Genomic DNA, 115,343 nt, shown 5'->3' on the forward strand with positions numbered 1-115,343 from the left:
TACTCCTTTTTTCATGCCTTAAAAGTCTTGGGGCATAAGGGCTGAGATTTATGAAATTCATTCTATGAATTAGAAAATAATCTTACATTCTGATTATTACAAAGTAAAGAAATAAATCCCTGAATTTTGACAAATTTCCGAAGATTTTTTCATTGCCACTAAAAGATACAAAAAAAATGGCAAAGCGCTGTCAAAATTGCATGACAACACTGTAACCGTTAAAGAATCAAGCCTGTGCTGTTATGGGATGTTTAAAATTTGAGGGGAAAACAATTTCACGTTTATTTTTTACAAATAATACCTCACTGCCATGAAAGGGCTGGCTTTGCAGATTGGCAGTTTCGCAGTCAGGGGTGAAATGGAAGACAATTTTACGTGTATCCTCTGTCGCAACTGTGTTTAAAATACTTTCAATGTTAAATTCCGAGGTACCTATGATATCAAAAAGGTGCAGCTCGTCGTTATCATTCTTGCAAATTACGATAACTTTATCATCCTCCAGATAATATATGTCATCATGAAATACGTTTATAGCATAAAACATTAATAGTTCCTGCGTATTTTCAGAACCAAATTGATGGGAAACTGGCTGTCTTTCAGAACTCGTTTGATGTATAAACTGCAAATCTTCATCTTTCAATCCACTGAGTTTCCGTATGCCTTGGATCTTACTATAGTTTTTTATGAAATCCATCGCAAATTGAGTCTCTTCCATAGCCTTAAACCCGAATTTCGGATAATATTCCAAAACGTTATGATTGGCGAATAGATAGATTAGATCATATGAATCCTCGTATTCTTCGAGTATTTCATTCATCAATCTCCTGGACAACCCCCTGTCACGATAGGCAGGGTGTGTCATGACTGTACCAATTTGCAAGGCGCGCCTTTTTTGACCGCTAATAACCAAATCGACCTTGTTAACTGAAACATTCGCCACAATTTTATCCCCATCCACAATGGAGAATGGTATATATTTATCAGTCCAATACCCGTCCTGGTACCAGCTTTCAAAGCTGATGCCAAATATGTGACCCGCAAGTTCATTAAAACTTCTCCGCAGATGATCTTGATCGTGGTAGGCATTTATAAATTGTAATCCTGGCATTCGTTTTTCCCCCTCTTTGCTTCCTGGTCCGAAGTTTCACACCTATTTTGAGCCCGCCTGGCATTTTTGTCAATTGATTCCTTTAAAATAGAACAACCCATTCATTATCGGGGTATCCTGTTGTACATTATACATGGGACATTTCACTCATCCAGCCAATAATGAATACTTTAAACCGTATCGATCCTTAAAGAAAAATATTGGTGGGAAGGTGAGTCCTATTGTTTTATCATGTTAAGGAATTGCAGTACCATGCTAAACCGGAAAGGCCGGATCCGTTGTTCGCCAGGAAGCTTCAGGAAATACTAGGCGGACAATTTGGAGAAATGACAGTAGCCATGCAGTATTTGTTCCAGGGCCTGAATACCCGTGAGCATGGAAAATACCGGGATTTATTGATGGATACGGCCACTGAAGAATTTGCACATATAGAAATGCTTGCGACGATGATTGCACGTCTGCTTGAAAACGCACCGATAGGGGATCAGGAAGTGGCGGCACAAGATCCGGTTGTCGGGGCGATCCTGAGCGGCATGAATCCCCAGCACGTAATCGTTTCCGGATTGGGTGCCTTGCCATCTGACAGCAATGGCTATCGGTGGAGGGCCGATTTTATTATTTCCAGCGGGAATTTATTAGCTGACTTCCGGTCTAATCTTGAAAAAGAATCCCATGGCAGATTACAGACCGTCAGATTGTTTGAAGAAACCACTGACCCGGGTGTAAAGGATATGCTACAATTTCTTATTTCGCGCGACACGATGCACCAGAATCAATGGTATGCGGCGATTTGTGAGCTTGAATCGAAATCAAACATTGTTGTTCCAAGCACCTTCCCGCCTCAATGTGATAAACCGGAGTTCTCCCATACCTTTTTTAACCTGTCTAGAGGCGAGCAAAGTGCTGCGGGCCGTTGGGCACATGGGCCAAGCATGGATAGCACTGGTTATTTCAGGTATGTTGCAAACCCACGGCCTTACGGCGATCCGCCTGTTCTACCACCAGCACCTTGTTATGCACATGATACGCCGCCAGACGCCCTCCGGAATCCGGAACCAAATGTCGAACCACATATTGAACCTCATTTAGGATGATTTTTAGAGGACACGAAAGGCATCCTTATTGGAAGGATGCCTTTCGTTTTTTACTATGGAGAACCACTTTTCTTGAGTCCTGCACATTTTTTTCGCCTCTATTGGCAGAAATTTTCTTGACTCCTGCACGCTTTTTCGTGCGCCTAATCGCCCCTATTGCATTTCCTTGACCCAACACTCTGTGCGCAAGCTACCCTTTTCTTCTCAATGAATCTGGCTCTCAAATAGTGCGTTTCTTTGATTAAATTTGGTTATGATCTTCAGTAAAAAAATATTGCCGATCAGCAAGCCGGTCCCGACAAGAAATAGAATAAGGGGGCTGAGAAAAAATAAACCGCTGGCCTGGCTGATGATTATTCCCACGACAGGCAGGATCATAATCCCGCCAAACTGTTGTGCCTCCTGGAATGATTTTACGTTTGCCGATACAAAAACATTTAAGACAATATTAAAAAGGACCAGTGCGGGCATTACCCAAAACATCAATAAAAGCCAGGTGGCATTTACAAATAGAATCTCCCCGAAAAAGGGAAAAGCAATCAGATTAACTACTGCAATATTTATAATATAAGTACCAAAAGTAATCAATAATGACGGAATTAACGAAGCCAGTACCTTGCCCAAAAATAAATCAATGATGGATATAGGCGCAAATAACAAGGTTTCTAAAGTATTCCTCTCTTTTTCCCCTGCAAAGCTGTTTGAAGATGTGACAAGCGAGTTGACGATTGCTGCCATTAAAAAGAATGGAATGAGCATGAAATTTAAAAAGAAATAGGTAAACTTAGCACCCAGTGTCGGCAGCGCAACAAGAGTATCCCTCATTTCATCATTAGGAAAGCTTTTGATGAATGAGTTTATTGGTTTTTCTATATCCTGGGCGGAACTTGAGATCAATTCAGTATGCAGGCCGATGTAAGTTATTGCTGTTGGAAAAATGATACACAGTACGAAAGAAAGAATCATCATAGGCACCCACACCTTTGTGGAAACAAATGCAGCTCTTATATCCTTTTCTGCTATAGCTTTTACAAGTGCTTTATTCATTGGACACCACCCCTTATCTTAAAATAAATGGATTCAAGACTTCTATTTTGAATTTCACAGGAATGCACCCATGATTCTTCAAGAATCAGGCGCAACAGGGGTGTAATTTCCTCTTTAGAATTCAAGGTAAATTCGAGTTGATTTTCTCCCCTTGCCGCATACGCATATCCTTTGTAAATTTCACGGGTTGCAGGCTTCAAGCCGGTTTCTAGTAATAATTTGACTTGAGTTACATACTTCTCCTCCAGCTCGCGTCTCGTTCCTTTTTCAATGATTCTCCCATTATTTAAAAATAGAAATGAATCACATACACTCTCAAGCTGGTGCAGTACATGGGAACAAATAAGGATTGTAACTTTTTCCTGTTTATTGACCATTCCCAAGTAATGCATGACAGCATTGATCCCTTCCGGGTCCAATCCGTTCGTCGGTTCATCCAGGAACAATAAACTTGGTTTATGCAACAGCGCCTTCGCAAGCGAAATCCTTTTTTTCATACCGGTGGAAAAAGTACCTACCAGCTGATCTTTATGGGCAGTCATATCAAACTGCTCCAGCAAATACTCAATTCTCTTTTTGTCAGCGGCACCATATATTTTAGAAAAAAACACGAGATTATCCCATGCACTCATGTCGTGGTAAAGCGAGGCACTTTCGGTTACAATGCCGGCTTTTTTCCTGATTTCATTCCCATCAGTTTTTGGATTATATCCCAGAACACTCATTTCTCCGCCAGTTGCATCGATCACTCCATTTAAAAGTCGAATGATTGTTGTCTTCCCCGCACCATTTGGGCCGAGTAGCCCATTGATCGTTCCCTCTTGAATAGAAAAAGACACATCTGTCAATATAGCCCGCCCATTAAAACTTTTATGTACATCATTCACTTCGATGATATTCACAAATCTTCTCCCCCCTTTGGTAGTCAATTAGAAGACGGTTGAACAGTTTATTTTGTTCAATCAAATTTAAGAAATAAAAAAAAGCAGTGATACGTTCCTTCTTTTACATTATTTAACATTTTTATTCAAATCACTAAACATATGAATATACCATTGAGTGAATCGGCACATATAGAAAACGCTCCCGGGCCAGGAGGGTTTTCTATATCTTCAATACTAAATTGTAATGGATTAAATCGATTTATAGTGCTGTAATTCACCTAATTTTTGCCTTGATACTTTTGCTGTCTTATCGTACCCATTAAAATGCGCCCGATAGCTTTGCCCGCATGCTTCAATAATTATTAAATGGTCCATGTTTATTATGTATGACCTATGGCTTGCCATGAAACGGGAATCAAGCAGATTATCTAGGTTGGCAAGTGTTTCGTTCGTTTCAAATAATTTATGCCATGTGTGAACGACTGATTTGCGGTCGAACCTTTCAATGAAAAGGATATCATTAAAGGGAACAAAAATGATGCTGTGCTGATGCCTGATCATTAGATCCTTTTTAGGAGCAGTCACTTTATCTGCAGTTCGATTGAAAGCCTGTGCAGCCCGGTCTAATGCTGAATATAGCCTGTTTCTCTCGATTGGTTTCAGAATATAGTCAAGTGCTCTGACCTCAAAGGCTTCTAAAGCATAATCATCGGAACCGGTTATAAAAATCACCTGCAACCCAGGATGAAAGTCAATGCACGACTTAATTGCATCCATCCCATTAAGCATGGGCAAACCAATATCAACCAGTGCCAAATCTGGTTTTTCTGTGACTATTTTTTGAATTAACTCTTCACCGTCAGTTGCCTCAGCAACAATTTCATAATTAGGCAGGCTCTGGATAAAATATTTTAACAACTTTCTTGACGATAAATCATCCTCTGCTATTAAAACCTTCAAAACATAAATCCCCCTTGTTAAAGGTCTGGTCAGTAATCGTCAGGGACATGTTTGCTAACAAACATAAAAACTATAATAATATGTTTTAACTTAATATAAAAGATACAAATGGTTCAATTTATAATATTCCCACTAAATTTTACTTGGTAATTCGGTTAATTACTGACAAAAACTCGCTTATATTTATAGGTTTTGTCAAATAATCCCCAAATCCTTTGTGTAGTGCATTTTGAATATCCTGAGGCATGGCATTGGCACTTACCGCTATCACTGGAATATTTTTCGTCTGCTCCATCGTTTTTAAAATATCAAAAACATCAAAGCCGTGAATGTCTGGCAGGTTGATATCCAGCAGTATCAGATCAATTTTTTTTTGTCCCGCAATCTTTATCCCGTCGTATCCATTCCGTGCTGAAACTAAATGATATCCTGATTTAGAATCAAATAGTTTTTTGACCAGCATCAAATTGGCATCATTGTCCTCTATATATAGAACATTTATCTCAACGCCACCATTGGTTTTTGAATAATTGTGTTTGTCTTCATAAACGTGAATGCCGCTTTCAGTCTGGGTAAAAACAGGTACAGTGAACCAGAAATCACTTCCCATACCCTTCGTGCTTGCTACACCGATACGTCCTCCCATTAGCTCTACAAACTGTTTTACCAGCGACAGTCCGATTCCGGTGCCCTCTACCTTTGTACCTTTAATCCGATAAAAAGGTATGAATACTTTTTTATATTCATCTGAAGTAAATCCTTCACCTGTATCAATTACGTGGATAAACAGGTCTTGACCTTTTATCAGGCACGAAATGGTTACTTCACCATTCATACGATTATATTTTATTGCATTATCTAGGAGATTTATGATGACTTGTTTAAGCCGGACGGGGTCTGCCATAACCGAAATATTATTATTGTGGTCTAAGCGCGTTTCAATGAATGGTCCACCAGGGCTGTCCTTTTGAATAGTTGCATCTTTAATTGAAACATTCTTTTGTTTCGCGAGTGGCTGTACAATATTGATACATTCCTTTAGGATACAGTTAAAATCAACGCCATCAAGATTAACCTTTAGTTTGCCGGTTTCGATTCTTGATAAATCCAGAATTTCATTTATGAGACTTAACAGATGCCTGCCGCCATTAAGAATCTCCTGGACAAACTGCTGTTGTTCTTGATCGAGGGATGGATCCAGTTCCAAAAGCTGAGCAAAACCAAGAATGCCATTCAGGGGGGTTCGCAATTCATGGCTCATGTTAGACAGAAAGTCCGATTTTGCGATGTTTGCTTTTTCAGCCTCTTCCTTGGCTTGAATAATCGATTTTTCCATTGTTTTTCTTACAGTGACGTCCCGAAATTCCCATAGATTACCAACACTTTTATTTTCTGTTCTAAAAGGAAAGTAGTTGCATTGAATGATGCGCCCTTCATCTGTTTCTATTTCTTTTGAAACTTTTTTGCGATTTGAAACGGTGGCCTTGATTGTTTCTTCACTAAAAAAGCTGTGCAATTTTATAACATTCTGACCAATGTATGAATCAATGCTGTCTTTCAATCCAAACATATCATGGGAACGCTTATTCATGAGCGTGATTGTTCTATTACAGTCAGTCGCAATGATCCCGTTGTCTAATATATTTAATAGTGTCTTTTGAAACGAATATGATTCCATCAGTCTTCTTTCTTGCTCTCTATGTAGAGTAATATCTGAAAAAGACATGAGCGCGGCTATTTCACCATTCGCTGACACAGGCAGCGGTTTTGAATTGAGTGAAACCCACCTGACGCGTTGATCCGCTCCTTTTACACCAAGCACCACATCGTTAAAAGCAACACCGGTTTCCTGGGTAACAAATCCGGGCAGGTCGTCATAAGGCAGCGTTGATCCATCGGATGAAATGAACTCAAAAGTCGGCTGGCCCGGCATTGGATGTTCATCATTTATAGATAGGTCAATACCGAGAATTTTGGCAGCATTATCATTTAAAGTTGTAATTTTTTTGCCTCTTTCAACGATAAGAATTCCTTCTGACATTGTATTCAGGACCGTGCGGTATAAATTTTCCTTCTTGCGAATTTCCTCAAACACTTTTTTCTGCCCGGAGGTATCGATACAAGCGCCAATAACTTCGACTACTTCACCGTTATCAAAAACAGGACTTAAAGAAGCAATGTAATCAATGCTGTTTATTGAACTTTCATACTGGGCAATCTGTCCTGACCACGCTCTATCATAGAATACGAGTTTTTGGTCAGCAATATTGCTTGCCTGGAAATCATGCAGTGTTTTCCCGACTATATCATCCGAAGTTAAACCCATCCTGGCAAGGAGCTCTCCATGGATAAAGGTATGGATAAACTGATTCCCATGCTTGATAAATTTGAATACCATCCCATGATTTTCAACATTATATTGTGAAATTTCAGTACACTGATTCACTTTACACTCCTATTATCATTGCAACTGGCTGCAATTCGATTGTTCTTACAAGTTCAGTTTTTAATATTGTATTTTTTTCAGTTATTTTGATCTTCCCATTGAGTATAATGTCCAGGACATAACTTTCAGACTATCCGCGGAGCGAAAGATTCCACCAAGGATGTTGTCAATATCCTTCGGATTTGTCTCTAACATCACTAAATATTGAGTAATCTTCAACACATGTTCCCGGATTTCTGACAGAAATAGTTCAACCTGCTGCTCCAGTGGAAATCACTCCTGTCAACCTCAGGTAATTTAAAAATATGGAAAAAATATTTCTCGGCCGTCCAGAACACTAACTATTGATTCTATCGGACATCAATTTGCATCTCTCGTTATTAAGAGTCAACAGCCGGTTATATTTTTTTTCGACAGACCCATGCGACCTGTTCAGTATTTCAGCTATGCTTTTCAAAGGCAATCCGGATGATGCGAGTTGAATCAGCTGTTCTTCTTCCAAAACTGTCCAGGATCTATAGTTGTTCGCCTTCTTATTTTTTCGTTCCGCCTGTACCCAATCCGGTTCAGGGGGAAGAGAGTTGCGAACAAGTTTTGAAAAATCTATTCTTTGTCTGTTCAACTCGGCCCATGCCCAGAATTCGTTAATATCAATAAAAGTAAATGTTTTTTTGTACCTCGTTACTTTTTTCTTAAACGGCAAGCCATGCCTGCTTGTCCATCCGATCACTGTATTCCTGTCTACACCCATAACTTTTGCCAATTCGCCTGCTGTGATCATCCCCGTACTATCAATCGTGGATGAAGTGCCCCTCTTCCTGATTAACGTCATTTCCAGTGACTTTGGGTTCCGTCCTAATTTTTCTGCGATTTTTTGCAATGAAAGGCTCCCCAAATTTTGTTCAATGTAAACCATTTCTTCCGTTGTGTATATCATAAATGTTTGTTCCTTTCTAGCTTTTTCTGATTAATAGACAGAATCAATGACTTTGGCTTCAGACCAGCGACTGGCGTAATTTATCGTAAGCCCCAATTCTGCGTGAACTGGGGCCATATGCTTAAAATGCTTTAGCTATTTAATTTTAAAGATCGCTACAGAATCATTCAGTTCTTCCGCCAGCTGTGCCAGTGATTGGGCTGTTGTGGCAGTTTCCTGGCTGCTTGCGGCCGATTCTTCTGTCGCAGCAGAAATAGTTTCGATTGACGTCATTACTTCAGAAGTCTGCGCGGCTTGTTCTTCACTTGCAGCAGCAATTTCAGTGACTTTATTTGCTGACTGATTCACCATCGTTATGATGTTTTCAAACGCTTCACCCGTTTGTTGTGAAGAAATAACGCCTGCTCCCACAGATTTTACGCTATGCTGAGTGTTCGCCTGCATGCCTTTAATGATTGCCGTGATTTCTTTAGTGGCTTCACTGCTCCGCTCCGCAAGTTTGCGTACTTCATCGGCGACGACTGCGAATCCCCGGCCCTGTTCTCCGGCCCGTGCCGCTTCTATTGCTGCGTTTAAAGCTAGAAGGTTCGTTTGACCTGCAATGTCGTCGATTACTCCGATTATTTCTCCAATTTTATTAGAGTCTTGTTCGAGCAGTGCCATTTGCTGATTGACGTCATTCATGCCGTCTATCGAAGAGCGCACCACTTTTCCGCCGTCCTCGGCAAGTTTCAGAGTCTTATTGGATAATTCTGAAGCCTCCTCGGCGCTCCGGGCTACTGAATTTATTGCCACTGATAGTTCGCTAAACAGCTCATTCATTGTTAGTGCAGAATCAGCCTGGCTGGAATTCCCCCTGGCAATTTCCTCTGTGGTCGCTGAAATTTGCTGGGCCGCAGCCGAGACACTTTCAGCTGAATCAAGGATGCCTCCGACAGTTTTCTGTAAACTTGCTACCATCTCATTGATGGATTTGGCCAGCTGCCCAACTTCATCTTTCGTATCAATATCCAGTGTTTCTCTAAGGTCTCCGGTTGCCACTTTCCGCACCAAACCGACTGCCTTTGTCAATGGTTTCGCAATGATATGTGAGATTGTCAGGCCGAACCCGATGCTGATTACCAGCGCTACAATGATGATGGTGATTGTGATGGTGCTTGACGATTTAAATACTGCGTCTGCTTCTTTATTCGACTTCTCTGCTAATTGAATATTTAAGGCAATCAAGTCTTGCAGAACACCTTCTACCTTGTCCCCGGATTTTTTGAATTCTGGTGCAATCCTTTTATACTCTTCTACATCCCCGGCATGTGCGGATTTGATCGCATGGTCCATCAACTCATTGTAATCCTCCAAGGCAATGTAAAATTCGTTGACCAAGGTCTTTTCCTCTTCGATCATATATGTGCTGCTGTACTTTTTGATCTTTTCTTCAATCTGTTTCCTGAAATCATTTATATTTTTTTCATTTTCTTCCTTCTTCTCTTTCGTATCCGAAACGAAGTTCATATCGCGGATTTGGACCCTCATTCGTTGATACAGAACCTGTGCAGCAGACAGGTCGTTTATAGGGATCAGTCGTTCATTATACATAAACTCCATGTCCGTTTTGATTTTATTCATGTTGTTTAAACTGTAAAATCCGATAAATGCCAATATGGCAGCGATGACGCTGAATGCAGAAATCAATTTGACAGATGTGTTCAAATTAGAAAACCATTTCATACCCAAATACCCCTTTTGTTCTATTATTGTTTATTTCTCTTTGTTTAATTTTGTAACGTTAATTCAGCCGTGTGATCCTTTATTAAGTCAATCCCATGCATTGACGATACTAATTCTGATATTTCGATAATCGTTATGATTCGGTTTTCCTGTAAGGCAACTCCTTTTATATACGTGCCTTCATCCTGTCCCAGGAAGTTGACAGGATTTAATTGATTCTCTTCTATATCGATAATTTCATTTGTTTTTTCTACCATTAATGCAATGGTCACACCGTTTGTTTCTACAAGAATATACCGGGTGCTTTCATCAATTTGAGTCGATTCATTATAGAGCAGTTTAGAAACATCAACAACAGGAATAATTTTCCCTCTGATAGTGACAATCCCAAGCATATATTCTGGCATGTTAGGATAGCTGGACGTATCAATTACTTTTTCAATCGAAACAACATTATGCAGGTCCACCCCATAAAAACCTCTGTGCAGCATAAATAATACAAAACTATTTACCATTTTGATTCACCCACTTCACCATGTAATGTTTGACGCTATGGATTGTTGTAACTAGCAACCTTCCCTGTTTCAATTTTTAGTAGAATCATTTACAGGAAATTAGTCCTATTTTTCACTTCTCTTATGAAATCATATGGCTGCGAAAGTGTCCAATCGGTTTTAGACATCAATTCACATGATCCGGCAGGTGATTTAATCGTTTCAGCTGCAATGGATATCCTTTCAAACAAGTACACAACAAATTTTGAAAAATTAAACAAACCATTGAAAATGGAATTTTACTAAATAAAAAAACACCTCATGAGCGAGGTGTTCTAACAAACAATTTTAAATTTCATTGAGTGGTTTCCCTAAATAAATTAATGGTGGTGATGATGGTTATGTTCCTTTGACGGATTTGTAATGACCATTTCCTCTTGCGGCACAAAAAAATACTGGAGCCACACACCATCCAGGAAGTCTTCGCGCCTGTCAAGGAGTACATCAATTCCCTTGTCCGTTGTCACGATTTCATCGTGCTCGGTTGGCGTGTCCAATTTCCAATCATAATGGGCGTGGTCAATATGGTTGACTGTTACAAAAACACGGACCATTTTGCCTTCAGCTTCTTCACTTTCGAGAACCTTTTTCAAAAATTTTGCAGCATTGCGATTGATCTTGCATTTCATGTTAAATATCCCCTTTCCAATCATCGATATTCACACCCGGTCAATGGTGTTCTGTTTCATTGTTGTCTGCGAAAAAAAGCATTCGGCTAGCAGCCGTCTATTCCACAGGACATCCCCTCAAACAAAAACTCAATTTCATTCTTCTGTTTACTGAGTTCTTCGTTGATAATTTGCTCAAGCGTTTCTTTTGAACGGACGCCGGCAATTTTCGTATTTCCAATCACGAACGTAGGAACACCGCTAATATCCGCTTCTTCATAAGCATGCTTCAATGCTTTTTCGTGTGCCTCTTTGTATTTTCTTGTTTCTAAAATAGAACGATACTCCTTTTCATCGAGTCCTATTTCCGCGGCCAGCTTTGCCAATACATCAATATCCCCGATATCCTGTTCTTCCTGGAAGAAAGCACGCAGCATCCTGTCGTTGTACTCGTTCCCTTTTCCCTGCTCTTTCGCATATTGAAAGCCCTCAAACGCCAAATGTGTATGGGGCTGTGGGGAAACTTTCGGAAGGACGATCGGCACGTCAAGTCTTTCAGCCATTGGATACACCGATTGTTTCCATGTATTTTGCAAATATTCTCCTTCTGGCCTTAATGTTTCATTTGGATATGGGCGCAGCTCATAGGGCATCCATTCAACGTCAACATCTTTTCCTTTTATTGCTTCTTCAAGTGGTTTCTCCGCCAAGAAACAAAATGGACAAACGTAATCAGAGTAAACCTTTATTGTTAATGGCACGGTTGTACCTCCTTTGCTGAACGAGTTTTATTATATATTTTTGTTTGATATCCTTCTAATAATTTGCCCAAACGCCGCTGTATGGACTCGGAATCCATCATAATATATTTGCCCAGCTTGCGTTTACCAGTTTAATCGGAAAAGTATGAGGAAATATATTCAACGTTTTGGATCAGAAACAGTACAAACTAAATCTGTAGGTCAGCCTACAATATGAAAAGTCAAAGGAGATAACAACTTGGCCATTCAAATATCTCAACAAAGCCTTTCAGTAAAGGATGCCATTCAGTCACGCCATAGTATCCGAAAATTTGTCCAGGAACCGATTCCCCGTGAGGATCTGGATCAAATATTCAGTCTTGTCCGGCTGGCCCCGAGTGCCTGGAATGTCCAGCCGTGGCGATTTCATGTAGTCACTGATGCTGGCTTAAAAGAAAAGCTCCAGGATGCGGCCTATGGCCAAGGGCAGGTAACCTCCGCTGCAGCAGTCGTTCTCGCAGCCAGCGATATGGAGGATGTGCTCGCCAATTTGCCAGAGACGGTCCATCCCGGCATGCCGCCGGAACGGCAGCAGGAAGAAGTCGCGTACCTGTCGTCTTTCTTTAACGGAATGACGGTGGAGGAACGCGGCCAGTGGGCCCTTACCCAGACGAATATCGCCCTCGGGTTCCTGCTGATCGCGGTTCAGGGACTAGGATATGCCAGTGTCCCGATGCTTGGCTTTGACCAGGATAAAGCAAAAGAAATACTAGGGCTTCCTGCCCATGTGAGGTTTGCAGCGATGGTGCCAATCGGACGGGCAGATGGGGAAGGGTTCCCGCATCACCGTTTTGATTTAGATAAAATAATGACTGTTCATTAGAAAAGGAGCAGGTTGGATTCCTGCTCCTTGATTCTTTTCAAATACTATCACCGCTTCAATCAGCCTTGACTTTCTGGGAAAATCGCGAGCTTACGAGAAAATACTTTTAATGCCGTCGATGAGTTCTTTAAAAAAATTACTGACAGAATCTAAAAATCCTTTATCCCCAACCGCCTCCTCAATCCGTTGCTGAATGTCCTTTGACAGGTCTTCGAGTTGGGACTGGACATTGTCAAAGTTGATGTTAAGGTCCCGCATTTTTTCGAACAAATCAATCAGCAGCTGGCGGTCTTCCTGGCTCAGCTGGATCTCCAGGGTCTTCAATTTTTCATCGATGATTTGTTCTACTTCCTCTTTTGTGGCCGGGTTCTGTTCCGCGATTTCTTTTTTGATCTCGGTAAGAAGCTCGCTCACTTTATCCTGGTCCATGCCTTCCTTCTTCGCCAGGTCGGTTGCCAGGTTCAGTTCTTCATTGGCGACTTCGGTCCGCTCTTTATTGAGTTCTGTTCCCTTTCCTTCATCGTAAGCTTTATATATCCCGACAAGGGCCGAGTGGCCGCTTACCTTTACAGGGGAAGCAACATCTACTACCGCATCCTGGATTCCCGCTGTCAAAAGTGCGTTCGCATACATTTCATCTGTTACTTCTGTAATGTTTTCCGGTGTCACCTGATTGATGACAAGCCCTTCCCCAGCGTCTTTCCTGGTGATTTTTGCTGATGAATACATGTTAGAGTGCCTGTCACCTTTTATATAAGTAACAAGATCCTCCCCTGTGACAGTTATTTCTTTCACTTTGCTTGTATCGTTCACTTTTAACAGCTTTCGCACTTCATCCTTTTGTGCCGGGGAAAGCGCTTCTCCGTAAACAGCAATTGGAAGCCCAAATTTTTCATTAATGCTTTCTTCATCATTGTTCCCTTCTGATGCAAGAGCATTGCCGCTGACACTCATTGAAAACAGAAATATTGCGGTAATAGCCGCCATTCTTGTCAAACGCTTAAATGACATTCTGATTCTCCTTTTCTTATGCAAGAATAATTCTCATTCATTTACTGTTCATGACGTAAAAAGGTTTCATTTAGGCTAATGTTCACATAACCATAGACAAAAAACGCCCATATTCATCTTTTTGATTCCCCTGTGTCCGACTGCAAAACCTAGAAGTTATTATTCTACTTATAAAATACATTGACTGTGGCAGACTGGCAAATGTTGCGCTGCAGTCCAAACAATTGTGGCAGCTTTTATCAAACCTACATCGCGGCTGACAGGTTAAATGTATCGTGCATCATTAAATCGGTTAATTTAAAGACGAGCAATGCGATATTGCTCAATCTTTCGTGAGGAGTGATGTATCTTGGCTAGAAACAAACTGTTGGTACCTGGTGCAGGAAACGCTCTTGATCAGATGAAACAAGAAATCGCCAATGAGTTTGGAGTTCAACTTGGTGCAGATACTACCGCGCGAGCAAACGGTTCTGTCGGAGGCGAAATGGTAAAGCGCATGGTAGCCTTCGCAGAAGCACAGCTTAGGAATCAACAAGGACAGTAACGTTGGTTTCCAAGAAGAGGCCCATTACGGGCCTCTTGTTTGTTATATGGATGTACAGAGAAGCAAAACCGCTAATTAATTGACGAAAAATGGCTGCCAGTTGTTTCAAAGAAAATTGAAAATAGATACCGAAAACCAATATCCAGATTATGCTATATTTTTGAAACTATTCTCTGCAAAAAACGTCTATCTTTGTAACAAGGTGATGAAGAGGCGAACGGAAATGGGCAGAGGTAAAATAAAGGGGTTAGATATCGGGATTCGGATTTTATATGTATTAAATTTTGGGTTAGTCATCATTTTATTTATTGCTATTTGGGTTTTAGCCAAACACCCTGAATATATCAGCTACCTCAAGAAATTTTTCTAAAGAAAACTCGCGATTGGCGAGCCCCTAAGGGCGAAGACAGAGGCGTAGTTGCTCTTACACTTTATTCCTAAAATTGACCCCGGCGTCGAGTCTTTCCTGGTGCCAATTTATACTTTCTAGACGTGAAAAAAATACAGGCATACCATATCAGGCATGCCTTCTACTCATTCATTAATTTTTCAATGTAGATATTCTTCAATTCCTTTAAAACCTCATGGTAGGGATAATTCTCATAAACCGTTTGCAGAGTCACCCCGTCTATCATCGTCCAAAAAAGATCTGCATATAAAACTGGATCGATCGCTTTGTTAAATTCCCCAGCATTTTGCCCATCCTTTATGACGCTTTTCAGAAGCGTTATAAAGAGCTCGTCGCGGCGCTCCTTGAAAACTCGGATCAGCTCCTGGTTTCTTGAGGAATGCAGTTTGAACTCATAATGGACAAGGATCGATGCTTTATTGCCGTCATCAAAAGGATCCAATGAAAGATACATGTCAAATAAGTAATGAACCTTCTCCAAGGCTGTTTTATATTCTGAGATTTGCCTGATTATCTGAATGTTTTTGTCGCGGGTGTCTTGTGTCATCAGCTCTAAATAAATTTCGTCCTTACTCTTGAAATAATTATAAATTGCCCCCTTGCTTATGCCGGAGCGAGCCACAATATCATCGATTGTTGCTGCTTCATACCCCTTTTTAGCAAAACAGGCCAATGCACTGTCAAGAATTTCTCTCTTCTTTCTTTCTTTATATGCATCCGACACGATTGGTGACATACTAGCTACCCCGCCTTTTAAAATGCAAGAAATAATGAATGAGTCCATAAATAAAACTGTTCTCTACCTTTAACAGATTAAGGAACACATTAATATTTAAGTTAGGTAAAAAAGAAGGATAGAACAAAAAAAGATTTTCTCTCTTTCAATGGAATTCCTTCTTAAAATAAACCATTTAGTCAGTTTTATTAGTTTTATCTTACCATGTTATAGGATTCAAAGGTACAAAAAAAGCCAATTAGAACTGGCTTTTTTCAGGGGGCGGTTTTAGTTGAACAGACTTATATTTATATCATCATACATTGCTTTTGTCGCAGCTTTGACGTCTGCTTTAGTGGCCGTATTGCTCTCAGCTTTTTTCTGGACATCCTTCAGCCTGTCATGTCTTTCATTCAGGTTACTGTCAGCCAATTCCTTGACCTTTTTTCCTACAACAGGCATTTCAGTTTCTTTAAATTCGTCAATCACTGCGGTCACCTGATCTATTTCCTTTGAGATTAACTTCTGGTCATTCCTTGACAACTTGTTTTTTCCTTCCAATGGTTTTAATTTATCAACCGCATTATCAAATGCATATTGAAGATCTTCTGCTTTGGCCTCAAGCTTCTCTGATTTAGAATCAATCACAGAAGTCCCATCAATTTCTACAGAGCACCCCGTTAAAGCAAACAAAAGCATTAATAACCCAATCAACTTTTTCAATTCAATCAATCCCTTCTGTTCGTTTGCAATTCATATCTTGCCTTGCTGATTACCATTATGAAAAAATAAAGTCATATGAAAAAGTGAACATTGGCCAATATTATTGCTTGGTCAGTCATAATAGCCTGAATGTATATAATGTGACAAATATGTAAGGTTGGAAGATTTAATTGTAAGGAAAAGTTATGGATACCATTTTCGTAGTTTTTTATAGTGAAGGTGTGAGATTTATTGGAAGGGGCTAAAAGAATGGAAATGGTATTAGAAGCGAAAGGGATAAAAAAGGTATATGGCACAAGGGGAAACGTGTTTACAGCGATCCAGGATATGGATCTTCAAATTGCCCGGGGAGAATTTGTCGGGATCATGGGTCCGTCAGGGTCCGGTAAGTCGACATTATTAAATATATTATCAACAATTGATACACCTTCGGCAGGCACAGTTAAAATTAACCAGCAAAACATTCTAAAAATGAAAGAATCTGCACTTGCCATCCTCAGGCGCGATCAATTAGGATTTATTTTTCAGGATTATAATTTACTTGATACACTTACCATTAAGGAGAATATTTCACTTCCCCTGGCTCTGGCAAATGTGAACCCGGCAGACATTGAAGAAAGGATCAAACGTGTGTCGGAAATCTTCGGTATTGGACGGATCCTTGATCAGTACCCACATGAAATATCGGGGGGGCAGCAGCAAAGAACCGCGACGGCACGGGCAATCATTACAAATCCTAGCCTTGTGTTTGCTGATGAGCCAACTGGAGCACTTGACTCCAAATCCGCGTATAATTTACTGCAGACTCTGGCTAAATTAAACGAACAGGAGAAAGCAACGATACTGATGGTCACGCATGATGCCTATGCGGCCAGCTTTTGCAGCCGGGTGATGTTTATTAAAGACGGCGCCATTTTTACCGAGCTCCGCAAAGGCGACCAGAAAAGAGAGCCGTTTTTCCATCGGATTATTGACATTTTGACAACTCTCGGAGGCGGTGGCCAGCATGTCGTTATTTAACCTGGCTAAACGAAACATCCAAAAAAATATCAGGCAATACCTGCTTTATTTTTACCCGATGGTCTTCAGCATTGTCCTGTATTTTACATTTGTGTCACTTCAATATAATGAACAAATTATTGATGAAGCCACTGCACTGGACAAAATTGAACCGGCTTTTATGGCCGCGTCCGTCATGCTGTTAATTTTCGCGGCAATTTTCATTTGGTACTCGAATTCTTTCTTTACTAAAAGAAGGAAAAAGGAAGTCGCGTTATATTCATTGTTCGGCATGCAAAAACAACAGGTTGCAAAACTCCTTTTCTTTGAAAATTTGCTGATTGGCATGTTCGCATTAATTGCCGGAATCGCAATTGGAGCTCTGCTCTCCAAGCTGTTTGCAATGATTTTGGTAAAATTGATGGGATTTTCGATTATCACCACATTTACCATCTCACCAAAGGCAGTCATTCAGACAATTATTGCCTTTATCATCATCATCGCGACCACATCCATCCATAATTACCGCCTGATTTACCGGTTTTCTTTATTGCAATTATTGAAGGCTGAAAAACAGGGTGAAAAAAAGCCGAAAGCGTCCGTTTTCACAGCGGCCCTTGCTCTGTTGTTGCTTGGCAGCGCGTATGCGGTTTTATTGCAGCCAACCGATGCAGATATATGGAAGGATTATGGCTTCACCGCCGTACTGCTATCACTGGTTGCTGTCGTCATCGGCACCTATTTGTTTATCAACACCTTCATTGTTTATGGATTGAAAAAATTATCCCAGATGAAAAGCATTTATTTTAAAGGGATAAATTTGATCAGCTTAACCCATCTGTTATTTCGAATAAAGGGCAATGTGTTTGTTTTATCAGTGATTGCGTTATTGAGCACTGTGACCCTGTTTGCGATCGGGTTCACAGTAAGCCTGTATTATAACATCAATAAAATCGTCAATAAGGATTATCCGCTAAGTATCATGTACACAGTCCAAAGTGATGCCATGGAAAATGAGATGGAGAGGATCATCCAGGCAAATGGAGAGGACCAGCTTATTTTTTCCTCCAGAATCGAATATTTGCGTACGACTGGAGATTTGGGCTCGATAAATAGATGGCCCCCTGACCATCCGATCATGCTTATTCCAGAAACGGAATATCGCAAGCTGGCAAAGAGAATGGGCAATCCTGCAGTCAAAATCAAAGATCAAGAGGCAATTTCCTTTTATGATGGCAACCTGGATCAATCCGAAGATCTCTACACCGGAAAAGAAGTCGGCTTGTCAGAACAGGACAGGGTCAAGATCGTTTCTTATGAGGACTACAGTTTACTCAACCAAACCTACTTTGAAATGCCATTGGTCATTAAGGACGATTTATTTAATAAACTGAAACAGCACGGCGAGCCACAACAGCTGCAGGTGTACAGTTTAAAAAATGAGAAAACTGCAGGAGAAACCTTTAAAGCTATGAAAATAGTATTTACAGAGGAAAACGCTGATCCGGACGAGACCATTTTCACCAGCCACTATGATGAATACCAAAAGGGGAAACAAACATACGGGATCCTTAATTTTATCAGCGTATTCCTGGGGCTTGTGTTTTTGCTTGCAACCGGAAGTATGCTCCATTACAAACAACTCATTGAGGCCACGTCTGACCAGCCCCGGTATGACGTGTTAAGGAAGGTCGGAATGAGCCGGAAGCAGATGCGCTCCTCGATCGCGAAGCAGTTCGTCCTCATCTTTGTTTTGCCGCTATTGATTGCGTTCTCGCACAGTTCAGTCATTATAACCGCTCTGTCAGGCGTGCTGCAAATGGACTTGTATATGCCGTTTCTTGTCAGTACCGGCATGTACGCGGCGATCTATTTTGCTTATTATGTGAACACCGTAATGAAATACGACAAAATCGTGAATCAGTAACAGGGCAGGCGGAATATCTGCAAAATGCATATTCCGCTCCCGCTACATTTAACTATGCTGTCTAAAATAATAATGGTCTTCTGATTCTGGAAAATGGATGAAAGCTTCCGTATAAACACCTTTTTGTGATGTATAGGAGATGCTGTGCCCAAGCTTTTGCGCCATCCTTTCCACCAAATATAAACCCATTCCTGTAGAGGCTGTTTGTTGCCTGCCGTTTTTTCCTGTAAAGCCTTTCTCAAATAAACGGGGCAAATCTTCGGCATCAATTCCTACCCCATTATCCCGGACGCTGATTGTCCGCTTTTCCGTATCAATCGTTATGTCTATGTTACCGTCCCGTTCTGTGTACTTCAGCGCATTTGAAAGCAGTTGGCTCACGATAAATAACAGCCCCTTTTTATCGGTCAGCACTGGAAAGCTCATGATCTGGAGGTTCAATTTTATCTTTTTTGCCAGAAAAGCTTTTGTATGCAATTTGACTGCCTCTCTTATAACCCGCCCAGTATCAACTTCCTGGATAAGATAATCTTTATGAAAATCACTGAGCCTTGAAAAATAGAGCGCCTGTTCTATAAAATGCTCGATCTTGTCCATTTCCTCTTCCAGGCTGTCCATTCCCACGTCCAGCTCATAAATCATTCTGCTTACGGAAATTGGTGTTTTTATTTCATGGAACCAGGTGGTCATATATTCAAGCCATTCTTTCTTTTCTTCGTTAATTTTTTCGATTTGAAACATTTGCCTTTGCTGCTGTTTTTTTAAAATTTGTAAATACAGGCTCTCTTCATTCGTGGCGGGCTTTGGAAAAATCGTATGTTCATCATGTGCGGCCATGTCAAGCAGCTCATCAAAAAATTTCCTCTTCTGATAGTAATTTATGCATAAATAACTGAAAAAAATGATTGCTGCCATCAACTCAATGTATAACAGGCTGCTCATATCAACATGCAAAACCGGATTGAACACGAGCATTAAAGTAATAAAAGCCATTAAAACTATATAAGTGAAGACCAGCCACTTTTGATCAATCAAATAGGGAAAGAATTTCATGGCAATAGGTATCCTTGTCGTTTTTTCGTGACAATCGCATCCGCCAATCCGATGGCTTCAAGCTTTTTCCTGAGGCGGTTAATATTCACTGTCAATGTATTGTCATCAATGAATTGCTCATCCTCCCACAATGCTTTCATGAGGTCATCCCTCGCAACAATTTGACCTGTTTTTTTCATCAGGATATACAAAATATGAAACTCATTTTTCGTAAGTGATACAGCTTCATTTTGATAATAAGCGGTTGAGTTTTGAATATTGAGGACCAGCCCTCCGGCTGAAATGAGATCTTTCTCTGGTTCATCGGCTCTCTGTGAGCGCCGCAATACAGCATTCATCTTCGCAACCAAAACTTCCAATGAAAAAGGTTTTTGGATAAAATCATCGCCGCCCATATTCATGGCCATGATAATGTCCATATTATCGGTGCGTGAGGAGATAAAAATGATCGGAACATCAGCAATCTGCCTGATCTTATTGCACCAGTAAAAACCGTCATAGCTTGGCAGATTGATGTCAAGCAGCACCAGGTGGGGGTTGCATCCCAAAAATTGCTCGATAATATTGTCAAATTGTTCAACCGCCACAGGTTCAAATCCCCATTTTTTCAAGTAATCATGGATCATCGTCCGAATTTTAAAATCGTCTTCTATGATCATTACATTATACATTCGACAGCACCCTATTCAATTATTTGTAAATATTAGCGAGCATGTTTTATCATATTTGCACGAAAGAGGTCAGACACTGCTCGCCGTCTGTTCGTAAGCACGCTCAGCTTTGTGAGAAACATAGCTGTGCAATACCATTCCAACAATCACGATAAATATGCCCCACCATGACAAAGGTGAAGGAATGGCAATGGATAAAAAGAGGACTTCACCTGCGAGGGCGAAAAGGACCTCCATTGACTGTGTTGCCTCGACGGCAGCCAGCTTTTGCATATTTCCTTTTACCATGTCTGTTGCCTGGAAGAAAAGGACTGTAGCGATGACTCCAGAACAAATCGCCACCATTAGTGACTGGATGGTTTGTTCCGTACTTGGTGCGCCTGCGGTAAAAAATCCGTAGAAAGACAGCACAACCCAGAACGGCAGGCTCGCTAAAGTCATGCCCAACACCCGCTGATACGCATCCAGCCGCCCGGCACATATGTCCATCATCTTGCGGTTGCCGAGTGGATACGCAAACGATGCAATAATGACCGGGATGAGCCCCAACAGTAATTCTTTTACTGACAGATGGCTCGCATGCTCGATTTGCATGAGCACGATGCCCAACAGGATGATTAGCGACATCATCAGCCCTTTAAAAGGAATCCTTCCCCTAACTTTAACAGGGCCTTGATTCGTTAGGATCGTTTCGGAAAATAAAGGTACAAGCAGTGAACCTGATATAATCGTGATTTGCCAGGTGCCAGCGATCAGCCATCCAGGTGAATATGCTGCCGAAAAGCAAATGGGCGCATAAAACAGTCCAAATCCCACAAAACTCCATAACATCCAGGCGCCTGGCTGTTCCCTTATTGCACGCAACAGAGGCCGCAAATTCTTTCTGCCCACTACAACTATCAATAAAATGGGAGCCATGAAAAAATAGCGCAATGACGCACTCCAGATCCAACTCCCGCCGGACAATTCCATCGTCCTGTTCAGTATAAATGTAAAAGCAAAAAAGAATGCCGCAAAAACCCCTAAAATAATAGGCCGCAAATGGCTCACCCCAATTTGTTTCTTCTGTCCGTTTCTTAACATATATATGTTCTACAAAATAGGTGGAATCCCCTTTTAATTAAGAAAGCCCCTCATCTGTTTTTAAACAAATTTGGGGCTCCAATTCAATATTTTAATTCTGTGTCTACAACCCTCCGCATCCAGGGGTATTTCCTTTCTCCTTATCTTCGGACGCTCCTTCTGAGACTGCTTGTAAACCATACCCAGTAGGACTGATCTCAAGTATTCCATCTTTACTATTTCTCTTCAACTGATGATTTGGATGGCCCAGCTCTTCATTAAAATTGTCTTTTTCCATATTGAAACCTCCGGTGTCAGTTTTCAATTAGTTTTCCGGGACTTCCATGATTTATGCAGTTCTTCAGGATTTGAGGCAGCTCTTAGACCGGATTGTCACCCACCTTCTGCTTTAGTAATGCTCGTTACCGGGCTCTCGAATGATTTCCAAAGGGCAACTCTTGATGTTGTGACCGCCCTGGCGCCGGCATTCAAGGCACAGGTGACCTCGTCCCTTGTTTGGACAAGTCCGCCTGTAAGGATGGGAATTGTATGATCTTCAGCCATTTTCCTGATGAAACCGGGAATGATGCCGGGAAGAATTTCTACATAATCGGCTTTTGTATGTTTCAAAATGGAATAGCTTTTTTGCAATGCCTGGGAATCAAGGAGAAAGATCCTTTGGACTGTCAAAACCCCTTTCTGCCTCGCTTTTAAAATCACGTTGGGCTTTGTTGAAATAATTCCAAAAGGTTTTATTTCCTGGCACAAATACTCAGTAGAGTATTCGTCATTTTTTAAGCCCTGAATCATATCAGCATGGAGAAGAATGTTTTTATTATGTTGCTTCGCAAGCTGGGAGACAGGCTTTAATTGGGCAATATCCATATCCAGGTAAACCCCGTATTGAAAACTGCTTTCCAAAAATAAATTGTATTGGTTCTTGTTCTTGGCAACCGGTATCACTTGTTGGCCATGAAAGCTCATAGTTTCACCTTTTATAGATATTTGATGATCCAGTCCATTGTTTCCTCTTCATCAGCCCCGTCGACAGCGACACGAATCGTTTCCCCTTGTTTAATAGAAGCTGTCATCATGCTCAACACGCTTTTAGGATTAAATTTCCTGCTCCCAGCGTAAAATTCGACAGTACTTTTGAACTCATTCAGTTTTTTTACCAATTCTGCGGCAGGCCGAGCATGCAGCCCCTGTTCTAATGAAACAGTAATCTCTTTTTCTATCATTTTGTTCACCCCATTGGAAGCCTAACTTTGCACTTTTTGTAAATTTTTCGCGCCTTCCGCAGCAGCAGCAACTTCACTTAGTGTTCCGCCGATACCAGATTGGATAATGGCCGCATATGCCCCTTCAACGAGCGGTGCGTCCGCTATTTTTATATTTTGATAATCTTCGAGTGTTTCAATTGCCATTTCAGCGTTGATCAGCGCGCTCCCCAAATCGAAGATGACAACGACCCCTTTTTCTGAATAAACCGATTCTAGGGCGTGCTTGATTTTAAACATGTCCGTCCCAATGCCATTTTCATCGGTACCACCTGCAACCGCGAGCGGCACTTTTTCCTGGACTTGTCTTAGCAGTGCAGACAATCCTTTCACTATATCTGGGCTGTGGGAAATTAACACGATGCCTACATAACTCATAATTCTGCTCCTTTGAATACTTTTGCCAACTCAGTGAAGAAAAAATGAGAAGATGCAGCTCCAGGATCAATATGGCCGACCGAACGCGGCCCGAGATACGAAGCCCTCCCTTTTTTGGCTTCCATATTCTTTGTTTCCTCCATTTTTGCAATGGATAGTTTCATTAATCCATCCCAATCAACATGGTCACCGTGGGATTTTAGGAAATCTACAACAGGGATCCACACATCAAGCATCGTCTTATCATGAAAACCTGCTTTTCCTCTCATTTTTATTCCTTCCAAAGACTCTGCAAATGCTTCCGTTAATTCGGCTGCGGATGCCTGCTGTTTTTCTTTTAACGATGCAGCGGCCTTCAAGAATACCGTGCCGTATAATGGGCCCGATGCACCGCCGACTTTCGAGAGGAGGGTCATTCCGGTATCTTTGAATAAAGCGCCCAAGTCGCTGTACACTGCATTGTCAATTTTTTTGGCCACCTCATTGAAGCCCCTGGCCATATTGATTCCATGGTCCCCGTCACCTATTGCCTGGTCCAATTCTGTCAGGTAGATTTTTTGCTGCTGGTAAATATCATTAAGCTGTTTAAGCCACAATTTGGCTTCTTCAACTCCAAAACCCATTGCTGAATCTCCTTTGTGATTATTTCTTAAAAGCAACTGTATCAGCGCCGGCATCCAACAGTTCTGTCAGCTGATCATCAAGGTGGAGCAGTGTGATCGAGCACCCGGCCATTTCGAGGGATGTCATATACTCGCCAATAAATGTTTCATAAATTTCTATATTTTGTGCTTTCAAGATTTTCGAGGCCCTGTTGTTTACTATATAGAGCTCCATTAATGGAGTGGCCCCAAGCCCGTTAATCATTAGGGCCACTTTGCTGCCCTTGCTGAACTGCAGATTAGTGAGTACCTTATTCAGAAGAATTTCAGTAACTTCATCCGCCGTTTTGATCCCACTTCTTTCAATTCCCGGTTCGCCATGGATTCCCATGCCGATTTCCATTTCGGTTTCACCTATGGAAAAGCCCGGTTTTCCAGCGGCAGGAACTGTACAAGGGGTTAACGCCATACCCATCGAACTTAGATTTTCATTTACCTTGTTTGCAACTGCAGCAACTTCCTCAAGAGTTGCCCCGGTTTCAGCAAGCGCACCGGCGATTTTATGGACAAACACTGTCCCCGCAATTCCCCGTCTGCCAACTGTATATGTAGAATTTTCAACTGCCACATCATCATCCACGATGACCTTTGCTACCTGGATGCCTTCCGCTTCTGCCAGTTCAGCTGCCATCTCAAAATTCATTACATCGCCAGTGTAATTTTTGATGACAAGCAGGACTCCTTTGCCGCCATCCACTGCCTTGATCGCCTCAAAAACCTGATCCGGGGTTGGAGAAGTAAACACTTCACCTGCAACCGCCCCATCGAGCATGCCTCTTCCAACGTATCCTCCATGTGCCGGTTCATGGCCGCTTCCTCCGCCGCTCACTATTCCGACTTTTCCTTGCACTGGTGCATCAGCACGGACAATTACCGTTGTATTCGGAACCTGTTTAACATACTTGGGATAAGCTTCCACAAATCCTTCCACCATTTCCTGGACAACACTTTCTGGTTGATTGATCAGCTTTTTCATCCATTTCCCTCCTTTTTGTTTTCATTAAACTAAGTAGCAAGAAACGTGCCAAACTTAAAACTGTAAGCGCCTTCAGTAGAGACCGGGCTAATTACGCTGACACCTTGATTTTACTTACACATCCTCGGGATTTTTTCTCAAGCATCTTGATAATTTTTCCCAAGCAAATGGGTCAGCTCATATTTTCTCAGCTTGCTGGCAGCGGTCTTATGGGTAATCCCTAAAGCTTTTGCCAATTGGTTAAAGCTCGGGTAAAACTTTGCTGCGTTCTGGAAAATTTGTTTTTCATATTCTTCTAATGGAAGGATGTTTCCCTTAAAGTCTATTTCAAGGGATGTGTAGTCACTGTTTGAGATATAAGCGGGCAAGTCCTTGCAATGGAGGGTCTCATCCTCCGTCAGTGCTGTGGCCCGTTCGATTGCATTTTGCAGCTCCCTGATATTTCCGGGCCAGTGATACCTGCCGACCGCTTCGAGAAAACCTTTCTCATAAAACTTGATACTTTTTCCCAACTGATGATTGTATAAATTGCGAAAGTGATCGGCCAGTAAAGGAATGTCATCTTTTCGGTGGCGCAACGGTGGAAGGTGGATAGGTATGATATTCAAACGATAGTAGAGATCGGCCCGGAACTTTCCCGCTTCCACCAATTTCATCAAGTCTTCATTGGTAGCGGCAATGACCCTTACATCAAGCTTTATTGTCTTATCACCGCCGACACGCTCAAACTCTCTCTCCTGAAGCACCCGAAGAAGTTTAGCCTGGAGATCGATATCCAAGTCGGCAATCTCATCAAGGAAAATGGTCCCTGAATTCGCAAGCTCGAACTTGCCCTGATGGGTTCTTACAGCTCCGGTAAAAGCGCCCTTTTCATGGCCAAACAGTTCACTTTCAATTAAATTGCGCGGGATGACTGCACAATTCACCCGAATGAATGGTTTGTTTTTCCGATTGCTGGATTCATGGATCGCCCGGGCTACCAGCTCTTTTCCAGTCCCGCTTTCCCCGGTTATCAATACCGTTGAAATCGTTTTGGAAACTTTATTTGCGATAGACAGACTTTCTATCAAAGTTTCGCTGTTCCCGATAATAGTCTGGAAGGCTTCATCTAAGCGAAGATGCTTTGAGAGCTCCTGTTCCAGGTACTTCGTGCGCTCTTCCATGATTTCCAGCACTTTCATCAAAGATTTAAGCTTATTGTAAGGACTAAGCGATGTAACAGCGCCATGAAACATACTATCTATTAAAATAGGGTTGATTTTAATGATATATGATTCATTCTGTAAAACTTTTATATCCTGGTAAAAGCTTATATGCCTGTTGACGAGCAAGGTCCAGGCTTCATTGTCTATAAGCCCCATCACAGAGTCAGAATCACTCATTCCAGACAGCAGTTTTTTCATGCGTTCATTCATGTAGGTGAAATCACCGTTTTTATCCGTCAGCCCGATTAAATCGTTCACGGATTCCAGCACTAAATTAAGTTTTTCCTGAAGCTCCCTTTCCCTCTGGAGTTCGGAGTTTGCTTTTTCCAGGTCTGATATATCCTGAAAAATTGCTACGGCACCGATGATTTTCCCATCGAAGAAGATCGGTGCCCGATTTACAAGAATCGTAAAACTGGTCAGCCTCTGTTTCTCGGCAAGCCTTGTTTCACCGGAATTTAATATTTGATGGAGCTTTGAATGGGGAATGACCTGGTCTGCCCGTTTATTTAACAATTGATTGGCAGGCATTTCCAGCAGCCTTACCGCTGCATCATTCACAAAAGTGATGATATTTTCCCCGTTAACGACCACCATTCCATTTGGCAGATTAGAAATTGCTTCTTGCATGATAACCGAATTTTCCATCAGCAGACGGTCGGTTTCCTGCTCCTGGCTGTCCATTTGGTGGTTCTTTTGAAAGAAAAGCCTGATTTCCTCTTCCAGGCTTTGTGGTATGGCTTCCTTAAAATGCAGGGTGATTTCCTCTCCTTGTCCCACTTTAAGAGATACAAGGGATAAAAGATTGGTCACTTCAACATATCTACCTTTGTACTCTACCGTTATGTTTTTAATAACCGATTGATCTTTGATCCCATTTTGAAGCATGGTAATAAATGATGCTGCACTTCTCACATGGAGTCCATTGCGCTGAAAAACTTTAAGGGTTATTTTTTGCATGGCAACCTCCCCAGCCGCTTATAGGTTTATTACAATGATCATTTCCCGAAATTGCATGACTCGCCCTATTTAAAAACCTCCCTTGTTGGGAGGCCTTTTAACTATTTTGGTAATTATTTCTCGTTCACATTTTACCATACTCCTGGTTCCAATTAGAATCCTGAGATGTTTATTTTGAATATGAAAATCCGGTCCAGCTTCTGATAAGCGATGTGGTTCGTTCAGACATTTAAGGCGTTAACGGCACCTTCAATCTCGGCGTCCAGCTGGGCTGCATACTTTTCTTTTTCAGCTTCAGGCCAATTGAATTTTTGTCCCATGTAGCTGAGGACTTTATCCTTCCATTCATGAACTGAATCTATGTCAAACAGGAGGTCCCCTGTTCTTCTAAAATAGAAATCTACCGGCGTCGCGGCCATCTCATATTCAATGGCGTAAGCGAGCTTTGCGAAAACCGTTAACGGGAGCCCGGACTTTGCTGCTTCCTCCCGCTGGGCAGATATCAATTCGAAAATTGTAGGTGCGTTTGATCCATAAAACGCGGTGAGGCTCTCCGCATCCTCTTCTTGCAGGCCTGCCTTCACTCCTTGTTCTGTCACCGAAGCTATATAATGACCGAAATTGTCAGAGCCCCCTACATCCCCGCCGGAAATAGGGAGATGTTTTGTTTGGCATTGAGAAAATGGCCCTTTTCCTTCGGCCTGAAGTTTGTCCGTCACGAGGTCAACGATCGTTTCCGCCATTTTTCTGTATCCTGTCAGTTTTCCGCCAGCAATTGTAATCAAGCCTGACTCAGATTCCCAGATCTCGTCCTTTCGGGAAATTTCAGATGGTCCTTTGCCTTCTTCATGTATGAGGGGACGAATCCCGGCCCAGCTTGATTCAACATCCTCAGCTTTAGCCTTTACGTCCGGGAACATATAGTTGATGGCATTCAAAAGATAATCCCTGTCAGTTGTGGTCATCCGCGGATGCGCAATGTCATCATTGTAGAATGTATCAGTCGTTCCTACATACGTTTTTCCATTTCTCGGGATTGCAAAGACCATCCTTCCATCCTCTGTGTCAAAGTAAACCGCTTGTTTTAGAGGGAAGCGTGACTGGTCGATGACAATATGGACGCCTTTGGAGAGGATCAAGGTCTTACCCTTTTTTGAGCCGTCTTTTTCCCGGATTGAATCAACCCAGGGGCCGGCTGCATTTATAACCTTGCCCGCTTTAACGGCAAATTGTGCACCGGTCAACTGGTCAACTGCCATTACACCGGTTACGCGGCCGTTTTCATATACCAGTTCCTCAACCTTTGCGTAGTTCAGTGCAGTAGCGCCTTTATCAACAGCTGCTTTAAGCACTTCTATAGTCAGCCTTGCGTCGTCTGTACGGTATTCTACGTAGTATCCACCGCCCTTCAGCCCTGTTTTCTTGATCAACGGTTCCTTTCTTAACGTTTCTTCCTTGGTAAGCATTGTTCTTCTTTCGCTCTTTTTAACCCCTGCCAAAAAATCATATGCGCGAAGCCCGATTGAAGTGGTAAAGCTTCCGAACGTTCCCCCTTGGTGAAAGGGAAGGAGCATCCATTCTGGTGTCGTTACATGCGGGCCGTTTTCATACACGATTGCCCGTTCTTTGCCTACTTCAGCGACAACCTTTACATCCAGTTGTTTCAGGTACCGTAAGCCACCATGGACAAGTTTGGTCGACCTGCTTGAAGTACCTGCTGAAAAATCCTGCATATCCAAAAGCGCTATTTTTATGCCGCGTGCAGCTGCATCAAGGGCAATCCCGGCACCAGTAATCCCGCCGCCGATCACCAATATGTCGAAAGTTTCTGCCGTCATTTTACCAATAATTTCATTTCGTTTTAAATTTGTGAACGTCATGCAGTCCAGTCCTCCTAATGTAAAAGAGACCACAAGAGGCACTACCGCCTGAAACGATACTGCTCTTGTGGTCTCTCCATGTCTCCTGACACAATATTAACTTATCAATAACTTTATCAAATTATTTAAAGAAAGGAAATCTAAAAGGCTTGTATTCTACTTAAATGCCATTGCGGCTTTGACGGCCTTCTTCCAGCCATTGTATAGCTCATCGCGGTTTTGAACGGACATTTTCGGTTCAAATGAACGGTCGATTGCCCATTGCGTCGCGATATCTTGCTGGTTTTCCCAGTATCCTACCGCAAGCCCGGCCAGATATGCAGCACCTAACGCTGTTGTTTCATTGATGACAGGCCTCTCAACCGGAACGTTCAAAATATCACTCTGGAATTCCATCAGAAAATTATTCATGACAGCCCCGCCATCAACACGGAGAGTCTTTAGCTCTATTCCCGCATCAGCCTCCATGGCCGCGAGAACATCTTTTGTCTGGTAAGCCAACGATTCCAGTGTGGCACGCACAAAGTGTTCTTTGCTTGTTCCACGGGTAAGGCCAAATACAGCGCCTCTTACTTCACTGTCCCAGTACGGTGTTCCCAGTCCTACAAAGGCAGGGACAATATACACTCCATCGGTCGATTCGACTTGTGTTGCATATCCTTCACTGTCTTTTGCATTTTTCAGCATCCTCAATCCGTCACGGAGCCACTGGATAGCTGAGCCGGCAACGAAAATGCTTCCTTCCAAAGCATATTCAACTTTGCCATTCAGGCCCCAGGCAATTGTTGTCAATAACCCGTGGTCTGACCGTACAGCCTTCTCGCCTGTATTCATTAACATGAAGCAGCCTGTTCCATAAGTATTTTTTGCCATTCCTTCATCAAAGCAAGCCTGGCCGAACAGAGCTGCCTGCTGGTCACCTGCTGCACCGGCAATCGCGACCTCTTGCCCGAAGAAGTGATATCCTATTGTATGGGCGTAAACCTCGGAAGAAGGCCTTACTTCAGGAAGCATGGATTGAGGCACACCAAGGATTTCCAGCAGCTCTTCGTCCCATTTTAATTCATGGATGTTGTACATGAGGGTACGGGATGCATTAGTATAATCAGTCACATGGGCAGTACCGCCTGAAAGCTTCCAAATAAGCCATGTATCAATTGTCCCGAACAATAATTTGCCTTGCTCTGCTTTTTCTCTTGCACCTTCTACATTATCGAGGATCCATTTTACTTTTGTTCCCGAGAAGTAAGCGTCGATTAATAATCCGGTTTTTTCCCTGAAAAGATCATTGTGCCCTTTCTCTTTCAATTCATCACAAATGCCGCTTGTCTGTCTTGATTGCCAGACGATTGCATTGTAAATCGGATGCCCTGTTTCTTTATCCCAAACGACCGTTGTTTCACGCTGGTTGGTGATGCCGATACCGGCTATTTGTTCCGGTTTCACTTCTGATTCTGATAAGACACCCGCGATTACAGCTAAAATGGATCCCCAGATTTCATTGGCATTATGTTCAACCCAGCCTGGCTTCGGGAAATGCTGTGTAAATTCCTTCTGGGCCACGTGCACAATTTCCCCTTTTTTGTTAAAAAGGATGGCACGGGAGCTGGTTGTTCCCTGATCTAAAGATAAAATATACTTTTCCATTTGGCTTCCTCCCCAATTTCGAATCTTTGATTAAGCAGTAAATTTTGATGAATCAATTTCACCGGATTGTTTTGTGCCCGTTGCGTAAGCCAATATCAGGATTGCTAATACTGCTGCTGTGGCAACCCAGAAAAGTCCGGAAAATTCTCCTGAGAAAACCGCCTTATAAAATACAGCTCCGAATACTCCGCCGAGCAGCGGCCCAACAACCGGTATCCACGAATAACCCCAGTTAGAGCTGCCCTTGCCTGGAATCGGCAGAATGAAGTGCGCAATCCTCGGTCCAAGGTCACGGGCCGGATTGATGGCATAGCCTGTGGTACCACCAAGAGACATCCCGATGACCACTATAAGAAGCCCCACTGCGATTGGATTCAATCCCTCTGTGAATTTGTTTGCTCCAATAAATAATAAACCTAATACGAGAATAAAAGTACCGAAAATTTCACTAAACAGATTTGAAAAAGTGTGAGGAATTGCAGGGCCTGTCGCAAATACGCCCAGCTTGGTACCCGGGTCTTTCGTTGCTTTCCAGTGTGGCAGATAGTGAAAGAAAATTAATGCTGCCCCTAAAATAGCGCCTATCATTTGTGCGAGAATATAACCTGGGACATCTGCCCAATCAAATGAACCATTGACAGCAAGCGCAACAGTGACCGCTGGATTCAAGTGGGCTCCGCTTATGGAACCGACCGCGAATACACCCATTGTGACCGCGAGACCCCATGCGATCGTGATGACGATCCAGCCAGGGCTGTTTGAATAAGATTTGTTCAGGGAAGAACCCGCGCCGATTCCGGCCCCAAACACGATCAGGATCATTGTCCCAATCACTTCCCCCATAAATGGTGACATACTTACTTCCCCTTCCTGTTCTGTTAATTTTGAATTTTTCACAAATAAGACTTTGCAGAAAAATAGGAGATCCACATACAGAAATAACCTAACACAAGGCATATCTGTGTGAATCTCCCAATCTCCGTCACAAAATCTTAACTTGTAATTGAAGTATACTTAAATATGAAAGCGCTGTCAAATACTTTTATTTCATTTTTTTGCTTTTTATTGTATGTATGTTGTTAATTCTTTAAGCAAAATGATGCCACAAATCTTTTTTCGATGTTGTTACAGCCACTGCCCCCGCATTTAAAGCATTATGAACATCATCGGCCGTCCTGATCAACCCTCCGGCAAAAATCGGCATTTGTACACTCTCTTTCACTTCGTTGATCATCCATGGCATTGTCCCAGGAAGGACTTCAATATAATCCGGCTGTGTTTTTCCTATCAGCTTATAGCTTTTCTGTACCGCGTGCGAATCAATTAAAAATATTCTTTGGACTGCCAGGACTCCTTTCTGCTTCGCTTTTAAAATTACACTGGACTTAGTGGATATTAACCCGTAAGGGTTATATTCCTGGCATATAAATTCCGTCGAGTAGTCATCGCTCTTTATCCCATGGATCATATCGACATGATACAGCATTTTTTTTCCGTGCGCAGTTGCCATCGAATTCACATTTTTTAATTGGGCAATGTGCAAATCAAGGAATACGCCTATTTCATAGGAACTCTCTAAAAAGTACTCAAAATCCTTCATGCTTGAACAGGCCGGAAGAACCTTTTGTTTCATGCCTCTCATCCCTTTTTTATGTTTGTTCTTATGATATTGGGAATCTTCTATAATTACAATGGAAATGCAGAGGAAGTGGGGGTGATCATTTTTTCACATATGGGGACAGGCGGTGATTTTAGCCAATTTATTGTTTTGTAGTATATTTTTTGGACATGCAAAATAGTATTAAGTTAGACATTCCGTTGAGACGTCGAATGGCAATGGAATAGAGAAGGTGATTGCTATACTCAAAAAAACAGGGGCTATTGTCATCGGGAGCCTGCTGATTGGGACAGGTATCAACGGTTTTTTGGTGCCCCATCATCTGCTGGATGGGGGGGTCGTAGGTATCGCGCTCATCCTGCATTATTACTTTAATATTCAAACCGGCATGTGCATCTTTTTTCTAAGCTTACCTCTGTGCATATATGCATGGTTCCATGAACGGAATTATTTTTACACAAGCTTTCAAGGTTTGATTGTCTGTTCATTTTTTATCGATTGGCTGGCACCATTGCAAACCCGCTTCCCGCTCCCTGTATTCATCAGTGCAATTGTCGGAGGATCAATCATCGGCGTCGGAATCGGGCTCATGCTCCGCTATGAGGCAAGCACAGGCGGCACCGACCTGCTGGCATATATTATTTCGAATGCTTCTTCAGTTAATATTGGGATCATCATTTTTATTCTCGATGGACTTGTCGCCCTGATTGGGTTAAAAGCCCTCGGAGCCGAAAGCTTCATTTTTTCCGTCCTCACCATTTTCACAGTTGGGCTAATTACACAATCTTTTGTAAAAAATAATTATCGGAGCTATTTTCACTGGCCGCCTTTTTGAAACTTCCTTGATGTGTTATGTATATACAAAAAGCTGCTATGATGGCAGCTTATTCTTGCTAAACGTCCTCAGGTAAGCCTTACCAGAAATACAGATCAAATGCGTCATCCAACGATATTTCACCGGGCCCTGTCAGAATGAACCCAAGTGCAATTGCAATCAGCACCAAATTGTACTCAATCCCGCCTGTATCGGAAAACAACCCATTTTTTCCATGGACTGTCTTGATGGCAACTATCATCGGGATAATGATTAACAGCGATGCTAAAGGGGTTAAAAACCCAAGCAAAAATAAAATACCGCCAACAAATTCACCTAAACCGGCGAGCAATGCCATTTGTTTGCCTGGCTTAATGCCTATTTGTTCAAAAAAACCGCCTGTTCCTTCAGGCCCGCCCCCGCCGAACCAGCCGAATGCTTTTTGGGCACCGTGGGCCGCAAAATAAAGGCCGACAACAACACGAATGATTAAAAGTCCCAGATCCTCCACATTTTATCCTCCTATTCGGGATTATTACATGAAAAAGTAATTTAATCTTCCCCTTATAGAACGATTTTTATGCTTCATCAGCTTTTTTCTCAAAGCAAGCAGGTATAACCAGCCCTTGAAAGACCAATTTTCCGGTGACAGGAATTTTATTCCCTGTAAGTCTGTTTTTTATCCTGGTAACTCTGTTTTTTATCCCGGTAACTCTATTTTTTATCCCGGTAACCTTCGATATTTTCCCAGTAGCTGTTTTATTTTTACTAATAAGTATATATTTTACATAGACATTCAAAAAAGATGGCTCTGCTGCGAGAGCAAAGCCACCGTGCCAAACTTTTTATACTAAATGGGCGCCCCCATCAATGAGAACAACCGATCCTGTTGTAAACCCGTTTTTCGCGAGGTAGACGTACGATTGAGCGATGTCCTCGGGCTGGGCAACGCGGCCAACCGGCAATTGTTCAGCGATTCCGGCGAACATCCCCTGCCGCTGTTCATCTGGCATTCCTGCATAAATTGGAGTGTCAACTATGCCAGGAGATACAATGTTTACTCTAAGAGGGGCAAGATCTACCGCAAGACCCCGAACCAAGCCTTCGAGTGCCGAGTTGATGGCAGCGAGTGTGGACGCCCCTTTGGGAGGGCGTACCCCGTAAACGCCCGAGGTCAATGTTATTGAGCCTTCGTTATTTATATATGGAATTGCAGCCCGTACTGTCAGGTATTGTCCCCAGAACTTGCTGTCAAACGCCTGCCTGGCATCTGCAACAGGCAAATCACCGAAGTGGCCCATCGCACCCTCTCCTGCGGTCACCACCAGATGGTCGAAGCTGCCAACGTTTTTGAAAAAGTCAGCTACCTTATCTTCGCTGCGAAAATCCAGTTCATGGCCTTCTACATTGTTTCCAAGTTTTTCTTTTGCCCCTGCCAGATTTGATGCAGAGCGGCTCGCGATAATAACGTGGGCAGCCTCATCAAGAAATGCCCTAGCAGTTGCCAAACCTATCCCAGTAGTGCCCCCGACAACAACCACACGTTTCCCATTCAATGACATAGTGAATGCCTCCTCAACCAGTTTGTGTTTAGTTTAACCGACTCGATCGCCAGAATACAAAAGCTTATTCTCCAAAACAATTATTTATTGAAAAATTCAGTGATGCTTTCTCTAATTGAAGTTGGTTTTTTTCCAATCAGTTTTTCCAGGTCAGTCGAAGTGTGCCCGAAATTCCCGCCTGCTATTGAGTTATAAAGGGCAATCTGAAAGTCTGCGAGGCCTTCAGGAAGCCCTGCCTCGACCATGGCTGTAAAGGCTTCGGAATCAGCAACTGATTGATGAGAGACAGTTTTGCCTGATACATCAGACAGTATCTGGGCCAGGTCGTCATAGTTCCAAGTATCAGCGGAAGCCAGTTCATATACTTTGTTTTCATGCCCCTCTTCAGCAAGGACGGTTGCAGCTGCCAATGCCAAATCACTTCTCGTAACCGAATTGACTCTTCCTGTTCCTGCTGAAGTAACAATGGCACCGCTGTCGATATAGGATTGCAGGCCTGGATTGACGAAAACCTCCTGATAAAAGGCATTTCGCAATACAGTCGTTGGAATGTCTGATGCACGCAGCGTGTATTCCGTTGCCAGATGGACATTTGCAAGAGGAGGAAATGCCCCCTTATCAGCAAAAGCAAAACTAGTATAGGCGACGTGTTTAACACCAGCTTTCTTGGCTGCTTCTATCGCATCCACATGTTTACGGATACGCGCTACTGCTTCGTCCTCCGGCGTGGAAATCAGCAGCAGTTTGCCTGCTCCGGCAAACGCTTTTTCCATTGATGCCGGATCGTCATAATCCCCGTATCTTACTTCGATTCCCTGGTCGGCATACGCTGCCGCCTTCTCAACGTTTCTGACGCTTACAGCAATATTGTCTGCGGAGACTTTTTTAAGCAGATGTTGGACTACAAGCTGCCCCAGTTCTCCTGTTGCACCAGTGATGACGATTTTTTCCATGAACGTTCCATCTCCTTGATTTTGTTGTTTTACTTGGTTCAGTTATCAAGTATAATCATATAATATGTAACTAGTCATGATTTTAAAAGTAGGCACATTTTTATAACATAGTCATAAAAATAGTACCATTGAGAAAAGAGGTGCGTCCATGGCGAGAATCCGGTTTCAGGGGAAACTCCCCAAGGGCCAGGAGGAAATCTGCCCGGTGACCCATACCCAAAATCTAATTGCAGGCAGGTGGAAAATCATCATCCTGTGGCATTTGAGCAAGCAAACACGCAGATTCAACGAACTTCAACGGCTGCTCTCCGGCATTTCAAAAGGGATACTCACCCGTCAGCTGCGTGAATTGGAAGAGGACGGGCTTGTGCATAGGGAGGTTTATAAAGAAGTCCCTCCAAAAGTAGAATATTCTCTTACATCCGCAGGAAAAAGTTTCATACCCATATTGGATAGTATGGGTGAATGGGGAACAAAACATTTACAAAACAGAAAAAGCTAAGGGCAATCTAAACTCTACCCTATATTGCAGACATTTAAGACAAGTCTGCCTATAGGGTACTTTTTTGCTTTAACTAAGATTCAGAATAATTAGGAAAAAAGAAGGGTTTTTGTCTTATGCCGTCAAATTAATTGTAAAAGAATGTTCGCTTGGAGGAAATAATGACGGGCCAAATAGAGTATATAGGCATGAAAATCCAAGAACTCGGCAACGATCTTTGGGTGGGTATAACAATTGTGCCTTTTGTAGATCATCATGGTAAAACTTATAAGCATATTTGCCAGTATGATATTACCGAAAAAAAGAAAACTGAGGATACGTTGCGGAAAACAGAAAAATTATCGATGGTAGGTGAATTGGCGGCAGGCATTGCCCATGAAATCCGCAATCCATTAACGACAATTAAAGGCTTTGTCCAACTGCTGACAGAAACTAGGAAAGGACAGAAATTCCGAGATACAATCCTTGAAGAATATATGTATTACTCATAATTTCCCCTCAACGGCTGTTTTGGTCCGGGGTGAACAAAATCAATTGAAACAAGTGTTTTTAAACATCACCAAGAATGCAATCGAGGCAATGCCATGTGGAGGCAGGATCTATATCAATATTGCGTGGTCGAAATCACAATTTCAATCACAGATACTGGCGTTGGAATATCAGCAGACCAGATTAAAAAGCTTGGAGAACCTTTTTACACAACTAAAGCCAGTGGCAACGGATTAGGACTCATGGTCAGCTACAAGATCCTTCAAAACCATAAAGGAAAAATTGGAGTAAACAGTGTTCCAGGTGAGGGGACCGAATTTATCATAAGCTTCCCTGTCAAGCTGAACAATTAAGAATTTCCCTTAACATAAATAAAGACTAGTGTAGTCCTGTTCCGCACTGATTATCTTTTCGTTTGGATATTGATTTTATTTTACAGAAAAGACGAAGATATAACACATACCTTATTAAATTATCGGCCAGAGTTTTCGAAATATATAAAATTTTCCTATCAGCACTATTGGATGGTGAATTCTCTTGGAAATAACCAGGCATTTTTTGTTCAACCTATCCTTATTAATCATCATCATGTTTTTCAGTTTACTATTGTCCGAAAGGCAGGGTGGCAAGCAATTGTCCCGGATTACGGTAATCGGCTGTTTTGTTGTCTCGCTGCTGATCTGCTTCATGCTGCCCTACCATCTTACCGGGCACCTCCGATTGGATATGCGAAATATACCCGTAGTTCTGGGCGGCCTGTATTTGAGAATCGGACCCCTGCTCTCCATTCTGGCCATCCTCGTCCTGGGAATTTACGGATTCGACCCGGGATTCTGGGCTAATTTCCTGCTTTACACAGTGTTGGCCATAATGCTGTGGCGCCTTTACCCCTGGTTTTCTCTTCAGTCCCCAAAACGCCGCATTCTCATGTCTGTGATTTTGTGTTTTATCATCAGTGTGGCAAACTTGGCCGCCATGGAAATCATCAACCCACCACATAAAAAAATCGATGTATGGCTTGCCTATTTGACAATACCTCCGCTGGGTGCCGGAATCATTTCGTACGCCATCGAGCTAGTCAGAAAAAATCACCTTTTGCGCCAGCATTTAATCAAGTCCAAGAAACTAGAAGCCGTCGAACAGATGGGAGCAGCCATTTCCCATGAGATCCGAAACCCCCTGACAGCCGCAATGGGGTTCGTACAATTGCTGCTTCAGGACGATTCCCTGTTAAAGTATAAACGGTACGAATACCTGTCATTTGTTAAAGGGGAATTAGAATCTGCCGAACGGGTCATCCAGGATTATTTAACATTTTCCAAGCCATCTTTGGCCAAGGTTGAGGAACTTAATGTTAAGAGAGAATTATCCCAAGTCCTGACCATCCTCCAGCCGATGGCCAACCAGAATTCTGTAGAGATTTTGACGGAATTTGCTGCTATCGGTTTCATCCAGGGGGACCGGCAGAAATTCCATCAATGCTTTTTAAATGTAATAAAGAATGCAATTGAAGCAATGCCTAATGGCGGTACTTTGACAGTGAAGACAGAATTCAACCAGCACCGTGTGAAAATCATAGTTGTGGATACTGGGATTGGCATGACGAAAGAACAGGTGGGGCGCTTGGGAGAACCGTATTATACGACGAAAGAAATTAAGGGTACAGGCCTTGGAATGATGGTAGTCTTCAGCATCGTACGGGTGATGAAAGGAACACTACGAGTTGAAAGCCACATTGGAAAAGGGACAGCTTTTTATTTTTCTTTTCCATCATTAATCCCATCAATAAAAAATGAAGGATTTTAACAGCAGCCAGTTTCGCTCCCCTGCAATAAAATGAGAGACACGCATAAAAGCAGTGTCTCTCATTTTCGTATTGGAATTCGAAGTGTTTTTAGGAAACTTTGGTTTCTTTTATCTCATTGTGTTCAGGCTTTTCTTTTGAGAAAAACCAGCCAGCTGCTGCGATTCCGACCAATACGAGATAAAAGCTTACTTTCCATTCTGTTGATTTGGCAAAACCTTCACTTAAGACAGCAAGTGCCGGGTGCGATAAAGTATAGACGGCCAGCTTCACACCAACCCATCCAACGATCGCAAATGCGGCAATTTCAAGGCCTGGCCTTTTCTCAAGGAGCCCGACAAACAAGTTGGCTGCGAAACGCATGATGATCAAGCCAATTAGCCCTCCGGCAAAAATAACCAAAAATTTTCCGCCATCAAGGCCGCCGATATTAGGCAGCGGTGTATTTGGCAGCACCATCGCCAAGGCTACAGCAGCCAGGATGGAATCAACAGCAAAGGCAATATCGGCTAATTCCACTTTCAATACTGTAGACCAGAAGCCTGAACCCTTGGAAGCTTCTTTTGGCTTCTGTTCTTCCGCTTTTCCCTTCACTACCTTGCGGAGTATGTGATTAAACGCCATGAACAGAAGGTATAGCGCACCTATCGCCTGGACCTGCCATACATCAATAAGGAAGGAAATGACGAACAGGGAAGCAAAACGGAATATAAACGCACCTGCCAAACCATAAAATAAAGCTTTTTTCCGTTCTTCCTCAGGCAAGTGTTTTACCATGATCGCAAGCACTAACGCATTGTCTGCTGCTAAAAGCCCTTCCAGCGCTATTAGCACAACCAATACCCATCCATATTCAAGCAAAAGAGAAACATCCATTACAAAACCCCCTCAATTTTTTATAAAATATCCTCCTGCCTGGTTAGAAAAGCCTAAGTGCCGTACTACAACCCGGCTCTCCGGGCTAAAAACGGGTTGGGCGCTGCAGCCAGACATAAAATAGGCCTTTACCTAATGGTAAAGGCCCTGGAAGACATCAAAAAGACCTTTACCGTAAAGTAAAGGTCTTGCTAACAACGTCAATGTTGCCAATAAAGCCGGAGAAATCGCTTCTCGGAATGACGACTTTATTGTACAGCTACTCCCCTTTAAAGGAAATATTTTATTAAGTTCAATTTATATGATATTCATTAATCTGTCAATAAGATTTTCAAAATTTTTAAAATAGGGATTGAATCGCGGTAATGACCACGCCAATGAAAAACCCGCAGACCGCACCATTGACGCGGATCCACTGCAGATCCCTGCCAAAATTATTTTCGATCATTTCGATAAGCGTTTCATCATCGAGCTTTTCCAGATTTTCCTGGACAAGCCGGCCTATTTTTGAATGATTGGCTTCAATCAGGCTGGTGAATTGTTTTTGCAGCCAGCTTTCGATCTGATCGATTCTTTCAGCATCCTCTTTGATGTTGGACAATACCCCTTGTAAATAAGGCATGATATACGTTTCCATTAACTTGCCATCTTCCACAAACGTAAGCAATTTCCCGCGAAGCTCTTGTAATGCATGGTTGATTTCCCCTGACGGGTCCCAGCCTGCAAAAAGATCAGCCTTCAAATTGTTTATGTCATCAAGAAGCTGTGTATTGTCTTTGACACTTATCAGCCCCTTGCGGATGTGACCGAGCAAAGCCTGCCGGTCTGGATTGGATGGGCTGCGAAGGCTCGCTATATTGCTATACAGGAGATTTTGAAGGATCTTCCCGAGTTTCTCTTCATTGACCAGGTTTTGAAAAGACTTTAAGGCGATTTGTAAAAAGCCGTCAAGCTCTATTTTGTTGATCGCCCGCACAGCAAAACTGCCCAATTGAAAAACCCGTTCTTCTTTCAAAACCCATTCTTCCGCTTTGGCTAATGCAAATTCCAGCCCTTTTTCATCATACTCCCTCTCCAGAAGTTGATCGATGACAGATTGGAGCAAGGGATCTATTCGATATGATCCAATGTAGTTCCTTATTTGTTTTTCAATAACAGGGACGATTTTTTCGATATCAGCATGTGTAATCAATTGTTTGATAGCTGATTCGAACCCCTTTTTTACTGCATCTGAATGCATCTCTTTTTCTACGACCGGCAGCAACTTCTCGGTAAATTTCACCTGCTTTATTTTATCCTGGATACTTTCCTTAGAAAGCCACTCGTTCTCAATGGTAGACACAACGGCTCTTGTCATTTTTTTTCGATTTTTCGGCAATAGTGCTGTGTGGGGGATGGGGATTCCCATTGGATGCCGGAACAGGGCAGTAACAGCAAACCAGTCTGCCAGACCACCGACAATCCCCGCTTCAAACCCGCCGTGCAATAAGGTGACAGGCAGCGGCCCATGGAACGGCAGGGTTGCCGCAAAGCCTGTGCCCATAACAGCAAGGGAGATGCTGGCCAGGTGCCTTGAGTTTTTAGACATTATTTCCATCATCCTTTATTCAGAAAAGCGCGGCTACGCTATACGGCAGCGCGTGCGCTTACCCAGACATTTCTTAATACAATACTCTATATCATTATAACTTAAAAATGTAAATCGTTTTATATGAACCTAACTTAAAAAAAGCCAGTGCACACTGACTTTTTTTGCTGTTCATTTAATCGTATGATAGCGCGTCCCTGTCAAGAGCGGTTGGCGGCTTCTCCATCCAATGTTTTTTGATCATGAGCGACTTTATATCTGCCTCATACTGGTAAACTTCCGCAATAATCTTTCCATACGTTGTTTTTAGGTCTTTGCGTGTGCTTACAGCTCCACTATAGCCGTACGCGGCAACACCAAAACGGTTTAATTGGTCTACATGATATACGATTAATCTGTCAGAAAATGGGGAAATCCGGGAATCCAGGACATGTGTATCCGAGGTCATCGAAACTGGCAGGTCATTTTTTATTAATATTGCACTCAATTGCGTGATGATATTAGCAGCTATTTGCTGCCCCCGTTCGATCAGGTTTTTTAAATCCGGGTCAGCATGAGCCTGCCTGAAACCGGTCAACAGGTTTTTGCCTGTGTAATTCATTAAAATATTTTTATGTAGCTCGTTTGCCTCCCGGGCAGTCAATTCTCTGTCATCATTAAAAAAGTTTCCGAGGAAGCCTTTCTCCGCTACCGGCTCAGTTTGATGGGTAGATGTAATTAAAGGAGGACGTACAAAAATTCCCTTTTCTAAAAGAAGTGAAACGGAACTTTCATAAAGATCCACCATCCGGCTTAGCCGCTCCTTAAAAAACTGCCGTATATCGCTCCGGGCCGAATCGGCAAGGGCCATCGCAGTTAAAGACATGCCTACCTTCGCCATATCATTTAAATAAAACAGGATAAACACATCTGAATACATTTTAGGGGCGTTAGGTTTTAAATCCTCTACTGCAGTAAATGCCTTTGGGATGGGATACTCCTCATTATTTAAAATCGTTTCCAAAAAATCAACTGATGATTTAGCAGTGGATAAAGCAGCAGTGCATACACCTTTTATATCTTCGGCTTCGCATGTAGCCTGCAGATATTCCAAAACTACGGCAGACAGACTGTTGTTCATGTATTGCTCCCAGTTATGCGCGAGCTCGCCAGAAGTTAATTTTGGTTGAGCGTTATGCGTATTCATGGTTGAAAAAGCCCCCTTTATATAGTGTTATTATGTTTAATTGTGTACCAGTAAATGTATTTAGAGGGGGCAAATTTTTTGTCAGCGATACCGCTCCTCCTTAAAAGGATTGGCTGTCATGGAATATCCCAATTCCTCCCAAAACCCTTCCTCATCCTGCTTTAAAAATTGGATACCTGACACCCATTTTGTACCTTTCCACAGATAAAATGAGGCTGGCGGGATGAACCGCAACGGATACCCATGCTTTGGAGAAATATCCTGCCAGTCGTGCTGCCCATCCTTCCACCGGTAAACAAACAAAGCGTCATCTCCAAGCAGAGCATGTAGCGGCAAATTTGCCGAATACCCAAACCGGTCGCCATTATAGTATCCATATATCTTCACAAATTGCACATCATCGCCGTATTGCGCGAACTTCACGAGCTCGCGTAAGGCGATCCCTTCAAATGAAGTGCCAAATTTTGACCATGTCGTTACACAATGCATATCAATCGTTGCCACCGTTTTCGGCAGCTTCATTACTTCTTGATACGTAAGCACGATTTCTTCTTTTACTTCGCCGAACAATTTGAAATTCCAATGTTCCTCTTTATATTCATAAACGTCCCCCTGGTGGAGAATTGGCCCGCTTTCCGTCTCGAACTGGCCGGGTGGCAGCTTATTTGCCATCATGGTCACCCCTTGCTCAGATGCAAAAATCGATTTGATTCCCTGCAAGTTATGTTCCCGAAAATGAGGTATTTCATGCAATGGGCCATCCTGCATTTTGGATCTGTCCCGCTTCTTACAAGCTCGTTTCGCTTTAAGCCAAAAAATGATTGATAAAATATGGCGCCTAGCAAGTTAGATGCCTGCTCTTCTATTTTGCTCATATTTTAGTTTTATAGGATTATATTTTTTGAAATTTGCAACATCAATAACCTATACTTCTTTAAAATAATTATTAATTAGTATTGATTTTTCATTGAGAAGTGGTATCATTTTATTTGTAATAAGTTTAAATAACAAAAGAGGTGATTGTCTATGAGCAATAATAAAAATCTTACTACCAGCTGGGGCGCACCAGTCGGTGACAACCAGAACTCAATGACAGCAGGTTCTCGCGGTCCAACATTAATTCAGGATGTCCACCTTTTAGAAAAGCTGGCGCATTTTAATAGAGAACGTGTTCCCGAGCGTGTCGTTCATGCTAAAGGCGCAGGTGCCCATGGGCATTTTGAAGTCACCAACCCTGAGATAGCTACATATACAAAGGCTAACTTTTTATCTGAAGTTGGAAAGCGTACGCCGTTATTCGTAAGGTTCTCAACTGTCGCCGGTGAGCTCGGCTCTGCTGATACAGTGCGCGACCCGCGCGGATTCGCTGTGAAATTCTATACTGAGGAAGGCAATTATGATTTGGTAGGGAACAATACACCCGTGTTCTTCATCCGTGACGCAATCAAGTTCCCTGATTTCATCCATACACAGAAGCGCGACCCTAAAACGCATTTGAAAAACCCGACAGCTGTTTGGGATTTCTGGTCCCTGTCACCTGAATCCCTGCACCAGGTCACCATCCTGATGTCTGACCGCGGCATTCCGGCGACTCTTCGCCATATGCACGGCTTCGGAAGCCATACATTCAAATGGGTAAATGCTGAAGGTGAAGCAGTGTGGGTCAAATACCACTTTAAGACTGAACAAGGCATTAAAAACCTGTCACCTGAAGCAGCAGCTCAAATTGCCGGTGAGAATCCTGATTACCATACAGAAGATTTGTTCAACTCAATTGAGAATGGTGACTTCCCGGCATGGAAATTATACGTCCAAATCATGCCGCTAGAAGATGCAAATACTTATCGCTTTGATCCATTCGATGTAACAAAAGTATGGTCCCAAAAAGATTATCCATTGATCGAAGTAGGCCGCATGGTTCTCGACAGGAACCCTGAGAACTATTTTGCGGAAGTTGAACAGGCAACATTCTCTCCTGGCACATTTGTACCGGGGATTGAGGCATCACCTGACAAGATGCTCCAGGGCCGCCTTTTTGCTTATCATGATGCCCACCGTTACCGTGTCGGCACCAACCATCAAATGCTCCCAATCAACCGCGCACGCAATGAAGTGAACAACTACCAGCGTGATGGACAAATGCGTTTTGATAATAACGGAGGTGGTTCTGTATATTACGAGCCTAATAGTTTTGGCGGACCGACAGAAGCTCCCCTGCATAAGCAAACTGCATATCCGGTTGAAGGATTTGCAGAAAGTGTCGCATACGACCATAACGACCATTACACACAGGCTGGCGACCTGTACCGCTTAATGAGCGCAGAAGAGCGCGAACGCCTGGTAGCAAACATTGTCGCCGCAATGAAGCCGGTGACAAGGGAAGATATCAAGCTGCGCCAGGTCCAGCATTTCTTTAAAGCCGACCCTGAATACGGAACACGTGTAGCTGAAGGCTTGGGGCTGCCAGTTCCACAGGAAGTGTAATTTCTGTTGTTCCTACTATTGTTGTAACAATCTATTCTCTATTTTATTCTCAGGTCATTTCATAGTTGTAAAATATTGCACAGGTATCCGCAGCTTGCGGATACCTATTTCTTAAAATCAACCAAAGAGGATGTTTAATAGTGGATGAACAAGTTGACCAGCTGATCCAATTATTAAAAGACCACGGCCTAAGGATAACTCCGCAAAGGATTGACATCTTAAAAACCATCATATCAATGGACGGGCATCCTACAGTCGAGGAAATACATCAGCAGCTGGAATTAATAAGCCTGGGCACCATCTACAATAACGTAAAATTGTTTGTAGAAATGGGGATTCTCACCGAGCTTCCCTATGGTAACGGGATCAGTATGTATGAAATGCATAAACCCAACCATTATCATGTCATTTGTGACTCATGCGGAAAAATTGCGGACTTCAATTATCCTGATTTAAAGGAGGTCGAAGATGTCGCATCAAAATTGACAAACTTTGACATCCATCTTCATCATCTGGAGATTTATGGATTATGCACCTCCTGCCAGGAAAGTGACATAAAGCCGGATTAGCATGGCTCCCGCCGCCCTGGCACAGATGGTACAAAAAAAATCAACTTAACTCATGGTTAAGTGAAAAAGGTGGAATTTACGATGGTTAATCAAAAAAACATATGCCCTAAATGCCAAACACCAATTAAAACCCTTAAACACAGCATTATTTGTGAATGTGGTGCGAGGCTTAAAACCGGCAAGCACAAACAATAACTATTGCCTGGATGCTTCGTGAAAAACAGCCATATTAGCATTCACGGCCTGTCCAACTCCGATGTTCCCATTTAGCGGCTTTCTGCTACAGCGTAATCACAATCGGACCGGTTTTTGTGACGATTACTGTATGTTCGCATTGAGCGACAAAACTTTTATTTATAGTTGTAAACGTCCAGCCATCTTCTTTTTCGTACACTTCCTCATCGCCCGTCGAAATAAATGGTTCAAACGCTATGACCATGCCGGCTTTTAACAATTGGGTATCCCATGGGTCAAAATAATTCAATATGTGGTCCGGCGGTTCATGCAGGGATAAGCCAATACCATGCCCGGTCAGGTTCTTGATAACAGTGAACCCTTGCTGCCTTGCAGTATTATGGACGGTTTTGCCAATCCGGTTTTTCTTTGAACCCGCCTTTAAATTATGTAAGCCTGCCTCAAACGCCTTTTGGGCTGCTTCACACAGCTTGAACAAAAGAGGGTCACCATCCCCGACAACAAAAGACAGTCCAGTGTCAGCGAAGTAACCATTTTTGGAGCCGGACACATCTATATTGACCAAGTCCCCCTCCTGAATAATGCGCTTCCCGGGGATGCCATGGGCAACTTCTTCATTTACGCTGATACAGGTAAAACCAGGAAAATCATAAGTGCTTTTAGGGCCTGAGCTTGCTTCATATTTATCAAAAAGTTTTCCGGCTAACTCATCCAATTCTTTTGTTGTTATCCCTGCTTTTGTATTGCGGATCATTTCATCCCTGATAGCCCCTACAATCTTGCCGATTTCTTTAAGGCCATTCATTTCTTCTTCAGTTTTGACAATCACAGACGTTCCTTCCCTCCTGGTGGTAATTCAACCTTTAATGAATTTATGTAATACATACACTATACCCGAACTTTGGTTTTCCCGCTTGCTGATGCATCGGATAACGGGAAAAAATTGTTGAACAAGCGGAGGGCTGAACCCGTGACGGTCAACCCTGGCTTGAAACGTATGTGACTTTGATACACAGCGCAGCTGAAATCGCTTTACATACAAAATGCGCAAGTTTTCTATCTGCCTCCTCACTAATTGATAGAACCGGAATTGATATTTTTCCCGTAAAATATTTCATCCATCTCCGCTTTCAGCCTTTCTGTGATTTCTTCAATTTCTTCTTGTGCCAGTTTTTCTTTTGTGTATCCAAATAAGTAGTTGTTTAAGTCGAAAGCCCGAAGCCTGCATTTCGTATGGAAAATATTTTCTTGGTACACATTTACATCAATCATGTCATATAAGCCTTTAGCTTCATCCGGGATATAGTTTTGAATGGAACTGATGTCATGGTCGATAAACAGCTTGTGGCCGTTTTTGTCTCTCGTAAAACCCCTGACTCTGTAATCAATCGTCATGATGTCAGTATCAAACGAATGGATAAGATAATTCAGTGCTTTTAGCGGTGAAATTTCTCCGCATGTTGAAACGTCGATGTCGGCCCTGAATGTGCTGATTCCTTCATCAGGATGATATTCTGGATAGGTATGGACAGTAATATGGCTCTTGTCCAGCTGCAGGACGACATTGTCAGGAAGAGGCCCCGGTGATTCAGCAAATGACTCAGTAGGGACTTCTACAACCGGCCCCTCTGAAACCAGGATGGTCACACTGGCTCCCTGCGGGACATAATCTTGTTTTGCGATATTTAACACATGCGCCCCGATTATATCCGCAACGTTTTTCAAAATTTTAGTAAGCCTGTCCGCGTTGTATTGTTCGTCAATATAGTCAAGATAGGCCTGACGCTCTTCTTTCGTCTTTGTATAGCAAATATCATACATATTAAAACTCAAGGATTTGGTAAGGTTGTTGAAACCATGCAATTCGATGCGCTGCTCAGGTGTAAGTTTCATGTGCATTCCCCTTTTATTAGTTAAAAATATATTTCGTCGATTTCTGTAAATATTTTTATGATACCCATTCTTTGCAATAAAAAACAGCCTTCGTCCCGCCAAGATTACTCCACGAATAATAACCACCCGTGAGAACGGGTGGTTTTCTCTGTGTCTGAAAGCCTTTGTTGCTGACCAGACCCTAAAGGGCCTCTGAATGGTTCTCCAAGTGTACTACTTTTACTGGCCAGACCTCAAAGGCCTTCTGCTTACTTTCGTTTCTTTTTCTGTACCTCCTCACCTGTGAATGGATCAATATATTCCATCATACTTAGTTGTTCTGCGACTGCATCATCTTGTATCTGATTACGTATATATTCTTCTATTACCTTTTTGTTTCTCCCAACTGTATCTACATAATATCCAGTACACCAAAATTTTCGGTTCCCATATCTGTATTTCAAATTTGCATGACGATCAAATATCATTAGACTACTTTTTCCTTTTAAATATCCTACAAATGCGGACACACTTATCTTAGGTGGAATACTCACAAGCATATGTACATGATCTTTACACGCTGTTGCTTCTATAATCTCAACACCTTTTCTTTCACATAGAGTTCGGAGTATTTCACCAATATCCTTTTTAATTTTCCCATAAATTACTTGTCTTCTATACTTCGGTGCAAATACGATGTGATACTTACAATTCCAAGTTTTGTGTGCTAAACTATTAGTGTCTTTTGACATTAGAACTCCTCCGTTTGTTGATATTTTGGTTGGCGGAACCAAAAATATTTTAGCACCACGGGAGAGTTTTTTTAATACCACGCTGAAAGCTTTTTGGAACCCTAGGCCTAGCCTAGGGTTTTCTTTTTACAAAAAAAAGCAGCCCCAGTCAAACTGCCAGGCTGCTTTGTGAAAGGATCTATATGTTTTAAACTAGCAAATGAATGACGTTTCCTGAAGGGTCCTTCGTAAGCAATAAGCCGTTTTGCTCGATGACCCATTCACCCATTTGCTGCAGCCTCTGAACCGTTTCATCCCTTGAATTTTCATCAGGTAGAACGACTGAATACGATTTGAGGCCCGCGCTATTTTTCTCGGGGGCAGGGGCACCTTTGCTGTGCCATGTATTTAGTCCAATATGGTGATGGTATCCGCTTGAAGAGACAAAACGGGCAGACTGGCCGTAAAGGCTGTTTACAAGCTCGAATCCAAGGCCTTCACAATAAAAACGCTCAGCTTTATCGAGATCAGCGACCTGCAAATGGATATGCCCCATTACTGTACCTTCGGGCAGGCCGGCCCATTTCACCCCTCCTGTTGCCGCCAATAAATCTTCACCATTTAATGGTTCGGTTGCCATTATGACCTGCCCGTTCTGCCATTTCCATGTTTCAGACGGACGGTCACTATATATTTCAATTCCGTTTCCATCAGGATCTGCCAAATACAATGCTTCACTGACAAGATGGTCGGAAGCGCCCTGCAGCGGATAACCCGATTGGAGCAGATGAAGCAATACCCTTGCCAGGTCTGAACGGTCAGGGAGCAATAATGCAAAATGGTACAAACCTGTTCTATTTTGCTTTCTCGGCAGCGGATTCTCCGGCTGTTCTATTTTGAGCAGCGGGGTAACTCCGTCGGCAGTCAGCACTGCCTGGCTTGCAGAACTTGACAGTGTCTTGAATCCAATAACATCCTGATAAAAAGAAAGGGAGCGTTGTAAATCCTGAACTAACAGATGAACATCTCGGACAAATATTGTCGCTTTTTGATGAAAGCCCATTGTGAACATACCTCATTTCCAAATGAATATATTTTTACTGGTTAATTTATTTCGATTGAATAAGTTAGTTACTTTATGTAAGTAAGTATAATTCGGTAAATTTGTTACGTCAAGTAATATAGTGTATAATTATATTTACAATCATAACGTTTGTTCTTTGGAAAATTTTAAAACATAATTGACTGCTGAGGTGACTCTATATGAACCAGTCTCTACTATGTCCAAGGTTTGAAAAAGCAATGACGATTTTAAGCCAGCGCTGGACAGGATTGATAATATACCAGCTTCTATCCGGACCCCAGCGTTTTTGCACGATAGAATCATCGGTCGCTGTGAGCGGAAGGGTTCTTTCCGAAAGGCTGAAGGATCTGGAGCAGCAAGGCATTGTAAAGCGGGAAGTGTTTCCCGAAACCCCTGTCAGGATTGAATATTCTTTGACTGAGAAAGGGCTTGCTATGGAACCAATTTTACGCCAAGTGGAAAAATGGTCACAAACCTGGCTGGAAATTGATAAATCGGATGGCGAGAAAGAATGAAGCTGGTTGTATTTTGAACAACCAGCTTTTTTTGATGCAATGCGATCTGCAAAGCTGCCACCCCACACGAGTTATTTCATGTCCGGACAGCCATTCAATCGTGCGACAGTAGCTTTAATCCCACCACGGCAAAAAGCACCATGCACATACAAGCGATTCTTTTCCAGCTACGTGACTCCCCAAAAAAGATCATACCGAGTAAGGCACTTCCTGCCGTGCCAATTCCGGTCCATATCGCATAAGCGGTACTCATTTCGATTCCCTTCATTGCCAAAGTAAGAAAACCAAAACTCAAAACAAAGCCCGCAAAAAACAGAAGGAAGGATGAAACACCGCCTTTCTTGTTCAGCTGATTAATACCGGCAACACCAATTATTTCTCCAATCCCGGCAATGAATAAAAACAGCCAGTACATTATGAATCCCCCCTGTGAGCCTGCTCATTTTCTGTCACCATTTTTAAACCCAACACTCCCAAGAGCAAAATTGATATGAGACCGACCTTGGCCAGGCTAAACGGCTGCCCAAACAGCAGCATTTCCATTATGACGGTCCCGCCTGTACCAATGCCCGTAAAGACAGCGTACGCTGTGCCGACAGGCAACTTCCGGGAAGCCGCAATCAAAAGGTACATACTCAACAAAATGGCAACGGCCGTCCCTATCCACTGCGAGAATGAATGGGAATGCTTTAAGCCGATCACCCACATAATTTCAAAAAGTCCTGCTATAAAGATGGTTGCCCAATTCCGGTCCATAGCTGATTAACTCCTCCTGCCATTATCATTTGTAAAATTTCGCGGTTCAGCCCCAAATAGAAAAGCCCGGAAAGATATCTGTTGATATCCTCCCGGGCTTTTTTCCCTCCGTGTACGCAGAGCTGAACAATCTGCGCGTCCCCTCTCGGTCCAGGCCAACCCTTGATGCTGCGGAACCCTAGGGAACTTTCAATGAATTGAATAATATCACAACGGAACCTACATGACAATTTTTTCTTCCTTGGAGCATGCTGGTGAAAATTCACTAATGAAAAATAACAGCAAATGTGTTATATTATTATTGTTTCTTTTCAGGAACAACCTATATGGAGAAGTACCCAAGTGGTTCAAGGGGGCGCACTCGAAATGCGTTAGGACGGGCAACCGTTGCGTGAGTTCGAATCTCATCTTCTCCGCTCTGCCTTTTAGGGACAGCAAGTCGCTGTCCCTTTTTGCATGTACATACAAAAACGCCAGCCATAGGCTGACGTAAAAAAGGAGGTTATAGGCTGTCAGAAGCTCTGTTGATGTGGAAGAGAGCTTCTCGTATATTATTATGTCAATAAACATTTATTGACTAAGCTAATCCACCAGTGAATTAGCACATTTTAATATTCCGAGTAGTCAGGCGGCCCCCTGTGAAACAAAAGTTAATCCATATTAAAACCGGCCTGACCTGATAATTGAATAAATGATCCATAGAAACATTGCAAAAGCTATAACAAATCCAACCTCCACTGCGGGTATTCTGGTGAAAAATGTTCCATCTCCCAACGTAGCACCAATTATCAGTCCCAATACAACAATACTGAAGGCCAAAAGAGTGATGCTAAAGGAAATCTGGTTGCTGATGCGGTCAAATTTATGAAAAATCCTGTTAATGTCATACAGGCCGATTTCGACCTTCAGATCCCCGTCTGAGGTTTTTTTCAGCACATCCTCGACTTGTTTGGGTATGTTCCTAAGCGTTCCGGAAATATCACGGGCGTTGTGCCACAACCGCTTGCCGATTTTAATCGGGTCATATCTTTCTCGAAAGAGCTGTTCCCCATAAGGTTTTGCCAGACCCAGCAAGCTTAATGACGGGTCAATATCTGAAATGATACCTTCCACTGTCATAAGGGTTTTCCCCAGCATCGTTAAATCTGTTGGTATGAGGATTCGATGGTTTTGGGCAGTTGCGAATAATTCGTTGATCGTCAATCCCACATTTAATTCCCCGAGAGGAACATCGCTGAATTTCCGGCGGATTCTGTGGACATCGTCATAAAATCGTTTTTCATCTAGGGAAGACGGGACGTCCGCAAAACGGTATATCGCTTTTACCAACAGGCCTGTATCTTCCTTCATCAACCCGATCATCAAGGTCGTGACATCGTATCTCGTGTCTTCAGATAACCTGCCAACCTGGCCAAAATCAATAAAGGCAAGCTGTTCGGTTTCAGGCATGTAAAGTATGTTTCCTGGGTGGGGATCGCCGTGGAAAAATCCTTCCCTGAGGATTTGGGTAACAAACGCTTCAACCAATAGATCCGCGATTTTCCTTTTGTCTTCTTTTTCAGGAATTTCGGAGGAACTGCCGGATAACTTTACACCATCAATTTTTTCCATCGTCAGTATCTCGGAAGTCGTAAAGTCCCAGTAAATGGAAGGTACCTTGATACCTTGATTCCCTTCAAACTGCAGCTTGATGGTTTCCGTGTTCCGGCCTTCTTCAATATAATCAAGTTCCCTCTTAATGGATGATGCCAGCTCTTCCACCATTTCAGTGACGCGGTAGTCCTGCGCCCAGTCATAATGATTTTCAATGAGCCTTGCAATGTCACCCAATATTTCAAGATCTGCATAAATTGTCTCTTTGATATGGGGGCGCTGTACCTTCACCATCACTTTCTCCCCTGAAGGCAGAACGGCCTCGTGAACCTGGCCAATTGAAGCGGCGGCTACGTATTCATCGTTAAATGACAGAAATATTTTTTCAGGGAGACTACCCAATTCCTGATTAATTTTCTGCTTTATTTCTTCGATAGGCACAGGAGGCACATCATCCTGGAGTTTTTCTAATTCCAAAATGATTTCTCGCGGCAAAAGGTCGCTCCTGATACTAAGGAGCTGTCCAAGTTTGATGAAGGTTGGGCCGAGCTCCTCTAAAAGGGAGCGGACCCGGCTTGCTGTTTCATGGGCGTTTCCCCTCTGCAAATCAGCAGTAAGCCGGTCTGTGAACGATAATAAATTTACCAGCCCTACCTCCTGGACCAAATAGCCAAACCCATATTTTACAAGGATGGACACAATTTCTCTATATCTTTTTAACCGTCTCATTTTATGCATTGAATCACCTGTCTGTTATTTATTATCTGGATCATAAATATTTGGTGAGGCAACTGGACTTTCACCATTAGTCTCGGGCTTTTCTGTATGGAACGTGTCCCGTTGGAGCTGCAATTCTTCCTTCAAAAAAGTTAATTGTGCCTGAACAGCATCCAATTCTTCCCTTGTAACGAAACCAAGCTCTTTCAACTGGTTCGTTGCCATTGTCCTGAACTCCTGGTTCCAGCTTTCACTTTTTTGTTCCCCTTTTTTGAAGAAATCGTCCAATAGGGAATTAGCTTCTACCGACGACATCTGTCCCTTTTCCACAAGCTTTGTGAGCGTCTCCTCCAGTCTTTCCTTTCCATAGACAGCCGCGCCAACTCCTAGCATAAAACCTTTTTTTATCAACTCATTCATGGTTATTTCCTCCTAAGTATTGAATTCTTTTAAGTTTAATACCCTAAAACAGGAATACCTACCCACAAATATATTGAAAAAATTTTTGGAAACGCAGAAAAAAAGAGCCTGGAACTAATTCCAAGCTCTTTGCTATGAAACTATTATTTTGCAAATCTGTGCTTGCCGATTGTCACAGTAACCTGGCGGGAGAAAATCCAGTCACTGACGGAAGTTTTTGGATTATAGAAAAATAACGAACCATTTCCTTGCCCTCTAAAAGCAAGTGCTTCATTTACCGCTCTTCTAGAAGCTGCGTCTGGCTCCTGGTTAAAGGATCCGTCCTGTACCGGTGTAAACGCATAATGTCCATTTACTTTCTGGTAAATTACACTTTTCACTGTGTCAGGAAAATCAGGGCTTGCGACTCTATTAAGAATCACGGTTGCAACTGCCACTTTCCCTGCATATGGTTCACCTTTTGCCTCTGCATGTACAATGTGGGCAATAAGATCTTTATCTGCCTCCGAAACCTGGTAATTCGGGATGCGCAGGTTTTGTCCAATGAATACTTGGTTTGTCATGGCATTATTTGCCCTTTTTAAATAGGCCGTTGGCATTCCGTACTTGTTGGCAATTTTCCAGTAAGTTTCACCAGGCTGTACCCTGTGTGTATTTCCAGCCGCTTCAGACTGGGGACTCATTACAAAGAATGATGATAATAACAGCATTGATCCAATTACTAGTTTCTTAATCTTGTTCATTCCTAAATCCTCCTAGCAGTCTTGCTTTCTCTCTATTACAAGGCTACCAGTTGTAACACACTCTATCATTATCCAAAAACTGGCATTCATTGTTGAGGCTCCTCAAACCCATGTTATCAATGCCTTTAAGTTTAAACTGGTATTATGAACCAGCTGAGACTTTTTTCCTATATTAAACATGAGTGTCAATTAAAGGCTTGTTTTTTACAGACTATTTCAATAATGTTACATACGGAAAATGGCCTCAGACAGAGAACACCAGCCATTCCTCCCGAAAAAAGAAAAGCCCTCGTTGTACGTTTGGATTCGTTATTTTTACCTAATTTGAGGATAGAATAGCTCCTTTTGATCGTACAATCGAATGGGCAATTAGTTCTTCCCCTCCAAAGTCGAGCTGGACTGTCAGCAATGCAGCAAGATATACGGCCGGAAACGCAGCGCAAATCCCGCCTGTTTTTTCACCCAGCTTTTTCGCCAGCACCGTTGATGCGAGCACAGCAGTTCCGCCCAAAAGAAACCGGATGGCCCATGCCGCAGCAGATAGTTCACCCACTACAATCGGCCCCTTTTCAAAACGGTGAGTCCATGCTGTGGTTCCTTGATTACGTTAGCGGGCTTTTTATAGGCAAACCAGTAAGCCATCGCAACAAATACAGAACCGCCGACCGCATTCCCTAAAAATACAGGAATAAAGTTATCTATGTATTCAAACCAGCTAAAATGTCCGGCAAAAATCGCCGCAGGTATTACGAACATATTAGCTACTACGTGCTGGAAGCCAATTGCAACGAAAGTCATTGTCGGAAACCAGAAGCCGGCAACCTTTCCAATGATATCTTTCGATCCGTATGACAGCCACACCGCTGCCGCAACCAGCCAGTTGCAGCCAATCCCGGAAATAAAAGACTGCAGAGTTAGCCGACAATTTATGCTCGGCAACACTGACTGTCTTCTCAAGATATGGGCCGATTTCAGTAAGCCCAAGGACATGCCCGAATAAATAGGCAACAAATAAGGCCCCGACAAAGTTAAAGAAGGCAACCAGTCCCCAGTTCGAAATTACTTGCCTCGTGGAGATTTTTTTTGCAAACCGCGCGAGTGGTGCTGCCATCATGTTCCCTGTCAGCAATTCCCCGCCCGCAATTAATGTGAGGATAAGCCCTACCGGGAAAACGGATGCGCCGATAATGGCACTCAGCCCCTCTATATTTTCGGGCAATGTAGCAGTTACCCGGATGTAGAGCAAATATGCAAGCGCAATGAATGCCCCTGCCTGGAAGCCCAATATGGCAATTGTCGTCAAAGGGTATTTCGTTTTCTTAATGCCTGTTTCAATTGTCATTTCTGTAATTTGCTCGGGCTTGTAATATGACATTTAGGATCAAATCCTTTCACATACATAGTATTCATGCATCGACCATTTGTGATATATTTCACAACTATCAATCTGGTTAATTTTACAGCTTTTTTCGCGATAGCGATGTGAACATTTTTCAAAGGTTTTTGAATCGGTTACAAGGCAAGCGTGACGGTTAATTTGTTGAAGATGCGGCATGAACGCTTAAATGGCAAAATTAAGGACATTGTCTCTATGTAAGTCCGTTAGATCCCTTCTATTAGACAAAATTAAGCGATTCCTTTGCATAACGTCTATTAGAACATTTGGATATCGTTAAAATATGTAACGGAGAAGAATGAATTTACGATCTTCTCCGGGCTTTGTACTGATCGAATAGTGTAACCTTTGAGACATCATTTTGGCTTTGCATTACTCTGTCTTTATGCCTGTTCGTCAACTCTTCCAGCTTTTGCACAGCAGACTCAAATTCAGAATTTGTCATTCTGTTCGTGCCCAGCATTGCACATAAAATCGCGTAGGCGATTGCCATTGTATCTACATGAACTTGGACATTCACATCAACATCGGAATTGCCGCTGTGGCCAATTGTGGAATGATTCGAAGTTACATCCGAAATCAAGGCATCTATCTCATTTTCTGAGGATGAGTGATTATTAGTGAATCTGCCCATAACAACTCCGCTCCTTAGGAATAATAATGAATTAAGGCGGGATATGGCCTTGATACCCCACCTATGTCAAACTTAGTCTTCGATATCCTGGTTCTGGTCCTGCTCCTGGTTCTGGTCTTGGTCCTGGTCTGATTCTTGATCCTGTTCAGCATTAGCACGGGCGCGTACTCTTGCTCTGGAATCAGATTCTGATTCTGAATCGACATCGATGTCGATATGGACTTTGGAATTTCCGCTGTTTTCGATTTTAGCGAAGTTTTTGTTTCTATTAGAATTCTTTAACTCGTTTTCGTTCTCGTTATCATTATCATTGTCGTTGTCAACATCTACATCTACATCGTTTTCAAAATCCACCTCGGACCTTGAATCATTATCAGAATTGTTGTTACGGCTGTAAGACTGATTATTGCCCGATGCACCTCGGTTTCTCCATACTCGGCTCATTGTTTTCCCTCCTTTCTTCGTAATATCAAGTTATTCATTGACCCCATACCGGGTTTGGACAAAAGCACCCCTGCATTCGCACATTTTAGACAAAATCCGGGTAAGCCTTTACAAAAAAAGCTGCCTGTCTCCATGACGAACTGGAAACAGGCAGCTCTTCCTTTACTTAAAAACTTACACACCCTTGAACGCCTGGCGGTAGATTTCTGCCAGCTCAGACACTAACGGAAGCTTTGGATTAGCAGTTGTGCATTGATCTTCAAATGCTTTGTCAGCCAGGAAATCGACTTTCCTTTCAAAATCAGCTTTTTCAACACCGTTTCCTTCAATGCTCATCGGAATGTCAAGTTCTTTTGCCAGCTTGATGACCGCCTGGATGAGGCTTTCCACCCCTTCTTCAGCAGTTCGTGCCGGCAAGCCGAGCGTCCGGGCTATTTCTGCATAGCGCTGGTCGTCGATGAAATTCTTGTATTTAGGGAAGGCAACGAATTTTGTCGGTTTAGTTGCATTGTAACGGATCACGTGCGGCATCAGGATCGTATTTGCCCGTCCATGTGCGATATGGAACTCTGCACCGAGTTTATGTGCAAGGCTGTGGTTGATGCCGAGGAACGCATTGGAAAATGCCATTCCGGCAATCGTCGATGCATTATGCATTTTTTCGCGTGCCAATTCATCCGAACCGTTTCTGTAAGCTCTTGGCAGATATTCAAACACGAGCTGGATCGCTTTCATCGCCAAACCGTCTGTATAATCATTCGCCATGCAGGAAACATATGCTTCAATCGCGTGTGTCAGCACGTCCATGCCAGTATCAGCAGTAATATGCTTTGGCACAGTCATGACGAACTGAGGGTCGATAATCGCGACGTCAGGTGTCAATTCATAGTCTGCAAGCGGGTATTTAATGTTGGCTTTTTTATCCGTGATCACAGAGAATGATGCGTAACCTCAGAACCGGTTCCCGATGTAGTCGGAATAGCAACAAACTGTGCCTTCACACCAAGATTCGGATATTTTACGGAATGCTCCTAAATAAGGGGCCTGCCAGCATCCGGCGAAAGGTTTGGATCCCCCTTGCCCTCAATCAAAAATGGATCCCGATTATCCTCGCTCACTCGTACAGGCAGCAAACTCCCTTCCGCTCCCTTTACGTCGTCTGCATTACCTTGGTTTTTCCGACCGTTTTCTTTTGTCATCCGTCTCAACCTCCTGCTGCTAGTTTTTGTTGAAACAATGCTTTTATGCAAAAAAGCCTGATTCCCATATTGAAAACCAGGCTTTTTACTATGAAACTATGAAATGAGAATGAGGAGGACAAGTGCCACGACAATCCGGTAGATCGCAAACGGTGTGAGCTTCACTCTATTGATTAATTTCAGGAAAAATCGGATCGAGACAAGCGCAAAAATAAACGCACTGATAAACCCGGCAACGAAGAAAGGCAACGCATCAACTGTGAAATACTGCCAGTTTTTGATGAGCGATAACCCGCTTGCACCTGCCATGACCGGTACTGCCATGATGAACGTGAAATCAGATGCTGCACGATGGCTCATGCCAAGAAGGACACCGCCGGAAATGGTTGACCCGGACCTGGAAAACCCCGGCCACAGCCCGATGCACTGGAACAACCCCATTCCAAATGCTTGCTTGTACGTAATTTGATCTACTGTTTCTGTTATGCCGCTGTTTTTGATTTGGTAGCGGTCAGCGATGATCATTAATACTGCACCGACTACAAGGCCGATCAAAACGGTTTCTACAGAAAATAAATATTCGTCGATATAATCTTCCACTAAAAAGCCAAGGATACCTGCAGGGATGATGCCGACAATTACCTGTGAGAGCTTTAGTTTGTTTCCGGCATCTGAAGCCTTGTCCCGTGAAAGATGGAGCATGTTGATGAATCGGTCCTTGAAAACCACAATGACAGCCAGAATAGAGCCAAGCTGTATCACAACTTTGAATGTATTTGCAACAGGTCCAGAGAAAAGCTCCTTAGAGTGTAACCACATGTCGTCAACGATAATCATATGCCCGGTTGATGATACCGGAGCAAACTCTGTTAAACCTTCGACCAGCCCCAAAATAAAGGCCGTTATAATATGCCATAAATCAAACAATATATTCACTCCTAAAACGATTGCAATCTCGTCAAATAAAAAACAGTTCTAGTATAACATAAACCAGTACTGTTTTTTAACCCTAAGTTAAATAAAAGAAGCCTGCCGTGAAATACAGTTTCCAGGCAGGCTGAATATCTGGACTATTCTAATTTCGATTGCTTATCTTCCGCTAATTTATAATCATATTTTGAACGGTCGACCGGTACAAAGTTTTCTGGAGTATAAAAACGTAACAGGTCACCATTGACTACTTTATCGGACAGGTCTAACTGGTGTTCAACGATATTCTTCAGCTGAACGATCTCCTCGTTCTTTTTAAGCAGCTCTCCTGTATTAGTGTCATAGTACTTATCGTTTACAGAAGTAACAGTCGGGCTAACGAAATCACCATCCCTGAATGGCACAAGCTGTTCATGTCCGGGTGATAATAAATCTGAACCAAACTGGACATAATTCTTGGATTCAATGCCAAGCAAGTGAAGAAGTGTCGGCAGAAGGTCAATTTGGCCGCCGTATTGATGCATCGTTCCACCAGTTACACCCGGAACGTGAATCAATAATGGCACTCGCTGCAGGCCGGCATTCTCAACAGGGGTTATTTCTTTCCCCAAAACCTGCTCCATGGCTTTATTGTGGTTTTCGGATATACCGTAGTGATCACCGTACATTACAAAGATGGAGTTCTCATACAATCCTGCTTCCTTCAAATATCCGAAAAACTCTTCAAGTGCCTCGTCCGAATAACGGGCTGTCTGGAAATAAGAATCCACCGATTTATCGCCTGTCGTATGAGGGGCAATTGTTGCCTCCTCTGGTGCAATCGGATAAGGATAATGGTTGGACAGCATGATGAATTTTGTATAGAACGGTTGTTGCAAGGATTGAAGCAACGGAATCGATTCCTTGAAAAACGGCTTGTCCTTCAACCCGTAATTCGCCACATTTTCAGGCTTCATATCATAAAAACGGGAGTCAAAAAATTTATCGTAGCCAAATGACTTATAGATCTCGTCACGGTTCCAGAACGAGCCAGTATTCCCGTGGAAAACAGCTGACGTGTAACCCTGCTGTCCTAAAATAGCTGGAGCTGCCTGGTACGTATTAAGTCCCTTGGTCGAGAACGCCGATCCTTGCGGCAAGCCATATAATGAGTTTTCGAGCATGAATTCAGCGTCAGATGTTTTACCCTGCGCAGTCTGATGGAAGAAATTATCAAAGTAAAACGTGCTCGAATCCTTTGCAAGCGAATTGAGAAACGGTGTAACTTCTTCCCCATTCAGCTGGTAATCAATAAGAAAGTTTTGCATTGATTCCAAGTGGAGATAAATCACATTCCTGCCCTTGGCTTTTCCAAAATATTCAGGGTTCGGGCTCGCATAATTTGATCTTGTATAGTTTGTAACTTCGGTAATATCATTGCTGTCTGCCATAACACGCTGGGCTGACGCTTTTGTGCTCTGGACGGCATCGTAAATTGTATAATTGTACATACCGAGGTATTTTACAATGTAGTTACGGTCAAACGTCCTAGTCAACAGCTGTGGACGGTCTTGTTCGGCCAGGCCCAGGTTGGCTGCTGAAATCGCCAGGCCGGCCATGAAAATGGCAGCAACCCTGCGGCGATGGAACATGTTTGCATCCATTTTTACTAAACGGGTTGCAAGCAGTATGATCAAGACAGCGATATCCACAAAATATAAGACGTCATAAGGTTTTATCAGCGATGGTACACTCCCGCTGACATCACCAAAGTTCTGTGTCTGGGTCAGGGTTGGAAGCGTAATGAAATCGTTAAAGAACCGATAATACAAAACATTGGCATATAAGATGAAAGTCATAATAAAGTCAATAATAATAAGCCATAAATATTTCTTCCGGCCTTTTATTAAAAAGGTGAGTCCCAGGAATAAAATCGATGAACCTAACGGATTGATAAACAACAATAACTTCTGCATGAAATTATCAATACCTAAATTGAACGCGGTCACCTGGGCCGCATAGGTTTTCATCCAAAGCATTATGACAGCCAAAAGGAAAAAGCCTCTATATTCATTTAGTATATGTTTTCTTTTAATAAAGAAATTCTTCATTTTATCAACACCTTCAGTACTCGAAACTTTTTTGTTTTATTGTCTGTGCAAAATGTTTTCTGAAAAAATAGTAATAAAAGGATATCATGATCGTGAGCCAAAAATAAACTATACCCTATTTTTTATTATTTGTCCATTATATATTAATGGAATAAAAAAGAAAGGCTTTTCGACTGAAATAGAACATTTTCCCGGTCAAGCCATGCATGTAGGCATTGGGTCGATTTGACGGGTTCTATTCGACTTTAGGCACAATTAATTCCTTGATAAGGGCGTTAGAGAAGTTCTATTCGACTGATACGAACAAACAAATCCATGATTGACTAATCTCTCTATTCCTTTAATAATTACAAGGGATTAAGCAAAGGAGAAATGAAAAAAATGATGATTGAACCGAAAATCCAAATAAGCCCGGAATTTGACCCATGGGAAGCCTATATGGACATCGACCAGCATGGGAAGCAGGTGCTTTCCAATATCGAGTTTACTACCACTACATTATGCAATATGCGCTGTGAGCATTGTGCTGTCGGATACACTTTACAGACGAAAGACCCTGAGGGGCTGCCGATTGACCTGATTTTAAAGAGATTGGATGAAATTCCTGCCCTGAGGTCGCTGAGCATAACCGGCGGCGAACCGATGCTGTCGAAAAAATCGGTAGCAAATTATGTTGTGCCGCTGCTCAAATATGCAAATGACCGCGGTGTGCGTACTCAAATAAATTCTAATCTTACCATTGATATTAGCCAGTACGAAAAAATAATCCCTTATTTGGATGTGTTACATATCTCCCATAATTGGGGGACGGTAGAGGAATTTATCGAGGGAGGCTTTGCGATGATGGAAAGAAAGCCATCGATAAAACAAAGGGAAATGCTTTTTTACAGGATGATTGAAAACAGCAGGATCCTCTCTGAGAGCAATGTCATGGTGTCGGCCGAAACGATGTTAAACAAGCGTACCTTGCCTCATCTCGAAAACATCCACAGGCAAGTGACGGATGAAATGCGGTGCAAGAGGCATGAGGTGCATCCAATGTACCCTTCAGATTTTGCTTCGGCACTCGAAAGCCTGTCACTGGATGAAATCCGCACCGCCATCCATCACCTGCTCGATATCCGGGATCCAAATGTATGGATGCTGTTTGGGACACTGCCATTTTATGCATGCAGCAGCAAACCTGAAGACCTGGAACTAATACAGCGGCTCTTCTCGGAGAAAAACGTGACTGTAAGAAATGATCCTGATGGGCGGTCCAGGCTGAATGTCAATATTTTCACCGGCGATGTCATTGTCACGGACTTTGGCGATACACCTGCACTTGGAAACATCCAAACAGACCGGCTTGAGGACGTTTACCAATCCTGGACTGGAACAGAGCTTTCAGATTCCCTCAGCTGCCACTGTCCGGAAGCAAGATGCCTCGGGCCAAATGTCCTCGTTAAAAACAGCTATTATAAAGAAGTAAATTTTAAACAGCAAAAAGCTAAAATTAAATGCCGCTAGCCGGCATTTTTTTGTTTTTTGCACATCTCTGCACCATTGCTACTGAGTTTGATTGATACACCAGCCTATTGATTTGCAAAATATACGCCCATTTTTTTCACCCTTTAACATCAAGATACATATATTGGAAATAATAAGTAAAAAAGCTCGAGGTGAAAAACATGGGATTACTGAATGCTTTTAATGAATGGAAATCTGCAAGGTATGAGAACCATATTTCCAATATGAAAGCACAGAATAAATGTCCTGACTGCCGCGGCAGGGGGTTTATTACTTACCCCGCCAGCGAATACGTCTTCTATTCCAACCCCTATAATTGCTCTGGCTGCAACGGCAGCGGGCTATATGTCGACTGGTACCAATACCGGTAAGGAACGCTTCAGGCGTTCTTTTTCTTTTCATCACGGCTGTTTTCAAGAAGCAACCATCATAGCAATAATTGTGTCGCCGTTAAGCTTGTTATCGGGTAAAATAAGGGGGCATAGATTTCTAAATTCAAGGAGAACAGTCATGAAAAAATCAAAATACTTGCTTATTTTAATGTTATTACTGTTGATTGCAGCTTGTTCCAGCAAAAAGGACGAGCCTGACAAAGCTTCATCAAATGAAGAAGCACCAGCCATGGTAGAGGTGGAGATCAGGCTCTCCCCATCAGAATTGAAGCCAAATGAGGATATTACCATTGAAGCGGTTGTTTCCCAAAATGGAAAAGCAGTTGAAGATGCTGATGAAGTAAAATTCGAGATAGCCAAAGCTGGCAACGCCCAGCACGAAATGGTGGATGGTTCTCACCGGGGCAAAGGGGTATATGCAATATCCAAAAGGCTTGAAGAAGGAACGTACAAGATTACAGCCCATGTGACTGCCCGTGACATGCATACGATGCCATCTAAGGAAATCACGGTCGGAAACCCAATTCAACCAGCTGAAGAATCAAGCCACGAAGAATCGCATGACTCAAACCATGATCACGGAAGCAGCCATGAACATGGGCACAGCCAACTATCAATTGAATTTCCAAAAGAAGCAGCATACCAGGTAAATAAGGACGCCACATTGGTTGCTCATATAACGAGCGGCAGCGAGCCTTTAACCGAAGCAGAAGTGAGCTTCGAAATATGGCAGGAAGGCCAGCAAAAGCATGAATATGTCGATGCTGCCGAAGCTGGCAAAGGCGAGTATAAAGTGGCTAAAACTTTTTCTTCACCGGGACTCTATAACATAACAATCCATGTCAAAAAAGCAGAAATTCATGACCACTTGGAAGAAACCATCACTGTTAAATAATAATGAATATACAATGAAATAGCTTTCCAGCAATGGAGGCTATTTTTTTCCCCATTGCAGCCCATTTGAAAATTCCCGTGTAAACATATTGTAAAAATTCGAAATAAATAATTGACAGTACATACCTGCACATCATATAATTTATCTTGAATTAAGTTATCTTGAAACCGAGATAAAATTTTAAACAACAAAGCGGAGGAGATTAATGATGGCAAAAACAAAATGGGCAATTGATCCAACACACAGTGGCGTCGACTTTTCAATTAAACACATGATGATTTCGAATGTGAAGGGATCCTTCAATAAATTTGATGCATCCATTGAAGCAGATCCTGCAGATTTAACTACTGCAGCTATTAACGTAACTGTTGATGCAGCAAGTGTTGATACCCGCAATGACGATCGGGATAATCACCTGCGCTCAGGGGACTTCTTCGATGCAGAAAAATATCCTTCAATGACATTTAATGCTACAAATATTGTTAAGAAGGGCGAAGATGAGTATGAAGTTACCGGGGATTTGACAATTCGCGATGTAACAAAGACAGAAACATTGACAGTAACTTTTGAAGGCCAGGGGAAAGATCCATGGGGCAATGAAAAAGTGGCTTTCAGCGGTGCAGGAACCTTCAACCGCAGTGATTACGGCCTCGTTTGGAATGCAGCATTAGAAACAGGCGGAGTGCTTGTTGGCGATAAAGTAAAAATTTCCTTTGAAATCCAGGCAGTAAAAGCTGAATAGTAAATATATACAAAAATGCAGATGCCCATGGGTATCTGCATTTTTGCTAAGTAGGGAAATCTGGTCATTCACTGACTGATTTCAGGAGAATCCGTTTTTTAAAACCGCCGCGCTGCTTCCGCTTTATTTGCCTTGTGAAATCCACTTCAGCTTCAGTAATGCCCCTGTGCTCTGCAATTGCATAAATCACTTCGATGATATCCGCCATTTCTCCAATATTCTGGCTCTCATGTGCATTAAGGAACTGGTCAGTGTCTTCCTTCAGCTTCTCTTTTAGCTTCAATATATATTCTTTATCACTTAATACTTGCACTTCGCAGCTTTTCCCCTGCTTTTTAAGCAGCTCGGGTATTTTATCTCTGACGATTTTGTTATAGTCCCTTCGCATCTGCTCTGCTCCTTTAAACAACAATGTTAATAAACCTATATTGTTATTTAAACGAAAATGATGTGTTCTAAACAGATAGCGGGAATTTACCAAATAAATGCCCTATTATTAATGGAAATGGATGCAAGGGAACATGCAATTAGCTTTGTTGAACAACACGGTCCAGCGAAAGCAAGGTCTGAAACACGTGTTCTGCTGTCATATCGCCTTCCATGCTATGGATTGATTCACCAGGTACGGTTGCGGCCTCGGCAACAGCCATCAGTTTTTCCACATCACTGTGTTTAAAACCAATATCATCTAATGACACAGGCAGGTTTAGGGACCGGTAAAATGGTATTAGTTTTTTTATCTCGTGCCACTGATGCTCCATTGCCAGCTGAACAAGGATGCCGTAGGCTACTTTTTCACCGTGTAGTAGATGATGCGTTTCTTTTTGTGTCGTCAAGCCGTTATGAATCGCATGGGCTCCGGCTATCCGCGCATAGCTGTCGCCAAACCCTCCAACCATGCCCCCGGCAGCAATGTTTGTTTCCAGCACCTTTATCAAAGCTGGTGTTAACTGCTGTTCAGTGAGGTCATTAACTGCCTGCTCTCCAGTTTGAAGCAACACCTCTTTGCACAGCCTTGCAGTTTGATGTGCAATTTCAACAACGAGCGGATTTTCCGGCAATTGCCTGATGATGCAGTGTGCTTCATACCACTTCGCCAGTGTATCCGCTATTCCTGCAATGAAATACCTGACAGGCGAGGCAAGCACTGCCCGTGGTTCAAACAATACATACAGCGAGCTTCTCGGGAAAATTGTATAATGCGTAAATTGTCCATTTTCGTCATAAATGACGCTTAACGGGGTCCAGGCTGCACATGTTGAAGCCAATGTGGGAATGAGGACAACATCAAGCTGCGATTCATGTCCGGCTGCCTTGACTAAATCAAGTACCTTGCCTCCCCCAATTCCAACGATGGCATCAAAATGTCCTGCCTTGGCGAGCTTCGAGATTCTCCCGATTTCCGCTAAAGTCACTTCTCCGTTATACCTTTGAAAAGTAAAGCCCAATTTATTTGTTTTTTCCGGAAAATAAGGTTTCACGGCTTCCCATGATTTCTCGCCATGAACGACAAGGCAGTTCGTTATATTGCCGCTGGCCAGCAGGTCTTCCCTTTTGTCCAATATTCCAGGTTCACAGGCATAAAAGGAAGGGGCCCCGCGAACTTCGATTCCATGCATGTCCGATCACTCCGCTATATAAAATAACGCCGATTTGCATCGGCGCCCAATCAATGTTATTCCATCCACTCAGGCTTTCCAAAGCCTTTAAATTCTTCATCAATTACTTTTTCAAAATCCGCTGACTCGACAGCCTCTTTAATGTCTTTTGCAAACTGTGCATCCTTGTCTTTCGTATTGATTGCTACTCGATTTCGGTATTGGTCTGGCATATCTTCCAGCTGCAATGCATCAAGCAGATCCATTTTGGCAGCAAGTGCAAAGTTGCCCGGGACTGCAGACAGGTCAACACTGTCGACCGCACGCGGAAGCTGTGCCGCTTCAATTGGCTTGAATTGAAGGTTTTTGGCATTATCCTGGAGATCCTTTTCAGATACGGTCAATGGGTCTGCATCTGGATTCAGTTTAATGAGCCCTGCGTCCTCAAGGATAAGGAATGCGCGTGCCGCGTTTGTTGGATCGTTCGGAACTGCGATTGATGCACCCTCGGCCACTACATCAAGGGATTTGAATTTCTTGGAGTAGATTCCCATCGGTGCTGTCGGCACAGAAATCAATTCTGAAAGCTCAAGATTCTTCTCTTTTGCAAAGTTCTCCAAGTACACTTTATGCTGGAACAGGTTCGCATCAAGATCTCCCTTTGACAAAGCGAGGTTAGGCTGGATGTAGTCACTGAATTCGACTACTTTTACTTCATACCCTTTTTCCTCAAGAACAGGTTTGATTGCTTTGTTGACCATATCGGTATATGGGCCGGAAGTGGCACCGAATGTCACTTGTTTCTTTTCTTCTTTCTTTTCGCCGGACGATGCTGCATCCTCGCTTCCGCATGCTGCCAGTATGCCAAATGAAACAAGCAGCAGCAGTAATAATGCTAATTTCTTCATGTTTTTAACCCCCATTTTTTATAAAATATTTATCTTTTATCTACTAATCTTGCTATTCGGTCACCAGCGAGCTGGATGATCTGTACTAAGCAAATTAGGATGATAACGGTTGTAAGCATGACAGTGTTGTCATACCGGTAATATCCAAAACGGATTGCCAGGTCACCGACTCCGCCGCCGCCAACGATCCCTGCCATCGCAGAGTAGGCGACCAGACTGATGATGGTCAGGGTTACACCCTGAACAATACCTGGTTTTGCTTCAGGAATCAGGACATCTTTTATGATCATCCATGGAGAAGCCCCAACAGCAACTGCCGCTTCAATCACGCCTTTGTCGATATCGCGTAGTGACTGCTCGACAATCCTTGCAAAGAATGGAATCGCGGCCACAGACAATGATACAGAGGCGGCTGTCGGCCCGATCGTTGTTCCTGCAATCAGGTTGGCCAATGGCAGGAGTGCAATCAATAAAATAATGAACGGAATGGACCGGACCATAATAGTTTAGTATTCACATCCAATCTGCTTGAGACGCAACATCAGGCCCTCCAAGACCGTTACTTTCTGTTCAGCCAGAATGCTTTTTTTTAAAAAAAGGAATATTTCGATAAACCTCAATTCTGCTGATCCTCAGAATTGTAAACCAGATTGCTATCCGCAATCATCATAACCTCTCCATTATCTGTTTTTATTTTTAACTTTTGATTTATTGACAAAGATGTGTCGACGACATGGAAAAGCCTAATCCCCGATGGGTTAGGCATTTTCCTCTCCCCTATGCAGGGATGTTTTTTTAGCCGAGGTTCCACGTTTAGAAACTGCCACCAGTTTCAATACAATCATTCTTACTGAAATGCCGGCTGCAATGTAATAAAAAAACGAATAAAAATAATTCCACTTTATGTAATGGACAAACTGCACCCACTCTGAAAAGGGTTCACCTATGAAAGCATACATGGCCGCCATCAGCAATAGGGCGGCAATATAGCTTTTCCAGGTTGTAAAGTATTGGTATAACAACATAAAGGCCACAGGCACCATGGACAGGTCGAACGACCAGGCACGCGGATTCAGGGGTATTAATTTAATCGGGTATTCCCATAAAGATAATTGCAAGCCTACAACGTCAAGAATAAAGGTGATAAGCATGATGTTCGTCCCAACCAACAAATCCTCAACGATTGTTTCACGTCTGGAAACTACAATCCAAATGAGCCAGGGAATAATTAAAAATGCGACGAGCACCCACCAATTCCATGTAAGAAACTCATCCTTAAGCCAGTCAGCTTTGTCGAGCATCAACAGTTGGTCTTCAATTCGCCTCACTTCCACCATTTCTCTGTCTGAATAACCCAAACCGCCTCATCCTTTTGTTTTGTGAATAGGAGCCCATGTTTGTTATTATGTACTTTTCATTCGAAAATTTTCCTATATTTCCGTTGAAGCTCAATTATTTTGATTTTCTTATAAACCAGTCGACCAGTTATTCAAATTAGGAGAGGTGTAACGGGCTTTACTCGAGGGAATGAATTCCTTCAATTTGTCCATTAGAGGGGTTCTAATCGGCTTTGCGACTAAGGAACCATAAGAAAAGATGATATTAGACTCTGTCCTCAATACATAAGAAAAGGAAGCCGGATGCTTCCTTTCCTTTTTTGGATATGGAGTTAGTCTGTCACATTTTGGCCAGTGAGTTTGACCTTCACAGTGGTGAGCTTACCTTGGCGATAGACTTTTAACGTGATTTCATCTCCTATTTTCACTTTAGAATATAAATATTTTCTTAACTCGCTGGAGTTCGTGACGTTTGTGTCATCAATTGAAATGATGATGTCATTCACCTGAAGCCCGGCTTTCGATGCGGCGGAATCTCCATCAATATAAGTGACCATTGTCCCTCCGCCAACATTGTCGGGGAGGTTTTGGAGGTACTGCCGGGGAACTTCAGCCACATCTGCCAAACTCACCCCGATATACGGCCGTTTGACCTGGCCATCATCAATAATCTCATTCACGATAGGCACTACATCATTGGTTGGGATGGCAAATCCAAGCCCTTCTACTCCGTTTTCCGAGATTTTTAGACTGTTGATCCCTACAACTTTGCCTTCAGTGTTGATAAGGGCCCCTCCGCTATTTCCAGGGTTGATTGCGGCGTCAGTCTGGATGACGTTCAGCTCCCAATTACCTGCTGACGTGGACACAGGGATGGACCGGTTTGTTGCACTGATGATTCCCTGGGTAACTGTGCGTGACAGTTCCAGCCCGAGAGGATTTCCGATCGCAAGCACCTGATCCCCTGGCCTTAAGCCTGAGGAATCACCAAATTCCAGAATTGCTGGTGCGAATTTTGAATCTACCTTCAATACTGCGAGATCGGTCAGTGCATCTGCGCCAATTAATTCGGCTGTCGTTTTTTCTCCGTTATATAATGAAATTTCTATCTGGGAAGCCCCTTCGATGACATGGTTGTTTGTCACAATATAGGCACTGTCGGTTGTCTTTTTAAAAATGACACCAGACCCTGAGCCGCTTTCCGGTGCCTGGGAGCTGCCTGAAAAATGCGGATTCTGAAGCTGCTTCACATTTACGACGCCTACAATCGCTTTCGATGCCTGTTCCACGATGTCTGCTAATGAAGCTGAATCACTTTTTGCTGATGTTTTTACAGGTATAGCATTTACTGGACTGCCATCAGATTTGGCCTGCCCGGCAATAGCGGCTGATTTCTGTTCTGCCTGTGAATAATAATTTTGGAAATAAGGTGTATTCGGGGCTACAGCGAGGGTCAATAATGAACCGATTACTCCCGCTGTTATCGTGGATAAAAATCCCTTTCCTTTCCTCACTCGGTTATTCTCGCGCTTGACGGACTCCCTGCTTTGAATATCTTCTGTCTTTTCCAGATCTATCATCATTGTTTCCTCCTTACAGTTTCCGTTGTTATTTCCATGTCTTTATCTTAGCCATGAAATATGAACAAATTATTAACAAACTTGTAAAACAACGGGAACGTTAGTGAAAATAATGGATATAGAAAAAAACTGCAGGATACCCCGCAGTTTTTATTTGGCTGGCAGCCTTATGACAAACTTCGTTCCTCTCCCCTTTTCGCTGCTTACTTCAATTTTCCCATCATGAAGCTGGACTAATTGTTTTACGATTGACAATCCCAGCCCAAATTCTCCGTACGGATTTGTCGTCCTTGATACTTCAGCCTTGTAAAAACGGCGCCATATGTTTTCTATTTCAGCTAGATCAATCCCGGCACCCGTATCTTCGATTTCGATCACGGTTTCCCGATCATCCTCTATTCCCCTTAACGAGATCGTTCCATCCTCAGTAAACTGGATACCGTTTTTCGTGATGTTAATCAGTATTTGCAACAGCCTGTCATAGTCCGCGAAGACATGCAGGTTGTTTGGAGCTTCAACGATGATCCTGTTATTTTTTTCAGCGGCCTGATTTTCCAATTGTTCCTGGATAATTTCAAGTACTTCTATCAGCTGGATTTCTTCTTTGTTCAGCTTGACTTGATTCGACCTGATTTTTTCATAATCCAGATTCTCATTGACAAGCCGGATTAACCGTTTCGTTTCCTGGCTGACCAGCTGGATGCCTTTTTCCTTCTCACCCTCAGGTATCATGTCACTCCTTAACCCTTCTATTACCCCGCTTATAGTGGTCAACGGTGTTCGGAGCTCATGTGAAACATCGGCAATAAACTGCCTTCTTCTGTTTTCCAGGCTTTCAATTTCTTCCCTGGAGGCCTTTAGTTTGGCCACCATATGATTAAAATCCCCGGCCAGTTCACCGATTTCGTCAAAATTGGATGCCGGGATATTAACTGAATAATCGCCGGCTGAAACCATGGACGTGGCTTCCTGGATCCTTTTAATCCGATTCACATGAATTTTCGACAAAATCCAGCTGAGCAACAGCGAGACGGCAAGAGCCACTAACACCGTATAAAATAAATACTGGTTGATCTGGCTGATCATTTCCCGGGAACCGCTGATAGGCGATGCCAGCAAGATTCCATAGAGCAATTCCCCGTTTTGCATGGATGGCAAAAGGACAAATGTAACCCCCTGGCCAAACATTTCAAGGTCGCTTTTTACGACCACAGGCTCGCCCTTCGTGATTTGTTGCCATACCTTTTCAGAAATCTCCGGATTGGGTGTACCTCTGCCGGACTGCATGATAATTTCCGAATTTGCGTTGAAGAGGCTGAATTGTATGTTTCTTCCTGACAACACCTGGCTATACCTGCGCAGTACTTGTTTTGGGTCTTCACGGCCCTGTTCCAGCTCCCCCAGGATATTTTCTCCGTATGAGCGTAATTCCTCAGCTTTATACTGGTAGACCAGATCATCGATATAATGCGCAAAAATCAGACTTAACACCAGGAAGGCCACGATGATGATGCTGATATGGCTGATGAACTGCTGGTAAAAATATTTAACTTTCATCCTTGCCCACCGTCTCGTCAAACTTGTAGCCTACTCCCCACACTGTGTGAAAAAACGGCTGGCTCGGCGTCCCGACTTTTTTCCTCAGCCTTTTTATATGGACATCCACGGTGCGCTCATCCCCATAAAATTGGTATCCCCAAACCCTTTCAAGCAGCTGTTCCCTTGAAAAAACCTGGCGCGGATGCTGGGCAAAATAATATAGCAGGTCAAATTCCTTCGGTGTAAGGTTGGTGATTGGCACGCCATTTAAATGCACTTCCCTCATAACTGTACTAATTTTAAAATGCCTGGTCTCCAAAACACCGGTTTCTGCATTTTCGTTTTTGATGCTGTTGTATCTCCGGGTAACCGCCTTGATCCTGGCCATCAGTGCAAGCGGGCTGAAAGGCTTTGTCACATAATCATCAGCTCCCATTTCGAGCCCAAGGACCTGGTCGGATTCACTGTCCTTTGCTGTCAGCATGATGATCGGCACGGTACTTTTTTCTTGCCTGATTTTTCTGCACAAGGTCACACCGTCCATCCCTGGCAGCATCCAATCAATGATCAGTGCGTCCCAGCTTCCTGCTTTATACCGGTTATATCCTTCAAGGCCATTGTTCACAAACTCCCCCTCAATGCCTTCTTTCAAGAAAAACATTTCAATCATGGAGCAAACACTTTCATTATCCTCAATCACCAAAATCTTCAAATTAACTCCACTCCTGTATAAGAAAAACTGAATAGTTTCCCGGTTCTTTTAATTCCAACTTAAAACGAATTTCATAATTAATCAACTCCGTTGTTCCGTCTTCCCGATTTGTTAATGATTTCGCCATAATTTTTTCATAATTTTGTCCCCCAAAATGAAAAAGCCCTGGAATGACTCCAGAGCCGGTAAATCTTGCATATTCAATATGTTTCTATCCAGGCACTTGGAGGGTGCCGCTGAATCTATCAGTGCTTGCCTGTCAGTTAATAGTTCAATCCGTGGCCAAATCCGTACAGGGTTCCGCCAGTGTTGTCTTTAATTGTTACAGGCAGCTTCCCGGCAGGATTATTTGTTCCGAAAATCGTATTCGCAGTGGCCTCGAAGCTTGCGGCCCGGAAACCATACTGGGCAATGTACGCATCCACGTTTGGATAACCCATGATGTCATAAGGATTCCGGATTGCCACACCGATAACGGGCGCATCTGTAACTCCCAGGATTTGATTGGCCAGCTTGACTTGATTGTTATCCGCCACTTTGCCAGAAACATTGCTTCCTACAATAATATATTTGGCTCCGTCTAATTGGCTCAGTTGGGCCTGCGTAAGCTGAGCTGCGGACGTTTTTATGAGTGTTACATTCGCGTGGTGCTTCTTCAGCTGGGCGACAAGGTCTTCCGTATAAAGATTTCCTACCACAACCATTTTATCTTCCGGGTTGACCTTCACTGGAAGTACAGAGTCATTTTTTATAAGAGTGACGGATTTTGCTGCCGCTTCCCTTTCAATGGCCTTATGTTCCGAGGAACCTACAACCGCAAGGGCGTTCTGTACCTTTTGATCAATACTTTTTTCCGTTTCCTGCTTGACAATGCCCCTGTTCAGTTTTAGGGTCAATATCCTTTTAACCGAGGCATCAATCCGCTCTTCCGTAATCTCACCGTTTTCCACTGCTGTGAACAGCCCTTCAGCCACTTCCTTTAAGCCAACCGGCATGAGCACAATATCCGTTCCGGCTTTCACTGAACGGATTGCCGCATCAACCGGGCCAAAATGGTCGCTGATTGCCTTCATATTCATGGCATCCGTGATGATGACACCTTCAAATCCCATGTCTTCACGCATCAACCCGGTCAACACTTTATGGGACAGGGTCGCTGGAAGGGCGATTTCAGTACCGTCAAGTTGTGATATCACTTTTGTACCATCAACCTTCGGGAAGGTTACATGAGCCGTCATAACAGCATCGATTCCAGCATCCATTGCCTTTTGGAATGGATATAACTCGACTCTCTTTAATCTCTCAATATCATGCGGCACAACGGCCATTTGAAGATGGGAATCATTAGATGTATCTCCATGTCCCGGGAAATGTTTGGCTGTTGCAGCAACTCCGCTATCCTGCAATCCTTTAATATAAGCGTTGCCCATTTGCGCAACTAACTCAGGGTCCTCCCCGAAAGACCGGACGCCGATGACAGGGTTGTCAGGGTTATTGTTGACATCCAAAACAGGTGCGAGATCCATGTTGATTCCTAACGAATAAAGCTCTTCACCGATGGCTTTGGCCACTTTCCCAGTTAACTCTTCAGAACGCGAAGCACCCAGTGCCATGTTTCCTGGCATGTCTGTTCCGGATTGGAGCCGTGTAATGATGCCGCCTTCCTGGTCGATTGTCATCAGGAGCCCAAATTTTTCTGCTGCCTGCTGATAGCTGGATACAAGCCTTGCCGTCTGTTCCGTAGTGACAACATTCTCACGGAACAGGATGACTCCTCCGAGATGATACTGCTTCACTAGCTGTTCGATTTCAGGAAGCATTTGTGTCACATTTTGTCCCTTCCACGTTCTAAAATCAGGCATGAGCATCTGCCCTACTTTTTCTTCCAATGTCATCTTCGAAATGGCATTTTCGATCACATTATAATGCTTCCCTTTTTCCTTTATAACCTGCATTTGCCCTTTATGATGCTGGATGCTGATGCGGTCATAATTTTTATTCCTGTCAAAAACATAAATGAATGCCTTTCCTTTGTGGCCTGTCATTGTAACAAGACCATTTTGATCAACCTGAGCAACCTTTTTATTCGAGGACATCCAGGCTATGTTTGAAGCTCCGATAAAGTGCCCTTCCGGCATAATCCTAAGCGCATTCAACTGAACCTTGCCATCATTAACCTCTGTATCTAGTTGCGGAATGTTCTGTGCAATCACTAAATCCCTGGATTTACGCCGTTCGTTACCTTCATCTTCGTCCGCTTTCACCGTGCCAATAAAGTTAGCCTGTGAAATAACGAGAAATAAAGCCATCAAGGTAAGTCCAAATGTTTTGATGAAATTAGCCATCATACTGCCTCCTATGATCGATAATAGAATCCCCGTAATGTGATAGATAATCAGTGAAACAATAAAACAATCTAAATTTAGAAGGAATCAGCCCCCTTAAAAGGCAAAATGCTGCCTCTTTATGTTAGCGCTTTCAATCAATCTCTCTTCCAGCTTATTCTATATAAGGCCAGCCCGTCCATATAACTTCAGTACCAAATGGGCACGCCAGAGCAGTTTTTATATGAAAATAGATGGGCGAAAATAGTCCTTTTTATCTAAGACAATATTAAAAAGAAACACAAAAAACCTGTTACTCCGGTACTGCGGAATAACAGGCGGCTTGCTTTGCCTATATTTATCGTTTTTAGGCGAGAAGACTCCCACCTCAAGGAATTGAAGGGCGAAGCCCAGTGAGTGGGTGGGAGATGAATCACCTTCGGACAACGGATGGCTACTTGCCATCTCGATTGAGTGGGACTGCCCAGTATGCCATACTCAACATGACCGATATTAACGCAGGACAAAATCTTAAAAATGAAGCTATAAGACTTCTAACCGTCGGTGCGATGGGGTTAGCCTACTAAATAACTGAAGGATACTTCAGTGTTCGTAGGAATCTCCCCCCTTCAAACAGACCGTAAGGTCGTTAAGGGTGAGTAGTTCAATTCAGCATAAATTTACTTACATCTTCTATTACTTCCATTTCCCATTGGAAACGGTTGAATGTATGGTCGGCTCCGTCAATTGTATGCAAAACAGCTTTATCCTGATAACATTTTTCAACATACATTAATGACGCTTCGACTGGCACTGCCTTGTCGTCTGTGCCATGGATCAACAGAACTTCTTTCGCATATTTAGATGCTAAATCCCATACTTCAAGTGCTTTAACTTCATCAATGAATTTTTTCCCGACCAGGTTCCCTCCATTATCGTATGCATCATGGCTGGCGATGTAAGGAGCATTTTCCTCAATTTTTCGCGCGGACCTGGCAATTGTTGCCGCCGGGGCAAGCAAAATCAGCTTGTCGATTGCATCCTGCAGCTCTCCTGCCAAAAGGCTTGCTAAAAGACCGCCCATACTGAATCCCAAAACTGTAATCTGGCCTGGATCTATGGCCGGGTGGGATTTTACATAGTTAAAAATGGTCCTCGCTTCATCCAATTCTCCCGAAACAGTCATGTCTTTAAACTCCCCGTCACTTTCACCGCTGCCGAGGAAATCAAATCGGAAGCTGGCAACTCCTTTTGCTTCCAAAGCCCGGGAAATTTTCAAAAAAAGCTGGTGGGGCTCCAATTTTGTTCCGGTAAAACCGTGGAATAAAATAACAGCCGGAAGATTGTCCCCCTCAGGGAGATGCTGCATCCCACGCATTACCTTTCGATTATGTATGATTGAAACTGCTTCTTGCATGTAAAATCCCCCTATTCTATCCATTCATTTTACAACACAATTAGACTAAAAAGGAACAGATTTAAGCGTGTGACAATGCTAAGAAAAAAGCTGGAAGGCCGACAAACAGCCACCCAGCTTTTCATCTATTCCATTATTCTCCAAGGAACGAATTCAACATCCAAACATGCTTTTCGAGGCTTGTGTGGATTGCCAGGAGCAAATCTTCTGTTATTTCATCACCAGCCTCAGCTGCTGCCTGCATGCCTTCTTTTAATTCTTTAATGACTTGCCTGAAATCATCGACAATTTCTTTCACCATTTCGGTTGCGGCTTCATTTCCGCTTGCTTCCTTCACTGAAGCCAGTTCAAGAAAGCCCGTCATAGTTGCTACAGGTTTGCCGCCCAGTGCAAGCAACCGTTCTGCCAGTTCATCAATGTGGAGGCCGGCTTCATTATAGAATTCTTCAAACTTTGTATGCAGTGTAAAGAATTGCGGGCCGGTCACGTACCAATGGTAGTTATGGAGTTTAGTATACAAAACACTCCAGTTGGCGATTTGCCTGTTAATCACTTGTGTCAATTCAGTGCTCAAGTTCATCCCTCCAAATCTATTCTTTCTTATAAATTATAGCCCAAAATTATCAACTTAAGCTTGTTTCCACAAAAAGTTCATAACTTATGAGCCAGCTTTGCACTATCCCCCTTGTAGCCCGCCCTCCAACGACCAAAATAAAAAGGCCGTTGCTTTGAAAAACAACAAGCCTTGCTATACACGTTTTCCCGATATCGTTATGGCACCAAGCTTAATTGGCTCCATAATAATCCGCCAGCCTGTCACATGCATATGTCAGGTTTTGCAAGCATTCCACTCTTATTCTTTCATCACAAATGAAATCATATAAAATTTCATTTTCCAATTTCGTTTGAATTTGTGAGATTTCCTCCGCCACTATGGATGAATTTATTTGGTTACTGGACAGATAATCCCTTATCTCTCTTTCAAAGTATTCCACCGTGCCAAACAAAACAGTCAAACCTTATCCTCCACCTTTCTCGTAGTTTCACAACTCACTTCACCGCTGAAGCCCAAGTCCCCGTAAAAACAACATGACATTGTTCCCTTATTGGTACTTAACCTCAGAATACTTCTCCAAAACTATAAATATAAAACAACCGCCAATAACCATGTCAGATAAAGTGATGCAGGTCTAATTTCGTATGCCATTAATCCCGATCCGATTTGGCAGACCGTTTATTCTTGGCGCATTCATGTTAGTTCCGCGCCTTATTATTCAATAGGTTGCCCTCAATATTTCTATCAAAATAATAAAACTTTAGATCTGAATTTTCAACGTTTTCCGCCAAATTTCTACAAAAAATGAATAATTTTACCTACTTTTCATTTTCGGTTGCAATGTATCGTGTTAACGCTCATGAGATTACTTCGTTTCTCTTCCCATTTATATGTACTACTCCATCAATTGAATCCACAGAATTGGATGAAAATGGTTGTTCAAATTTTTGACAATATGTTTTTAACAAATTGTGAACTTTATCACATAACCATTATTTTCAACTTATTATCTGTTATATTTTGAGTGTAATCATAAAACATAAAATTTTGAAAGGAAGCGATTCAAATGTTTGTGCAATGGTTAAGAGAAAACAAAGTTGCTGCTGGTATTCTCACAGTCCTTCGTCTTTATCTCGGGTATTCTTGGGTAACAGCAGGGTGGCACAAAATTGCTGACGGTTTCGATGCTTCTGGTTACTTAAAAGGTTCAATCGCAAATCCGGTTAAAGGTCCGGATGGCCATGAAGTTTTTGGCTGGTATGTTAATTTCCTTGAAAGCTTCGCACTTCCAAATGTTGAGTTGTTCAATGTCATTGTTCCTTGGGGAGAATTCCTTGTCGGTCTTGGCCTTCTGCTTGGATGCTTCACTACAACTGCAATGTTCTTCGGATTAGTAATGAACTGGTCTTTCTTCCTGGCTGGTACCGTTTCCCACAACCCAAGAGATATTTTCCTTGGAGTAATTATCTTGGTAGCCGGCTACAACGCAGGCCGCATTGGCCTTGACCGCTGGGTAATTCCTTTCATACGCAAAACTGTATTTAAGCAAAATGAGACAGCTGCACAGAAAGTAACATCTTGATTGGCTAACATCATAGCTTTTCGTCCGAACAGGCCCGGATTTCCGGGCCTGTTTTTTGGTTGCAACCACATTTTCCCCAGTTACATCTCGGTATATAGTTTGTCCATCCATTTTTACCCCCGGCGAATAATTTACATTTCTTTTGAAAAAATATATTTAAAAAGGTGGTGGGTGGATGACTGGACGAGGAATCCAAAAATAGCAGCATCGAGCAAAAGAAGAAGGACCATGAGTCCGAAACAGCTTTTCAGAAAGACAGGGACAAAGATAAGAATCCAAATACACAAAGATAAATACACAGGAACAGTCGGTTCCAACTACTTTAGTGCTTACACAAAACAAAGGAGCTGAAACAATGAGACATCTAACAGCATTAGGAATAAAACTGATTGGGCATCTTGCCGTCCTTTATGTCATTTTAGGATTAATTTTTGATATGGCGTTCATTAATGTGTTTCTCATTACAGTGGTTGTTGCTGTAACTGAGTATCTGGTTGGTGACCTTGGAATCCTGCCAAGGACAAATAACTCAATGGCCACCCTCTCCGATTTCGGCCTTTCACTAGCTATTATTTGGTTTTTGAGTGCGGTCCTCACTATTGACCGGGGTGAGTCATTATTTTTTATTTCTTTAGTGGCTTCGCTCGGAATCGCCGCTTTTGAGTGGTTCTTCCATAAATATGTCGCCACGTCCGTTACTGAGGACACAGGCGGCCAACAAAACCAAGGATCCCGGAACATGCAATTCCAAACAGAGGCCTCCGAGGAAATCTCGCCGGCCGGAAGCCAGAACAGAAAAAGTAAATCCAGATCAAATAATTCCAGCAACAAAAACAATCAGTAGCCTTTGACATTTGTAATCGAAATCTATTCACCAGTTAAAACCAGCAGGCGAAGGGCCCTGCTGGTTTTGCTTTTTACATTAGATCAGCTCCCGACAAATCTGGCATAATAAGCTTTTGCTTTCACAATATCATTTACACCATGCACCAACACCCGCCCATCCTTAAAGAACACCATCGAAATATTTTCTTCAGGTGAAAACCGCAGCAGGAATGAGTTGGCCGACACTTTTCCGATTTTTTTCAATTTCTCGGCCAAGCTGTGTAAATCCGGTTCAACCGCATTCCTTGGGCTAATTTGCACCGTATCGCGGCCGCACAGTACCGCATAGGCAATTTGGCGGCTTGAAGACCTGTCCAAAAACTCAAAGGCATTGTGTACGCATGTGGGGCAATCAGGATTGCGGCCTCCGGAAATATCCATTTGCAAATAAGAATTGTGCCATATGTCAAACTGTTCAAGATGTGGGTTTGTCTCGGCCCCTACGAGGATTTTTAACGCCTCAACTGCCTGGAATGAACCAATGATATCAGTAATCGGGGACAGCACACCGACCGTGTCGCATGTTTCCCCCCGGCCTGCCGGCACATGAGGGAACAGGCAGCGGTAGCATGGCGTCTTTCCCGGCACAATCACGGCAAACATGCCCCGCGAGCTCACGGCACCCCCATGCACCCACGGAATACCGAACTGTATAGAGACATCATTAATTAAATAGCGCGCCGCGAAGTTGTCGGTTCCGTCCATAATCACATCGAAACCAGCCAGAAGCTCTTCTGCGTTGTCAAGGTTTAAGTCGGCAATGACCGGCTCTACTGTTACCGTTGAATTAATTTTATTGAGGCTTTTCCCTGCTGCGACTGCTTTCGGCAGATTTTTTTGTGCATCGTCTTCAATATACAATGACTGGCGCTGCAGGTTTGACAGTTCGACCAGGTCGCGGTCAATGATCCGCACATGACCAACTCCAGCACGGACAAGATGATTGGCAATGACCGTACCCAGCGCCCCCATCCCGACTATCACTGCCCGGCTCTCCAACAATTTACGCTGCCCCTCCTCCCCAATCGGCTGAAACAACATCTGACGTGAATATCGTACTAAATCAAACATGAACATCCCTCTTTTCTACTTAAAATTATAACGAAAAAAATTATTATGAATATTAAAAATTAACAGGAATTTTTAAAGTGGGTGTCTAATTAAAATTAGATGAAGGAAAAATTTTTATAAAAAAGAAAGAGGTGGAGCAAAAGCGATGAATCTTGGCGGTTTCAATAATAAGGAAGTAGTAGTAGATTTAACTGGCGGCACAGTTGGCTACAGGGAAATCAACGAAGCTGATGCCAAAAAATACATCGGCGGTCGCGGTCTCGGTGTTAAGTATCTTTTGGACAATGGTCCTCAGGTTGAACCTTTCTCTGAAGAAAACATGTTATGCATCATGACTGGCCCTGTCACAGGATCCCGTTCCTCCATGAGTGGACGGCTGGCGGTTGTGACTAAATCCCCTCTGACTAACACAGTGACCGATTCGCATATGGGCGGCTGGACCGCTGCCCGGCTGAAGTGGGCCGGTGTCGATAATATCATTTTGACCGGAAAGAGTGACAGGCCCGTTTACCTTTATATCGAGAACGGCCAGGCTGAGCTGCGTGATGCTTCCGGTTTATGGGGAAAAAGCACGAGAGAAACAATACAAGCATTCAAGGACCGCTACGGCGATAATGACCTCAGCGTGATGACAATCGGCCAGGCGGGTGAAAACACAGTCCGTTTCGCAGCATTCATCAATGAGCATGACCGCGCGGCAGGCCGGGGCGGCACTGCGGCAGTTGCCGGCTATAAAAAACTGAAGGCTATCGTCATCAAGGCAGCCCAAAAAGGAAACATGCCTGAGCCTAAGCTTAAAGATGAATACAAGGAAGCCAACAAGAAAGCGGTTAAAGCCATCCTCGAAGGCGGGCTCACTGCACCAAACAAAGGCGGCCTGTCCGTATATGGTACCAACGTGCTTACAAACCTGATCAATGAAGTTGGAGCGCTTCCAACAAAGAATTCGCAATACACACACTGGGATGAAGCTGAAAAACATAGCGGAGAATACGTCAACAAGCATTTGCTGATCAAGAATAATACATGCCATGCCTGCCCGGTTGGCTGTAAAATCGAAGTGGAAGTTAAAGATGGCAAATATAAGACAAGGGTGGAAAGCATCGAATTCGAATCCGCCTGGTCATTGGGGTCTAATTGCCTGCTTAGTGACGCGGAAGCGATTTCATTCTTGATCGACCGCTGCAATGATTACGGCCTGGACACAATCGAGCTTGGACATGCATTTTCGGTGACAATGGAAGCCTATGAAAAAGGGTTCATTGCTGAAAAACTTGACTGGGGCGACGCGGATGCGATGATCGAACTGACCAGGAAGATCGCTCACCGTGAAGGATTCGGCGGCATCCTTGCTGAAGGGCCGGCACTCGCAACAGCTGCATGGAATGTACCCGAACTGTCGATGTCTGTGAAGGGCCAGTCGATTCCTGCTTATGACCCTCGCGGAATCCAGGGCATCGGGCTAGGATACGCGACAAGCAACCGGGGTGCCTGCCATTTACGCGGTTACACCGTTGCCAGTGAAATTGCCGGAATCCCGGAACCAACCGACCGGCTGATGCCGGAAGGAAAGGGCGAATTGCTGAAGATTTTCCAGGACCTTCTCGCTTTCTCTGATTCTATGAATATCTGTAAATTCTCTTCCTTCTCCGAAAATGCCGAGCATTACGCCGAACAGTACAGCACGATGACCGGTATCGCGCTGACTGCCGAAGATGTCATGAGAGCCGGGGAACGAATCTACAACATTGAACGCTATTACAACAATCTCGCCGGCTTCAACAAGCGCGAGGATGACTTCCTGCCAAAGCGGTTCACAGAAGAGCCCGCATCAGGGAACAGTGCCGGACACGTCAGCCGAATGGACATCATGCTTGAAGAATATTACCAGGTTCGTGGCTGGAGGGATGGAGTGGTTCCAGTCGACAAACTGCTTGAACTGGGAATCATCTCTGAGGAAAGCTCATCGACAGCTGAGCCGATGTGATAGTTTTTTAAGCATGACGGCCGGGCATTTGCCCGGCTGTTTTTATGTGTGGGTTCAAAGTACAGGTCCAACTGAAACTCATAAAATAGTTTGAAAGACAAGACCCGCTGTTATGGAGTGGAAGCTATCCTACAAAACGGGGATGAAGGACATTATCTATCATAGGATAAGAAAATTGTCCTTCATATAGGGATGAAGGACATAATCCACCGAAACACCGGCAAAATTGTCTTTCATAATGGAGATAAGAGGGTCCCGCTCATGCTAAATAGACTATTAAAAACTTCGTAGCTATTTATCCAAAAGCATTCCGACACAGCAACAAACCTAACTAGCTATGCACCTTATCCCCCGACCCTGGTCGTCTTATACCGGTAGTTTTTTATAAGCTCTTCAAGTTTTTCTTCATCTTCGGCAGAAAACATCACAATCACAGAATTTACTTTGAAGACAGGAGTAAATGATATCTCTTTCTCTTCCAAAATCTCACCGGCCCACCCTTCTCCCTTGTAAACAAAAGGGAATGAAGCAGTGACCAGCTGCCCGCCAAGCTCTTCAAAGTACATTCCAAGATGGCGGCTGTTAATTCCGCGAAATTCAAGTTCACGGTTAGGCATCCTACCCACCTGCAACCGGCGGAAACAGGGCGAACTGGTCAGTTGGCTCTACTATTGTATCCAGATCGTCCGCATGGATAATATTTTTACCATTTACATATACGTGGACAAACGGCTTAAGCGTTCTTTCTGTTGTAAAAATTTCAGCCTCAAGCTGAGGGTACATTTCAACCATTTTGTCGAGGACATCAATGACGGTGTGCCCGTCCGGAATGACCTCGACCGTAACACCTCCGCAAATATCGCGGAGATTCGCAAACACTTTCACCCGCATGTTGGACCGCCCCTTTCTGATTAATTCCATCATAAGATGAAATTCGGGGTTTGTCACTTCCATCTTCTTTGTTAAAGCATATCGCTTTCATTTAATTTTTCCAGCAGATGTTTGAATATCTTGGATATGTTATAATGACAAACGAAAACCATTTTTTAAAAGGAAAACCCAGGATGATAAATGAGGTTATAGAACGTTTACGACAGCAGCTTTACGAGGAATCTGACCCACAGGCACTTTGCTCAAACCATACTTTGCAGCTAAGCCAGGAGCTTAACAACTTTATTAATTTCCATAACAGGATCACTTCCGGTTTTAATCAGGAACACTCTTCTAATACCAATGTTCATGCAACCATCCTTCAAAACATATTGGATATTTCGTTTGAAGAGAGATTGGAACTTCCCTTTCTGCAATGTGATGAGGCTCTGCGAACAGGTGAATGGGTTAAGATCGGCCTTGTCTGCTCGTTGTTGAATTCAATCTCTGAAAAATACGGATGGGAAGCCGTTCATTATATAGGTGAGCTTGTTCCGGATAAATGCTATTTTCCTGAAACTATCACGAATTTCCAAGAGTCAATCGAAGAGCTGAATAACGCCTATTATTTTAACCATCGATCTAATGTATATATTGGCGAATACCTGCCATATACAGGAACGAAAAATGAAATTCTGCTGTTTTGCCACACTCCTCATTATTTCACCGAATTTAACCATGGACTCATCAAAGGACTCTCAAAAAAGTATAACCAATCCCTTAAGGTATCAGTGCTTACCAGGGAGCACGGGGGACAATTTAAGATCGTTGTATAAAAACATATAAAGACAGCCTGGTATCAGACGATACCAGGCTGCTTAATTTGATTAAGGATATTGTTGAAGCGTGAATTCCAGCTCTCGCTCATTAATAAGGTCTTTTCACCGTTAGCTTGAACGGGACGTTTGCACCGTAATACAACCCAGCATATACATACCGGGTACCGCCCGGGACCACTCCTGATTCATCTGCTGCGGATGATGCCGCCGACCCGATCAGTTCAAAATCATTATTATAGAAGAATACGTCATAATCGTATGAACCGTCTCCTGAACCCTTCAGCTCGAAGGTGTGGATACCGTCACCAAATCCTTCAGGAAGTGTGACGACATATCCGTCGGCTCCCTGGGTTGCCGGATTCGGATTTTTGGTCGTGACGAATTCATTTTCTGTAACTGCCAGTGTTGCAGGAACATCAGCAAGGCTGCCTATGCCAGTGCCCGGATTTCCAGCCTTCACTGTACCTTCCGCAATGAACGGCTCCTCTGTTTCAAGGCTGATCGGCTCTATTTTAGCTTTTCCGCCTGCAAATAACTGAAGCTCTGCCACTTGCACAAACTGTGCAGAATCATCCTGTGCCGATTTTGCGATGAGTTTTACAAACTTTGCATCTACTTGCTGTGCCAAATCAACCCCTTTATACTGGAGATCAGGTGTGGCAGGTCTTGGCTTCCCGGCAACGAATTTATCTTCGGCCACCGCGTTTTAGCAAAATGGTGTCATTGCAGTAGGTGCTGTACAACTTTGGTATTATGCAACACCCCATTGCCAATTTCTTTCGAAGCACCACAAAAAAAGATGCATGGCTAAAGTAACGCCATGCATCTTTTGAATATTGAACGTTCAGCTCAGGAACACCGCTCCATACCCGAGTGAGCCCAAAATGACAAACGCGGGATGTACTTTCAGTTTTTCCATCAATACAAAGCTTGCCACCACCAAAAACAAGGTCTGCAAGACACCGATATCAAAGTATGACCCGGCAAAGAACTGGTATGCCATCACCCCGAGCATGACTGCGATGGCCGGCCGTACATAAAGGGTCATCTTTTTTACTCTCGGTGAGTCCTTGAATTTGTATAAAAGTCCGAGCAGTGCGACCATCAGGATCAATGAGGGGGCAACTGTGGCGAAAACCCCGACAAATGCCCCAAGGACACCGCCCTGCTGGTAGCCTATGTATCCGGCCATTTTTGTCGCAATTGGGCCTGGCAGCGAGTTTCCGAGCGCGAGCACTTCACTGAATTCCTGTACTGTCAGCCAGCCGTAGCGGTCCACCACTTCATTCTCAACCAGCGGAATCGACGACGGGCCGCCGCCATAGCCCAGTATTCCCGGTATGAAAAACGCCAAAAAGATTTTCCACTGAATCATCATACGGTTTTCCTTTCCGGCACACCAGCTGGTTTTTCAGCTGGTACTGCTTTCTTTTTGGCAGGCGCAAATAATGCCCAGCCGAGAAGCCCGGCTATCATTATTCCCGGATGGATTCCGATTGCTTCCATGATGATCAGGCTTGCTGCAACTAGCGCGACATTTGCTTTCCAGCCGAGCCCTTTTTGGCCGTTTTGAAAGAACTGCCACGTCAGTACTGCCAGCATCACCCCAACAACCGGGACGACCGCTTTCGTCATGCCAAGTACCCACGGCTGGTGCCTGAACGTTGAGAGCGATGTCAGCAGCAAAATCATCAGCAAGATCGTCGGTACAATCGAAGCAAGCAACGCATTGAGCAGCCCGGCGATTCCTGCGACCCGGTAGCCGATGTAGCCGGCCATTTTCGTCGCGATCGGACCTGGCAGCGTGTTCGCCAGTGCAAGCACATCGCCAAAGTCTTCATCGCTCATCCATTTATATTTTTCAACCACTTCTTTATGAACGAGCGGGATCGAGGATGGGCCACCACCGTAACCGAGCATGCCTACCCTGAAAAAAGCCAGGAAAATATGCCAATGTTTCTTCATTATTTATCAAATCCTTCAGTCTTCAGCATTTAACACTACCAGACGGCAACCGCACCGTCTGTCCTTGGTTCAGTTCCGCCGATGAGGACACCGGTTTCCGGGTCGCGCCAGATGATCTGGCCGCGGCCGAACCCGCCAGAATCAACGGCCACCTTGATATCATGGCCTTTGCGGACCAGTGCTTCTGCGATATGGGGCGGCAGGGTGCGTTCCACTTCAATCGTTTTCCCTTCTATCCACTGCCACCTCGGTGCATCGAGGGCTGCTTGCGGGTTCAAATGGAAATCTACTGTGTTCATGATGACCTGGACATGGCCTTGAGGCTGCATGTAGCCTCCCATCACCCCAAATGGCCCAACCGGCTGGCCATCTTTTGTGAGGAAACCAGGGATGATCGTATGGTATGTTTTTTTGCCAGGTTCAAGCCGGTTTTCATGGTCCGGATCAAGCGAGAAATCGTGTCCGCGGTTCTGCAGGGCAATCCCTGTTCCCGGAATGACAATCCCTGAACCAAAGCCCATGTAGTTTGACTGGATGAACGATACCATGTTCCCTTCCCCATCAGCCGTGGCTAAGTAAACCGTGCCGCCCTTTGGAGGGGTCCCCGGCTCAGGAGCAAGTGCCGCGTCTCCTAACAAGCCGCGTCTCTCGGCGCCGTATTCCTCACTTAACAGCTGTTCGACCTGCACACTCATTTTATCCCGTTGTGTGATATATTTTTTACCGTCCGCAAACGCTAGCTTCATCGCTTCGATTTGCTTATGGTAAGTTTCTACCGAGTCTTTTTCGCCAAATTCAAATCCCTTCAGCGTGTTCAATGCCATTAGAGCCACAAGTCCCTGTCCATTCGGCGGGATTTCCCATACGTCATAGCCACGGTAGTTCACGCTGATCGGGGTTACCCATTCAGGCTGATAGGCGGCAAGGTCTTCCTTCCTCAAAAATCCGCCATGCTCGCGTGAAAACCCATCAATTTTTTCAGCAAGTTTCCCCCTATAAAAGGACTCCCCATTTGTTTCAGCAATTTCCCTGAGAGTTGCCGCATGGTCAGGCGAACGCCAAATCTCACCGATTTCCGGGGCCCTTCCTTCAGGCGCAAACGTGTTGAACCAGTTCTCGAATTCTTTCCCTTTGAACAGATCCTTGAAAATGCGGGTTGCCCGGCTCCAGTACTTTCCGAGAATCGGTGAGACCGGATACCCATTTTCAGCATACTCGATTGCCGGTGCAAGCACTTCGCTCAATGGCAGCTTGCCGAAGCGCTTGGAAAGTGCAGCCCATGCCCCTGGCGCACCCGGAACTGTAACCGGGACGAGGCCGAATTTTGGCATCGCTTCATGTCCTAATTGTTTTACCGCGTCGATCGTCAGGCCTTGCGGCGCCGGGCCGCTGGCATTCAGCCCATGCAGCTCCCCTTTTGTCCACACGATTGCGAAGGCGTCGCCGCCAATTCCGTTGGAAGTAGGCTCTACGACAGTCAGGCAGGCAGCTGTTGCAATCGCAGCATCAATCGCGTTTCCGCCTTTTTTTAAAATATCAAGTCCTGCCTGGGCAGCGAGGGGCTGCGAAGTTGCCACCATGCCGTTTCGTGCGACGGCAGCCATACGCTGGGATGCATATGGATAATTTAAAGTATCATAACTAGGCATAATGTTCTCCTCAGATTTAAAAAATTCAACTGATTTTATTTCTATATATAGGAAATCATTTTTCACACATGATCGCCAATATTTTACCGGCAACCCATCATCACAAGCCGATTACTTATGGTGGCAGGCAATAAAATGCCCGTCCTCAATTTGCCTCCACTTGGGACGTTCCGCTTTGCACCGCTCGGTTGCCAAAGGGCAGCGGGTATGGAACGCACATCCCGCAGGCGGGTCAGTTGGGCTCGGAAGGTCGCCCTGCAGGCGGATCCGCTCTCGCTTCTTTCCGACAACCGGACGGGGGATGGCAGACAATAGCGCCTCCGTATATGGGTGAGTTGGATTTTCGTACAGCTTCTCGACTGGTGCGAGCTCGACCATTTGGCCAAGGTACATCACAAGCACCCTGTCGCACAGATGGCGGACGACACCGAGATCATGAGACACAAACAAATAGGTCAGTTCATGCTTCCCTTGCAGGTCCTTCAACAGCTTGATGACCTGTGCCTGGACGGAAACATCCAGGGCCGATACCGGCTCATCACACACGATGAAGGAAGGGTTTATCGATATTGCCCTCGCAATCCCGATCCTTTGGCGCTGGCCGCCTGAAAACTCATGCGGGTAGCGGTCATAGTGTTCTTCCTTCAGCCCGACTTCTTTTAACAGCTGGACGACTTTGGCACGTCGCTCATCCGCCGGCAAATCCGTATGGATGATGAGGGCTTCCTCAAGTGCATCGCCAACCCGCTGCTTCGGGTTTAATGATGCGTATGGGTCCTGGAATATCATCTGCATTTCACGTTTGAACGGCTTAAGCTCACGTGATGACTTATGGCTGATGTCAGTTCCATTGAACACCATCGTACCTTCCGTCAATGATTCGAGTCCAAGTATTGTACGCCCGAATGTCGACTTGCCGCAGCCGGATTCACCGACCACCCCTAGTGTCTCCCCTTTGAAAATATCGAGGGTGATACCATCGACCGCTTTCACGTGGCCCTTTACCGTTTTAAAAATCCCGCCTTTGACCGGGTAGTGTTTCTTTACATTTTTTAAGCTAAACAGCACTTGTCGGCTGGTAGTCATGGCACTCACTTTCATCCACCTCCTGGAGCCAGCATCTTACCGCATGGCTGTCCGTCTTCTCGAACCGTTCCGGTGCGCTGCTTAAGCATTTTTCCATTGCAAATGGGCAGCGCGGGTGGAATCGGCATCCACTGATTTGTTCGTTCAAATTCGGGAGTGTCCCCGGAATCGGATTTAATTTAAAATGCGGATCATCCACATTCGGAACCGATGACAAAAGCCCCTTCGTGTATGGATGCTGGGGATTGGTGAAGATCGTTTCAACGTCGCCTTCTTCAATGATCTCGCCTGCATACATAACGATAACCCTGTCCGCCACTTCTGCAACCACACCCATATCGTGCGTGATCATGATGACACTTGTTTCAAATTCATCCTTCAAATCGTTCATGAGGTCTAGGATTTGTGCCTGAACCGTCACGTCCAGGGCAGTAGTCGGTTCATCTGCAATCAACAGCTGCGGATTGCAGGCCAGTGCGATCGCAATCATGACCCGCTGTCTCATCCCTCCGGAAAGTTCGTGCGGATATTGCTCCATCCGCTTTTCCGGCAATGGGATCCCGACCTGGCGCAAAAGGTCAATCCCCTTCTGGTGAGCCTCTTTTTTGGAGAGCTTGCGGTGGATCATCAACGGTTCACGAAGCTGGAATCCTACCGTAAAAGTCGGATTTAACGCAGTCATCGGTTCCTGGAAAATCATTGAGATTTCGTTTCCGCGAATTTTTCGCATCTGATCGTGCTTCAGCTCCAACAGGTTTTTACCATTGAATTCAATCGATCCTTCCGAGCTGGCATTTCCGGCCAATAGCCCCATCACCGACAATGCGGTAATGCTCTTGCCGCATCCGGATTCCCCGACAATACAGAGTGTCTCCCCTTTGTCGAGAGAAAAAGAAATACCGCGGACGGCAGCAACTTCGCCGCCCGCAGTCTTGAATTTTGTTACCAGATTATTGACCTCTAGAATGGTTTGGGCCATTTTTATCCCTACTTTCTTTCCGCGTTGTACAGTGTCCACTGGGCAGTAGGTTCAAGATTGATTCCAGATACAGATTTGTCATATGCGATCGAAGCTACTCCGTGATAAATCGGTATCACTGGAAGGTCTGTCAGAACCATTTCATTAGCCTCTTTCAGCAGCTTTTTGCGCTCGTCCTGGTCAACTGTCGCACGGGAATCTTCGATCAGCTTGTCAAGTTCCGGGTTTTTGTAACGGCCAACGTTAGTTACACCGGAATTTTTAGAATGGAGCCTTGGGAAGAGCAGTTCGCTTCCGTCACCTGTTACGTTGGACCAGCCGGCAACAGTCAAGTCAAATTGGCCGTTTTGGGTCGCTTCAATGTATGTGCCCCATTCAAGCGTTTCAATCTTGACTTTAAATCCGGCTTCGGTAAGCTGTGCCTGAAGAACTTCTGCCATTGTCATATAAGCGGCAGTATTCGCAGCCAGCAGTGTGACTTCCTTCTTGTCAAAGCCATTTGCTTTTACAATTTCCTTCGCTTTTGCTGGGTCGTGTTTTGGTGCTTCAGCTTCTGATGATTTGTCATAGCCAAAAACTTCCGGGCCGATGAAAGAGCTTGATTTTACACCAAGTCCGCGGAGCTTTTCAACGTACCCTTCTGTATCGATCGCGTGGGCTACTGCCTGGCGGAATTCAGGGTTGTTCAGTGGCTCTCTCTCCATATTGAAAGCAAGGTAATACACTGGTGTTCCTTCCTGCTTCTCGATTTCAACATTCTTCAGCTTTTCCACACGAGGAAGCAGCTCTGCAGTGACATTATCGATGAAATTGACTTTACCAGTCTGCAGCATGGATACTGCTGTTGTAATTTCCGGCACTACTTTATAAGTGACCTTTTGTAGCTTTGGTGCTCCCTGCCAGTAATCTTTGTTTGCTTCAAGAACGATATCTTCCCCGTTTTCCTTTGCCTTAAATTTGAATGGGCCTGTGCCGACAGGGTCTTTCATCAAGTCCTGTTTCTGGTCGGCCGTCGGGCTGACGATTGCAGCATTTGCGTGGGTCAGCGCAGCAAGCATTGGCCCGTATGGCTGTGCAGTTTTTAACACAACAGTATGTTCATCCTGTACTTCGATGGATGTAATCGGCTCAAGCAGTGATGCGCGCGGAGCGGCTGTCTTTGGATCCTTGATCTTGTCAAATGTGTATTTTACAGCTTCAGCGTTAAAATCGGTACCATCCTGGAACTTAATATTTTTCTTCAGGGTGATGATCCATGTATTCGGGTCTGGGTTTTCAGCTTTTTCAGCGAGAAGCCCTTTTATTTCATTTGACTTTGCATCACGGTAAAACAGCGTTTCATAAATCTGTTCATTAACCGCTGATGACACGGAATCATTCGTTAAAATTGGTGACAGGCCAATGACCTTTGATGTTGTCGCATATGTTATTTCCTGCGCAGCTGCCTCTTTAGTACTTCCCCCTGTTGATGAACTGCTGCTGCAACCTACTAAAGCAAAAACCAATATTAAAAGCAGGCTTAAACCTTTTGTTAACAAATTTTTTCCCATTATCTTTTCCTCCTCTTATTTATCCAGGTTCATGCCAGGATCCAGCGCGTCACGGAGCGCGTCCCCTACCACGTTAAATGCAAACACTACGCACATGATGGCGATTCCCGGAATGACGATCATGTGCGGTGATGTCCACATGAAATCCTGTCCGGCTGAAATCATCGCGCCCCACTCAGGTGTCGGCGGCTGTGCACCAAGTCCGAGGAAGCTCAGTGATGCTGTCGACAGAATTGCGGTTGCCATCCTCATGGTCGCAAACACAATGATTGGTGCCATGCAGTTCGGCAGGATGTGCTTAAAGAGAATCCTCAAATCACTTGCTCCGAGTGATTTCATCGCGAGGATATATTCCTGCTTCTTAATTGACAGGACACTGCCCCTGACAATCCTTGCACAAGTCGGTATGGACCAGATGCTGATTGCAATTATTACATTTGCAAGGCTTGTACCTAAAATCGCAATGATCAGCATTGCGAGCAGAATTCCTGGAAAAGCAAACAATAAATCCACGAATCTCATGATTACACTGTCGAGCCTTCTATAGTAGCCTGCAGTCAGTCCAAGTGTGATTCCGCCCAGTAATCCGAGTGTTACTGCACCGATCCCGACAAACAGTGAGATCCTTGCCCCATATACGAGGCGGCTCCACATATCGCGCCCAAAATTATCTGTGCCGAGCCAATGGCCTTCGGTTCCTGGTGGGAGCTCAGACATCGCCAGGTTTTGTTTTACCGGATCGTATGTAGCAAATACCGGAGCCAGCACCGCAAGGATAATTTGAATGGCAATAATGATCAGCCCGGCTACAGCGACTTTATTTTTAACAATCCTCTTCCATGTTTTCAAAAGGGCCAAATCCTTTTTCTTTTCTGGAAGGGATGCAACCGGGGCACCGGCTGTTTCAGTAGTCATCGTTATCTTCCCCCCTCCTTATTCATAGCTGATCCTAGGATCAATAAATGCATAAACGATGTCGACGATCAGGTTGACAAGAACGAACAGTGTCGCGACGAGGAGCACCGCCCCCTGGACCATTGGAAAGTCCCTTGCCGCGATCGATTCGATCATCAGCCGGCCAACGCCATTGATGGCAAAAACCTGCTCGGTAATGATCGTTCCGCCCAGCAAAAAGCCGAAGTTTAAACCGATGACTGTAATGACCGGAATCATCGCATTCCGCAGGCCGTGGAGCATGACTACTGATCGCTCTCTTACTCCTTTTGCCCGGGCTGTCCTGATATAGTCAGCCCTTATCACCTCAAGCATCGCCGAGCGGCTCATCCTGGCAATCATCGCTGCCGAACCTGTTCCGAGCGTAAGAGCCGGCAAGATCAGCTGCTTTGCTCCTTCAATCGTCCAAAATGGTTCAGTTAAGCCCCCGACCGGAAGCCATTGCAGATTGACGGCAAAAACGAGAATCAGGATCGCCCCCAACCAGAAATTCGGGATTGAAATTCCGGCCAATGCTATCACGGTTGCGGCACCGTCGAACCAGGAATTGTGCTTCAATGCCGAGATAATCCCCGCCGTCACACCTATAATGACTGCAACAATGATGCTGGCGATTGCCAGGTTCAAAGTATTAGGGAACCTGCTCAAAAGCGCCTCCGAGACTGCTTCCTTCGTCTGGAATGAGAAGCCAAAATCCCCCTGGACTACACCTTTTAAATAATCAAAGTACTGCACCAGGATTGGCTCGTTCAACCCGAGATTCTCCCTTATGCTCTCGATATCTTCTTTTGACGCTGTCGGCCCGCCTATGATGCTTGCCGGATCGCCCGGCGCAATGTGCATGCTCATAAAGACGATAAAAGAAATGCCAACCAATAGCAGCAACAGCTGCAACAGCCGCCTGATAATTAAGCCTAACACCTTCCGACCTCCTTAATAGAATCATGATAGAATATAAAGTTACGAAAACAGGCCAGAATGACCTCCGTTTTCCACACCTCCGAAAAAATGAAAACGTTTTATTTTTCGTTACGTTTGTAAACCTAAAATTTATATTAGTTTTACAAACGTAATAAATTTTAATTGTTTTTGATTTTAATATATATTCTGAAAGTTGTCTATAAAAATTTTTGAAAAATATTCATATTTTAAAAAATCCCTCATCGGGCTATCCGATCTTACCTTTATTACCTACTTCGGGCGTGCAATGCCCCCTGATTCTCTCTTCCAGTTCTAGTAGTAAAAAATTACATAAAAAAACCCTTGGCACTCAAGCCACAGGGTATGATTCATTGCTATTGGACCAAAACCATAGGATTCTTCTGCGTAAAGTCCATTAGAACCTCTCTATCGGACAAAAAATATAGGACTCTTCTTCGTAAAGTCGATTAGCACCACTCTATTCGATCGAATCCAGACACTTCCATTTCGTACAGAAGCATTAGAACCACTCTATTCGACCGAATCTAGAAACCTCCACCGCGTAAAGTTGATTAGAACCCTTCTATTCGACCAAATCCAGGCACTTCCATTTCGTACAGAAGATTAGAACCACTCTATTCAACCGAATCTAGAAACCTCCACCGCGTAAAGTCGATTAGAACCTCTCTATTCGACCTAATCTAGAAACCTCCACCGCGTAAAGTCGATTAGAACCTCTCTATTCGACCGAATCTAGAAACCTCTACCGCGTAAAGTCGATTAGAACCCTTCTATTCGACCAAATCTAGGCACTTCCATCTCGTAAAGTCGATTAGAACCGCTCTACTGGAATGAATCTAGCAAGTAACTCAACGTAAATTCCACCGGGGAGATTATTATTTTCATCAGTTGCTTTATAGCTTTAAGCCCGTGCGGCTCTTAAAGCGGCGCAGCATGATCTGGCTTTCTACGCGGCTGATTCCCTCCACCGCATACAGTTCATTATTTATAAACTTTTCGAGGGAGGCAAAATCCTCGACAAGTACATGCATATGTAAAGTGCTCGGTCCTGTCATCTGGTAGCAGCTGGCCACACTAGGGTTATTGGCCAGGCTTTCGGCGACAGACACTAGAAAAGCAGGTTCACAGTCGACCTCGAAAAAAGCAGACACCTTTTTTCCCACCGCTTCTGAATTGACTACGACGCTGAATTTTTCAATTATACCGCTTTCTTCCATGCGGTTGACCCTTTCCCGTACTGCCACCCGCGAAAGGTTTAATTCTTTTCCGATATCCGCGTACGACATTCTGCCATTGTTCATTAGTAAATCCAGGATTTTCCGGTCCGTATCATCAATTTTCATAAATGCCACCACACATCCATACATTTTTGTCATCATACTTTTATAGAATTGACCTTGTCAACAAGATTAATATTCTCCATTGTTCCGCATTCTCCTGTCTGACGGTAAAAATCAACTGAATTATCCCGGAAAAATTTTCCCTCAGGACATTTGCCTGCACCATGACTGCAAACCCTTGCTTCAATGTCCTGCGCTTATGCAAACAGGAATAAAAAAAGCCGTCCACAGACAGCTAATCTAGCATTTTTCTAATCTTTCTTATTGCTGCCATGGAAAGCCTACCGGTGCTGTAAACTATGTCAATATACCATATTTACATCGTGATAATATTTAAACTCCAGCAAATTGTTTGCAGGGTCGATCAGGAAAAATGTAATATGTTCTTCCTGCATATCCTTGAACCGGGTCATGGGTGTCTGGAAAAAGGGAAGATTTTCCCTGATGGCAAGTTCGATAAGCTGGTTAAACTCTTCTTTGTCTGTAAAAGTCATTCCAAAGTGGCGAGGATACATCTCAGGTGACCGATCCACTTTTTCCGGGTTCAGGTGGCAGACTAACTGGTCACCGAAGAAATTGAATGTTACCCGGTCACGATACCTTCTGGCAAGCGTGCAGCCGAGCTTCGTATAAAACTCAGCCGTTTCATCAAGATTCTTGCACGGGATGGCAAGATGGAATACTTTATTCGTTTCTCTCATTTTTTCTCCCCTTGTCCAGTTGCAGCGCCTATCCCCTCGGGTCATAAGCCAATCCCTTTCAGAAGGTAAAAAGCGCCTTCCTGCAGGTCTCATTTTATGCCTGTCGGACTTGCACAGTATGTCACCAAAAAATCACAGATTTTTTGGCTGCGGCATTTCGGGGAAGCTTTCCCTAATGCTGACGTCGACGTTCACCACAGGACGTGGTGCCTCTTAGTCGACGTTCTTCTGCCAAGGCGCTTCACTTTTCGATTTAATCAAATAAATGGAAGGTATCTGAACGCAGGCCAAGCCTCAGTGTTTCAAGCGCGATTGGATCAGCGAAGGAAATATTGGCCAGGTTGACGTTGGCGCCTGCAGCCGTGATAAGGGCCGTCTGAATTTGCTTATTCGGAGCTTCAAAGATCACCCGGTCAAGTCCGATTCCTGATGAGATTATGTCCTCTATGATTTCAAAGCGGATTTCACCGTTGCCCCTGCAAAAACCGCTTGTTCCGCTTTCGCGGGCTTCAGTTATGACTTTTGCCGAGCCGGCATCCAGATCTTCGTGAATCCATTCAATCCATTGAGCCGGACTGAAATCCTCGGACTTTTCGGTGCTTTTATTTCCGACTTCGCTGAACACAGTGAAATGCCTGGAAAATTCGCTGATAAACAAAGCCTTCTCTTTATTGTTCATATCAAAAGTGCCATTGGAAATTTCAACATACCGGCAGCCATGTTTTTCGCAATACTTATAGAACTGCTCCACCTTGCCCTGGCTGACAAACTTTTCAAACAGAGTCCCGCCGAAAAAATATTCAATTTTTTTCTGCCGTAAAAACTCTATTTTTTCCTCTAGACTCGAGGAAATGATTGATGTGCCCCAGCCAAATTTCACATAATCCACAAATTCGGATGCCCCATTGATTGTGTCCTTGAAAAATTGTAGTGGATTACCGTTATCAATTAATACAGTGATGCCGGAAATTCTCGGTTTCAAGTCCCTCTTGGGCAGGTTCAGTCCTGATTCCCTCATACATACACCTTCCTGATTTCCGGCGTTGCACCCTCGCTGTACACCTTCATGACAAACCCGCTGTCGATTTCTTTTATGCAATAAAAAATATCCCTCGGGTCAAATTCAGGCTGGGCTTCATCAAAGAATTTTCCCGCAGCCTCGCATTTTAAAATCCTGTCGGCCGTTTCTGAAGCTGTTGCTGACGATGTACCGTGTATAAACCCTTTTATATACTCTGCGCAAGCAAGGTCGTCATCACCTGTTGGGTGTGAGGCAACGATATTCACCGTGAAGCCCTTCCTGGAATGGCTGTACTTCTTCCTAATGTATTCTGCTGTTGCCCTCGCGTTTGAAAAACCTGTGACTATTACATCTTCAGCATCAAGGGAGTTTAAAGCAGCTTTCACCCCATTTGTCGTCTTTTGGACGATAACCCTTTCGTTTAATTCGAAATCCGCGACTCGCTTTGGGGAATTATCCAAATCAAAGCCGGGAATTTGCAGCCCCTTAATTTCCCCTGCTAAAAGGTATTCCGGATTTTCGGCTTTTAAACGAAATGCCTCTTCGACCGTTCCAGTTAAAATGATTTTTCTGGCCCCATGGAGAAAAGCCTGGTGCGCAACCGTAAACGCCCTGATTACATCTATGATGACATTGACATGTGCATGGGCCAGACGGTGGTCATATCCCTGGTAAATATTGATTTCCACCAATTCACCTCCAAATCTAAAAAGCAAAACTGGCTGGGCACTGCAGCTTAAATTCAGCTAATTATGTGTATTCGCCTACCTGTCGAGAGGTTCATGAAAGGATGAAATTTAACAAATTGAAAATTAGGCTTTTACCCTATGAACGAACCCGGCATGGCATGAATAAATTGCCTTTAGGTTTTCACCTATTTGTAGCGCAGGTTCAGGGCACAGCAACGGGGCTGCCCTGAAACACAGCGCGAAGTGAGGGAGAGTACAATGAAAGGTATCTTGACCTATGACACGTGGTCTGACCAACTCCTTGAAAAACTAGGACAGGAATTGAAGGACTATACGGACATCCTTAGATGGACTTACCGGGAATACGGAGATAAAGTCCTGTATGCATGCAGCTTTGGTGCCGAAGCAATAGTGATGCTTGACCTGATTTCAAAAGTTGCAGACCATCCGAAAATTGTTTTTTTAGATACCGGGCTTCATTTTAAGGAAACGTATGAGCTGATCGAAAAAATACGAACCAAATATCCGGGACTGGATTTAGAACTGGTTCAGCCGTCGCTATCCTTGGAATCGCAGTCAACAAAGTACGGGGCTGAATTGTGGAAAAGCGATCCAAATCTTTGCTGCTATCTCCGTAAAATAAAACCTCTTGAAGAAAAACTTTCTACAGTACATGCGTGGATTTCCGGGCTAAGGCGGGATCAGTCCCCCACAAGGAAAAATACTCAATTCATCAATAGAGATGAGCGTTTCAAAAAAATTAAAATATGCCCGTTAATCCATTGGACGCGGGAAGATATATGGAGTTATATCCGGTTGAACAATCTGCCCTATAATGAGCTTCATGACAAATCATACCCAAGTATCGGATGCGAGAAATGTACCGTGCCTGTAACAGGTTCCGAAGACCAGCGTGCGGGGCGGTGGGTTCAATTTAACAAAACGGAATGCGGGCTGCACAGGGCATAACAGCATGTTCAGGCACATCCAAAAGTTTTAGGAGGAGGATAAAATGGTTCAGCCTCACGGTGGCGTGTTAATTGATCGGATGAACAGCGACTTTCCAGTTGATTCTTGCCGGATCGAGATTGAATTGGACAATATGGGATTAAGCGACCTTGAATTAATCGCGATTGGTGCGTACAGCCCGCTGACCGGATTCATGGGGGAAAAGGATTACCGGTCCGTTGTAACAGGCATGCGCCTGTCTGGCGGTCTTCCCTGGAGCATCCCGGTAACATTGGCAGTCTCTGAGGACACAGCAAAGAACATAGCGGTCGGTGAAACAATACGGCTGGCCAAAGACGGTTTCGTTTACGGTGTCATGACTGTGACGGATCTTTTTGTTCCAGATAAAAAGATCGAAGCAAAGTATGTATACCAAACCGAAGACCGGGCCCACCCGGGTGTCAGAAAATTATTTGAACGGGGCAGCGTTTATATTGGCGGGCCCATTACCCTTGTCAGCCGCCCGGCAAGAGATCATTTCCGGGAATTCCACCTTGATCCTGTTGAATCACGGGCATTGTTCGCACAACTGGGATGGCAGACGATCGTGGGCTTCCAGACCCGGAATCCTGTGCACCGTGCCCATGAATATATCCAGAAGACAGCACTTGAAACGGTTGATGGTTTATTTCTGCACCCGCTTGTTGGCGAAACGAAAGCGGATGATATTCCAAGCGATATCAGGATGGAAAGCTATCAGGTTTTACTTCAAAACTATTATCCCCATGACAGGGTAAAGCTAGCCGTATTCCCGGCCTCCATGAGATATGCCGGCCCCCGTGAAGCAATTTTCCACGCGATCGTCAGGAAAAATTACGGCTGTACACATTTCATTGTCGGACGTGACCATGCTGGAGTAGGAAATTACTATGGCAGCTATGATGCACAGAAAATCTTCAGCAACTTCGCTCCTGAAGAGATTGGCATTGCCACCCTGTTCTTTGAAAATAGCTTTTATTGCAATAAATGTGGGAATATGGCCTCAACCAAAACGTGTCCACACAGCAGCGAATTCCATGTCTCATTATCCGGGACGAAAGTACGGGAAATGCTTCATAACGGGGAGGTCCCGCCGCCGGAGTTCAGCCGCCCCGAGGTAGCAAATGTTTTAATAAACGGCCTTCAAAAAAATTTTATCCATCCAGGAGGAAAAAAAAGTGAGCAGTCACATCACATGGCATGAATGTGCGGTAAGCAAAGGTGACAGGCAGAGGTTAAACCAGCATAAGAGCTGTGTCCTCTGGTTCACAGGCATGTCCGGTTCAGGAAAGTCATCAATCGCCAATGAAGTCGACCGTCGGTTATATTCCCTTGGAAAACGAAGCTATGTTTTGGATGGTGATAATATCAGGCATGGCCTCAACAAGGGACTGGGCTTCAGCCGGGAGGACCGGGTGGAGAATATCCGCCGGATCGGGGAAGTATCCAAATTATTTGCGGACAGCGGCGTAATAGTCCTCACGGCTTTCATCTCGCCATTTGCAGAAGACCGGAACAGGGTGAGGGAGATTTTTCCCAGCGGTGAATTCATCGAAATATTTGTGGACTGCCCCTTAAGTGTGTGTGAACAGAGAGATCCTAAAGGATTATACCAAAAAGCCCGAAAAGGAGAGATCCGGGAATTCACCGGTATTGACTCGCCATACGAGCCGCCATCCACACCAGAACTCGTGATTGAGTCTCATAAATATTCGATTGATGAATGTGCACACCTCGTGGTTGGTTACTTAAGAGAAAACGGAATTATTTAAAGTCCGAATGAGCCCTGATTCCAGGGCTTTCCGGACATTCATTTGCCCCCGCGTTTATAAGCACCGCCTAAGTGACAATAATAACAACGAAAGTAATTGGTGTAGCGGGGATTTGATTACTTTGTATTTTTTCCAAAGCCAGGAAACGTTAACCGTTGTCCATTGGATACTCAGGGCTGTTGTCTCGTTTTTCTTTATGCTGGTGACTGTACGAATAATGGGCCAGCGCTCTATTTCACAATTAAGGCTGCTTGATTTCGTGATGGCTTTAATCTTGGGCAATATCATTGCACACCCCCTTTCAGATGAACAGTTGGCTATGACAGGCTCGATGGTTACAATATCTGCACTTGTTTTTCTTTATATTGCCGCAATCATGATAAGCGCAAAATGGAAATGGCTCAGGCATCTCCTAAACCCTGTCCCGTTCGTGCTTATCAAAGATGGGGAAATAATTTATAAGGGACTTAAAAAAGCCAGAATATCAATTGACTACTTATTGACCGAAGTGAGGAAGGACAAGATAGCGGATATTAAAAAGATAGCACTTGCATTATGGGAGGCAGATGGAACCATCTCCATTTTTTTGCACCCCCGGGATCAGGCTGTAACCCCGCGGTTATTAAAAGTGCCCACCGAGCCATTTGATTACCCGAGGACGATCATCGTTGAAGGGAAAATCGATGCAGAGGAATTGCATCACCTCAATAAAGACAGGAAATGGCTGATTGACCAGCTGCGTGCGGAACATAAAACTGAAGTAAGGAATGTTTTATTGGCAACACTCGACAGTAAAGACAATTTAACGGTTTTATTTTACCGATAACTGCTTCCATTTGGGCAAATTCTGCTGTAAACACGATTACTGGAGTCCATGGTGGCTTTCAATGTTATACTTTAAAATAAAGTACTAGAAAGCCATTTTTTAAGCTTTTATGGAGGCATAATGGAAAATAGAACCGCAATCTTAGCCAACCAGAGGGCAAAGGGGATGATCCTGGTCCTGACTGGTGCGTCTTTTTGGGGCATTTCCGGGACAGTTGCGCAATACCTGTTTCATGAGCAACATTTCAGTGCCGATTGGCTCGTCGTTGCCAGATTGCTATCAGCAGGGATGATCATGCTGCTCATATCCCATGTATCCGGAGGCCAAAACATATGGGGCATCTGGAAGGACACGCGTGATCGGGTGAGCCTGCTTATTTTTGGAGTTGCAGGCATGCTGGGGGTGCAATATACATATTTTGCCGCGATTGAAGAAGGGAATGCCGCTGCGGCGACAGTTTTGCAATATCTTGCACCGATCATCATCACCTGTTTTTTGTGCCTGCGGTCGAAGCAATTGCCGGCCAGACATGTAGTCACTGCCGTTGTGTTGGCGCTGGTTGGCACCTTCCTGCTTGTTACCGGAGGAAGCTCGGAGACGTTGGCTATTCCCGGATCGGCTGTATTCTGGGGAATCAGCTCTGCGTTTGCACTCGCGTTTTATACACTACAGCCGGCAAGGCTGCTGGCAAGGTGGGGCTCATTCTTAACGGTTGGGTGGGGCATGATGATTGGCGGCATCGGCTTCAGTTTCATCACTCCCCCCTGGCAGCTTGCAGGCCAGTGGTCCCTTTCTTCAGTGCTCGCTATTGCGTTTGTTATCATTTTTGGAACATTGATTGCTTTCTATTGTTACATGGAGGCCTTGAAGCATATCAACGCATCCGAAACGAGCCTGCTTGCAAGTGTGGAACCTTTGTCAGCAGCCTGTTTATCGGTTGTTTGGCTTCATGTGCCGTTCGGGCCGGCTGAGTGGACTGGCACATTATTCATAATAAGCACGATTTTTATATTATCCGTTCCAAAAAAATAAGAAGGCAGGTGTTCCCTGCCTTCTATTATCCGACCCCTTGCGGCTCTTCATCTTTCAGTGGATGTTTCTTCCATTGACGTTTCTTCCCTTTCCTCATGCCATTGTTTTATGTGGGTAAGAATCGAGAACACAAGGAAAAAGTTCATAGCCCATACGCTTATAAATGGGTTTATTCCACCGAAATCAATTGTGTAGTAACCCTTTAATTTCATGACAATGAACGATTCGACAAAAACAAGAATGAACCCCGCTACACCTGCAACCGACATCCTGACCATCCCATTACCCCTTTTTTGCAGAATTTTATAATAATTATAATAACTCTATTTTATATTCGCAATACATATGCTTACTTTATTTTGCAAAGGATGGCCCGATTCATTGCATTCTTAATCTTCTTCTCTGTCCGGTTATTTTACAATATGAAAGCTCCGTATAAAAGTGCCGCAGCAATGACATAAGCCGGATGGACTTTAAGTTTTTCCATCAGAACATAGCTGGCTGCACCTATGGATATTGTTTGCAGCAGCCCGGATTCTACATAAGACGTAAAGAAAAAATCATATGCCATTATTCCCAGCAATACAGCAATTACAGGGCGTACAACAATGGTCAGCCTTTTTACCCTGGGAGATTCTTTGAATTTCATTAAAAGACCAAGAAGAGTGATCATCAGAATCAAGGAAGGGGCAACGGTTGCAAACACGCCAACTGCAGCACCAGGAATTCCAGCCTGCTCATAGCCAATATAGCCCGCCATCTTGGTGGCAATCGGGCCGGGAAGCGTGTTTGCCAGCGCGAGAACCTCACTGAATTCATTGACCGTGTACCACCCGTATTGGTCTACAACCTCGTTCTCAATAAGCGGTATTGAAGCCGGGCCTCCGCCGTAGCCAAGAATGCCCGGAATAAAAAAAGCCCAGAATATCTTTGCGTAAATCATTCAAGTATTCCCCTTCTTCACCGCACTATCTAGCTTATCTTTTTTCATCAGGGCACCGGCCAATAAAACGAATATCAGGATGGCAGGATGAATCCCCAGGTGCTCCAATAACACAATGCTCACCAGGACGAACACACTTGTCCATCCCCAGCCAAGTCGTGACTTTCCGGATTTTTTTACAAATTCCCACGTCATTACCGCCAGCATTACAGCCACTACAGGAACAACTGCGGCGGCCATCCCTTTCACCCAGTGTTCATCCTTATAAGCATTCAGGACAGTCAAGAGCAGAATCATCAAGATAATTGTCGGAAGCACCGTTGCCACGAGGGCGTTGAACATTCCGGAAAAGCCTCCAACACGGTATCCAATATATCCAGCCATTTTGGTGTTAATCGGCCCTGGCAGCGCGTTACCGAGAGCCAGGATGTCACTAAACTCATCAGAATCCATCCACTTATATTTTTCGACTACTTCCTTATGTACAAGCGGGATTGAAGATGGGCCGCCGCCATATCCAAGAATACCCACCCGAAAAAATGCCCAGAAGATATCTGCCTGTTTCATAAAATTTCCACCTTTTCCCATTAGGACCAGCAGAACATATCCAGCTCCCTATCCGTTTACCTTCTCTTCTCCATTTTATAGAACTTTTACATTAATGAAAATCATATAAGCAAAAAAGGAAGTCTGACTCCACGGTCAAGCTTCCTTTTTAAAACTATTTAGGGCATACCTTTTTAGCAAACCGTTCCAGATCCCTGTTTTCACCCACAACGATGAAAATATCATCTTCCTTGAGAACCTGCTCTGGATCAGGGGAAATATCAATTCGGCTTTCGCTGCGGATAGCAATTACAGTAATATTGTATTTCGCCCTCAAATTGACTTCGCGCAGGTTTTTCCCGATCATGCCTTCCGGGACAGCTATTTCCTCGATACTGTAGTTGTCGGCAAGTTCGATAAAGTTCAGCACATTAGGCAAAGCCATCAATTGATGGGCAACCCTTTCCCCCATATCCCTCTCAGGGAAAATGACCTTGTCTGCCCCAACCTTGGTCAGAACCTGGCCATGGCTTTTGTTTATCGCCTTTGCGACAACGTTCCCAACACCCATCTCCTTCAATAGAAGAACAGTCAAAATGCTGGCCTGGATATCATCACCGATTGCCACAATCACAGTATCAAAGTTCCTGATCCCAACAGCCCTCAGAGTTTGTTCGTCCGTGGAGTCCCCAATCACCGCATGGGTTACGAGCTCCTGGAAATCTTCCACGTTTTCTTCGCTTATATCCATCGCGAGTACATCGTTTCCTTCATTATAGAGAGTGGTCGCGACGCTGGAGCCGAACCTCCCCAGGCCGATTACCGCATACTGTTTAGGCATGTAATCTCCTCCTACCCAATCATTATTTTTCCTACCGGATAACGGATAGGATCAGCGTGTCACTTGCGCGTTAACGAAAACGCCACTGTCAGTGGGCCCAGCCTTTCGGCGAATATTGTAAACATAGTGACGCATTAGCCGATTGGCCTTAGCCCTATTTATTCCATATTAGAATTTCCAAAGTTTGTTGGCTGTACTATAGCCGAGAAAAAAAACCGGTAACCGCCATCCACCGCCACATGTGTTTTTTCGCATATAAAAAGCCCACAGAGGCCCAAAAGCCTTGCGGACTGTATCAACAGGTCGTCTCACAAGCTCCACCTTCCTCTCCCTTTACGCTTGCGGAGTTAGCTGCCGGATTCGGGCCATGGAAGTAGCCCTGCCTTCGAAAAGGATTCACCCCGGGAGGCAAAAATGCCGCCGTAATAGTGGTTCCCCCGCTCCCTTTGGATTCAGCGATTTCAGAAATTGAAACTCAATGCTGTTATCATACTCCTGCTCCGATAATCTGTAAAGCAGGAAGATTAATTTCGTGTAAAAAGAAAGAAAAGATTTTCATAATGAAAAGCCGTAAGCTTGTGGGCATTATTTTAATGAGGTGGTGCTTATAAATTCTTTCGTCCTTGCTTCTTTCGGATTGGTGAAAAACTCCTGTGGCTTTGCTTTTTCGACAATCCTTCCTTCGTGCATATAGATGATCCAGTCGGCTACCTCACGCGCAAACCCCATTTCATGGGTGACGACCACCATCGTCATCCCCTCTTCGGCCAGCTCTTTCATGGTAGCCAGAACCTCTCCGACAAGCTCTGGATCCAGGGCGGAAGTCGGTTCGTCAAACAGCATGATGTCCGGCTTCATCGCAAGCGCCCTCGCAATTGCCACCCGCTGTTTTTGCCCGCCCGACAGCTTGCTAGGATACACATGAAATTTGTCGCCCAAGCCGACTTTTGCTAATAGTTCCTTTGCTTTTTCGACAGCCTTGGGCTTCGGAACCTTTTTCACATGGACAGGGGCCTCTATCACATTTTCAAGCACAGTCATATGAGGAAACAGGTTAAAATGCTGGAATACCATCCCGACTTTTTGCCGGACAGCATTCAGGTTATTGGATGAGGTTATTTCCTCTCCCTCGATGATTATTTTTCCATTATCCTTCTCCTCAAGGAAATTCAGGCACCGCAGCAGCGTACTTTTTCCTGAGCCGCTTGCCCCAACGAGGCAGACAACTTCACTTTCAAGCACATGAATATTTATATCTTTCAAGACATGCAAATCCCCGAAGGACTTGTTCAAATTTTCTGTTCTGATCATTTCTTTCGCATGCATCCGCCATTCCTCCTCTAACGGTCACTTACTGCCAATTTCCTTTCAAGCATGCTGACAAGCAGTGTCAGCAATGCGACAAGCACAAGATAATATATTGCAACAATCAGCAAATAGGTCATCTCATCAAAATTGTTTGATCCAAGAGTCGTTGCTACATTAAACAGTTCATTCATCGAAATGAAAGCGGCCAATGAAGAGTCCTTCAACCCGATAATGAATTGGTTGCCAAGCGGCGGAAGGGAACGTCGAAAAGCCTGGGGCAGGATAATTCTTCGCATCGCCAGACTTTTTGTCATTCCGAGGGATCGGCCCGCTTCCATCTGCCCTTCATCAACTGCCTGGATCGTTCCCCTGAATATCTCCGCAATATATGCTCCATTATGGAGAGCGAGTGCCAGTGCTGCCGCCCAGAAATCAGGGATCAAAAAGATTCCGCTCAGCCCAAAATATAAAATGAAAATCTGCACGATAAGCGGTGTTCCCCTTATCAGGTAGACATAAGCATCTGATATAAGCTGCAATGGTTTGATATTTGATATTTTAAAAAGCGCAAAAATAAGCCCAATGACAATCCCGATGATGATCGATACTGCAGTAAGCTCCAATGTCAGGAGCATCGCGTCAAAAAACAGGCCCCTGCTTTCAATCAATATGTTGATTAAATGTGAAAAACTTGGCACAGCCTCCTACTTCCCTTCTCTTATATATCTATCATTCTGGTTTACTGGTAATATCCTGCCCAAAATATTTTTCGCTGATTTTTCTAAGTGTACCGTCGTTTCTTAAATTCTCCAGTGCTTCATTCACTCTCTTCAGCAGGACCGGATTGTCCTTCGGGATGACAACCGCCTGCTCACTCCGTTCGATCAGCTGGCGGCCTTCGATTTTGAAGCCTTCCTTTGCCGCGCTTTTTCCCGTTACAAAATCGGTGATGACCGCGTCATGGCGCCCGCTGCCCAGCGCTTTTAAAGCTGTGATGTCACTGTCATACATCTTGATGTTGTCCGTATATTTTTTTGCGGTGTCGGCGTAGGTGGATCCTTTGGCGACTGCCACTTCTTTCCCTTTCAGATCGTCAACGGTCTGGATGCGGCTGTCCGGCCTTGTGAAAATTTGCGGGCCGGAATAATAATATGGTGTCGAAAAAAGCACATGCTTGCTGCGCTGCGGATTGATCGTATGGCTTGCGACAGCCGCATCGGCGCGCCCTGTCTTGACTCCTTCGACAATACCTTTAAATTTCATCCTTTTTTGCACTGGTTCAAGGCCAAGCTCTTTCGCGATTGCTTCACCTACTTCTATGTCAAAGCCTGTCATAGAGAGGTCATCCTCCAAATAGCTGAATGGCTTGAACTCCCCGGAAGCAGTGAACACGAACTGGCCCTCATTGATTAGCTCTGTTCCGTCGTCCAGCTTTTCTTTTTGGGCACAGGCCGACAACAAACTGACTGACAAGGCCAAAATTATTGTCATAAACATTTTTCGTGGCATTTTCACAATGCTCCTCTCTCCTGCCGGTCATCTCTATCTCTCTAAGCTTGCTAAATAAATACCCTGTTTTACTGCTTCTAATCTTCGGGCTGCTAAATAGTGACAGGAAGAAGTGGAAAAATAGCCCTGACAATGAAAAAAACGGGCTAAATGACACTTTAACCCGTTTCAGCAATCATTATTGTATTAAATCGGATAATGGAACGCATATAAGCAAAGCAAAAACTCTTGTAATCTCAAGGATGATTCCCCTTCGCGCTCGCCATTCCCGTTTACACTCGTTGTGATTGACCGGCCCCATGTCTGGAGACCGTCATTGTTAGGATTATAAAAGTACACCCTGATTGTACCGGACGGGTCCGGCGCGACCCTCTGTATTAAAATGGCATGAGCCCCGAGAGGATTGCCATCCCTGTCATAAATAGTAATACCGGCAGGCTGCGGCAACGAATCGGTGCGGGCCGCAAGGAATTCTGGCTGGTAATACATGCGGAAAAGTGACAGGAAATCCGGATTATTGTATATATCCGCAAATCCTTGCCAAACGCCATCGATGTAAAAAGCAGGGTTCACCCACTTATGGGTGTCCTGGCCGCGGTATCCGGTCTGCTGCAACATTTCCACATAGGCAGCCTGAAGATGCGGAAGCATGACCAACGATACAATATCAATGTTTTCCTGGTCTTCAAGAGCCTTTTTATCCAAGTTTTCTGTCGAGATCTGTGTCCCTTCATATTCAATGATTAATCTCCCTTCTGTAATGACCTTTGTAAAAAGCCCCAGCAGCAGGAGGGGATTTTTCTGAGACCAATAGCTAAGTGCCCTCGTGGACTGGCAGGCAGGATTAAAACCCTGGCCGATTCCAAGTGGCTGCCCTAACACACTGACCATTCCGGCCAACAGTGCAGACCGCATTGTTTTTTCGTCTTTGATGCCCCTTGCATTTCTAAGCTGTTCTCTTATCGTTTGATGAATTTCAATCGAACCTGTTTGTTCCAGTCCTTCAAGGAGCTCAGGTGTCACGATGTCCCTGCCAAGCAGGCGGCAGAGTCCGTATATGCTTTGTCTCCATTGCATGCAGCCGGCGGAACGAATCACTTTTTGAATGTTCGGAAGATAGCATTTTATATTTTTCTTAGCCTGAAAGTTCCCAGCCAGCATGTTTTCGAGCAAATGTGGTTTTGTGTCATTGATAAATATCAGGAACACTACATGAAAGGAGGAAACGAGTCCTGTTTTTTCCATGGAACAACGCAGCTGTTCAGCCTCCCGAATCAGGACCAGATCATCACTTCGCTTTAACACTTCAAGGTAGTTTCCTCCTTTTAAGGCAATGTCTGTCGGACTGTACACCGCTTTTTCGTACTGCCTCCACACGGAATCATTGGGGTCACTTCCGCCTGTCAGCTTCCGTGCGCTTGAAATAAGCCTGAGGATCTTTTCGACGACGATTGGCCTCTGTACCGCCAAATTTTCTATTTCTTTCTCGATGTGGGAAAAAATACGGGGAGAATAACAGTGGTCAGCCATGAAGCTGATAAGTGGTGCCGCGATTTCATCTTTAAAAAGCATGTTCATCCGGTTCTCTTCATTTTCGCGCATCAGCAGGAGATCCATATTCAAGGCGAGGACTTTGGTGATATACTCATTTGCCTCATTTGACGCCATTTCAGGGTGCTGATAACTCCCCCGCGCAATCGCAAGAATACGAAGATTGCTTAATGTTTCGGCTGCCGCAATGCCGCCCCCTGCCTGAAGTGTCCCCCTTACCAATGGCGGCTGAAGGTGACGGACATTTTCCCATGACCTATTTAAAAATACACCTGCCTGGTCAAACAGATGTGCGTATTGAAATAAAACTGCCAGCCCTTCTTTTTCCCCCAGCAGCCTTACAGCTTCATCAAAGACGGCCTGCTGAAAAAATTTTTTCCGGTCTTTTGCTGTTCCCCAAAGCTGGTAGAGCGCCTTTTGAAAACTGCTTCCGCTGACATTTTGTAAAAGCCCCATCAGTCATACCCTTTCCAAGAAAATGGTTTATTGTATCATATTGGCCAAAACCTCAGGGGATTACTACTTTTCTATAAGAAAAGTAGTAAGCGCCCCAGTCGAGGCTAAGTGCGGGCACGTCCTGTGCCCAACTCCTAACCCCTTACATCCTGTAATTCCGGCGTATGGCCTCCTCGAAAAAGCTAACGCTTTTCCTTCGTGCGATGCCTATGCTGTCGAAGCGTTCCTTATGGAGCCCTCCAACCGAGATAAAGGAAAATCGAAAAGAGGAAGCGCCTTGCCCAGGCGCTGAAGCTAGACAACACGGAAGATCCGGAGGCGATTCGATGTTGACTTCTCGTAGGGCGGAGAGCGAAGGCGTCTCGCCGCTAGGGCGCTGGAACTGGACAAATCTAAAAATAAAAAGCTGATCCAGCAAGAGGAGCGTTCACTTCCTCTTTTGGACCAGCTTTTCAAATGGGACGATTCAGTGTGTTTTCAATTAAGACATCCAGGTATAGCTTGTGCCCCAGCTGTCCTTTGCAAGGGATTCCACTTCTTCGACCAATTCGTCTTCAACCATGTACGTATCACCCTGCTCGTAAGGATTGTAGTGAAAAGCATACATTCTCGCCAAAAATTCATGGAACGGGAGTGAAGATTCTCCTTCTGATTCACCATTTTCATACACGCTTGGTTCAATTCCCTGTCCCCAATTTTGCCCGCTGTCGTTATTGGGATTGTAAAAATAGATCCGGCATTCCTCGTTCTCATCCTTTTTGATCCGCTGAATGGAAACAGCATGAAGCCCGAGGAGATCACCGTGGACATTTGTAATGAAAATGCCGACCGGGTTTGGATAAATCAATTCATATCCATCGTTGTAATCAGGATGATGTGTTGCATAAAACAGCCTTACAAATGCGTCATAATTGGAGACGGCACCTGTCAATGGATCGATGACGTTCACAAACCCTCTTGGGATCCATTCACCATAGAATTCCGGATTCACCCACTTATGGCCGTCTTCACCCCGCAGGAGCGTCCTCTTCATCATTTCGTTGTATATCCTGTCAAGATGGGGCACAAGTACAATGGAGACCGTATCCAGTGCCTGATGGTATTCATCCGCTACACCGGCTTCTGCTGTGCTTGAATGAATGACTTCACCCTCAAATGTCATATCGATATCATTATCCCTTGCCGCCCGTGCAATGTACTCCAGCAGCTGGCCGATGCCATGCTGTGCCCAAAGGCTGATTGCCCTGGCTGACTGGCATGTTGGATTAAGCCCCTGGCCGACCCCGAGAGGCTGTCCAAGCACGCTGACCGTTCCAGCCACCAAAACTCCGTTTGAAGTAATTCCATGGCGCTCATGTTCAGGCTTCATGATGGCCCTCTTTACTTCACCATGAATGGCCAGGTCGAATAAGCGCCGCAGCGCCGGTATAAGCGGCTCCTGGGTCAGCACACCGCGGTCAAGCATTCGGGCGAGGCCGTAAATTGACTGGCAGGTTTGCGGAAAAATGGCAAGCTGGATTAAGTCATGAAGCAGCTGTTTATTAGCATTGAAGCTTGCCGTGCCAGTTTCCGATAAATCGAGCGCAACTGGAATCAGGTCAGGATTAAACCGGTTAAGATAACGGATAAAAACGGCATGTGCCGGGGAAACCAGGCCCGTCTGCTTCATGGATTCCGAAAATCCAGTTGCTTCCGCCTCCAAATCCCGATTGTCCGCATCCTTCAGCTTAATCCTGTAATCCCTCTGGTTCGGGTATTCCTGGCTGAGGGGGGTGGGCCAGGTTACAGCCCGGTAATATTTATGAAGGGCTTCCTTGGACGCCTGGCTGATGTCTGTGTCCATCATGTTTTTTGCCATATCTATCATGTTGATTATACGGTTGACCATAATCGGCCTTTGAACAGTCAGGCGGTCTATTTCCTGGACGATTTTATCCGCGATTGCTTTAAATGAAAGTTCTGCTCCCAGATACCTGAACAGCCGCTGGCCTCTTGCAATATGCTCGCCTGCCTGAATGCGCGCTTCCTCCGTTTCAGGCGGAAACAGGAAATCAAGATTCAATGCCAGCACTTCATTCAGGAACGTCCTTGCTTCATCTGCAGTTATGCTGCTATGCTCATAGTCACCTTTTGCAATAGAAAGCATCCTCATCTCACTAAGAAGCTCAACAATAGAATTCACTCCTTTAATGCGGAGCGAGCCGCCAACCAATGGCGGCTGCATTTTCGAAGGATCCTCCCATGGACCGCCGTGGAATACCCCGGCTTCATCAAATTTAGCGGCATTTTCGTAAAGTACGGCCAGGCCATCGTCCGTCCTGGCCAGATCGATCGCCGTCTGGAACACATTCGTCTGGTACATGCTTTTCGCATATGGCTTAGCATGATGAAGCGCATTAAGAGCCTGCTCGAATTTTTCTTTTAATGAGGCAAGATACGTACTCATTCCAAAATCCCCTCCATACCAGTATTAAAGATAGAAATCATATTCCTCGTATTCTTTTAAAAGGCTCCTCATTTTCCCGCTGTCGTCCCCAAAGAAGAAAATGGTACCGTAATGGTTCCCGAAGCCAACACGCTCCGCCACTTTCGAGGTTACCGGGATAAACATGTCATGCTTCTCGAAATACGGATCATTTTTCAATTCCTCAGGCATATCCAGCTTCTCTATGACAGCGACTCGGGGATAAACCATCAAACTTCCTGCGTACCCTTTTGCTGATACAACTTCCTCCGGGAAGAATTCATTCAACTCTTCTTCCGTTGTATCCGGGTCACTGCAAAGGATTTGTGCCTGGAAAGCACTGAAGCCGTATGCCCGCTCTATCAGCTCAAAAATATGCCCGCCCGGCACCCTCGCCGCTACCTCGCCAAAATTGATGACACCATCGGCTGAAATAAAGTACTCAGGATGGATCACGCCATATTTAATTTCAAAGGAGTCGACCAGCTTTTGGATTTCTGCCCGGATTTGGGGTCTCCATTCCTCAAGGGATGGGGAGGCAGGAACAAAGTTAGAATGTCCAAGCTGCACATACTCCGTAATATTTAAAAAGCGGATTTTTCCGTTGTGGATGAATGCTTCACAGGAGAATTCCTGGCCATCAAGATGGCTCTCCATTAAACAAGGAAACTCAGAGTCTGCCATTTGTTCAATTTCCTTTGCTTCACGGATCATGCGGTGTCCAACTGTACCTGCTTTATTAAGCGGCTTTACGTGGATCGGATCGGTTGGGTCGCCATCGATCTTGATTAAAGCTTCGTTTACTCGCTTTAAAAAGCGGTAAACATCTTCCTTCGAATAAGCTTCTTCAAAAACTCCAACTTTGATGCCGGCCATCTGGGCCTTACGCTTCATTAAACCCTTATCTCTCAGTAACAGGGAGCGGTTAAAGATGCGGGGATCATTCTGGAATTTGGCATTTAATGCCCCTGCCCATTCGACAGTCTCTTCATAGATGGGCACTGCAATTTTGGTGTTCAGCGCTTTCAATTTTTCATAAAGTTCGTTTGACCTTTCATTCAGCTGGTCAAATTGCCATGCCACAAACTGAATGCCATGCTTATCCGCAAACTCCTGAAATTCAGGAGGCCCGACCACGACAAATGGACGTTCCAGCTTGTCGATTGCTTCAATCGCCTGCAGGCTCCAGCCCAGCAGTGCAGTTAATTTCCCCTTATTTGCCTGATTTTTCTCCATAAAACGTTCCCTGCCTTCTGATAGATTAAAAGACTCATAACGTATTCTATATTTCCAAAAAATAAATTATTCAAACATTTCATAAAAAAAAGTGTTTACCGTAATAGTTTCGCAGGTAATTAAATAAAGTCTGGTGTAACCCAAATTAAAGGAGCGCTGATTATGGATTGGTACGGTAAGTTGATAGATTATTTCCCCCAAAAAGAAATGAAATCGAAGGAGCATTTTGAACTATTATTTTCGGAAAAAAGAGGTACCTATAAAAAGGAAGAAGGAACCGACTACGTTCTGATATATTTGGAAAAAACTGAATTTATTTTTATCGACTACATCCTGGTCAGCGGAAGCAGCCGGGGCAAAGGGACAGGCTCCAAACTTCTTGACCGGATGAAAAGGAAAAGGAAAGCCATTATTCTTGAAGTGGACCCTATCACCGAAGCAGATCCCGATTCCAGCAAAAGAGTGGCTTTTTATAATAAAAATGGCCTGCACAAGGTAGATTCGATAACATATGAAAGGATCCATGCAATAACAAAGGAACTAATCCGGATGGATATCTTCTGCTGGTCACCTTCCCCGAAAAGTGATTTCTGGGTTTTTGAAAGAATGAAGACAGCATATAAAGAAGCCCACTCATACAAGGCAGCCGAAATTTACAATACATCCATCCAGGCAGCTGATGAAGTGCTGACCTTCAATGGCCGGAAGCTTAGCAAAGCAGAATAAATGTCTCCCGTCTGGCCACAGATCATTAAGAACGGCCAGTCGCAGGGCAGGCAATTTCCCGGAGGTGACTATATGGATCAACTGCTTAAAGGCAAAGTGGCTGTTATCACTGGTGCAGGATCTGGCATCGGGAGGGCAGCGGCGCTGAAACTAGCAGAGTGCGGTGCAAAGATCGTCATGGTTGAAATTGAGGGAAACAGGGCTGAAAAGGTCAAGGAAGAGGCCGGGCAAAAAGGCAGTGAAGCTGTCATTGTTGAAGCAGATGTGTCAGAAGCCGAAAGTGTACGCAATGTTTTCAAGATGGCAGAAAAAACATGGGGGCGCGTCGATATTGTATTCGCTAACGCAGGAATAAATGGAGTGCTGGCGCCTATTGAGGATTTAGAACCGGAAGAATGGGACAGGACCATCAATACCAATTTAAGAGGCACCTTTTTAACCGTGAAATATGCTGTCCCGATCATGAAAAAAACCGGAGGAAGCATCATTATCACCAGTTCCATCAATGGGAACAGGATTTTCCGGAATTTTGGCATGGCAGCATACAGCACCTCCAAAGCAGGACAAATGGGTTTTGGAAAAATGGCCGCACTTGAGCTTGCCAAATACAAAATCAGGGTGAATATCATCTGTCCAGGGGCAATCGAAACAAACATCGATCAAAATACTTTTCCCGACAATGATGAACTGGACAAAATAAAAATCCCCATCGAATATCCGGAAGGCAGCCAGCCCTTGGAGAGCCGGCCCGGAAAGCCCGAGCAGGTCGCTGAACTTGTCGCTTTCCTTTCATCCGATCTTTCCTCCCATATCTCCGGAACTGAAATTTATATTGATGGGGCTGAATCACTTTTATAAATCAGCGTTATAGGCATAGGAGCTTTGTACCTATGCCTTTTCTACTTAGTCGTACATTTCCTTAAGCTTCTCAAGGTCAGACAGCAACCTTTTTATTTCCGCCTGTGAAATCCTTATAGGCATCTGGTCATAAAGAGTGATGATCTGGCCATCCTGGTCATGCTCATGCTTTTTTAAATACTGATAGAGATCAAGGAACTGGCTTTTCTTTATGATCGACTGTGTGTAAAAATCCTTCACTTTGTGGATAACGAACTCGTTCGTCCCGTCGTCGAACTCTCCGGAAATAATTTGGCCATCCATGTGAATCACTGTTTTCACTCCTTCTTTCATTTCCAGAAATAGCTTTCCCCTAAATTTCGGAAAAATATAGTTTTAATATTAAAAAATATTTTCAAAATTTCTATTTTACCGTCCGCGAAATTAATGTATGCTTTCCCTAAGCTGAATTTTGTTATTCAAATATAACTCAGCCAGGGCATTTGGCCGTTATTGCTGACAATGAATGAGCGATTGCAGCCAAACATAAATAGAGAGAGGCAGTGAAAGAATTTGAGGACAATATTTAAGAATTACCGGTTTACCATCATTTTATTAGCCGCAATCTTGGCTGGCGGCGCCGCAGGTCTGGCATTCGGCCCTGACGCAGCAGTGGTGAAACCTTTCGGGGACTTATTTTTGAATTTATTATTTATGATGATTGTCCCACTTGTATTTTTCAGCATTTCTTCGGCAATTGCGAATATGAGCGGAATGAAGCGCCTTGGAAAAATCATGGGCAGCATTTTTATCGTATTCCTGGCCACGGCTGCGGTTGCCGCTGTTATTGGGCTGATCGGAGCCACCATAGTCAATCCCCTCCAAAACACGGATATCTCCGCAATTAAAGACCTGATGGATTCCGCAGATACCGGGAATGAGGCAGCCGAGGAGGTTACTTTCTTAGGCCAGCTTGTAAAAACGTTTACTGTTTCAGATTTTTCACTGCTGCTGTCGCGGGACCACATGCTGCAGCTGATTGTATTTTCCGTCCTTTTTGGGATTGCCGCTGCAATGGCAGGAGACAAAGGGAAACCGGTCGCACAATTCCTGTCTTCAGGTTCGGCAGTATTGATGAAGATGGTCGGGATTATCATGTACTATGCTCCGATCGGGCTTGGCTGTTATTTCGCCGCGGTAATCGGGGAACTCGGACCCCAGCTGCTTGAAGGATATGTAAGGGCGTTCGTCCTTTACCTTGCGCTGGCTATAATATATTATTTTGGCTGTTTCACTCTGTATGCGTTTATCGCGGGCGGGAAAAATGGGGTCAAAACATTTTGGAAAAACGCGGTTACACCATCGGTTGCCGCACTTGCTACGTGCTCTAGTGCAGCCTGCATCCCGATCAATCTCGCTGCAGTCAGAAAAATGGGCGTCCCTGATGATATCGCCGAAACAATCATACCGCTTGGGGCCAATACCCATAAAGATGGTTCAGTGTTTGGCGGTGTTTTAAAAATCGTTTTCCTGTTTGCTCTTTTTGGAAAAGATATGACAAGCTTTTCTAGCATTTTAAGTATATTGGCAGTTTCTTTCCTGGTAGGTGCAGTCATGGGGGCAATTCCAGGCGGTGGAATGATTGGGGAAATGCTGATTATCAGTGTGTATGGATTTCCGCCTGAAGTTCTTCCAATTATCGCAGTGATCAGTACAATCATCGATGCGCCGGCTACCCTGTTAAATTCAACAGGAAACACAGTTTGCGCTATGCTCGTGACTCGTTTGGTCGAGGGCAAAAATTGGCTGATGAACACGATGAGCCTCAAAGTGAATGC

General features: G+C 44.0%; 118 protein-coding genes, 1 tRNA gene, 5 pseudogenes and 2 riboswitches (1 of these 126 running past the window's edge). Of the genes and pseudogenes, 32 read left to right on the forward strand and 92 right to left on the reverse strand.

Annotated features, from left to right (window positions below):
- Positions 1-226: 226 nt before the first annotated feature.
- Complete coding sequence (locus CVD19_RS10190; RefSeq protein WP_101581763.1) at positions 227-1,108, reverse strand: GNAT family N-acetyltransferase; 882 nt, start codon at positions 1,106-1,108, stop codon at positions 227-229.
- A 221-nt stretch (positions 1,109-1,329) separates the two neighbouring features.
- Here CVD19_RS10190 and CVD19_RS10195 point away from each other — a divergent pair, with 221 nt between their 5' ends.
- The gene (locus CVD19_RS10195; RefSeq protein ID WP_101581764.1) at positions 1,330-2,202 is read left to right on the forward strand and encodes a manganese catalase family protein; all 873 of its coding nucleotides are present in this window, start codon (positions 1,330-1,332) and stop codon (positions 2,200-2,202) included.
- A 204-nt stretch (positions 2,203-2,406) separates the two neighbouring features.
- On the opposite strand, the gene CVD19_RS10200 is transcribed toward CVD19_RS10195, so the two are convergent.
- The 9 genes from CVD19_RS10200 to CVD19_RS10240 form a co-directional block, all read right to left on the reverse strand.
- Entirely contained in the window at positions 2,407-3,249 is an 843-nt protein-coding gene (locus tag CVD19_RS10200) for an ABC transporter permease subunit (RefSeq protein ID WP_101581765.1), read from the reverse strand.
- Positions 3,246-4,151 (reverse strand): ABC transporter ATP-binding protein, encoded by a 906-nt coding sequence (locus tag CVD19_RS10205; RefSeq protein WP_101581766.1) that lies wholly within the window; start codon positions 4,149-4,151, stop codon positions 3,246-3,248. The genes CVD19_RS10200 and CVD19_RS10205 overlap by 4 nt, the downstream gene beginning before the upstream one ends.
- 231 nt (positions 4,152-4,382) lie before the next feature.
- Positions 4,383-5,093, reverse strand: a complete 711-nt coding sequence (locus tag CVD19_RS10210) for a LytR/AlgR family response regulator transcription factor (protein WP_101581767.1) — start codon at positions 5,091-5,093, stop codon at positions 4,383-4,385.
- Positions 5,094-5,232: 139 nt separating this feature from the next.
- Positions 5,233-7,539, reverse strand: a complete 2,307-nt coding sequence (locus CVD19_RS10215) for an ATP-binding protein (RefSeq protein WP_101581768.1) — start codon at positions 7,537-7,539, stop codon at positions 5,233-5,235.
- Positions 7,540-7,876: 337 nt separating this feature from the next.
- Positions 7,877-8,419, reverse strand: a complete 543-nt coding sequence (locus CVD19_RS10220; protein WP_257985089.1) for a helix-turn-helix domain-containing protein — start codon at positions 8,417-8,419, stop codon at positions 7,877-7,879.
- 192 nt (positions 8,420-8,611) lie between these two features.
- Positions 8,612-10,201 (reverse strand): methyl-accepting chemotaxis protein, encoded by a 1,590-nt coding sequence (locus tag CVD19_RS10225; RefSeq protein ID WP_101581769.1) that lies wholly within the window; start codon positions 10,199-10,201, stop codon positions 8,612-8,614.
- 44 nt (positions 10,202-10,245) lie between these two features.
- A complete protein-coding gene (locus CVD19_RS10230; protein ID WP_101581770.1) occupies positions 10,246-10,716 on the reverse strand; it encodes a chemotaxis protein CheW in 471 nt (156 codons plus the stop codon).
- A gap of 359 nt (positions 10,717-11,075) precedes the next feature.
- The gene (locus tag CVD19_RS10235) at positions 11,076-11,384 is read right to left on the reverse strand and encodes a heme biosynthesis protein HemY (protein WP_101581771.1); all 309 of its coding nucleotides are present in this window, start codon (positions 11,382-11,384) and stop codon (positions 11,076-11,078) included.
- Positions 11,385-11,470: 86 nt separating this feature from the next.
- Positions 11,471-12,124, reverse strand: a complete 654-nt coding sequence (locus CVD19_RS10240) for a DsbA family oxidoreductase (protein WP_101581772.1) — start codon at positions 12,122-12,124, stop codon at positions 11,471-11,473.
- Between the two features lie 238 nt (positions 12,125-12,362).
- Between CVD19_RS10240 and CVD19_RS10245 the strand changes: the two genes are divergently transcribed.
- Positions 12,363-12,986, forward strand: coding sequence for a nitroreductase family protein (locus CVD19_RS10245; RefSeq protein WP_180953581.1), 624 nt, complete (start codon positions 12,363-12,365; stop codon positions 12,984-12,986).
- A gap of 90 nt (positions 12,987-13,076) precedes the next feature.
- Here CVD19_RS10245 and CVD19_RS10250 read toward each other — a convergent pair whose 3' ends face one another.
- Complete coding sequence (locus tag CVD19_RS10250) at positions 13,077-13,997, reverse strand: DUF1002 domain-containing protein (protein ID WP_374702880.1); 921 nt, start codon at positions 13,995-13,997, stop codon at positions 13,077-13,079.
- A gap of 349 nt (positions 13,998-14,346) precedes the next feature.
- Here CVD19_RS10250 and CVD19_RS10255 point away from each other — a divergent pair, with 349 nt between their 5' ends.
- Positions 14,347-14,541: an alpha/beta-type small acid-soluble spore protein gene (locus tag CVD19_RS10255; protein WP_101581773.1), complete on the forward strand. Its 195-nt coding sequence runs from the start codon at positions 14,347-14,349 to the stop codon at positions 14,539-14,541.
- A 223-nt stretch (positions 14,542-14,764) separates the two neighbouring features.
- Positions 14,765-14,911 carry a hypothetical protein gene (locus tag CVD19_RS24690; RefSeq protein ID WP_180953582.1) on the forward strand — a complete coding sequence of 49 codons (147 nt, stop codon included), beginning with the start codon at positions 14,765-14,767 and terminating at the stop codon, positions 14,909-14,911.
- Between the two features lie 160 nt (positions 14,912-15,071).
- Here CVD19_RS24690 and CVD19_RS10260 read toward each other — a convergent pair whose 3' ends face one another.
- Complete coding sequence (locus CVD19_RS10260) at positions 15,072-15,686, reverse strand: TetR/AcrR family transcriptional regulator (RefSeq protein WP_101581774.1); 615 nt, start codon at positions 15,684-15,686, stop codon at positions 15,072-15,074.
- A gap of 267 nt (positions 15,687-15,953) precedes the next feature.
- Complete coding sequence (locus CVD19_RS10265) at positions 15,954-16,388, reverse strand: hypothetical protein (RefSeq protein ID WP_101581775.1); 435 nt, start codon at positions 16,386-16,388, stop codon at positions 15,954-15,956.
- Between the two features lie 249 nt (positions 16,389-16,637).
- On the opposite strand from CVD19_RS10265, the gene CVD19_RS10270 reads away from it, so the two are divergent.
- Both CVD19_RS10270 and CVD19_RS10275 read left to right on the forward strand, forming a co-directional pair.
- Positions 16,638-17,408, forward strand: coding sequence for an ABC transporter ATP-binding protein (locus tag CVD19_RS10270; protein ID WP_101581776.1), 771 nt, complete (start codon positions 16,638-16,640; stop codon positions 17,406-17,408).
- Complete coding sequence (locus CVD19_RS10275) at positions 17,395-19,314, forward strand: ABC transporter permease (RefSeq protein ID WP_101581777.1); 1,920 nt, start codon at positions 17,395-17,397, stop codon at positions 19,312-19,314. Before CVD19_RS10270 ends, CVD19_RS10275 begins: the two co-directional genes overlap by 14 nt.
- A 48-nt stretch (positions 19,315-19,362) precedes the next feature.
- On the opposite strand, the gene CVD19_RS10280 is transcribed toward CVD19_RS10275, so the two are convergent.
- The 14 genes from CVD19_RS10280 to CVD19_RS10340 form a co-directional block, all read right to left on the reverse strand.
- Entirely contained in the window at positions 19,363-20,367 is a 1,005-nt protein-coding gene (locus CVD19_RS10280; protein ID WP_101581778.1) for a sensor histidine kinase, read from the reverse strand.
- On the reverse strand, positions 20,364-21,038 hold the full coding sequence (locus CVD19_RS10285) for a response regulator transcription factor (RefSeq protein WP_101581779.1): 675 nt from the start codon (positions 21,036-21,038) through the stop codon (positions 20,364-20,366). The genes CVD19_RS10280 and CVD19_RS10285 overlap by 4 nt, the downstream gene beginning before the upstream one ends.
- Positions 21,039-21,107: 69 nt before the next feature.
- Entirely contained in the window at positions 21,108-22,079 is a 972-nt protein-coding gene (locus CVD19_RS10290; protein WP_101581865.1) for a DMT family transporter, read from the reverse strand.
- A 145-nt stretch (positions 22,080-22,224) separates the two neighbouring features.
- Positions 22,225-22,398, reverse strand: a complete 174-nt coding sequence (locus CVD19_RS24695; protein ID WP_180953583.1) for a hypothetical protein — start codon at positions 22,396-22,398, stop codon at positions 22,225-22,227.
- Positions 22,399-22,493: 95 nt separating this feature from the next.
- Positions 22,494-23,084 carry a glycerol-3-phosphate responsive antiterminator gene (locus CVD19_RS10295; protein ID WP_101581780.1) on the reverse strand — a complete coding sequence of 197 codons (591 nt, stop codon included), beginning with the start codon at positions 23,082-23,084 and terminating at the stop codon, positions 22,494-22,496.
- Positions 23,085-23,095: 11 nt separating this feature from the next.
- Complete coding sequence (locus CVD19_RS10300; RefSeq protein ID WP_101581781.1) at positions 23,096-23,341, reverse strand: HPr family phosphocarrier protein; 246 nt, start codon at positions 23,339-23,341, stop codon at positions 23,096-23,098.
- A 21-nt stretch (positions 23,342-23,362) separates the two neighbouring features.
- Positions 23,363-23,758: a dihydroxyacetone kinase phosphoryl donor subunit DhaM gene (dhaM, locus tag CVD19_RS10305; RefSeq protein ID WP_101581782.1), complete on the reverse strand. Its 396-nt coding sequence runs from the start codon at positions 23,756-23,758 to the stop codon at positions 23,363-23,365.
- Positions 23,755-24,381, reverse strand: a complete 627-nt coding sequence (gene dhaL / locus CVD19_RS10310) for a dihydroxyacetone kinase subunit DhaL (RefSeq protein ID WP_101581783.1) — start codon at positions 24,379-24,381, stop codon at positions 23,755-23,757. The genes dhaM and dhaL overlap by 4 nt, the downstream gene beginning before the upstream one ends.
- Before the next feature lie 19 nt (positions 24,382-24,400).
- On the reverse strand, positions 24,401-25,396 hold the full coding sequence (dhaK, locus tag CVD19_RS10315) for a dihydroxyacetone kinase subunit DhaK (RefSeq protein WP_101581784.1): 996 nt from the start codon (positions 25,394-25,396) through the stop codon (positions 24,401-24,403).
- A 137-nt stretch (positions 25,397-25,533) separates the two neighbouring features.
- Complete coding sequence (locus CVD19_RS10320; RefSeq protein WP_101581785.1) at positions 25,534-27,561, reverse strand: sigma 54-interacting transcriptional regulator; 2,028 nt, start codon at positions 27,559-27,561, stop codon at positions 25,534-25,536.
- Between the two features lie 221 nt (positions 27,562-27,782).
- A complete protein-coding gene (locus tag CVD19_RS10325; protein ID WP_101581786.1) occupies positions 27,783-29,441 on the reverse strand; it encodes a glycerol-3-phosphate dehydrogenase/oxidase in 1,659 nt (552 codons plus the stop codon).
- A 156-nt stretch (positions 29,442-29,597) separates the two neighbouring features.
- Positions 29,598-31,088 carry a glycerol kinase GlpK gene (gene glpK, locus CVD19_RS10330; RefSeq protein WP_101581787.1) on the reverse strand — a complete coding sequence of 497 codons (1,491 nt, stop codon included), beginning with the start codon at positions 31,086-31,088 and terminating at the stop codon, positions 29,598-29,600.
- A 30-nt stretch (positions 31,089-31,118) separates the two neighbouring features.
- On the reverse strand, positions 31,119-31,943 hold the full coding sequence (locus CVD19_RS10335) for an MIP/aquaporin family protein (RefSeq protein WP_101581866.1): 825 nt from the start codon (positions 31,941-31,943) through the stop codon (positions 31,119-31,121).
- 232 nt (positions 31,944-32,175) lie between these two features.
- A complete protein-coding gene (locus CVD19_RS10340; RefSeq protein ID WP_101581788.1) occupies positions 32,176-32,721 on the reverse strand; it encodes a glycerol-3-phosphate responsive antiterminator in 546 nt (181 codons plus the stop codon).
- 217 nt (positions 32,722-32,938) lie between these two features.
- On the opposite strand from CVD19_RS10340, the gene CVD19_RS10345 reads away from it, so the two are divergent.
- Positions 32,939-33,541, forward strand: a complete 603-nt coding sequence (locus tag CVD19_RS10345) for a YitT family protein (RefSeq protein WP_257985090.1) — start codon at positions 32,939-32,941, stop codon at positions 33,539-33,541.
- 79 nt (positions 33,542-33,620) lie between these two features.
- Here the strand turns inward: CVD19_RS10345 and CVD19_RS10350 are convergent, their stop codons facing one another.
- The 4 genes from CVD19_RS10350 to CVD19_RS10365 form a co-directional block, all read right to left on the reverse strand.
- Complete coding sequence (locus CVD19_RS10350) at positions 33,621-34,031, reverse strand: DoxX family protein (protein ID WP_101581789.1); 411 nt, start codon at positions 34,029-34,031, stop codon at positions 33,621-33,623.
- A gap of 67 nt (positions 34,032-34,098) precedes the next feature.
- On the reverse strand, positions 34,099-34,320 hold the full coding sequence (locus CVD19_RS10355) for a hypothetical protein (RefSeq protein ID WP_101581790.1): 222 nt from the start codon (positions 34,318-34,320) through the stop codon (positions 34,099-34,101).
- 45 nt (positions 34,321-34,365) lie between these two features.
- The gene (locus CVD19_RS10360) at positions 34,366-35,082 is read right to left on the reverse strand and encodes an SDR family oxidoreductase (protein WP_101581791.1); all 717 of its coding nucleotides are present in this window, start codon (positions 35,080-35,082) and stop codon (positions 34,366-34,368) included.
- 80 nt (positions 35,083-35,162) lie between these two features.
- Positions 35,163-36,035 carry an SDR family oxidoreductase gene (locus CVD19_RS10365; RefSeq protein WP_101581792.1) on the reverse strand — a complete coding sequence of 291 codons (873 nt, stop codon included), beginning with the start codon at positions 36,033-36,035 and terminating at the stop codon, positions 35,163-35,165.
- A gap of 148 nt (positions 36,036-36,183) precedes the next feature.
- On the opposite strand from CVD19_RS10365, the gene CVD19_RS10370 reads away from it, so the two are divergent.
- The 4 genes and pseudogenes from CVD19_RS10370 to CVD19_RS10380 all read left to right on the forward strand — a co-directional run bounded on the left by CVD19_RS10370 (position 36,184) and on the right by CVD19_RS10380 (position 38,832).
- Positions 36,184-36,537: a winged helix-turn-helix transcriptional regulator gene (locus CVD19_RS10370; protein ID WP_101581793.1), complete on the forward strand. Its 354-nt coding sequence runs from the start codon at positions 36,184-36,186 to the stop codon at positions 36,535-36,537.
- Positions 36,538-36,824: 287 nt separating this feature from the next.
- Positions 36,825-36,966, forward strand: a pseudogene (locus CVD19_RS26050) (histidine kinase dimerization/phospho-acceptor domain-containing protein); the annotation flags it as partial.
- A 155-nt stretch (positions 36,967-37,121) separates the two neighbouring features.
- Positions 37,122-37,379, forward strand: coding sequence for an ATP-binding protein (locus tag CVD19_RS25415; RefSeq protein ID WP_257985092.1), 258 nt, complete (start codon positions 37,122-37,124; stop codon positions 37,377-37,379).
- Positions 37,380-37,659: 280 nt separating this feature from the next.
- Complete coding sequence (locus CVD19_RS10380; RefSeq protein WP_308314864.1) at positions 37,660-38,832, forward strand: HAMP domain-containing sensor histidine kinase; 1,173 nt, start codon at positions 37,660-37,662, stop codon at positions 38,830-38,832.
- Positions 38,833-38,920: 88 nt separating this feature from the next.
- On the opposite strand, the gene CVD19_RS10385 is transcribed toward CVD19_RS10380, so the two are convergent.
- The 4 genes from CVD19_RS10385 to CVD19_RS10400 form a co-directional block, all read right to left on the reverse strand.
- Positions 38,921-39,706: a TerC family protein gene (locus tag CVD19_RS10385; protein ID WP_101581795.1), complete on the reverse strand. Its 786-nt coding sequence runs from the start codon at positions 39,704-39,706 to the stop codon at positions 38,921-38,923.
- A 340-nt stretch (positions 39,707-40,046) separates the two neighbouring features.
- Positions 40,047-41,294, reverse strand: a complete 1,248-nt coding sequence (locus CVD19_RS10390; RefSeq protein ID WP_101581796.1) for a DUF445 domain-containing protein — start codon at positions 41,292-41,294, stop codon at positions 40,047-40,049.
- Between the two features lie 175 nt (positions 41,295-41,469).
- Positions 41,470-42,480, reverse strand: coding sequence for a DUF3231 family protein (locus CVD19_RS10395; RefSeq protein ID WP_101581797.1), 1,011 nt, complete (start codon positions 42,478-42,480; stop codon positions 41,470-41,472).
- An 81-nt stretch (positions 42,481-42,561) separates the two neighbouring features.
- The gene (locus tag CVD19_RS10400) at positions 42,562-43,152 is read right to left on the reverse strand and encodes a molybdopterin-dependent oxidoreductase (protein WP_101581868.1); all 591 of its coding nucleotides are present in this window, start codon (positions 43,150-43,152) and stop codon (positions 42,562-42,564) included.
- 354 nt (positions 43,153-43,506) lie between these two features.
- Here CVD19_RS10400 and katA point away from each other — a divergent pair, with 354 nt between their 5' ends.
- Together katA and CVD19_RS10410 are read left to right on the forward strand one after the other, a co-directional pair.
- Positions 43,507-44,964, forward strand: coding sequence for a catalase KatA (katA, locus tag CVD19_RS10405; protein WP_101581798.1), 1,458 nt, complete (start codon positions 43,507-43,509; stop codon positions 44,962-44,964).
- Between the two features lie 140 nt (positions 44,965-45,104).
- The gene (locus CVD19_RS10410) at positions 45,105-45,533 is read left to right on the forward strand and encodes a Fur family transcriptional regulator (protein ID WP_374702881.1); all 429 of its coding nucleotides are present in this window, start codon (positions 45,105-45,107) and stop codon (positions 45,531-45,533) included.
- Between the two features lie 280 nt (positions 45,534-45,813).
- On the opposite strand, the gene map is transcribed toward CVD19_RS10410, so the two are convergent.
- The 4 genes from map to CVD19_RS10430 form a co-directional block, all read right to left on the reverse strand.
- The gene (gene map, locus CVD19_RS10415; RefSeq protein ID WP_101581800.1) at positions 45,814-46,557 is read right to left on the reverse strand and encodes a type I methionyl aminopeptidase; all 744 of its coding nucleotides are present in this window, start codon (positions 46,555-46,557) and stop codon (positions 45,814-45,816) included.
- A 242-nt stretch (positions 46,558-46,799) separates the two neighbouring features.
- Positions 46,800-47,621: an adenosylmethionine decarboxylase gene (gene speD / locus CVD19_RS10420; RefSeq protein WP_101581801.1), complete on the reverse strand. Its 822-nt coding sequence runs from the start codon at positions 47,619-47,621 to the stop codon at positions 46,800-46,802.
- A 248-nt stretch (positions 47,622-47,869) separates the two neighbouring features.
- Positions 47,870-48,352 carry an IS200/IS605 family transposase gene (gene tnpA / locus CVD19_RS10425; RefSeq protein WP_101581802.1) on the reverse strand — a complete coding sequence of 161 codons (483 nt, stop codon included), beginning with the start codon at positions 48,350-48,352 and terminating at the stop codon, positions 47,870-47,872.
- A 187-nt stretch (positions 48,353-48,539) separates the two neighbouring features.
- A complete protein-coding gene (locus tag CVD19_RS10430; protein ID WP_101581803.1) occupies positions 48,540-49,394 on the reverse strand; it encodes a VOC family protein in 855 nt (284 codons plus the stop codon).
- 200 nt (positions 49,395-49,594) lie between these two features.
- Between CVD19_RS10430 and CVD19_RS10435 the strand changes: the two genes are divergently transcribed.
- Complete coding sequence (locus CVD19_RS10435) at positions 49,595-49,930, forward strand: winged helix-turn-helix transcriptional regulator (protein WP_101581804.1); 336 nt, start codon at positions 49,595-49,597, stop codon at positions 49,928-49,930.
- Positions 49,931-50,024: 94 nt separating this feature from the next.
- On the opposite strand, the gene CVD19_RS10440 is transcribed toward CVD19_RS10435, so the two are convergent.
- Together CVD19_RS10440 and CVD19_RS10445 are read right to left on the reverse strand one after the other, a co-directional pair.
- On the reverse strand, positions 50,025-50,345 hold the full coding sequence (locus tag CVD19_RS10440) for a DMT family transporter (RefSeq protein WP_101581805.1): 321 nt from the start codon (positions 50,343-50,345) through the stop codon (positions 50,025-50,027).
- The gene (locus CVD19_RS10445; protein WP_101581806.1) at positions 50,345-50,686 is read right to left on the reverse strand and encodes a DMT family transporter; all 342 of its coding nucleotides are present in this window, start codon (positions 50,684-50,686) and stop codon (positions 50,345-50,347) included. The genes CVD19_RS10440 and CVD19_RS10445 overlap by 1 nt, the downstream gene beginning before the upstream one ends.
- An 87-nt stretch (positions 50,687-50,773) precedes the next feature.
- Positions 50,774-50,879, reverse strand: a riboswitch (guanidine-I (ykkC/yxkD leader).
- A 135-nt stretch (positions 50,880-51,014) separates the two neighbouring features.
- Between CVD19_RS10445 and CVD19_RS10450 the strand changes: the two genes are divergently transcribed.
- Positions 51,015-51,102 (forward strand) — tRNA-Ser (locus CVD19_RS10450).
- A 244-nt stretch (positions 51,103-51,346) separates the two neighbouring features.
- Here CVD19_RS10450 and CVD19_RS10455 read toward each other — a convergent pair.
- From CVD19_RS10455 to CVD19_RS10500, 11 genes and pseudogenes are all read right to left on the reverse strand, one after another.
- Positions 51,347-53,008, reverse strand: a complete 1,662-nt coding sequence (locus CVD19_RS10455; protein WP_180953584.1) for an ABC1 kinase family protein — start codon at positions 53,006-53,008, stop codon at positions 51,347-51,349.
- 24 nt (positions 53,009-53,032) lie between these two features.
- The gene (locus tag CVD19_RS10460; RefSeq protein ID WP_101581808.1) at positions 53,033-53,416 is read right to left on the reverse strand and encodes a phasin family protein; all 384 of its coding nucleotides are present in this window, start codon (positions 53,414-53,416) and stop codon (positions 53,033-53,035) included.
- 143 nt (positions 53,417-53,559) lie between these two features.
- On the reverse strand, positions 53,560-54,159 hold the full coding sequence (locus CVD19_RS10465; RefSeq protein WP_180953585.1) for a cell wall hydrolase: 600 nt from the start codon (positions 54,157-54,159) through the stop codon (positions 53,560-53,562).
- Between the two features lie 319 nt (positions 54,160-54,478).
- Positions 54,479-54,712, reverse strand: coding sequence for a DUF3147 family protein (locus CVD19_RS10470; RefSeq protein WP_101581809.1), 234 nt, complete (start codon positions 54,710-54,712; stop codon positions 54,479-54,481).
- A pseudogene (locus tag CVD19_RS10475) lies at positions 54,712-55,534 on the reverse strand (formate/nitrite transporter family protein). The gene CVD19_RS10470 and the pseudogene CVD19_RS10475 overlap by 1 nt, the downstream one beginning before the upstream one ends.
- A gap of 325 nt (positions 55,535-55,859) precedes the next feature.
- Positions 55,860-56,189, reverse strand: a complete 330-nt coding sequence (locus tag CVD19_RS10480) for a hypothetical protein (RefSeq protein ID WP_101581810.1) — start codon at positions 56,187-56,189, stop codon at positions 55,860-55,862.
- A 72-nt stretch (positions 56,190-56,261) separates the two neighbouring features.
- Positions 56,262-56,633: a hypothetical protein gene (locus CVD19_RS10485; protein WP_101581811.1), complete on the reverse strand. Its 372-nt coding sequence runs from the start codon at positions 56,631-56,633 to the stop codon at positions 56,262-56,264.
- A gap of 174 nt (positions 56,634-56,807) precedes the next feature.
- Positions 56,808-57,664 (reverse strand): annotated as a pseudogene (locus CVD19_RS10490) (iron-containing alcohol dehydrogenase); the annotation flags it as partial.
- Positions 57,665-57,832, reverse strand: a complete 168-nt coding sequence (locus CVD19_RS24700) for a hypothetical protein (protein ID WP_180953586.1) — start codon at positions 57,830-57,832, stop codon at positions 57,665-57,667.
- A 96-nt stretch (positions 57,833-57,928) separates the two neighbouring features.
- Positions 57,929-58,759, reverse strand: coding sequence for an undecaprenyl-diphosphate phosphatase (locus CVD19_RS10495; RefSeq protein ID WP_101581812.1), 831 nt, complete (start codon positions 58,757-58,759; stop codon positions 57,929-57,931).
- A 143-nt stretch (positions 58,760-58,902) separates the two neighbouring features.
- Positions 58,903-60,852, reverse strand: a complete 1,950-nt coding sequence (locus CVD19_RS10500; protein WP_101581813.1) for an LTA synthase family protein — start codon at positions 60,850-60,852, stop codon at positions 58,903-58,905.
- 384 nt (positions 60,853-61,236) lie between these two features.
- Here CVD19_RS10500 and yfkAB point away from each other — a divergent pair, with 384 nt between their 5' ends.
- From yfkAB to CVD19_RS10520, 4 genes are all read left to right on the forward strand, one after another.
- Positions 61,237-62,361, forward strand: a complete 1,125-nt coding sequence (gene yfkAB / locus CVD19_RS10505) for a radical SAM/CxCxxxxC motif protein YfkAB (RefSeq protein ID WP_374702883.1) — start codon at positions 61,237-61,239, stop codon at positions 62,359-62,361.
- 161 nt (positions 62,362-62,522) lie between these two features.
- A complete protein-coding gene (locus tag CVD19_RS10510; protein ID WP_101581815.1) occupies positions 62,523-62,732 on the forward strand; it encodes a methionine aminopeptidase in 210 nt (69 codons plus the stop codon).
- 139 nt (positions 62,733-62,871) lie between these two features.
- Positions 62,872-63,648, forward strand: coding sequence for a FixH family protein (locus CVD19_RS10515; RefSeq protein WP_180953587.1), 777 nt, complete (start codon positions 62,872-62,874; stop codon positions 63,646-63,648).
- A gap of 208 nt (positions 63,649-63,856) precedes the next feature.
- The gene (locus tag CVD19_RS10520) at positions 63,857-64,390 is read left to right on the forward strand and encodes a YceI family protein (RefSeq protein WP_101581817.1); all 534 of its coding nucleotides are present in this window, start codon (positions 63,857-63,859) and stop codon (positions 64,388-64,390) included.
- 64 nt (positions 64,391-64,454) lie between these two features.
- Here CVD19_RS10520 and CVD19_RS10525 read toward each other — a convergent pair whose 3' ends face one another.
- From CVD19_RS10525 to CVD19_RS10565, 10 genes and pseudogenes are all read right to left on the reverse strand, one after another.
- The gene (locus tag CVD19_RS10525) at positions 64,455-64,778 is read right to left on the reverse strand and encodes a nucleoside triphosphate pyrophosphohydrolase (RefSeq protein WP_101581818.1); all 324 of its coding nucleotides are present in this window, start codon (positions 64,776-64,778) and stop codon (positions 64,455-64,457) included.
- A 139-nt stretch (positions 64,779-64,917) separates the two neighbouring features.
- Complete coding sequence (locus CVD19_RS10530; protein WP_101581819.1) at positions 64,918-66,009, reverse strand: iron-containing alcohol dehydrogenase family protein; 1,092 nt, start codon at positions 66,007-66,009, stop codon at positions 64,918-64,920.
- Positions 66,010-66,065: 56 nt separating this feature from the next.
- Positions 66,066-66,896: a MetQ/NlpA family ABC transporter substrate-binding protein gene (locus tag CVD19_RS10535; protein WP_101581820.1), complete on the reverse strand. Its 831-nt coding sequence runs from the start codon at positions 66,894-66,896 to the stop codon at positions 66,066-66,068.
- 29 nt (positions 66,897-66,925) lie between these two features.
- A pseudogene (locus CVD19_RS10540) lies at positions 66,926-67,396 on the reverse strand (methionine ABC transporter permease); the annotation flags it as partial.
- A 116-nt stretch (positions 67,397-67,512) separates the two neighbouring features.
- The gene (locus CVD19_RS24705) at positions 67,513-67,662 is read right to left on the reverse strand and encodes a hypothetical protein (RefSeq protein WP_180953588.1); all 150 of its coding nucleotides are present in this window, start codon (positions 67,660-67,662) and stop codon (positions 67,513-67,515) included.
- Complete coding sequence (locus CVD19_RS10545; protein ID WP_257985093.1) at positions 67,655-68,254, reverse strand: CBO0543 family protein; 600 nt, start codon at positions 68,252-68,254, stop codon at positions 67,655-67,657. The genes CVD19_RS24705 and CVD19_RS10545 overlap by 8 nt, the downstream gene beginning before the upstream one ends.
- 311 nt (positions 68,255-68,565) lie before the next feature.
- On the reverse strand, positions 68,566-69,816 hold the full coding sequence (locus CVD19_RS10550) for a S1C family serine protease (RefSeq protein WP_180953589.1): 1,251 nt from the start codon (positions 69,814-69,816) through the stop codon (positions 68,566-68,568).
- A gap of 147 nt (positions 69,817-69,963) precedes the next feature.
- Positions 69,964-71,370 carry a sensor histidine kinase gene (locus CVD19_RS10555; RefSeq protein WP_101581822.1) on the reverse strand — a complete coding sequence of 469 codons (1,407 nt, stop codon included), beginning with the start codon at positions 71,368-71,370 and terminating at the stop codon, positions 69,964-69,966.
- Positions 71,360-72,064: a response regulator transcription factor gene (locus tag CVD19_RS10560; protein WP_101581823.1), complete on the reverse strand. Its 705-nt coding sequence runs from the start codon at positions 72,062-72,064 to the stop codon at positions 71,360-71,362. The genes CVD19_RS10555 and CVD19_RS10560 overlap by 11 nt, the downstream gene beginning before the upstream one ends.
- Positions 72,065-72,327: 263 nt before the next feature.
- Positions 72,328-74,412, reverse strand: a complete 2,085-nt coding sequence (locus tag CVD19_RS10565; protein ID WP_441296227.1) for a glycoside hydrolase family 3 N-terminal domain-containing protein — start codon at positions 74,410-74,412, stop codon at positions 72,328-72,330.
- A 448-nt stretch (positions 74,413-74,860) separates the two neighbouring features.
- Here CVD19_RS10565 and CVD19_RS25420 point away from each other — a divergent pair.
- Positions 74,861-74,975 (forward strand): annotated as a pseudogene (locus tag CVD19_RS25420) (IS200/IS605 family element RNA-guided endonuclease TnpB); the annotation flags it as partial.
- A 77-nt stretch (positions 74,976-75,052) separates the two neighbouring features.
- On the opposite strand, the gene CVD19_RS10575 reads toward CVD19_RS25420, so the two are convergent.
- From CVD19_RS10575 to CVD19_RS10585, 3 genes are all read right to left on the reverse strand, one after another.
- A complete protein-coding gene (locus CVD19_RS10575) occupies positions 75,053-75,805 on the reverse strand; it encodes an alpha/beta hydrolase (RefSeq protein ID WP_101581824.1) in 753 nt (250 codons plus the stop codon).
- 133 nt (positions 75,806-75,938) lie between these two features.
- On the reverse strand, positions 75,939-76,385 hold the full coding sequence (locus CVD19_RS10580) for a Dps family protein (RefSeq protein ID WP_101581825.1): 447 nt from the start codon (positions 76,383-76,385) through the stop codon (positions 75,939-75,941).
- A 205-nt stretch (positions 76,386-76,590) separates the two neighbouring features.
- On the reverse strand, positions 76,591-76,821 hold the full coding sequence (locus tag CVD19_RS10585; RefSeq protein ID WP_101581826.1) for a hypothetical protein: 231 nt from the start codon (positions 76,819-76,821) through the stop codon (positions 76,591-76,593).
- Positions 76,822-77,427: 606 nt separating this feature from the next.
- Here CVD19_RS10585 and CVD19_RS10590 point away from each other — a divergent pair.
- Together CVD19_RS10590 and CVD19_RS10600 are read left to right on the forward strand one after the other, a co-directional pair.
- On the forward strand, positions 77,428-77,943 hold the full coding sequence (locus CVD19_RS10590) for a DoxX family membrane protein (protein WP_101581827.1): 516 nt from the start codon (positions 77,428-77,430) through the stop codon (positions 77,941-77,943).
- Positions 77,944-78,298: 355 nt separating this feature from the next.
- A complete protein-coding gene (locus CVD19_RS10600; RefSeq protein WP_101581828.1) occupies positions 78,299-78,787 on the forward strand; it encodes a YndM family protein in 489 nt (162 codons plus the stop codon).
- Positions 78,788-78,870: 83 nt separating this feature from the next.
- On the opposite strand, the gene CVD19_RS10605 is transcribed toward CVD19_RS10600, so the two are convergent.
- On the reverse strand, positions 78,871-79,899 hold the full coding sequence (locus CVD19_RS10605; RefSeq protein WP_101581829.1) for a ThiF family adenylyltransferase: 1,029 nt from the start codon (positions 79,897-79,899) through the stop codon (positions 78,871-78,873).
- A 145-nt stretch (positions 79,900-80,044) separates the two neighbouring features.
- On the opposite strand from CVD19_RS10605, the gene CVD19_RS10610 reads away from it, so the two are divergent.
- Positions 80,045-81,886: an aldehyde ferredoxin oxidoreductase family protein gene (locus CVD19_RS10610; RefSeq protein ID WP_101581830.1), complete on the forward strand. Its 1,842-nt coding sequence runs from the start codon at positions 80,045-80,047 to the stop codon at positions 81,884-81,886.
- Between the two features lie 344 nt (positions 81,887-82,230).
- On the opposite strand, the gene CVD19_RS10615 is transcribed toward CVD19_RS10610, so the two are convergent.
- Positions 82,231-82,503: a hypothetical protein gene (locus CVD19_RS10615; protein WP_101581831.1), complete on the reverse strand. Its 273-nt coding sequence runs from the start codon at positions 82,501-82,503 to the stop codon at positions 82,231-82,233.
- Between the two features lies 1 nt (position 82,504).
- Positions 82,505-82,777 carry a ubiquitin-like small modifier protein 1 gene (locus tag CVD19_RS10620; RefSeq protein WP_101581832.1) on the reverse strand — a complete coding sequence of 91 codons (273 nt, stop codon included), beginning with the start codon at positions 82,775-82,777 and terminating at the stop codon, positions 82,505-82,507.
- 173 nt (positions 82,778-82,950) lie between these two features.
- Here CVD19_RS10620 and CVD19_RS10625 point away from each other — a divergent pair, with 173 nt between their 5' ends.
- Positions 82,951-83,592, forward strand: coding sequence for an aspartyl-phosphate phosphatase Spo0E family protein (locus CVD19_RS10625; RefSeq protein ID WP_180953591.1), 642 nt, complete (start codon positions 82,951-82,953; stop codon positions 83,590-83,592).
- A gap of 91 nt (positions 83,593-83,683) precedes the next feature.
- On the opposite strand, the gene CVD19_RS10630 is transcribed toward CVD19_RS10625, so the two are convergent.
- The 13 genes from CVD19_RS10630 to CVD19_RS10690 all read right to left on the reverse strand — a co-directional run bounded on the left by CVD19_RS10630 (position 83,684) and on the right by CVD19_RS10690 (position 96,471).
- Positions 83,684-84,223 (reverse strand): hypothetical protein, encoded by a 540-nt coding sequence (locus CVD19_RS10630; RefSeq protein WP_180953592.1) that lies wholly within the window; start codon positions 84,221-84,223, stop codon positions 83,684-83,686.
- Positions 84,224-84,439: 216 nt separating this feature from the next.
- Positions 84,440-84,970 carry a chromate transporter gene (locus CVD19_RS10635; RefSeq protein ID WP_101581834.1) on the reverse strand — a complete coding sequence of 177 codons (531 nt, stop codon included), beginning with the start codon at positions 84,968-84,970 and terminating at the stop codon, positions 84,440-84,442.
- Entirely contained in the window at positions 84,970-85,560 is a 591-nt protein-coding gene (locus tag CVD19_RS10640; protein ID WP_101581835.1) for a chromate transporter, read from the reverse strand. Before CVD19_RS10640 ends, CVD19_RS10635 begins: the two co-directional genes overlap by 1 nt.
- A 35-nt stretch (positions 85,561-85,595) precedes the next feature.
- The gene (locus CVD19_RS10645; RefSeq protein ID WP_101581836.1) at positions 85,596-87,209 is read right to left on the reverse strand and encodes a gamma-glutamyltransferase family protein; all 1,614 of its coding nucleotides are present in this window, start codon (positions 87,207-87,209) and stop codon (positions 85,596-85,598) included.
- 111 nt (positions 87,210-87,320) lie between these two features.
- Positions 87,321-88,295: an ABC transporter ATP-binding protein gene (locus CVD19_RS10650; protein WP_101581873.1), complete on the reverse strand. Its 975-nt coding sequence runs from the start codon at positions 88,293-88,295 to the stop codon at positions 87,321-87,323.
- Entirely contained in the window at positions 88,267-89,274 is a 1,008-nt protein-coding gene (locus tag CVD19_RS10655) for an ABC transporter ATP-binding protein (RefSeq protein ID WP_101581837.1), read from the reverse strand. The genes CVD19_RS10650 and CVD19_RS10655 overlap by 29 nt, the downstream gene beginning before the upstream one ends.
- Before the next feature lie 8 nt (positions 89,275-89,282).
- Positions 89,283-90,824, reverse strand: coding sequence for an ABC transporter substrate-binding protein (locus CVD19_RS10660; RefSeq protein WP_101581838.1), 1,542 nt, complete (start codon positions 90,822-90,824; stop codon positions 89,283-89,285).
- A 15-nt stretch (positions 90,825-90,839) separates the two neighbouring features.
- Positions 90,840-91,739: an ABC transporter permease gene (locus CVD19_RS10665; protein ID WP_101581839.1), complete on the reverse strand. Its 900-nt coding sequence runs from the start codon at positions 91,737-91,739 to the stop codon at positions 90,840-90,842.
- 18 nt (positions 91,740-91,757) lie between these two features.
- Positions 91,758-92,699: a nickel ABC transporter permease gene (nikB, locus tag CVD19_RS10670; RefSeq protein WP_101581840.1), complete on the reverse strand. Its 942-nt coding sequence runs from the start codon at positions 92,697-92,699 to the stop codon at positions 91,758-91,760.
- Between the two features lie 914 nt (positions 92,700-93,613).
- The gene (locus CVD19_RS10675; RefSeq protein ID WP_101581841.1) at positions 93,614-94,063 is read right to left on the reverse strand and encodes an Lrp/AsnC family transcriptional regulator; all 450 of its coding nucleotides are present in this window, start codon (positions 94,061-94,063) and stop codon (positions 93,614-93,616) included.
- Positions 94,064-94,362: 299 nt separating this feature from the next.
- The gene (locus tag CVD19_RS10680) at positions 94,363-94,761 is read right to left on the reverse strand and encodes a VOC family protein (protein WP_101581842.1); all 399 of its coding nucleotides are present in this window, start codon (positions 94,759-94,761) and stop codon (positions 94,363-94,365) included.
- 253 nt (positions 94,762-95,014) lie between these two features.
- Positions 95,015-95,779 (reverse strand): phosphosulfolactate synthase, encoded by a 765-nt coding sequence (locus CVD19_RS10685; RefSeq protein ID WP_101581843.1) that lies wholly within the window; start codon positions 95,777-95,779, stop codon positions 95,015-95,017.
- A complete protein-coding gene (locus CVD19_RS10690) occupies positions 95,776-96,471 on the reverse strand; it encodes a 2-phosphosulfolactate phosphatase (protein WP_101581844.1) in 696 nt (231 codons plus the stop codon). Before CVD19_RS10690 ends, CVD19_RS10685 begins: the two co-directional genes overlap by 4 nt.
- A gap of 258 nt (positions 96,472-96,729) precedes the next feature.
- Here CVD19_RS10690 and CVD19_RS10695 point away from each other — a divergent pair, with 258 nt between their 5' ends.
- From CVD19_RS10695 to CVD19_RS10715, 5 genes are all read left to right on the forward strand, one after another.
- Positions 96,730-97,440 (forward strand): phosphoadenylyl-sulfate reductase, encoded by a 711-nt coding sequence (locus CVD19_RS10695; RefSeq protein WP_101581845.1) that lies wholly within the window; start codon positions 96,730-96,732, stop codon positions 97,438-97,440.
- A gap of 43 nt (positions 97,441-97,483) precedes the next feature.
- The gene (gene sat / locus CVD19_RS10700; protein WP_101581846.1) at positions 97,484-98,662 is read left to right on the forward strand and encodes a sulfate adenylyltransferase; all 1,179 of its coding nucleotides are present in this window, start codon (positions 97,484-97,486) and stop codon (positions 98,660-98,662) included.
- Complete coding sequence (gene cysC, locus CVD19_RS10705; protein ID WP_101581847.1) at positions 98,637-99,230, forward strand: adenylyl-sulfate kinase; 594 nt, start codon at positions 98,637-98,639, stop codon at positions 99,228-99,230. Before sat ends, cysC begins: the two co-directional genes overlap by 26 nt.
- A gap of 121 nt (positions 99,231-99,351) precedes the next feature.
- The gene (locus CVD19_RS10710) at positions 99,352-100,056 is read left to right on the forward strand and encodes a DUF421 domain-containing protein (protein WP_101581848.1); all 705 of its coding nucleotides are present in this window, start codon (positions 99,352-99,354) and stop codon (positions 100,054-100,056) included.
- A gap of 120 nt (positions 100,057-100,176) precedes the next feature.
- Complete coding sequence (locus tag CVD19_RS10715; RefSeq protein WP_101581849.1) at positions 100,177-101,088, forward strand: DMT family transporter; 912 nt, start codon at positions 100,177-100,179, stop codon at positions 101,086-101,088.
- 47 nt (positions 101,089-101,135) lie between these two features.
- On the opposite strand, the gene CVD19_RS10720 is transcribed toward CVD19_RS10715, so the two are convergent.
- The 10 genes from CVD19_RS10720 to CVD19_RS10765 all read right to left on the reverse strand — a co-directional run bounded on the left by CVD19_RS10720 (position 101,136) and on the right by CVD19_RS10765 (position 111,942).
- Complete coding sequence (locus CVD19_RS10720) at positions 101,136-101,366, reverse strand: hypothetical protein (RefSeq protein WP_101581850.1); 231 nt, start codon at positions 101,364-101,366, stop codon at positions 101,136-101,138.
- A gap of 137 nt (positions 101,367-101,503) precedes the next feature.
- Positions 101,504-102,031, reverse strand: coding sequence for a chromate transporter (locus CVD19_RS10725; protein WP_101581851.1), 528 nt, complete (start codon positions 102,029-102,031; stop codon positions 101,504-101,506).
- Positions 102,032-102,598, reverse strand: coding sequence for a chromate transporter (locus CVD19_RS10730; RefSeq protein WP_101581852.1), 567 nt, complete (start codon positions 102,596-102,598; stop codon positions 102,032-102,034).
- Positions 102,599-102,752: 154 nt separating this feature from the next.
- On the reverse strand, positions 102,753-103,418 hold the full coding sequence (locus CVD19_RS10735) for a potassium channel family protein (protein ID WP_101581853.1): 666 nt from the start codon (positions 103,416-103,418) through the stop codon (positions 102,753-102,755).
- 320 nt (positions 103,419-103,738) lie between these two features.
- A riboswitch (cyclic di-AMP (ydaO/yuaA leader) is annotated at positions 103,739-103,886 on the reverse strand.
- Between the two features lie 117 nt (positions 103,887-104,003).
- Positions 104,004-104,744 (reverse strand): amino acid ABC transporter ATP-binding protein, encoded by a 741-nt coding sequence (locus CVD19_RS10740; RefSeq protein ID WP_101581854.1) that lies wholly within the window; start codon positions 104,742-104,744, stop codon positions 104,004-104,006.
- 14 nt (positions 104,745-104,758) lie between these two features.
- Entirely contained in the window at positions 104,759-105,424 is a 666-nt protein-coding gene (locus tag CVD19_RS10745) for an amino acid ABC transporter permease (protein WP_101581855.1), read from the reverse strand.
- Positions 105,425-105,455: 31 nt separating this feature from the next.
- Complete coding sequence (locus tag CVD19_RS10750) at positions 105,456-106,235, reverse strand: transporter substrate-binding domain-containing protein (RefSeq protein ID WP_180953593.1); 780 nt, start codon at positions 106,233-106,235, stop codon at positions 105,456-105,458.
- A 186-nt stretch (positions 106,236-106,421) separates the two neighbouring features.
- Positions 106,422-108,242: a hypothetical protein gene (locus tag CVD19_RS10755; RefSeq protein ID WP_101581857.1), complete on the reverse strand. Its 1,821-nt coding sequence runs from the start codon at positions 108,240-108,242 to the stop codon at positions 106,422-106,424.
- 481 nt (positions 108,243-108,723) lie between these two features.
- Positions 108,724-110,688: a hypothetical protein gene (locus CVD19_RS10760; RefSeq protein ID WP_101581858.1), complete on the reverse strand. Its 1,965-nt coding sequence runs from the start codon at positions 110,686-110,688 to the stop codon at positions 108,724-108,726.
- Positions 110,689-110,712: 24 nt separating this feature from the next.
- Positions 110,713-111,942 (reverse strand): ATP-grasp domain-containing protein, encoded by a 1,230-nt coding sequence (locus CVD19_RS10765; RefSeq protein ID WP_101581859.1) that lies wholly within the window; start codon positions 111,940-111,942, stop codon positions 110,713-110,715.
- Between the two features lie 162 nt (positions 111,943-112,104).
- Here CVD19_RS10765 and CVD19_RS10770 point away from each other — a divergent pair, with 162 nt between their 5' ends.
- Both CVD19_RS10770 and CVD19_RS10775 read left to right on the forward strand, forming a co-directional pair.
- A complete protein-coding gene (locus tag CVD19_RS10770) occupies positions 112,105-112,668 on the forward strand; it encodes a GNAT family N-acetyltransferase (RefSeq protein ID WP_101581860.1) in 564 nt (187 codons plus the stop codon).
- 72 nt (positions 112,669-112,740) lie between these two features.
- Entirely contained in the window at positions 112,741-113,526 is a 786-nt protein-coding gene (locus tag CVD19_RS10775) for an SDR family oxidoreductase (protein WP_101581874.1), read from the forward strand.
- Positions 113,527-113,571: 45 nt separating this feature from the next.
- On the opposite strand, the gene CVD19_RS10780 is transcribed toward CVD19_RS10775, so the two are convergent.
- Positions 113,572-113,829: a hypothetical protein gene (locus tag CVD19_RS10780; RefSeq protein WP_308314866.1), complete on the reverse strand. Its 258-nt coding sequence runs from the start codon at positions 113,827-113,829 to the stop codon at positions 113,572-113,574.
- A 249-nt stretch (positions 113,830-114,078) separates the two neighbouring features.
- Between CVD19_RS10780 and CVD19_RS10785 the strand changes: the two genes are divergently transcribed.
- Positions 114,079-115,343: the 5' portion of a dicarboxylate/amino acid:cation symporter gene (locus CVD19_RS10785; protein ID WP_101581861.1), read on the forward strand. Its footprint extends 28 nt past the window's final position; the window shows 1,265 of its 1,293 coding nt (coding positions 1-1,265); the start codon lies at positions 114,079-114,081; its stop codon lies off the right edge, out of view.

The organism is Bacillus sp. T33-2 (assembly GCF_002860205.1).
Classification (GTDB): Bacteria; Bacillota; Bacilli; order Bacillales; family Cytobacillaceae; genus T33-2.

What these genes read in the sequence shown, in the direction of transcription:
- CVD19_RS10430 (WP_101581803.1), bottom strand. Translation starts at nt 49,394, where the DNA reads ATGGGCTTTCATCAAAAAGCGACAATATTTGTCCGAGATGTTCATCTG.
- CVD19_RS10580 (WP_101581825.1), bottom strand. Translation starts at nt 76,385, where the DNA reads ATGAACTTGAGCACTGAATTGACACAAGTGATTAACAGGCAAATCGCC.
- CVD19_RS10295 (WP_101581780.1), bottom strand. Translation starts at nt 23,084, where the DNA reads ATGAGCTTTCATGGCCAACAAGTGATACCGGTTGCCAAGAACAAGAAC.
- CVD19_RS10250 (WP_374702880.1), bottom strand. Translation starts at nt 13,997, where the DNA reads ATGTCATTTAAGCGTTTGACAAGAATGGCGGCTATTACCGCAATATTT.
- CVD19_RS10645 (WP_101581836.1), bottom strand. Translation starts at nt 87,209, where the DNA reads ATGCCTAGTTATGATACTTTAAATTATCCATATGCATCCCAGCGTATG.
- CVD19_RS10525 (WP_101581818.1), bottom strand. Translation starts at nt 64,778, where the DNA reads ATGCGAAGGGACTATAACAAAATCGTCAGAGATAAAATACCCGAGCTG.
- CVD19_RS10680 (WP_101581842.1), bottom strand. Translation starts at nt 94,761, where the DNA reads ATGAGAGAAACGAATAAAGTATTCCATCTTGCCATCCCGTGCAAGAAT.
- CVD19_RS10640 (WP_101581835.1), bottom strand. Translation starts at nt 85,560, where the DNA reads ATGAAGAAACATTGGCATATTTTCCTGGCTTTTTTCAGGGTAGGCATG.
- CVD19_RS10765 (WP_101581859.1), bottom strand. Translation starts at nt 111,942, where the DNA reads ATGGAGAAAAATCAGGCAAATAAGGGGAAATTAACTGCACTGCTGGGC.
- CVD19_RS10365 (WP_101581792.1), bottom strand. Translation starts at nt 36,035, where the DNA reads ATGGAAAAAATCGTCATCACTGGTGCAACAGGAGAACTGGGGCAGCTT.
- CVD19_RS10695 (WP_101581845.1), top strand. Translation starts at nt 96,730, where the DNA reads ATGAAAGGTATCTTGACCTATGACACGTGGTCTGACCAACTCCTTGAA.
- CVD19_RS10285 (WP_101581779.1), bottom strand. Translation starts at nt 21,038, where the DNA reads ATGTATAATGTAATGATCATAGAAGACGATTTTAAAATTCGGACGATG.
- CVD19_RS10395 (WP_101581797.1), bottom strand. Translation starts at nt 42,480, where the DNA reads ATGAATACGCATAACGCTCAACCAAAATTAACTTCTGGCGAGCTCGCG.
- CVD19_RS10465 (WP_180953585.1), bottom strand. Translation starts at nt 54,159, where the DNA reads ATGAACAAGATTAAGAAACTAGTAATTGGATCAATGCTGTTATTATCA.
- CVD19_RS10600 (WP_101581828.1), top strand. Translation starts at nt 78,299, where the DNA reads ATGAGACATCTAACAGCATTAGGAATAAAACTGATTGGGCATCTTGCC.
- CVD19_RS10445 (WP_101581806.1), bottom strand. Translation starts at nt 50,686, where the DNA reads ATGGACCGGAATTGGGCAACCATCTTTATAGCAGGACTTTTTGAAATT.
- CVD19_RS10735 (WP_101581853.1), bottom strand. Translation starts at nt 103,418, where the DNA reads ATGCCTAAACAGTATGCGGTAATCGGCCTGGGGAGGTTCGGCTCCAGC.
- CVD19_RS10730 (WP_101581852.1), bottom strand. Translation starts at nt 102,598, where the DNA reads ATGAAACAGGCAGATATCTTCTGGGCATTTTTTCGGGTGGGTATTCTT.
- tnpA (WP_101581802.1), bottom strand. Translation starts at nt 48,352, where the DNA reads ATGTCAAAAGACACTAATAGTTTAGCACACAAAACTTGGAATTGTAAG.
- CVD19_RS10520 (WP_101581817.1), top strand. Translation starts at nt 63,857, where the DNA reads ATGGCAAAAACAAAATGGGCAATTGATCCAACACACAGTGGCGTCGAC.
- CVD19_RS10200 (WP_101581765.1), bottom strand. Translation starts at nt 3,249, where the DNA reads ATGAATAAAGCACTTGTAAAAGCTATAGCAGAAAAGGATATAAGAGCT.
- CVD19_RS10615 (WP_101581831.1), bottom strand. Translation starts at nt 82,503, where the DNA reads ATGCCTAACCGTGAACTTGAATTTCGCGGAATTAACAGCCGCCATCTT.
- dhaL (WP_101581783.1), bottom strand. Translation starts at nt 24,381, where the DNA reads ATGGGTTTTGGAGTTGAAGAAGCCAAATTGTGGCTTAAACAGCTTAAT.
- CVD19_RS10275 (WP_101581777.1), top strand. Translation starts at nt 17,395, where the DNA reads ATGTCGTTATTTAACCTGGCTAAACGAAACATCCAAAAAAATATCAGG.
- CVD19_RS10780 (WP_308314866.1), bottom strand. Translation starts at nt 113,829, where the DNA reads ATGGATGGCCAAATTATTTCCGGAGAGTTCGACGACGGGACGAACGAG.
- CVD19_RS10770 (WP_101581860.1), top strand. Translation starts at nt 112,105, where the DNA reads ATGGATTGGTACGGTAAGTTGATAGATTATTTCCCCCAAAAAGAAATG.
- CVD19_RS10270 (WP_101581776.1), top strand. Translation starts at nt 16,638, where the DNA reads ATGGAAATGGTATTAGAAGCGAAAGGGATAAAAAAGGTATATGGCACA.
- CVD19_RS10550 (WP_180953589.1), bottom strand. Translation starts at nt 69,816, where the DNA reads ATGATGATAGATCTGGAAAAGACAGAAGATATTCAAAGCAGGGAGTCC.
- CVD19_RS10230 (WP_101581770.1), bottom strand. Translation starts at nt 10,716, where the DNA reads ATGGTAAATAGTTTTGTATTATTTATGCTGCACAGAGGTTTTTATGGG.
- CVD19_RS10325 (WP_101581786.1), bottom strand. Translation starts at nt 29,441, where the DNA reads ATGACGTTCACAAATTTAAAACGAAATGAAATTATTGGTAAAATGACG.
- CVD19_RS10440 (WP_101581805.1), bottom strand. Translation starts at nt 50,345, where the DNA reads ATGTACTGGCTGTTTTTATTCATTGCCGGGATTGGAGAAATAATTGGT.
- CVD19_RS10605 (WP_101581829.1), bottom strand. Translation starts at nt 79,899, where the DNA reads ATGTTTGATTTAGTACGATATTCACGTCAGATGTTGTTTCAGCCGATT.
- CVD19_RS10360 (WP_101581791.1), bottom strand. Translation starts at nt 35,082, where the DNA reads ATGTCATTGAATGGGAAACGTGTGGTTGTTGTCGGGGGCACTACTGGG.
- CVD19_RS10280 (WP_101581778.1), bottom strand. Translation starts at nt 20,367, where the DNA reads ATGAAATTCTTTCCCTATTTGATTGATCAAAAGTGGCTGGTCTTCACT.
- CVD19_RS10340 (WP_101581788.1), bottom strand. Translation starts at nt 32,721, where the DNA reads ATGAAACAAAAGGTTCTTCCGGCCTGTTCAAGCATGAAGGATTTTGAG.
- CVD19_RS10625 (WP_180953591.1), top strand. Translation starts at nt 82,951, where the DNA reads ATGATAAATGAGGTTATAGAACGTTTACGACAGCAGCTTTACGAGGAA.
- dhaK (WP_101581784.1), bottom strand. Translation starts at nt 25,396, where the DNA reads ATGAAAAAGCTGATCAATCAACCAGAAAGTGTTGTCCAGGAAATGGTG.
- CVD19_RS10775 (WP_101581874.1), top strand. Translation starts at nt 112,741, where the DNA reads ATGGATCAACTGCTTAAAGGCAAAGTGGCTGTTATCACTGGTGCAGGA.
- CVD19_RS10510 (WP_101581815.1), top strand. Translation starts at nt 62,523, where the DNA reads ATGGGATTACTGAATGCTTTTAATGAATGGAAATCTGCAAGGTATGAG.
- CVD19_RS10190 (WP_101581763.1), bottom strand. Translation starts at nt 1,108, where the DNA reads ATGCCAGGATTACAATTTATAAATGCCTACCACGATCAAGATCATCTG.
- CVD19_RS24705 (WP_180953588.1), bottom strand. Translation starts at nt 67,662, where the DNA reads ATGCCTAACCCATCGGGGATTAGGCTTTTCCATGTCGTCGACACATCT.
- CVD19_RS10650 (WP_101581873.1), bottom strand. Translation starts at nt 88,295, where the DNA reads ATGACTACCAGCCGACAAGTGCTGTTTAGCTTAAAAAATGTAAAGAAA.
- CVD19_RS10500 (WP_101581813.1), bottom strand. Translation starts at nt 60,852, where the DNA reads ATGAAGAATTTCTTTATTAAAAGAAAACATATACTAAATGAATATAGA.
- speD (WP_101581801.1), bottom strand. Translation starts at nt 47,621, where the DNA reads ATGAAACTTACACCTGAGCAGCGCATCGAATTGCATGGTTTCAACAAC.
- CVD19_RS10335 (WP_101581866.1), bottom strand. Translation starts at nt 31,943, where the DNA reads ATGTCACCATTTATGGGGGAAGTGATTGGGACAATGATCCTGATCGTG.
- CVD19_RS10740 (WP_101581854.1), bottom strand. Translation starts at nt 104,744, where the DNA reads ATGCATGCGAAAGAAATGATCAGAACAGAAAATTTGAACAAGTCCTTC.
- CVD19_RS10400 (WP_101581868.1), bottom strand. Translation starts at nt 43,152, where the DNA reads ATGGCAAATAAGCTGCCACCCGGCCAGTTCGAGACGGAAAGCGGGCCA.
- CVD19_RS10455 (WP_180953584.1), bottom strand. Translation starts at nt 53,008, where the DNA reads ATGAGACGGTTAAAAAGATATAGAGAAATTGTGTCCATCCTTGTAAAA.
- CVD19_RS10535 (WP_101581820.1), bottom strand. Translation starts at nt 66,896, where the DNA reads ATGAAGAAATTAGCATTATTACTGCTGCTGCTTGTTTCATTTGGCATA.
- sat (WP_101581846.1), top strand. Translation starts at nt 97,484, where the DNA reads ATGGTTCAGCCTCACGGTGGCGTGTTAATTGATCGGATGAACAGCGAC.
- CVD19_RS10385 (WP_101581795.1), bottom strand. Translation starts at nt 39,706, where the DNA reads ATGGATGTTTCTCTTTTGCTTGAATATGGATGGGTATTGGTTGTGCTA.
- CVD19_RS10660 (WP_101581838.1), bottom strand. Translation starts at nt 90,824, where the DNA reads ATGGGAAAAAATTTGTTAACAAAAGGTTTAAGCCTGCTTTTAATATTG.
- CVD19_RS24690 (WP_180953582.1), top strand. Translation starts at nt 14,765, where the DNA reads ATGGGCAGAGGTAAAATAAAGGGGTTAGATATCGGGATTCGGATTTTA.
- CVD19_RS10760 (WP_101581858.1), bottom strand. Translation starts at nt 110,688, where the DNA reads ATGAGTACGTATCTTGCCTCATTAAAAGAAAAATTCGAGCAGGCTCTT.
- CVD19_RS24695 (WP_180953583.1), bottom strand. Translation starts at nt 22,398, where the DNA reads ATGGAAAAAGACAATTTTAATGAAGAGCTGGGCCATCCAAATCATCAG.
- CVD19_RS10610 (WP_101581830.1), top strand. Translation starts at nt 80,045, where the DNA reads ATGAATCTTGGCGGTTTCAATAATAAGGAAGTAGTAGTAGATTTAACT.
- CVD19_RS10370 (WP_101581793.1), top strand. Translation starts at nt 36,184, where the DNA reads ATGGCGAGAATCCGGTTTCAGGGGAAACTCCCCAAGGGCCAGGAGGAA.
- CVD19_RS10565 (WP_441296227.1), bottom strand. Translation starts at nt 74,412, where the DNA reads ATGATGGCTAATTTCATCAAAACATTTGGACTTACCTTGATGGCTTTA.
- glpK (WP_101581787.1), bottom strand. Translation starts at nt 31,088, where the DNA reads ATGGAAAAGTATATTTTATCTTTAGATCAGGGAACAACCAGCTCCCGT.
- CVD19_RS10750 (WP_180953593.1), bottom strand. Translation starts at nt 106,235, where the DNA reads ATGCCACGAAAAATGTTTATGACAATAATTTTGGCCTTGTCAGTCAGT.
- CVD19_RS10675 (WP_101581841.1), bottom strand. Translation starts at nt 94,063, where the DNA reads ATGAAAATTGATGATACGGACCGGAAAATCCTGGATTTACTAATGAAC.
- CVD19_RS10755 (WP_101581857.1), bottom strand. Translation starts at nt 108,242, where the DNA reads ATGGGGCTTTTACAAAATGTCAGCGGAAGCAGTTTTCAAAAGGCGCTC.
- CVD19_RS10515 (WP_180953587.1), top strand. Translation starts at nt 62,872, where the DNA reads ATGAAAAAATCAAAATACTTGCTTATTTTAATGTTATTACTGTTGATT.
- CVD19_RS10575 (WP_101581824.1), bottom strand. Translation starts at nt 75,805, where the DNA reads ATGCAAGAAGCAGTTTCAATCATACATAATCGAAAGGTAATGCGTGGG.
- CVD19_RS10235 (WP_101581771.1), bottom strand. Translation starts at nt 11,384, where the DNA reads ATGAAATGCAAGATCAATCGCAATGCTGCAAAATTTTTGAAAAAGGTT.
- CVD19_RS24700 (WP_180953586.1), bottom strand. Translation starts at nt 57,832, where the DNA reads ATGACAAAAGAAAACGGTCGGAAAAACCAAGGTAATGCAGACGACGTA.
- CVD19_RS10715 (WP_101581849.1), top strand. Translation starts at nt 100,177, where the DNA reads ATGGAAAATAGAACCGCAATCTTAGCCAACCAGAGGGCAAAGGGGATG.
- CVD19_RS10460 (WP_101581808.1), bottom strand. Translation starts at nt 53,416, where the DNA reads ATGAATGAGTTGATAAAAAAAGGTTTTATGCTAGGAGTTGGCGCGGCT.
- CVD19_RS25415 (WP_257985092.1), top strand. Translation starts at nt 37,122, where the DNA reads ATGTGGAGGCAGGATCTATATCAATATTGCGTGGTCGAAATCACAATT.
- CVD19_RS10435 (WP_101581804.1), top strand. Translation starts at nt 49,595, where the DNA reads ATGAACCAGTCTCTACTATGTCCAAGGTTTGAAAAAGCAATGACGATT.
- CVD19_RS10590 (WP_101581827.1), top strand. Translation starts at nt 77,428, where the DNA reads ATGTTTGTGCAATGGTTAAGAGAAAACAAAGTTGCTGCTGGTATTCTC.
- CVD19_RS10655 (WP_101581837.1), bottom strand. Translation starts at nt 89,274, where the DNA reads ATGGCCCAAACCATTCTAGAGGTCAATAATCTGGTAACAAAATTCAAG.
- CVD19_RS10320 (WP_101581785.1), bottom strand. Translation starts at nt 27,561, where the DNA reads ATGCAAAAAATAACCCTTAAAGTTTTTCAGCGCAATGGACTCCATGTG.
- CVD19_RS10485 (WP_101581811.1), bottom strand. Translation starts at nt 56,633, where the DNA reads ATGAGCCGAGTATGGAGAAACCGAGGTGCATCGGGCAATAATCAGTCT.
- CVD19_RS10225 (WP_101581769.1), bottom strand. Translation starts at nt 10,201, where the DNA reads ATGAAATGGTTTTCTAATTTGAACACATCTGTCAAATTGATTTCTGCA.
- CVD19_RS10390 (WP_101581796.1), bottom strand. Translation starts at nt 41,294, where the DNA reads ATGTCTAAAAACTCAAGGCACCTGGCCAGCATCTCCCTTGCTGTTATG.
- CVD19_RS10260 (WP_101581774.1), bottom strand. Translation starts at nt 15,686, where the DNA reads ATGTCACCAATCGTGTCGGATGCATATAAAGAAAGAAAGAAGAGAGAA.
- CVD19_RS10665 (WP_101581839.1), bottom strand. Translation starts at nt 91,739, where the DNA reads ATGACTACTGAAACAGCCGGTGCCCCGGTTGCATCCCTTCCAGAAAAG.
- CVD19_RS10480 (WP_101581810.1), bottom strand. Translation starts at nt 56,189, where the DNA reads ATGGGCAGATTCACTAATAATCACTCATCCTCAGAAAATGAGATAGAT.
- CVD19_RS10300 (WP_101581781.1), bottom strand. Translation starts at nt 23,341, where the DNA reads ATGATAGAAAAAGAGATTACTGTTTCATTAGAACAGGGGCTGCATGCT.
- CVD19_RS10555 (WP_101581822.1), bottom strand. Translation starts at nt 71,370, where the DNA reads ATGAAAGTTAAATATTTTTACCAGCAGTTCATCAGCCATATCAGCATC.
- dhaM (WP_101581782.1), bottom strand. Translation starts at nt 23,758, where the DNA reads ATGAGTTATGTAGGCATCGTGTTAATTTCCCACAGCCCAGATATAGTG.
- CVD19_RS10685 (WP_101581843.1), bottom strand. Translation starts at nt 95,779, where the DNA reads ATGAGGGAATCAGGACTGAACCTGCCCAAGAGGGACTTGAAACCGAGA.
- CVD19_RS10725 (WP_101581851.1), bottom strand. Translation starts at nt 102,031, where the DNA reads ATGATTTACGCAAAGATATTCTGGGCTTTTTTTATTCCGGGCATTCTT.
- yfkAB (WP_374702883.1), top strand. Translation starts at nt 61,237, where the DNA reads ATGATTGAACCGAAAATCCAAATAAGCCCGGAATTTGACCCATGGGAA.
- katA (WP_101581798.1), top strand. Translation starts at nt 43,507, where the DNA reads ATGAGCAATAATAAAAATCTTACTACCAGCTGGGGCGCACCAGTCGGT.
- CVD19_RS10720 (WP_101581850.1), bottom strand. Translation starts at nt 101,366, where the DNA reads ATGGTCAGGATGTCGGTTGCAGGTGTAGCGGGGTTCATTCTTGTTTTT.
- CVD19_RS10620 (WP_101581832.1), bottom strand. Translation starts at nt 82,777, where the DNA reads ATGCGGGTGAAAGTGTTTGCGAATCTCCGCGATATTTGCGGAGGTGTT.
- CVD19_RS10635 (WP_101581834.1), bottom strand. Translation starts at nt 84,970, where the DNA reads ATGATTCAGTGGAAAATCTTTTTGGCGTTTTTCATACCGGGAATACTG.
- CVD19_RS10530 (WP_101581819.1), bottom strand. Translation starts at nt 66,009, where the DNA reads ATGCATGGAATCGAAGTTCGCGGGGCCCCTTCCTTTTATGCCTGTGAA.